Here is a 115343-nt window from a genome sequence, read left to right on the forward strand (position 1 = left end):
CAGTGCCGTCTCTCTCTCCTGATGGTAAATATCTCTTTTTTAGCCGGTATAATGAGAAAAACGGCCTTTCAAACCTCTACTGGGTCAATGCCAGTGTTATTGAAGACCTGCGACCTCGTCAGTAAAGTCGAGATTTACAGTTTAGAAGGTGTTAAAACTGTGGGGCGAAGAATATAATACGGTGACGATTGTAATGCTTAGCCATTTCATGCGGTTTTCATCTTCAGTTCCACTTTGAGCGGAATGCTTAAAGCCAGGCCGAGTGTTTTTTGGGTTGTGAAGTGTTAATCACTTATTGTCAGCACGGTCTCCCTATGATTATATCGCCAGAACTGAATTGATCCGCTCATAAGGGAGCGATATGAGGAAGAGGGGAGACTGCCACCATGACTGATATCTATGCAGAGCGCCGGCGTCGTCTATTTGACACTTTAGATAGCGATAGTGTTGTCATCTTGGCGGGCCATCAAGAGCAAGTCCGAAGTAAAAATATCCTCTATCCTTTTCGTCAAAATAGCGATTTTTACTATTTAACAGGCTGTTCAGAGCCGGATGCCGCTGCACTCCTTCGCCCAGGGCACGCGGACAATTATACGCTTTTTGTGCGGCCTCGTGATAAAGCCCAGGAAATCAGTTTTGGAGATCGGTTGGGTATAGAGGGGGCAAGAGAACAACTGGCTGCGACAAGTGCTTATTCGATTGGGGATCTCTCAGAGAAAATACCTGAAATGTTAGAGGAGAGATGTCAGATATTTTTATCTGATGAGTTGGGTCGGTTCGATACTCAGGTGCGCCAGTGGCTGGATGCACAGCGCCGGTCTGCTAAATTTGATGACCAGCGGATCTATCGGTCTTTGCATTCTATTTTGCCCTTGGTTCATCAAATGCGCTGCGTCAAAGACGAGCATGAAATCGCCTTACTCCGCCAAGCTGTGAAAGCCACTGAAGCCGGTCATAAGGCGTTGATGGAGAAGGCAAGACCCGGTGCGATGGAAGTGACACTTAGCGGGGCCTTTATGGGTGAAATTGGCCATCACGGATGCGCTGAGGTCGGATATCCAAACATTGTGGCGAGCGGTAATAATGCATGTTGTTTACATTATACCGATTATGGTTCTGCCTTAAAGTCAGGGGATATGATCCTTGTGGATGCAGGTGCTGAGTATAAAAATTACACTGCAGATGTAACACGGAGTTATCCTGTGACAGGTCAATTCTCTGCTTTGCAAAAAGACGTTTATACTATTGTGCTCGCCGGGCTGGACGCCTCCATTGCTCTCGTGAAGCCAGGCCTTCTATGGTCAGAGATTTATGAAACGAATATGAAAGTTCTGTCCCAAGGATTGATAGATCTGGGTCTTTTAAAAGGCAGCCTTGATGAGGTTTTGGAAAAAGATTTACACAAACCCTATACCATTCATAAAACAGGTCACTGGTTGGGACTAGATGTGCATGATGTGGGCCGATATAGAGAAGCGGATGGACGCTGGGTTACCCTGCAAGAAGGGATGGTTTTTACCATTGAGCCCGGTCTATATTTCCCTCAGTCTTGTGAGACTGTTCCAGAAGAATTTCGCGGCATGGGTATCCGGATAGAAGATGATATTTTAGTGACTAAAAACGGGCATGAAAACTTGACCGCCTCTATCCCGCGCACTGTCACTGATATTGAAGATTATATGAAAAGATAAACATCATCTGCCGGCTGTCTCTATCATTGGTATAGAGTGCGGGTTTGCGTTTAGATGAGTTGTCTGGCACGGGCAGTCTATCTAATAAAAAATCCCTGCTTAAAAGGGTCCTCTTCATCAATAAGAAACGTATGAATTCCTGTTATGAAAGCTCTGCCTGTTACACGGGGTATGACAGCGTGTTTACCATAATACTCTATTGATTTTATCGCTTCTACCGTCATGTGACTGCTGATGATGCTTTCGATCCTAACGGCTTGGTTAAGCGGCAGGCCCTGTTTGACGACCAACTGCGCGGCGCGGCCGCTCACACCTGTCCCTGTTGGCGATCGGTCCACTTCCCCATCAGCAAAGACACAGACATGACGCGAGTGGCTCTCTGAATAAGTGGTCTTTGAGGAAGTGAAAATCACCCCGTATAAAAAACCGAGATCTTCTTGCTCAGGATGCTTAATTGAGTAATTCTCAGCGATTGCCTTTTTAATTGCCTTGCCTGCTAATATTAAAGTCTGGCTGTTTTCAGAATTGCAGTCAATGTTAAGAGCATCAGCATCTACATAGGCATAATAGGCCCCTCCAAATAGAATATCATAGGTCACAGTACCTAGATCAGGGACTTCTATCTGTTGATCTACGCAGTCGACAAAAGAAGGGACGCAGTCAAAACTCACATGAGGTTTGTTGTTAATCCACTCTCCGTAAGCTGTAATTAAGCCGGCGGGAGAATCAATTTTTATAGAACGTTTTTCTTGTGTGCCCACTTTGATATCTCCGCATTCCATCAGAACCGTGACAGTCGCTAAGATTCCGTGGCCGCACATGCTGCTATACCCTTCGTTATGCATAAATAGGATACCAAAGTCGCTGTCGTGATTTTCTGGCTCTGTTATGATGGCGCCGTACATATCAGCGTGACCGCGGGGCTCAAACATCAAAATCTGGCGATACTCATCAAGATGAGACAAGAGATATCGGCGCTTTTCAAGGATAGTTTTTCCAAGAATAGGGGGGTATCCACTTTTAATAATGCGAAGAGGTTCCCCCTCAGTATGGGCATCGATTGTCATAATCGACCGATAGGATTGCTGGTTATTTAGCTCAAGTTTCATAAAGCATTCTCTTTCCCTCAGTGATGGAATAGCGCGTGATCTATTTATTCGTCTCACACCTATAAATTCACACAAACTATTTTCGCCTGTCCCTGAAAAATTCATAGAGTGTTTTTCAAAGCTCTTCAATAGGCACATTGTGTTTTTAGAAGGCTCTGATTGAGCGTGATTGCAATTCACCTCTTGTAAGACTCTGCTCGTCTCAATTCCTTTGCTATGAAAGTCAATGTTAACATTGTGCTTTGCATGAACAGGTCAGAGAATTTGGTTAAAATTTAACAATATAAATCCATAGAGTTACACCGAATATTCATTGGGTTAGACAGAGAGAATTATAATGAAAAATTTTCCCTATCTATTGCCCTGCAATCTGCGACCGCAACCATACCGTTAAGCGCTTCGACTGACGAAGATAAAGCCCCCGTGCTTACTGGAAAATATATGGGACAAGTCGTGCCAGGAACGACGCCAACAAAGTTTGCTCCGGGTGTTATATCTACAGATGATCGAGACTTTAGTGGCTTTTTCTCCCCTGACATGGCCGAATTTTATTTTACAAGACGGTATAATGAAACCCCAAAATGGTTTCTGATTGGATATACTCAGGAAAATGGTCAATGGAGAAAGACATCGGAGACGCCAAGAATTGGCCGTCCTGTGTTTTCTCCGGATGGAAAGACCATGCATTTAGGTCGACGCTATAAGACGCGGACTGATCAAGGCTGGTCTGACTTAAAAGACTTAGGCGCCCCCTATGATAAAATTCTGATCATGCGCCTCATGTCATCTTCAAAAGGAACATTTGTTTTAGATGAGGCTACCCGAGAAGGCGATGGCAAACTCCGTTACTCGCGTATGGTGAATGGTAAACGTCAGGATCCAGTACCCTTTGGGCCTGATATTAACGCTGGAAAATGGAATGCTCACCCTTTTATTGCTCCTGACGAATCTTATATGATTTGGGACGGTGAAAGAGAGAAGGGGCTTGGGGATAATGACCTTTTAATTAGTTTTCGTCTCAAGAATGGTGGCTGGGGTGAAGCCATTAACAAGGGGAAAGAAGTGAATACAGAGGCAGCAGATATGGGTGCGATCGTGACCCCAGATGGGAAATATCTATTCTTTAATCGTTATAGAAAGGATGGAAAAGGCGATATCTATTGGGTGGATTCGCAAGTGATAGAAGATCTAAGGCCCGAATAAATTACTCTCGGGCAAAAGGACTACTAGATAACCAGGAATTAATATTCCTGGTTAGGGCCTTGGGACCAACAACAACAAGGTCTTGAGCGTTAATGACACGACGATAAGTATCATGGCCAATCCAAACGTCTGTTAGGGTTTTTACCGAAGACGTAAAAAAGACATCAACATCATGCCCTGGATCTTTTACACAGATATCAACATCCTCAGGGGAAACGATCAACCACCAATTTGGATGGTCTATAATATCAAGAAATTTAAACTGAATAATCGTATGATCTCCGGGTAGTTTTTCTTTGATGATACTGCGTTGAAGGCAGGTCATCAGAAATTCCACATCATAATCTTCGTCAGTCAGATTATCTTTTGCCCATTTCATTCCCCAGTCTCCAAGAGATAGAATAACAGGCAAGAGGTCTTTCATCGGTTCGGTGGGAAGGTATTCGTAGCCTCGACGTCCCGAGACCATACGCTTATATAAAAGACCATTCTCTTCGAAAGCTTTCAATCGCGTAGTCAATAAGGTCGGAGAGATTGATGATAAACCATTTTTTATCTGCGAAAATCGATTAGCACCCATCAACAATTCCCTGATGATGAGCAAAGACCAACGATCACCCAGAAGCTCAGTCGCTTTTGCGATGGGACAAAATTGACCATATTTAATTGTTTTTACCATAGATAGGACGATAGCTTAGAACCTCACGCAATACTAGGTACAAATTTTGTAGTTAATTAATACATTTTCTGCTCTGTCTTATACTCATGCACCCCGTTACATCTTTTTCAATCACGTTTGGAGAAGAAAAATGTTTGATCTAGAAATATTGACTCCCCTGTCTTTGCCAGTAGCAGAAGCATGCGTCTTATTGAAAAAAAAGCAAGAATTAGGTTTTGTTCCCAACATCTACGGGGTTATTGCCGCGTCCTCCCCTGCATTGAAAGCGTTCGATGAGTTGAACCTACATTTTGCTCAGGCCTCATTTTCAGACACAGAAAAGCAAGTTATTGAGCTTGTTGTGAGTATTGAAAATACATGTGGTTACTGTGTAGCAGGGCACAGTTTGTTCGCGAAAATGTTGGCCGTTCCTGATGATATTATTCAGGATCTTAGAAACCACAGGCCCCTGACAGATCGTCGATTGGGTGTGCTGGCTGAGGCGACCAAGGAAATCGTGAGGCGAAAGGGGGAGATCTCAGATTCAACCCTGAAGGGATTCTATGAAGTTGGCTATAGCGGCGTTCACTTGCTTGAGTTGATTCTTGGTATTGCACTCAAAATGTTCAGTAATTTTGTTGCGAAATCAACTCAGTTGGATCTTGACGATGCCTTCAAAGACCATGCTTGGCCCCCCTCTTAGTAGTTTGCGTGTAGCTAAACATAAAGTTCATATTCACAGAAATTAAGGAGAATAACTATGACAAATCAACAAAAATCTGAAGAATTTGCCGGCCAAGTGGTCGCTGATGTAGCAGCAGCTATTTCTGGTGTCATGACCAGTATTGGACATAAGCTCAAGCTTTACAAAAATATGGCTTCCAAAGGTTGGATGTCCAGCGAGCAACTCGCATCTAACTCTGGCCTTCACGAGCGTTACGTTCGTGAATGGCTTAACAATCAAGTCGCCGGGGGGTATGTTGAGTATGACAAAAGCATGCATCTTTACTGTCTTCCTGACGCTCATCTTCCAATTTTGGTTGACGAAGACAGTCCCTTTTTTTTAGTGCCAGCTCTAGAAGTGGTTGCCTCACTTTGGCATGATGAAGGCAAAATTCAGCAACTTTTCACAACAGGAGAGGGAATGGCATGGGGGGATCATCATCATCGGCTCTTCTGCGGGAGTGAATCGTTATTCAGGCCTGGCTATGAGACTTTTTTGATAGATGACTGGATCGCTTCTGTGCCTTCTTTGCAGGAAAAGTTATCTATGGGTATTAAAGTCGCTGATGTGGGTTGCGGTCACGGGGTATCTAGTATTTTACTTGCGAAGGCCTTTAAAAAATCGCAGATCATCGGATATGATAACCATGCAAAATCAATTTCAACAGCCAATGAAAGAAGTCAGGCTGCAGGAAGTCCCAAAAATTTGAGTTTTGTTTGCCAGGATGCCAAAAGTTATACTGAGAAAAACTTCGATCTCTTATGTTTTATGGATTGTTTACATGATATGGGCGATCCAGTGGGAGCAGCGCGCCATGCTTATAATTCACTTAAGGAAGGCGGCCAGATTTTTCTAGTAGAGCCTGCAGCAAATGATTGTGTTAGTGATAATATCAATCCTGTCAGTCGTCTATACTATGCAGCATCAACAAGTGTCTGTGTTCCCTGTTCGCGGTCTCAGGACGTTCAAGCAGGTCTGGGGGCACAAGCGGGTCAAAAACGATTAAGCGATATTTTAAAAGAGGCTGGCTTTAGAAATGTGAAGCGCGTTGCCGAGACGGCTTTTAATATTATTTTAGTGGCATCAAAATAAACTAGACTTGTCACTCAGCACTAGGCTTAAACATGACTGCCGCATACTGTGGGGCAGTTTTTAAGTTGATCTTTCTGAGGTGTTAGAGGTTTCAAAGGTGCAGGCCTTTCAGTTTATTCTTAGTTACTCATATAATGCTTTAGAAGTCGTCATCTTGAAAAGATACAATGATCCATTCTTTTTCACAATTTAGGTAATTAGGCACGCCGAATTTAAATAGAATTTAGGATGAGCTATTCTATTTTTTTGGTAAACTGACACTAAAAGTAGAACCAATATCCACTTGGCTTTCTATTGATAATTTACCATTGTGAAGAGCGATAAGGCCTTCAACAATAGCGAGGCCAAGTCCTGACCCTTCAATGGCAGTATTCCATGGGTCGAAGATGCCTCTATCAAACCGTTTAGTAATATTCTTAAGTATTTCTGGAGGCATACCAAAGCCTTGGTCTGAGACGCTTATTTCTACATGAGAGGGGCTATTTTTAATGGTCATGCTAATTTTAGTTTTAGGGTCACTAAATTTAATGGCATTGCTGATCAGATTGAGAAGAATCTGTTTTAGCGCGCGTTCATCAGCCAGTATACTTTCTGGGGCTTCCTCAATGTTACATGTGAGTTCCATCTCTTTTTGCAGTAAGAGAGACCCAACATAAGACGTAATGTCTTCTGTTAGAGCCCGTATCAAAATGGTTGATTTACGAATTTCTAATTCATTGGCATCAATAGAAGATAATTCGAGTAAATTATTGATGAGGTCCAAGAGGAAAAGTCCTGAATTATGGATATCCTGTACATATGATTTATAAATGTTTGGTGTTACTGCTCCATGAATTTCATGAGAAATAGCATCAGAAAACCCTATGATAGCATTCAACGGTGTTCTCAGTTCGTGGCTCATGTTTGCGAGAAAGCGCGCTTTGGATATGTTCGCTTTTTCTGCAATTGATAAGGCGTCTAACATCGCTTGTTCGGTATTTTTTGTGTCTGTGATATCTCTGACAATAGCAAAGATGCCAGGCTCATCATCATAAAGTATTCTTGTTAACGTCACTTCAGCATAGAAGTTTTGGCCTGACTTTCTACTGTGGATCCATTCAAAACGATTGTAGCCCTCAGTAAGGGCAGTCTGCATCATTTCCTCTGCCTTATCAAAGGAGGTTTTGCCGCAGAATTGATACTCGGGAGATACCGCAGAAGGGTGTATAGTTTCCATTTCTGCTGCCGTCGCATATTCAAACATTCGAGCAGAAGATTCATTGCAAAGAACAAAAGTGTTCTCACTCATGAGCATCATTGCGTCATCAGATTTTTCAAAAAGGGATCTATATTTTGCTTCGCTCTCAGAGAGGGCAATTTGATGCCGTTTTAACTCATTCACAAGATGACATTCTGACAGTCTCGCCCCAAGCATAGAGGCGATAATCTTCATGAAATCTAGATGGTCTTGATTGAAGAAATTAACTTGTGTGCTCTCACAATCGATCACACCATATAATTTCCCCTCATGGACAATTGGAATTGCGATCTCAGAACGCATATTATTAAGATCAGATATATAGCGCTCATCAAGGAGGATATCGCCTATGATTTCACTCTTTTTACTGAGAGCGACAGAGCCGGTAATACCCTTGCCGAGAGGAATGTTAATAGCCTCATGAATTGTTCTCGATTCATTCTGTTTCTCACCGAAGGCAGCGATTTGAACGAGTATGTCTTTACTTTCATCAAAACAATAAATAACACAGTCTTCTAACTCAAGCTTGCCAACAATTTCTTCAACAACATACCAAGACAAATCATGTTGAGTGTTTAGTCTTATCAAGTCTTGTGCAAATTGGCTGATTAATTGTAGATGGGTGTTCATTTTTTCTCCCCAATATGGATATGATCAAAAATCAAGATGGAAAGCAATATTATTTTTCAGAAGGAGTATTTTTTTTACTATGGATTGTGGGGTCGTCTTGTTACGGTGTGGTGTGAATTAAATCTGGGGATGTCATGCAGTTAGTCGAGCGCAATATACTTCTTTTTTTAGGTGTGTTTTCTATATTTATGGGTGTGCTTATTTATTGGCGTGAAGTCTATGATGGATATTCTCTAAGTTTAGGGGGGGTGTTGTTATGGCAAGGGGCCATTTGGATGGTTTGGTATCCGATGTTCAAGGGGATGGCCTATGTTTCCCTGAAGCTTGATCGAAATGAGACCCATAAAAATAAATATATCATTGCTGTGTTATCTGTAACATTTCTCAGTGCGCATTATGGGTATTATTTTCTATTAAGTGATGCTCTCAGTCCGCTTAACCCCTTTCCAAAGACAGTTTACGGCGTTTATCCATATTTCTTTATTTTCTATGTGATGATCGACATAATTCTAATTTGGAGTTTGTGGGCTCGGCTAGGGACATTCAAAATACTAGAAGATAAACCATCAACAGAATTGGAAGATATTATTACTGTTAAAAAGGGCAGTAATAATATTTTGGTCCGACCGGAAGAAATTCTATGGGTGGCAGCGGAAGACTATTATGCTCGTATTCATATAAAGGCAGATAGTTTTTTAATCCGCGAACCTCTAAAAGTGCTAATCGATCGTTTACCTCAGGATGATTTTGTTCAAATCCATCGCTCAACTCTTGTTCATAAAGGGTTTGTTGAGAGCTATTCCCCTCAGGCAGTCACCCTTAAAAATGGTGAGAGCAGACGCGCATCTAAAGCTGGATTAAAGCGCCTGCAAGAAAAGTTTGAGGCCAGACCTTCCTCTGGGGTGTGAGATCGTCGCCATCATTCGCTGCAAATACCTGTACATTCCCTGCAATGACCTTGTAATTCAGGACATTCATGCAACCTTTCCTTATCAAAAAAATGAGGAGATTTAAATGAAACAGATAACGACAGTCGCTGCAATGGCCTTGATCATGGCAGGCTCTGCCCCAGCTAGTGAACAAGTGAATCAACAAGAAGATCCTAAGCGAGATGGCAAGTTAATCATCCAGATTACATTGGATCAATTTCGATCAGACTATTTGGTACGCTATAAACAAGCCCTTACAAAAGGCTTTCGAACCATTACCGAGAAGGGTGTCGGAAAAGTTCAGGGATATGTCGATCACGCGATTACCAATAGCCATCCAGGGCATGCCTCTCTAGCGACAGGCGCCTATCCTAGAACTCATGGATATTCTGCCAACGAATGGTGGGACTATGTTGACGGAAAGTGGCGTTGGGTTGATGGAGCCATTGATCACAAGACAACGATCATCGGGAACGACAAGCGCCCGGGGTATTCTCCATTTTCTATGCGAGTGCGGTCTCTATCGGATTGGGTTTTAAAAGCTGATAAAAAAGCAAAGTCTATTGCGCTGAGTTCTAATGAGACTGTTGTAAGCTATGCAGGGAAAACCGGGCGAGATGCATTTTGGTATGATCGAGAAGAAGGAAGGTTTATCACCAGCAGTTATTTTAGGCAGGATTACCCTAAGTGGGTCGAGAAGTTTAACGCCGAGAGTTTAGAAGACTATAAAGCTGAAGAATGGGCTTTGTCTTTGCCTGATAATTTGCAAGGCTTAGCAGATAAAGACGATCAATCTTATGAAGATTTTGGCAACCATTATGTCTTTCCGCATCGCTTTGCCGACGAGTATAATCCAGAGCATGAAACCCGCAGTCGTCAAACTCAGTTAGATTATTGGTTCTATGAGATCCCGATGGTAGATTTAGCGGTGTTGGATTTGGCCAAAAAGGCCATCAAGGCAGAAAAGCTTGGTCAGCGAAATTCAGTTGATTATCTAGCACTTTCTTTAGGGTCTCTGGATAATATAGGTCACATTTATGGAGGCTATAGTCTGGAAACCTTGGAGGCACTTTATCTCTTTGATCATGCCCTTGCAGGCTTCATACAGTTTTTAGATGCTTCTATCGGTCGTGATCATTATATCCTCTCATTATCAGGGGATCACGGGGCCCCAGACCCTATTGAGCGTACCATAGCTAAAGGTGGTGAAGCTTATCGGATTCCACAGGAGGAAATTGAAAATCTTCTGGATCATATTGATGAAATAGGGGCGGCCCATGAAGGCAGTCAGTCTGCCTTGGTTTCTAAGATTGAATCCGCCTTAGAGAAAGAGCCTTATATCGCAGATGCAGTCACTGAGGCTGAGGTTTATGGTCTTAAACCAAGTTCAAACCCCTATATGGATCTCTATAGAAAGTCATGGGTGAGAGGGCGTGTGGCTGATTTTCCGTTATGGACGACCAAGCCTCATAGGGACCACCATCCTGCTCGGTATGGAATTTACGTTCAATATAAACCGAATACGCATTTTGGCTATGGCATGGTTGTGCACGGATCTCCCTATGACTATGACCGCTTAGTGCCAATTTTCTTTTTTGGGGGTGGGGTTGTTGACCAAAAGCTGAGAGAGGCCCGGACAATTGATGTGGCGCCTACCTTAGCAAAGTGGATGGCTCTTCCTTACCCTGAGACTGTTGATGGGAAACCCTTGTTTAAAAAAGAAAGTAACTAATCGTAAGGTCAATAGTCCGAGACAAGAAAACCAGACTCAAACATGGCTGTGAAGCTGCTGTTTGAGTCTAGCCAAGGTGTCCTTTAGGGCCTTAAAAATATAATGACGTTGCCTTTTCCTGTGCTAAGCTAAGTTCATATCTTGCAGGGAGGGATAGAAATGGCTGAGTTAAATGGCTTTGAATATGATGTGGTTGTTGTGGGATCTGGTGCTGGCGGCGGCATGGCGGCTTACACGCTTACCAAGGAAGGCTTGCGTGTCTTAATGCTTGAAGCGGGTCGTGATTATGATCCAATTGAAGAGACGCCCATGTTTCAGACAAATGCCGAAGCGCCCCTCAGAGGCACAAGTAATAAAGATAAAAATTTTGGTTATTATGATGCAACTGTAGACGGCGGCTGGCAAGTGCCAGGCGAGCCATATACCATGGCTGAAGGTACAAAATTTATGTTATGGCGGGCTCGAATGCTTGGCGGGCGAACAAATCATTGGGGGCGTCTTGTCCCGCGGTTTGGGCCCTACGACTTTAAACCGAAAACCCGAGATGGCTATGGTGAGGATTGGCCGATTGATTATGATGAGATTGAACCATGGTATGATAAAACGGATCACCTCATCGGGGTTTGCGGAGATAATCCTGGCGTTGATAATATTCCTGACGTGACCGAAGGCGTTATGCAGCCGGCCCCGGAACCAAGGGTTATGGAAATCTTGTTAAAGAAGGCTTGCGAGAGTTTAGATATTCCTGTTGTGAAAATGAGAAGAGCGGTCATGACAGAAGACAAAGGTGATGGCCGATCTCCTTGTTTCTGGGCTACAAACTGTGGTCGGGGCTGTTCGATTGGTGCGGCTTTTCAAACCACGACAAGTCTTATTCCTTTTGCCAAGGCAACAGGTCGCTTGAAAGTGGTGACGGATGCTATGGTGAAATGGGTTCATACAGGAGAAGCCGGTCAGGCAAATGCTGTAACCTATGTGGATCGTCAGACAGGTAAAGATGTAAAACTTAAAGCCCCCCGTGTAGTTTTAGCACCCAGTGCAACTGAAACAGCTCGTATTCTTTTGAATTCAAAAAGCAAAAAATATCCAAACGGGCTCGCCAACTCTTCGGGGCAGGTTGGTCGCAATTTGATGGATAGTACTGGTGCAGGGGTTAGCGGTCATGTTCCGGCGATGCAAGGTCGACCGCGCTATAATGAAGACGGCCATACAGGTAATCATTATTATGTACCGTGGTGGGGCTATCAGGATCAAGCAAAAGGGAAATTGAATTTTCCACGCGGGTATCATTTTGAATTCGGAGGCCGTTTCTCAGAACCGAATATATGGACAGGCGGTGGCGTTGACGGTTATGGCAAAAAGGCGAAGCAAGCCGTGAGGGATAAATACGGAAGTTCTATTGGGTTTTCTTTACGCGGTGAGATGGTGCCCAATGAGAATTGCTACTGCGAGATTGATTCTGAAGTCAAAGACAAGTGGGGCATCCCTGTCTTGAAATTCCACTGGAAGTGGGCAGAAAGTGAAATCAAACAGGTTGAGCATGGCTTAAAATGGGGGGAAAAGATTATTAAAGCCATGGGCGGTGTCGTAACCTCACCAAAGCGAACAGGAGAAGAAGCGATCTTAGCGGGGGGGCAAATCATCCATGAAGTTGGGACCACCCGTATGGGAGATGATCCTAAAACTTCTGTCACCAATAAGCATGGCCAAACTTGGGATGTTGACAATCTTTTTGTAATGGACGGGGGAGTTTTTGTTTCAAGCCCTCATCAAAATTGCACTATTACCATCATGGCACTGGCGATGAAGAATGCGACTTGGATGTCGAAACAGATCAAAAGAGGGGTTTTATAATGACTGCTTTTAGAAAAGATATTGATCGGCGCACCTCTATGAAGTGGATGGCCAGTATGGCAGCAACCGTACTTTCCGCGAGTGCAGGGACCTATGAAACACTGGCCGCTGACGCTTACGGGGAAGAAAGTTCAACCTGGCCGGCCTTGACATTAAAGAGGATCACAGGTCCTGGGTATGGAACAGATCCTGATCTTGTGTCTCCTAAAACGCCGTGGCCTTTGACATTGAGCACAGAGGAGAAGCTCCTGTTAACACGTCTATCGGATTTAATTTGTCCAGAGGATTCAGGGGGGCCGTCTGCCAGTCACGTCGGAGTTGTTTCAGTCATAGACGAATGGGTCAGTGCACCCTATAGAAGCCAGCAAAATGATCGCATGCTGGTTATTCCAGGCCTTCAATGGGTAAACGAAGAAGCCCAGCGTCGCAGCGGAAGATCTTTCTTGGATAGTTCGAACAAACAGCAAGAAGCGATTCTTGATGCTATTGCTTATGCCGATAAAGGTTTTGGGGAAGAGCTTAAAATGCCGAAAAGATTTTTCTCCAAACTAAGGCAGTTGGTTTTTGGTGCTTATTTTTCAAGCCCTGAAGGGATGAAAGATATTGGTTATATGGGGAATGTTCCGATAGAAGGACCATGGCCAGGGCCTACACGGGAAGCGTTAGAGCACCTAAACACTGTTTTAGAGAATCTCGGTTATAAACCGGAACCTATCCCGTTAGTTCAAGAGTAAAAGGAAGAAGGTCATGATTAAACGTTTGAAAAAAGTTGGGTGTATTATGGGATTCTGTCTTGCTGTAGCCTGTGCAGAAGTCTCACTTTCAGAAAAAGAAAAGGGCTCTGAAGATAAGGCCTCAAAAGACAAGGGCTGGATAATCTTATTTGATGGCTCTTCCACAGAGCAGTGGCGCACATACCTAAGCGATGATTTGAATAAAGAATGGCAGATTATCGATGGGGCACTGACTTTGACGAAGAAAGGGGGCGGAGACATCATTTCGAAAGGCACTTATGGTGATTTTATACTTGAATTGGAGTGGAAAATTTCGGCAGGCGGAAACAGTGGTATCTTTTACCATGTGATTGAAGATGCCAAATACAGTAAAGTCTATCTCACAGGGCCAGAATATCAACTGCTCGATAATAAAGGTAGAAGTGAGCCACCTCTTGAGCAAGCAGGATCTCTGTTTGCCCTTTATGCTCCGACTACTGATGTCACAAAACCGGTTGGAAACTATAATAAATCCCGGCTCGTGGTGAGAGGTGCAAAAGTTGAGCACTATCTTAATGGAAGCCTTGTGACGGCTTATGACAGAGAAAGCTCTGACTATCAACAACGAGTGGCAGCGAGTAAATTTGGGAAATGGCCAGGCTTTGATAGTACCAAAACGGGACACATAGCCCTGCAGGATCACGGTGATGTGGTGGCTTTTAAGAATATTAGAATTAAGGACCTTTCAAACTAGAAGTTAGGCTTCTTTTCGATTTGAAGGAGGCTCAGCCAAGCTTTTCCGGTAAGCGCTAGGTGTGAGGCCAGTTTGGGCTTTAAATGCTCGTGTGAAGGGGCCGATTGATGCGAATCCACTCTCTAAGCTTATGGATAGGATTGACATTTTTCTCTTTTCTGGATCTGAAAGCAGACGGCAGGAGTGGTCAATTCTTAGCTGGTTGACATATTGATTGAAATTCCGTGCCGCTAAGTCGTCTCTTATGGTTTGACTGATAAGATATTCAGAAATGTTTAATTCACGTGCGATATCAGCCACTTTAAGATTTTCATGCAAAAAGAGGGATTGCTCAATAAGCAGGCTTTTGATTTGATGGGCCAGAGAACCTGGGTTTTCTGTAGCTGACTCTATGTTGGATGCTGTTTTTGCGGCACTATCATTTGCAGCCTGTTTCATCAGTAATGGATGGGCTGTAATAAAATCAAAGCGGTTGGTATATTTCCAAATCATTAAGATAAAGGTATTTGTCATGACAAAGAGCAGGATTATAGCCAATATTATATCAATATCCTGAGCGCCTTCAGGCAGAAGACCTCTTGCTATTTTATTACCGACTAAAGCCACACCAAAGGTCAGGATAAAAAAGATCCTTTGGGCTTTTCCTTCGTTGGTGTCTTGCGCGAAACCTCTGCAGCCTTCCCAAACGGTAAGAACCAAAATACAAGAGGAGAGTAAGATTGTTAATTCAACTACAATATAGATCAGAAAGCCATCATAGTCTGGGTCAATATATCCGAGGCCTTTCATAAGGTGGAATCCCTGATTCATCACCACAAGCAGTGCAATGGCAACAGCAACAATTATATGTTGTTTTTCTATTGGGTTTCGTCGACGAAAGAAGACTCGAGAGAGTAACCAGTAACCATTGCATATAGCACTAGCCCCCATGCCAATAATATAGTGATAGGGGGCGATATAGTCAGCAGATAAATATTTGAGGGTCATTATGGCGGACGATAAGCAGAAAATAGCAAAGTATAAGTGCGCTTTTTGACCTTTGAAGGTCAGTAAGTGAAAGCCTACAAAAAGTAAACTCATAAAAAGGATGAAACTATTTAAGATCGTTAACGTCATGATGACTTCATACTCTAAAGTGGGTTTTTATGCCAGTTGTTCTGTTTTCTCTCGTGAAGTTTTTCAATTATTGCCATAAATGGGTACATTTTTTATGCCGAATTCCAAATTCGGTGCGCTTTATTTGTGCCTTGCGCATAAGTAGGATCTAAGTGAGCGATCCTTAGATGCCTGAGTCACAATAATGCGTATGACCGTGATTAAGGCAGGCCTAAATTCCCTCACCCATAAAAAAAAGAAAAACAGTGAGGAGAAATCCAATGACGAAAGAACGAGAGAAGTTAAAGTCACTAGTAACCCCCGCAGTCGCCAAAAATGCGATCGATATGTCAGCCAAATTTTGGTTTTTAACGGTGGTGATCGGGCAAGCAATTTTTTCATATTATATTCTGGCAGTCTATTATACAGCGATTGCAGCACAGAATACCCAAGATTTTAATATTGTTATGCCAGGAGGGTATGTTGAAGGGGATGTTTGGGGGAATATCGCCGTCGTGGCTCATGTACTTTTTGCGGCGATCATCACAGTAGGGGGGCTGGTCCAGCTGATTCCAGCTATTCGGAGTAAAGTGCCAGCCCTTCACCGGTGGAACGGACGGCTTTACATCTTAGCTGCAATGACGATGAGTTTAAGCGGGGCATTTATGATCCTCACAAGAAGTGATGTCATTGTTGGCAATATATTCGGTCATACCACGCTTATGATTAATGGCGTGATCATTATTGCCTGCGCAATTATGGCCGTTAAGAGAGCCAGGCAAAAACAATTTGTAAAACACCGAGTTTGGGCTCTGCGCTTGTTTATTGCAGTGAGTGGGGTCTGGATGTTTCGAATTGGCATGATGGCATGGATTACATGGCACGGTAGACCTGTCGGTATAGACACGGCTACATTTACAGGGCCATTTCTAACGGTCTTATACACATTGGTATACGTCTTTCCGCTTCTGTTTCTTGAAGTTTATTTAAGGGTACAGGCTCGTGGTTCGGCCAACCAGAGGCTCTTCACAGCTGTCGGGGTCGTGTTGGTAAGTCTGATTTTTGCAGGGGGCATTTTCGGCGCAACAATGGGGATGTGGCTGCCACGAATATCTTAGAACTGAAGGGCGGAGAATAGCTCAAAAGAAAATACTGGAAGGCATAGGCAAAAAGCCTGTGCCTTTTCCATGAAGGAGAGAAGAGTTCCTAAGCTTTTGTTAACCTCTTTAACTCTTGAGTTGAGGTTATGCGTAGGGTACAAACTACAAGAACTTGATAAGAGGGGGAATTCTTATGACATCTTTTCGTACTATCTTAAAAGCAGGCCTATCAGCATCAGTTGCTCTGATTTTATTTGCCGGCCCATCTGCAGGCGTTTCTGCAAAAGATAAATCTGTTCCTAAAGCGAACCCATTTTCTAATTTGAAGCCACGTATGATTGGTCCAGCTCATACTTCAGGGCGTATTTCTGATTTTGCAGTGCACCCACAGAAGAGTAATATATTTTATGTGGCGACCTCATCAGGTGGCATTTGGAAAACAGTCAATAACGGTATCACTTGGACCCCGATTTTTGATCGATATGGCTCGTATGCTATCGGTAATATTGAAATGGATCCCTCTAACTCAGATGTTCTCTGGGCTGGAACCGGCGAGAATAACAGTCAACGCTCTGTTGCCAATGGTGACGGTATTTATAAGTCTACAGATGGAGGCAAAAGTTGGTCTCACGTTGGCCTGAAGAACAGCGGTCATATTTCTACCATCTGGATCAATCCCGAAAATGGGAATCATGTTCGTGTCGCGTCCCAGGGACCCTTATGGAGTAGCGGTGGAGATAGAGGTCTTTTTGAGACCCATGACGGTGGAAAGACTTGGAAAAATCTTCTGGAAATTGATGAACATACAGGGGTAAATGAATTTGTTGTTGATCTCGCTAACCCTGATCATATGGTTGTCAGCAGTTATCAAAGGCGCCGCCATGTTTGGACCTTGATAAACGGGGGGCCTGGCAGTGGCATTCACCGTACGACAGACGGTGGTAAAACATGGACAAAAGTCCGGTCAGGGCTGCCTGGTGGGGATCTTGGTCGTATTGGCTTAGCAGCGGCGCCTAGTCAACCAGGCTTAGTATATGCCATTATTGAAGCCAATAAAGGCAAAGGAATATATGTCTCTGAAAACTTTGGGGTGAGTTGGACAAAGCGGTCCTCCCATATGACAACCAGTCCGCAATATTATAATGAGCTATTTGTCGATCCAAAAGATCCTAACAAAATATATTCAACAGATACGTTCACTCAGGTTTCCAAAGATGGAGGACGGACATGGAAATGGCTGTCTGTGAGATCCCGTCATGTGGATGATCATGCTTTATGGATTAACCCGAAGAATACTGACCATCTCATCATTGGGGGAGACGGCGGTGTTTACGAATCTTATGATGCAGGGGATCAGTGGCGTCATATGGGGAATTTGCCCATAGCGCAATTTTATCGCATTACGCCTGATAATTCTGCGCCCTTCTATAATGTTTGTGGCGGGACACAGGATAATAACAGCCTATGTGCTCCGAGCCGAACGACAAGTGTTCACGGCATTCTCAATCATGATTGGCAGATCATTTTAGGCGGCGATGGCTATAAAGCTGTCTTTGATCCTGAAGACCCTAATATTATCTATACACAGTATCAATATGGTGGATTGGCGCGTTTTGATAAGCGCACATCTCAGAAGGCTTATATTACACCGCAGCCAGCGAGCGGAGAAAATAAATATAAGTGGAATTGGAATACACCGATTATTGTTAGCCCACATAAATCAACACGAATTTACTATGCGGCTGAAAAGCTTTTCAAATCTGATGACCGAGGGGATAACTGGACGGTTGTAAGTCCTGATCTAACACGGCAGTTGGATCGCAATAAACTGAAGGTTATGGATCGTGTTTGGAGCGTGGATGCTATTGCTAAGAATGATAGTACATCCATCTATGGGAGTATCATTGGATTAAGTGAGAGTTCTTTGAAGGAAGGTCTTCTTTATATCGGTACTGATGATGGTCTTATACAAATTACAGAAGACGGTGGGAAGACGTGGCGCAAAGTAAGTCAGTTTAAGGGTGTCCCTGATATGTCTCTTATCGAGGATGTCGTGGCTTCTGTACATGATGAGAACGTTGCATATGCTGCTATAGATAACCATAAACGCGGTGACTATAAGCCTTATCTTCTTAAAACAACAGATAAGGGTAAGAAATGGAAGCTGATTAGCAAGGGTTTGCCAGCAAGGGGGTCTGTTCATACCATTGCTGAAGACCATAGAGATCCAAATCTTTTATTTGCCGGGACTGAGTATGGGTTGTTTTTCACTCAAGATGGCGGCGATAATTGGACGCAAATAAAAAATGGTTTCCCAACCATAGCAGTGCGTGATCTTGAAATTCAACGTCGAGAGAATGATTTAGTCATTGGTACGTTTGGGCGCGGGATTTATATTCTTGATGATTATTCACCACTTCGCCTCAAAGCCGCAGACGTTGCTGAAGCGAAAGCGACACTCTTTAGCGTGAAAGATGCTTGGCAATATATACCGTCCACACGTTTTGGAAATAATAGAAGAGGATCAAGAGGTGATCAGTTGTTTAGCGCCGATAACCCCGATTATGGTGCAATCTTTACCTATCACTTAGGGCATAGTCTTATGACAGAGAAGGCGAGGCGTATGAAATCGGAAGGAGAAAAAGCTAAAAAGGGCGAAGATACTCCTTATCCGACTTTTGACGTTTTGCGCCGTGAATCTGTGGAGGAAGCGCCTGCTGTGGAATTTATTATTCGTGATGAAAAAGGGGCCATCGTAAGAAAACTCAATGGGCGAACAGCAAAAGGTATGCACCGCGTTGCTTGGGACTTACGACATGAAGCGCCTGACTCTGTTTCATTTGCCAAAAGACGTGAGTTGTTGCCTTGGGAATCGCCGCCACGCGGCGCACTTGTTGTTCCAGGCCGGTATACTGTTGAACTGGGCCTTCGCGAAAAAGGCAAGCTGGTGATGGTCGAAGATCAAAAGCAGAGCTTTACGGTTAAGGCGCTTGTAAAAAGCCCTGAAGAAACTGAAGATAGAGCAGCGTTAACAGACTTTATGCAAAAAACGGTGGATCTAGAAAAGGCCTTACTTTCTGCTACCAGCAGCAGTCGGGCATTTTCAAATCGTCTCCGGTATTTGAAAGCAGCAATTCTTAGAACGCCGGCCTTGGATGAAGAGTATGGTGTCCGTTTAAGGGCTGTAGAAGCACGATTGAAGTCTGTGAACGTCGCATTGTTTGGGGATAGTGCCATTGCCTCTATCAATGAGCCTACTCCTATGTCGATCCGTCAACGTGTAGGTACGATTACGGGGCATTGGGGGGCTGTATGGAAAGTGCCTGGGGTGCATAAGCGGGCATATAAAATTGCTGCGAGTGAATTTGCTGGGGCGCAGGCTGAATTGAAAGCTATTTCTGAAGCTCTTTTGACCCTTGAAGCAGAGGCGACAAAAGCAGGCGCACCGCATACGCCAGGTAGGCTCTCAGACTGGTCTGAGAAATAATTCAAAGAGGAATTGATTTTCATTCTATAAACTTGAAAGTGCCTGAAGTGAAAGCTTTAGGCACTTTTATTATAGCATGTGATCTAATAAGGATTATTTTAATGAGGAAACAGGTCTGACATCAGAATAGCGCGACAGGGCAAACCACCGCGCTGCAGTTTTCATCAGGTAATGATCTCCGGTCAGGGTCATTGCTTGTGAAGCGAGCTCTTCTTTCAATGTGCTATCTCCCATCCATACGGAAACCATAGAGATTAGTGAGGATACTATATAAATATCAATATCAAATCCAGGATCCTCTGTGCATAAATCAACAGTGCCATTTTCAATGATGAGCCACCATTTTTTATAAGTCTCTTGCTCAGGGAATTGTACAGATAATACTGTTTTACCGTCCGGCAATTCATCAAGATTGAGGGAGCGGTGGAAGTCCCACATGAAGCCTGCTACATCAATATCTTCATCTTTAAGGCTTCTGCGGGTCCATCTCAGGCCCCACCTTGAAAGGTGGTCAATGATAGGACCCAATTCTCTACCACTTTTTGTCAGCCTATATTCGCCACCCTTTTTACCAGAAACTGTTCTTTTTATAAGCAATCCAGCCGTTTCCATGTCTTTTAGACGGCCACTCAGAACCGTTGGAGAGATGCGTGCAATTGCTTTTTGAAAGTCATTATATCGATGGGCCCCTAGAAATAGTTCTCTCAAAATTAAAAGAACCCATTTATCCCCGATAATGGCAGAGGCCTTTACCGCAGGACAAAGACTGCCAGACTTATTTTCTGATTTGTTCATACTCAGGATACTACACATTCCGTAGTGAATTACTACTACTTTCATGGCCCGGTTACTACGACTGGCGTAGTATCATTTTCTTCAGAGTCTGCCTAGTATTTTTCTAGTTTCATTAGATAGAAAGGTCGATAAAATGAAGACACTCGATAGATTTAAAGATGCAATAACACGCAAATACCGTCAAAGTTTTACCAAACAAATTACGCAGTTGGGGCAGTCCTATCTGGAAGAAAAGGAGAGGGCTATAGTTCGCGATTATGCCGCGACAAGTTCCAACTTTGTACCAGCTGATCAAACTCTTTATTCTGCGGTAAAGCCAGGTCAGTATGATCAAGCATATATTCCCATCGGTGTGCATGAAAAGATCGGAGGGAAGGGTGACTTTCCAAACCCAGGCGAATTATTCTGTGCATCCCTCGCAGCTTGCTTAGACAGTTGCATACGATTAATTTCTACCCGCATGGGGGTTGAATTAACTGAATTGAGTGTTGCTGTTGAAGGTGTCGTCGATATCCGTGCAACACTAAGGTTAACTCAAGACGTTCCTGTTGGATTTAAGTCCTTAAAGATAAACGTTCTTTTAGAGGCTCATCATGACATCTCTCAGGACATATTAGATGCCATTGTTAAAGCAGCTGAGCATAGCTGTGTTATTCTCCAAACACTTAAATCTCAACCCTCTATTGATCTGGAGGTCAGACCAACTTCCAGCAATGCTGAAGCAGCCTAAAGAAAGGACAGGAGGTAGAAAATGTCTATTTTTCATTTAACATTTGGCACGATCACCTATGCGATATTTTGGGGCGTGTTCAGTTACCTTATAATTTTTATGGGGGGCGACTTCATTGGGGTTTATGTTCCTTCCCTAGAGGCCCTTGAGCTGAAAACAATTAATTCAGGGACAAGTATTGGGGCTATACCAGGTGTCCCCCCCCTCATGCACAATATAATTTTGCTTATAGTGTTTGGATTTCAACATAGTCTAATGGCAAGGTTAGGGTTTAAAAATATTGTCACAAAATATATCCCAAAAGAAAGTGAGCGCAGCTTTTATGTTTTGACCACCTGTGGCTATTTGATCTGGCTTTATCTTTCTTGGTACCCCTTATCAGACGACATTTGGCATCTTGATGGCCTGTTTCACGGGCTGATAACCGCCCTGTTTTTGGGAGGAGCTCTTGTCGCTCTATGGTCTACTTTTCTAATCAATCACTTTCAGCTGTTTGGTATCTCTCAGGCCTGGCATGCTTTTAAAGGCACACAGCCACTTGCAGATTGTTTTCAAGAGAAGGCTCTCTATAAATATTCACGCCATCCTCTCTATTTAGGCATGCTGACAACGTTTTGGTTCGTCCCTACGATGACAACAGGACATCTGCTCTTTTCAGCCATCTGGACAGCTTATATCTTTATAGGGATTGGCTATGAGGAAAGAGATTTAATGCACTCTTTAGGAGATAAATATCGGGAGTATATGATGAGGGTCCCACAGCTAATCCCGCTGGGACGTCGAAAATAGCTTTATGGAGGGAGAGGATAACTCTCCCTTTTTCTAAAAAAGTGAATCTCTTCTCTTGTGTTATGAGAATTATGTTACTATATAACATAAAAATGGAGGTGAGAGATGATTACAATATCCAAGAATAAAGGCCCATTTTTTGATAAAGTAGGTATTCTAGTTTCTACGGTTTGTCTTCTTCATTGCATGATTGTACCTCTTCTTTATCTTATCTTTCCTTTCGCACTTTTTCCTTTTCTTAGCAGTGAATGGGTTCATCTTACGCTTGCATCCCTAGCGGTTCCCATAGCAATAGCCGCGATGAAAATGGGATATTCTAAGCATGGATCTAAACGCCCTCTGTACATTGTTCTTTTGGGTATGCTAATGCTGTGGGGGGCACTGTTAGCTCATGATTCACCCTGGCTGGAAACGATAGTTGCTGTGATTGGAGCAGCAAGCATAGCAATGGCTCATCACCTCAATCACACTTTGATGGGAAAACCGAGATGACTTCAACTGAAATCAAGAGATCTGTTGAAACTGCTGCGCCACTCATAGAGGTGAGTAATTTAAAGCATGCCTTTCAGGAACAGGTTGTCTTAGATATTCCCCGTTGGCAGATAGAAGATGGTCAGCATAGTTTAATCCTTGGCCCTTCGGGCAGTGGTAAAACAACCTTACTTTCCATCCTAACGGGTTTATTAAAACAATCTGAAGGGATCGTGACTGTTTTAGGGGAAACTCTAGCGCATATCCCCTCTCGTCAAAAAGATCGTTTTAGAGCTCAGCATTTCGGGGTCGTGTTTCAAGATAATCATCTTATATCCAGCTTAACAGTTCGTGAGAATATAGAAATCACTCAGCAAATTACAGGCGGAAAAGCTGATTGGGAGTGGGCTAAGCATTTACTAAATGAGTTGGGTATTTTCAGCAAAGTGTCTAAGAAACCAAATGCACTTAGTCGCGGTGAAGCTCAACGTGTTGCTCTTGTTTGTGCTGCTATGTCACGTCCTCAGATATTGATAGCAGATGAACCAACGTCAGCTTTGGATGATCATAATACCGAGAAAGTTATTGGCTTATTCAACAAATTAGCCCGAGAAGTGAATTCAACGTTATTGATTGCCACTCACGATCAAAGATTAAAAAGATTATACGATCATCAATTGTCTCTGAACCTTCTTCACACTGAAAAGGGAGAAGTATCGTGAACATAATGGTCTTTAAATTAGCTTGGGCAACCATAAAACATAAGCCGCTTTCTAATTTGTTAACAGTGTTCACTCTTGCGATTGCTGTGGCCCTCATTTCTATATTATTACAATTTAGTGGACATATGGATCAACGCTTGCAAAAGGACTTTGCTCGAATTGATATGGTTGTAGGGGCGAAGGGCAGTCCAATGCAGATCGTCCTATCCAGTGTTATGCATGTGGATATACCGACGGGCAATATTCCTCTATCTGAAGTGAAGATGATCCGTTCACATCGGTTTGTAGAATCCGCAGTGCCGATTGCTTTGGGGGATAGTTATGCAGGCTATCGACTTGTGGGCTCTAGTCTCGACTTTTTCAAACTTTATGATGTAGACTATGCGGCAGGATCCCATTGGAATAAGTCTCATCAGGTTGTCATCGGCGCGGAAACTGCCCGCGTACTTGACCTTCAACTAGGAAGCAAATTTGAAAGCGCGCACGGTGTTACAGACGGCGGGGCGTCCCATGACCATGTTGACTATGAGGTCGTCGGAATTCTAAAACCAACAGGCAGCATTGTTGACCGATTACTTCTGACTTCAATTGAAAGTATCTGGCTTGCTCATGGTCAAAACACTCATGCTTCTAGCGACCATGAAGAAAGCCAAACTCAAGGGCATAATGACGACAGGGACCAGCATCATCATGATGAAAACCATTCTGCTGAATTTGATATTTGGTCTGTAGAGGCTAAAGACAAAGAAGTTACAGCGCTACTCCTTCAATATCGCTCGCCTGTTGCGGCGATTACCTTACCACAAGTTATTAATAAGCGGCCTGGACTGCAGGCAGCGATACCATCTTTTGAAATTGCCCGTCTTTACAATTTATTATCTGGATTTTTCCAAGTTGCAGAATTAATAGGCCTCATCTTGATCCTTATTGGAGGTCTCAGTATTTTTACAACACTCAGTCAAACATCGTCACAGAAAATGTATGATATAGCTTTGCTCCGCGCTCGTGGAATGAAAGCATCCTGGGTCTTTATACAGCTTCTCCTTGAAGGAATAATCCTTGCTTTCTTTAGTGTTTTTATAGGCATTGGGTTGGGTCATCTAGCTACCTTTGCTGCTTTCTATTCTTTTGAAGCCTTTCAAAATGTTAATATGGATGGCACCACTTTTTATCTTTCAGAAGTGCAGCTCATCGTGGTAACCTTTGCAATTGCTATCGTTGCGGTTCTATGGCCTGCAGTCAAAGGGTTTAGAGTTGATCCGCAAATTCTTCTTAAGAACGGGAAATAACATGTTTCAGACTGGCCGAAATATAAAACTTTTGGGGCTCATTGCCATTCTAATTATGACGTATCCAGTATTTACGGTGGCTAACGCTCAAGACTTCCTTTCTACAGATGAAGAGGGGATTGAAACAGTCTGGAAGCCAGCGGAAGCCATTGAAGGGTCTATTCCGTGGCATGTCTTTTTAGGTGTGCCATATGAAGAGCAATTGATGAATGACATCCCGATAGCTGTTCCCAAATTCACTCCATCTATCATGGCCCTAGTAGGGCAAAGGATTAAGGTGAATGGTTATATGGTTCCATTGGAGCCTAGTGACAAGCAAGGACATTTTCTCTTGATGGCTTATACACATTCATGCCCATTCCATATGACGGGAGGACCAAATGGTTATATTGAAGTCTATGCTGATTTTCCTGTAACTGTTACTTTTGCCCCTATTTTGATTGAAGGAGTTCTTACGCTTGAGAAAGACTTTACAAGAGGGGTTTTCTTTAAATTAACGGCATCGCAGCAGGTTGCTAAAAAGAAGAAATAGCCAGGCGTAAAAATAACCACCTCTACTGTGAGTCAGTGGCAAAAGCTGAATACTCTCGTTTATTTAGGGCAAAGTAGATAGATTGTCCTTCTTGAAAGCTGTCTTTGCTCGTTGGGACATAAGTGAATAGGCGAAGATCATTGTAAAGTATTTCTAATTTGTAGCGGTCTCCCTGGAAGTGTGCAGAGAGTATCTGTGCCTCACATTCCTTCACACCTAAAATGATATCTTCAGGCCTGATATGGACGGCAATAGATTCATCCTTTTTAAATCTTGATGAAATTTTTATCACGCCCAGACTGGTCTGTGCTGTATTTTCAGTCAGGACCTTGCCCGCAATCCAGTGCCCTTCTCCAATAAAAGAGGCCACTTCTTGAGACATTGGCTGATGATATAACGCTGTCGCTGTATCCCATTGACATAACCTTCCTTGATCAAAGACACCAATTTTATCTGCCATGGCAAATGCTTCTTGTTGATCATGGGTAACAAGAATTGCGGACATCTTATTCTTTTTTAGAACAGACCTGATATTCTGAGCCAGATCACTCCTAAGAGTACTATCAAGACTAGAAAAAGGTTCATCGAGGAGCAGAAGGGTTGGATTTGGTGCCATCGCTCTTGCTAGGGCCACACGCTGTTGTTGCCCGCCAGATATTTGATGTGGGTATCTATTTTTTTCCGCAACGAGGTCGACAAGGTCCAAAAGGGCTTGAACTTTCTCCTCAACGACTTTTCGTTTAACGCCTGCAAGGCCAAATGCGATGTTTTCTGAAACTGTCATATGGGGAAAGAGAGCGAAATCTTGAAAGACCATCCCAATTTTTCGGTCTTCGGCTTTGACAAAGGTCTGCTCATTAGCAAGCGGTAGGCCTTTGAGGAGAATTTCTCCTGCAGAGGGTTTTTCAAAGCCTGAGATTAGGCGTAAGAGGCTGGTCTTACCGCAGCCGCTGGGGCCAAGAAAACAGCCTATCTCACCTGGCATGAGAGAAAAGGAAACATCCTTCACAGCTTTGAGATCACCGTAATTTAAAGAAAGTGTCTCAAGAGAGAGGAGGGTGTTAGTCATTATCTTTGACCTTTCTGGTCTTGGAAATTGCACGGCTGAGAAGGATTACTGGAATAATACCAGTTGCCACAATCATTAAAGCAGCAGGGGCTGCTTGTGCTAATTTTTCATCACTAGCGAGCTCATAGGCTCGAACAGCTAGAGTGTTGAAATTGAAGGGCCTTAAAATTAGTGTGGCTGGCAGTTCTTTCATCACATCGACAAAAACAATAAGGCCCGCGGTCAAGATGCTGCCTTTCATCATTGGTAAGTGAACCTTAGTAAGGATGGCCGGAGATCTGTGGCCAAGGGAGGTTGCAGCTTCATCTAATGATGTTTTGATCCGGATTAATCCAGACTCTATAGACCCAAATCCAGCGGCCATGAAACGAACTGTATAAGCAAAGACCAAAGCAAAAATGGTACCGCTGAAAATTAAGCCTGTTGATATATCAAAGGTGTCCCGCATAAAGCGATCAAAAGAATTCTCGACTGTGGTGAAGGTAACCATGACGCCAACAGCAATCACAGTCCCGGGAACGGCATAGCCCATTGTCGAAAGTTTGACGATAAGCTTTGAAAGGCGGTTCTTATTGTGACGATTGATATAGCCAAAATACAAAGACAGCAGGATACAGGCTAATGCGGCGAGCATACCAAGTTGTAAGCTGTTCCAAGCTAAGCGCCAAAAAGCAGCATCATAAGAAACATCGGCCTGAAAAATCGCCCAATACAGCAATTGGCAGGCAGGAATTATAAAGCCAAAAACTAGAGGGCAGCTACAAATGAGCAAAGCAAGAGAGGCTTTAACCCCCCTGAGCTTGATGGGGCCTAGATCTTGGTGCCTCTGGCTTGTGGCATGATACTGTGCGCCTTTGCGGGATTTGGTTTCCACCCAAAAAAGTATGAGAATGAAGAGCAGCAGAAGTGTGGCCAGTTGCGCTGCTGCTGATAGGCTGTCTAATCCGTACCAAGTCCTGAAAATACCTGTGGTGAATGTATCAACCCCGAAATATTGTACGGTACCGTAATCAGCAAGAGTTTCCATAAGAACAAGAGCAAGTCCAACGAAAATTGCTGGCCGGGCAAGTGGCAGTGCAATTCGCCAGAAACTGCTATACATAGTGTGCCCCAGTGACCGTGAAACGTCTAAGACGCAGATCGATTGGCTTAGGAATGATGCCCGTGCAGTCATATAAATATAGGGGTATAGAACCAGAGATAACATGATGATTGCCCCCCCGAGGGATCTAATCTCCGGAAAATAATAGGCCCCATAGCCGAGGCCTGTCATCTCTCTAATGGCTGTTTGTACGGGACCCGCAAAATCTAACAATCCAGTATAGGTATAGGCAATAATATAGGCTGGCATGGCAATTGGTAATAAGAGGGCCCATTCAAAAAGACGTTTGAGAGGGAAGTCGCACATGGAGACAAACCAAGCAGCAGAGACACCAAGAAGAAGCGAGCCAAACCCTACGCCGATCATCAGCAGTAAAGAATTTGAAACATAGGTCCATAAGACGGTTTCTACCAAATGTGAAAAGACGGTATCACTCGGTGAAAAAATATAACTGGTGATTACAAGCGTAGGGCTAATAAGGATCAAAGCAATAAAGCACCCTAAAAGCAGTGTTTTATTCTCTGTTAGCATTCTTACGAGTGCACTATCTTGTTTCTTTTGAAGGTCAGCCATGCTGCTTCTTACCATAAATAAAAAGGCTCAAAAACTAATTTGAGCCTTTTTTCAATTTCTAGGTTTTTATGCTATTTCCAGCCTGCTTTGTCCAGAGCGATCACAGCGTTCCGGTTACCTTCACCCAGCTTTGAAAGGTTGATGGAATCGGCCTTGAAGGACCCCCATGATTTAAGAAGATCGCTTGGTTCAACGTCCTTACGTACTGAAAATTCGCCATTCACATCACCGTAAAAGATTTGTGCTTCTTTGCTAGAGAGAAATTCGATCAATTTTACGGCATTATCTTTATTCTTCGATGCCTTTGTTACAGCAATTCCTGAAACGTTCACGTGGGTGCCGCGGTTCATCTGGTTAGGCCAAAAGACGGCCACTTTTTGTGCGGCTGCCACTTGTGTTGCATCTGAAGACCTAAGCATACCAGCAAGATAGTAGGTATTGGCAACAGCAATGTCACATTGGCCAGCGGCAGCTGCTTTTATTTGGTCTCGGTCTCCGCCTCGTGGAGGTTTTGCAAAATTTGAAACCATGCCTTCAGCCCATTCTACTGTTTTATCCATGCCATTAGTTGCCAGAATGCTGGCCACAAGAGATTGATTATAAATATTACTGCTTGAGCGGATACAAATTTTGCCTTTCCATTTCGGATTAGCAAGGTCTTCATAGGTACTAAGCTCAGACGGATTAACTTTGCCTTTTACATACATGATTGGACGTGCACGTAAACTAAGACCAACCCATTGCATGTCTATATCACGGTATTGTGCAGGGATCGCCATTTCAACCTTCTTGGAGACGAGTGTTTGGGTTACGCCGGCTTCCTTAGCACGGTGTAGGCGACCAGCGTCAGTGGTGATCAAAATATCTGCTGGTGAATTACGGCCTTCTTGTTGCAATCTTTTTAGAAGAGCATCCGCAGACCCAGAAACAAGATTAACTTTAATTCCCGTCTTTTTCTGAAAAGTTTCAAGAAGAGGCTTAATCAATTGTTCTTTACGTGCTGAATAGATGTTGACTTCTTCGTCAGCGACAGCTGTATAGCCAAAGCCTGAAAGTGCAAGTGAAGAGGCCAAAATACCTTTGATCATGGTTTTCATTATGAATCCTTAACGCGTTCGTCATGTGATTGAAGTTAGTGTGATCGTTTAAGGATCACTTCAATCATTATTAATAATAATTCTTAACTGAAGTCTTTGTACTTCTAGTATTCGGTTAAATCAATAGAATAATGTGGGAATAGGCGAAAGTTTAGTGGTAAAAAAATAAGCGGGGAAACCCGCTTATTCACTCTTTATGGTATGGCTCTTATTGAGCTGCAGGGATCTTAGCCCCAGGTGTCCACGGCGCACCAGCTTCGATCATTGCTTGTTGCAAGGCTGGCAGTTTAACCTCCTTAAGGCTATTAATCCGCTCAATCGCTGAGTTCAAACCTTCAAGACCATAAGCAAATTGCTCACGATTTTGTTTTGAAGGACCATAGTTACTGATCCAATTTGCGCGTTGGATACGTGTTGCAGTGGTTGTCGGCGCCGCGCCTTTGCGGAAACGACTGTCCAACCCATTGATGTCATTATCAATAGCCTGAAGTTCACTGCGGATCATGGCATAGGATTTTTCAAGAGAGGAAATGTCGCCTGGTGTTCTGTCCAGAGCTGTTCTGATCAGTTTAAGGTTACTTTCCATACTTCTTAAAATAGCTGCTGCGGCAGTTGAGCGACGTTTTGCTGCATTTACATCTTTATGATATTGCAAAGTTTCTTCATAGCTAGAACCCTTGATAGAGGCTTCATAAATTGGTTTAAGTTCAAACGAAACAGCGTCTGTAAGGCGAGAAATGTCGCTGCCTTCACGCTTGAAGAGTGTTGCAGAATACATGCCTGGTTTTGCTGGAACGCCAGAAGGACCAAAATTCCATCCGCCGCCACTACTGCGTGTAACAGCATTAGATGAGGCATAGGTCATATTCCATGTCATTCTGTGGAGACCTTTTTTTGCTTTTGCAGCCACTCGATTAACAAAGTTTCCGTCGGCATCAGTTATTTCCAAATACACTGAAGGTTTTGCTTCTTCAATTTCTTTTTCTACAGCTTCCCAGCTAGGGTATTTTGGGAATTTGCCGTCTTTAATCATTGCCTTTTCAGCCATCTTGCGTTTTGCCTTAAGCGTTTTCAAGCTGTCTTTAAGGTAATAGGTAAAGGTGGCACCATGGGCAGGATTTTTCGCAGTATAAGCATCATCCCCGTCTGTATCTGTATGTTGGCCGTCTTGGCGATACCATTTGACGGGACGTCCTGGCGCAAATAATAGGGCGTCTTGCTTAAGCGCATCATTAGACATAGATCGTAGCGGTGTATAATCATCTAGAATATAAATGCCGCGGCCAAATGTTCCGGCCACCAAATCATTTTCACCGCGATGAATTTTTACGTCACGAGTAGAAATGGTTGGGATGCCTCCATTGAGTTCTACCCATTTCTTACCGCCATCAACTGTAAAGAAGACACCGAACTCAGTTCCTAGGAAGAGAAGATCTTTATTCACATGGTCTTGAACAATACGCCAGACCAGATGTTTCTCTGGTAAAGATCCCGCAAGAGATGTCCATGATTTACCAAGGTTCGTAGATTTAATCAGGTATGGCTTGAAATCACCTTCTTTGTGATTGTCAAGGGCAACATACACAGTGTCACGGTCAAAAAGGTCAGCACGAATGTCGTTCACATAGGCGTTTTCTGGAATACCTTTGATCGTTTTAATATCAATTTTTTTCCAGTTTTTACCGCCATCTGTTGTGACGTGAATAAGACCGTCATCTGACCCTGTCCATAGAACTTTGTCATCGACGGGGCTCTCAGAAAAGTTCGCGATTGTATGGAAATTTGACATGGCATAAATATCCCAGCCAGCCTCTACAGACCAAGTGCGGCCCATCATCGGCATGTGCATGCGATTACCATTTTTTGTTAAGTCTCCTGAAATTGCTGTCCAGCTATCGCCGCGGTCGTCAGAACGCCATACTCTCTGAGAAGCATGGTAAATTCTCTTCGGATCGTGGGTAGAGACATTAATCGGGGCATCCCAATTGAAACGCTCCGCCGGTTCGCCTGGTTTTGGCTGAGGCTGAATAAATTGAATTTCTTTCGTGCGTGTATCGCGGCGCGTTAAAAACCCTTGTTGAGACTGAGAGTACATGATGTTCGGATTACCATGCTCGGTCGCGGGTTGGTGTCCGTCACCCCCTTGGGTAAGGAACCAATCTTTATTTTTAATTCCTTCTGAACGGCCAGTTCTGCTCGGTCCCCCCTGTGTGGAGTTATCCTGAGTGCCGCCGTAAACATTATAGAAAGGCTCTGTCGCATCTACATCAATTTTATAGAATTGAGTCAGTGGCAAATTTCTAATGTAGCGCCAATTGCTCATGCGGTCATGAGACATATATATACCACCATCAGAACCGATGAGAACAAAATCCGGATCGGTTGGATGAAAAGCCATGGCATGATCATCTACGTGTTTCTTCCGTGTATTGATGGGTGTCCATGTTTTACCACCGTCATCGGAAACTTTACTATAGTTACTGGCGATGTAGACACGGTCCATTTGATGCTGATCTGCAAAAATTTCTTGGTAATAGTGAGGACCTGTGCCGCCGCCAACTTCATTTGACATTTTCTTCCAGCTTGCACCGAGATCAGAAGAACGCCAAAAACCACCTTTACGGTTGTCAGTTTCTATGGTTGCATAGACTACATCTGGATTTACAGGCGAGATGGCTAGGCCAATCTTACCCATATTTCCCTTAGGAAGGCCTGTGGAGAGTTTCGTCCAAGTTTCACCGCCATCATCTGATGTATGAATGCCAGAACCTTTGTTGGTACCGACATAATTTGCAATAGTTCTTTGGCGAGACCATGTTGCAGCATAAAGTTTGTCTGGATTACGGGGATCAGCTATGAGAGATCCAATGCCTGTCCATTCATCTCCCTTTAAAACATTTTTCCAGGTTTTGCCGCCGTCGGTTGTTTTATAAAGGCCGCGTTCTCCGCCGCTGGTCCAAAGTGGACCTTGAGCTGAAACCCAAACAATGTTCGAATCTTCCGGATGAATAACAATGTCGCCAATACGTTCCGACTTTGCTAAGCCCATGTTTTTCCAGGTTTTCCCGCCGTCCATAGATTTATAGACGCCGTCACCATAGCTGATGTGACGTCCCCCATTGTTCTCTCCAGAACCAACCCAAATAATATTGGAGTTGCTTGGGTCAATGGTTACATCGCCTGTTGAGTAGACTTTCTGTTTGTCAAAAATAGGAGTCCATGTCGTACCAGCATTGACGGTTTTCCAGATTCCACCAGATCCCACAGCGACATACCAAATATTTGGATTATTTTGATCGACTTCAATGTCAGCAATACGTCCTGACATATAGGCAGGTCCAATATTGCGCAACTTCATTTCGTTAAAGGTCGCGCTCGTCATGGGTCCTTTATCTTTAGAAGATTTTTTTTGAGCTAAAGCTTCGCCGCTAGCAAGCATCATCGATGCAGCAAGAGCAGCCGTCAGTACTGACTTCATAATTCCCCCCTTAGGATTGAGTATATGTTGAAAGAATAAGGTAGCATTATTTCTTCAAAGTTCAATCGAATAGGTGTTTAATGCCTGTTAACAATTAGTTTATCTAAGGCGAATATTTTACGGTGAGAATGGCCAGAACTGTCCGTCAGGATGAGAGTGAATGTCTTTGAGGACGATTTCGCTTTTAAACTTAAGCCTTTACTGCCCAATTTGAATTTTTTCTTTTCTTCCTGACTAAATCTTCCACGAGGCCAGGAAAGTGATTTTGCACAGAGAGGGTCTATTTTTAGGGTGGCTTTATTCGAAGTTAATCCCAAAGTCATCTTGCACTTGGCAAGAGAAAATTCTGTAAGTGTGCCGCTGAGTTGGCGCCCGTTGCCTATGGAATCTACGAAATTAGGAATTTGAAGGAGCCAATAGACAAGAATGATCAAAGCCCCGTATTTATAGAAACCCATTGCCTTACTCAGGGTTGGATTTTTTCCCGGTGATTGAGCGTTAATCCGCTTTGCATAAATATAAAGGCCAGAGAGTGCCAGTCCTGACAAGATACAGCCAAATAGAAAATATAGGATTTTCCCACATAATCCGCCCCAAGTGCCGAAGTGAAGGAAGTCAGCCATTTCCACAATGCGCTGCAAAGGAGATAGATTTTCACCTTTAATCTCATGTAGAATTTCTCTTGTGCTGCCGGAATAAGCGTATAGGTTTGCGCGCGGTCTCGTCAGCCAACTCTGTCCTGCTCCCTGAATTTCCAAAGTGTCATCATCTGCGATGGGAAGTTTGATTAGCCGAATTGAAAAGGCTGGATTTGAAAGAGAAATGCTCTTCTTCAATGCCAGCAATGTTTGGCCGTGGTTTTCAAAAGCCACAGACGGTGCACCTTTTTCATAAACTGAAGGGTCATCGGCCCATTTTTCTAAGGCTGCCTCTGTTAAATACCAGAGGGAAGTGACACCGATCATGCTGATAAACCACAAGGACCATATCGCAGTTAACCGATGCATATCTCCCCAAAAGAGACGGTGAGTTGTGCGGCGGGGTCGCTTAAAAAATCCACGCCAAAACTTCTTATAAACCAGAATGCCTGATATGAGAGAGGTCATCAGTAAGAGAGAAAGGGAAGAGACAAGCAAGATACCCCAATCATTCATGATGAAGAGACGTCTATGCGTGTCTCTTAAGAAGCGTTGTACATTGATCCACGAAGCTTCTCCCTGGATTTGATATGTCTTTGGATGAATGAAAAGCCGTCTTCTTTCGCCGTTAGCAGTAAGACCAATAGCTTCTATAATGCTGTATTCATTCAAAGGGGCATGCATTTCTTCGATCATCCAAGCAGGTCTAGCCATCTGTGCAACTTGGATCGCTTTGTCCCACTCTATGTCCTCAAGATTGGATGGTTTTTCTATTCGGCGTTCATTATCTAGCAGCCAATCAATCTCATGACTGACCGTCGCAAGGGTGCCTGTTATCAAGATGAATGATAACAAGAAAGACAGTTTTAAACCGGCCCAGTTATGGATAGTATGCCATTTGATTTTTGACATGAAACCTTATGAACTTCCTCGACATGATACTGATGGATTTTAGATAAGTTGTTATCACCCTCATGGCAATAGCCAATTGTACCCTAAAGAAAAGAAGGACTTCAAGTAGCTCTAAAAAGGCTTCAACAGGTTCTCTTACTCTTTTTGACGTGTTGCAATAAGATCTTCAACAATAGAAGGGTCTGCTAGGGTTGAAGTGTCCCCTAGATTGGAGAAGTCTTTTTCGGCAATTTTTCTTAAGATGCGCCGCATAATTTTACCAGAGCGTGTCTTTGGCAATCCTGGCGCAAACTGGATGGCATCTGGTGAAGCAATGGGTCCTATTTCTGTGCGGACCCACTTTGTTAACTCACTCTTAAGCGTTTCATCCGGTTCAATGTCAGCATTACAGGTGACATACGCATAAATGCCTTGGCCTTTAATATCATGGGGAAAACCGACAACCGCAGCTTCTGCTATATGGTGATGGGCAACGAGTGCGCTCTCAACTTCGGCTGTGCCCATTCGATGACCAGAGACATTGATCACATCATCCACACGCCCCGTAATCCAATAATAGCCGTCTTCATCGCGGCGACAGCCGTCCCCTGTAAAATACATGCCATCATATGTACTAAAATAAGTCTGCACAAAACGCTCGTGATCGCCGTAAACGGTTCGCATCTGTCCTGGCCAACTGTCTAATATCACCAGATTACCTGAGGCCGCCCCCTCAAGAATAGTCCCTTCAGCATCCAAGAGTGCCGGTTTGATGCCAAATATGGGGCGGGTCGCAGATCCGGGCTTTAAGGCTGTCGCTCCGGGCAGGGGGGTGATCATGGCGCCGCCAGTTTCAGTTTGCCACCATGTATCGACGATTTGGCACCGCTTATCACCAACAACACTATAGTACCAATTCCAAGCCTCAGGATTAATGGGTTCCCCCACGGTTCCAAGAAGCCTGAGAGAGGCGCGGCTATGCTGAGTAACTAAGTGATCACCTTCTTTCATGACAGCACGAATTGCAGTTGGCGCTGTATAGAAAATATTGACTTGATGCTTGTCAACAACTTCCCAGAAACGGCCAGAATCGGGATAATTTGGTACCCCTTCAAAAATCACTGAGGTGGCGCAATTGCTAAGAGGACCATAGACGATATAACTGTGACCTGTGATCCAACCCACATCAGCTGTACACCAGTAAATCTCCCCTTTTTTATAGTCGAAGACATATTCATGGGTCAGAGAAGCCCATAGCAGATACCCCCCTGTTGTATGGAGTACACCTTTTGGTTTTCCTGTGGAGCCACTTGTATAGAGGATAAAAAGAGGGTCTTCAGCATTCATAGGTGTACAGGGGCAGTCTGCATCTACGGTTTCCAGTTCTTCATGATAGAGAATATCCCTGCCTGAAGTTAGAGGGACAGAGGCATTGGTGTGCGCAATCATCAATACCTTCTTGACCTCTTGCTTGTATGACTCTTTTAATATCTGAATAGCTTTATCAACATTGGCTTTTAGAGGGATTGTCTTAGCCCCTCGAATGCCCTCATCAGCTGTTATAATGAAGTCAGATTGGCAGTCATCTAGTCTTCCTGCGATCGCCTCACTTGAAAAGCCACCAAAGATAACGGAGTGCACAGCACCGATCCGCGCGCAAGCGAGCATCGCATAGCTTGCTTCTGGGATCATTGGCATATAGAGCGTGACCCGATCCCCTTTTTTTACACCGTTTTTAAGAAGTATATTCGCAAAGCGACAGACATGAGAGTGCAGGTCTCCGTAAGTGATGGTTGAGGTTACAGAAGGATCGTCACCTTCAAAAATAAAGGCAACTGTGTCGCGATCTGTTTCAAGGTGACGGTCCACACAATTATAGCAGGCATTTAACTGGCCGTCATCGAACCAGCGAATTGATACCGGGCCTGAAAAGTTGGTATCTTTAATTTTTGTTGGCACTTTAAACCAGTCAAGACGATCCTTATGGTCGCGCCAAAATCCTTCTGGATCCTCTACAGATTGCGCATACATTTTCATGTAGCGATCATGATCACACAGAGTATGATCTAAGGCCGATTGAGGGACGGGGTATAGGGTCGTATCTGTCATGGTCAAACCTCTTCTTTCGCGGAGAATTTTAACCACAAGGAAAAGGGGAATGCTAGCAAAAATCGCTCACCTTTTAGTGATCGGCTCTTAGCGAGTTTTTCGACAAGCAAAAAAAAGCACGATGACAGGGCCAGCGTGCTTTTAGTTTCAGCCTTGTTTCAATCAGAGCGTTGTGACTATTATGGCATTGCGCTTATGCCGCCATCAATTGGGATAATTGCCCCTGTGATATAGCCGCCGCCTTTTGAACATAAATACCGGATGACGCACGTCATATCATCTGGAGACCCTATACGACCGAGCGGAACAGTTTTCCCCATCATATCGCGTTTTTCTTCAGTGTCTGTTGCAAAAGCCATCATTCTCGATTGAAAAGGGCCGGGGGCTATAGCGTTTACGGTTATATTTTTCTGTGTGAATTCATTGGCAAAAACTTTCGTCAAGTGATGTACCGCAGCCTTTGACGCATTATAGCTAAAGACTTTGTTCGCCCCACCAGAAGAGGCCATGGCCCGTGTGCCCATTACAGATCCTGTATTAATGATACGGGACGGATCATCTTTTGATCCTGATTTTTCCAAGAGGGGCGCAAGTTTGAGCGTTAAATCTCCGACAGCTGTGAGATTAATATTAATAATTTTATCCCAAGCTTCGCGAGGGTAATCTTCAGTTGCTGCCCCCCAAGTTGCGCCGCTATTATTGCATAGAATGTCGAGCTTGCTGGTTGCCTCCTTAAGCTGGCTAACCAATCCATTTAAGCCTTCTTCTGTACTTAGGTCTGCAGTCAATACGTCTACTGTACCAGGCCCGATTGCATTCAGTCGATCTGCGACTTCTTTTAGGGGCCCATATTTTCGAGACGCAATGAAGACTTTGCATCCCGCTTCCACAAGAGCTTCGGTCATCATTTCGCCAATTCCGGAACCACCCCCCGTTACTAAAGCTACTTTTCCACTGATATCAAAGAGTTGTTCAAAATTCGCCATACTATATCCCTCCTATAAACTTTGAACGACTATAGATTTTTTTAGACTTGATTCAAGAAAACTCTTTATCACTTCCAAAAGAGCACTATAACCAATTAAGGGGAAGTTTTTTGAGGGAGAAGGATATGACACATCCATATGAATTGGAAATTCCATGCGTGAAAGACCAGGTCAGCGCGGAAGAATGGAAAATCCGCTGTGATCTTGCTGCGGCGTATAGATTGGTAGCTGATTTTGGTTGGGACGACTTGATTTATACGCATTTATCTGCGCGAGTTCCAGGGTCAGATCATCATTTTTTAATGAATCCTCTTGGTTTGATGTTTGATGAAATCACGGCCTCTAGTCTCGTTAAAATTGATCTGTCTGGTGAAAAAGTTATGGATAGTCCTTTTGAAGTGAATAGAGCAGGGTTTGTCATCCATAGCGCCATCCACGAAGCGCGAGAAGATGCTCATTGTATTGTTCATTTGCATACAGATTACGGGATTGCCGTCTCTAATTTAAAAGAAGGGCTCCTGCCGCTCGCACAGTCTTCCCTCGTACCCTATGCATTCATGTCCTATCACGACTATCATGGCTTTGCAGTCAATGACGAAGAAAGAGAAAGTCTTGTTAAAGATTTAGGCGAGGCCAAAGCAATGATTCTTAGAAATCATGGGACTTTGACAGCAGCGCCAACAGTTGCTGCGGCTTTTGAATTAATGTTTTTCTTGGAAAAAGCTTGCCGTATTCAGATTTTAACTCAAAGCGCAGGCGCGGAAATTCAGGGGATGTCTCAGGAAGCTTTGCAGCAAGCTTTGAAGGATATGTATGTGGTTCTTAAAGGGGATACAACAGGCAGTATGGTCTGGCCGGCGCTTTATCGTCGCGCTCATCGCCTTGATCCTGATTTTGCGACATAGGAGGGATGAATGGATATTTTAAATAAATGTATCGTCATCACAGGCGGTGCCAGTGGTATCGGTATCGGACTAGCGAAACAAGCAATGGAAGAAGGTGCATCTAAGGTTGTCCTTCTGGATATTGACGAGGCTCAGGCGAGTAAAGTAGCTCAAGAGATTGGCGCTGTAGCCTATGCTCTTGATGTGACAGATGAAGATGCCATTAAAGAGGTCATTGAGGACATTGAAAAAAGTCATGGGCCTATAGATCTATTTTTCTCAAATGCTGGCGTGATGTTCCCAGATTATCCGGATTTTAACGCTTATGATTTATCCAATGAAAAGTGGGAGCTTTCATGGCAAGTGAACGTCATGGCTCATGTTTATATTTCTCGAATTCTTTTCCCCTTGTACAAAAAACGCGGAGCAGGCGGGTTTGTCATCACCGCTTCTGCAGCTGGCTTGTTAAACCAAATTGGGACAGCCAGTTATGGGGTGACCAAACATGCTGCCGTTGGAATGGCAGAAAATATGGCCTTCACGCATAACGATGAAGGCATTTATGTGGGGTGTATCTGTCCACAAGCCGTAGAAAGTAACATGCTTGGAGATCACACAGAGTCTGTTGCAGCGATGGACGGTATTTTATCGGCCGAAGAAATGGCAAAGAGAGCCTTTAAGGGCATAAAAGAAGACCATTTCATGATTAGACCTCACGGTGTTGTCGTGCAATATTTTCAACAGAAGGCTGCAAATTATGATCGCTGGGTTGGCGGGATGCGGAAACTTCGCCGCATGCAAATCGCAAAAACAGGGACACCTGTGTAAGGACACCTGTGTAATAGTCAGTTTATTGGGTCAATGAGAATAGGAATTTATTGTGGTAAATATGAATAAAACTATAGATGTTCGTACCGGCGAGGATCTTGATGTTTCCGTCGTTAATAAGGTCATGAAAGAAAATATTGAGGGATTAGTGGGCAGTCCTCAAATCCGTCAATTTGCAAGTGGTCATTCGAATCTCACCTATAGCCTTGACTATGGGACAAGAAAATTTGTTTTGCGGCGTCCCCCATTTGGCACAAAGCCAAAATCTGGTCATTCTATGATCCGTGAATATAGTGTTATGAAAGCTTTGAAACCAGCTTTTGGTGCAGTGCCGGAATGTTTTTTCCATATGGATGATGATACAAGTCCCTTTGGCGCAGAATTTTATGTGATGGAGCAAGTAGAAGGCCGTAAGCTTGAAAAAGAAATTCCTAAAGATTGGGGGTTTGGTCATCAGGAAGGGCGGAAGCTCTGCCTTTCATTTTTTGAAAAATTAATCGACCTCCATAAAGTTGATTACAAAGCCATAGGTTTAGGTGATTTTGGTAAGCCAGAGGGCTATGTTGAACGTCAAATTAAAGGTTGGAATGGGCGCTATGAACGTGCATTGACGGATGATGTTGATGCTTTTGAAGATGTTAGAGATTGGCTTGAAAATGTTATGCCTGAAACTGAGGTAGGACACTCAATTTGTCACGGTGATTTTCGGTTAGATAATGTCATTTTAAACGGCGAAGACCCATATAAAATTGACGCTGTCCTTGATTGGGAAATTAGTGCCCTAGGGGATCCTATGATGGATCTTGGTAATACACTTGCTTATTGGGTTCAGGCGGATGATCCAGACACTCTCAAAGTTGCTGCCATGCAGCCTTCTCAAGCTGAAGGTATGATGACAAGGGAAGAGATCGTTGAACTCTATGGAGAAGCAACAGGATTTGATATGTCAAAATTTACTTTTTACCATGTTTACGGGGTTTTCCGTCTTGTGGTTATTTTACAACAAATCTACTATCGATACTATCACGGACAAACTAAGAATAAGGCTTTCGCCTCCTTCGGGATGCAGGTGAACGGCTTTGGCAATTATGCTCGGTATCTCATACAGAAATCTAAATTATAGGGGTTTATACAATGGTTGATTTTACACGAAGTGCTCGTATTGAAGAGCTGATCGAAAAGGTAACAACCTTCATTGAAGATGAAATTTTACCGCTTGAAGAAGAATATTGGTCTCTTGTTGGTGCTGAAGGCGATCGTTGGTCTTTAACGTCACGTCAGACTGAAATTTTAGAAAGTTTAAAGGCCAAGGCTAAAGCCAAAAATTTATGGAATTTCTTCTTGCCCGATAGTCAAGGGGGCTATGGACTGTCAAATGTTGAATATGCCTACCTAGCCGAAGAAATGGGCCGTTCTCACATTGCGTCTGAAGTGTTTAACTGTGCAGCGCCTGACACAGGCAACATGGAAGTTTTTGAGCGCTATGGTACACAGGCTCATAAGGATAAATGGCTGAAGCCATTATTGGCCGGAGAAATTCGTTCTGCTTATGTAATGACAGAACCAGATGTGGCATCCAGTGATGCGACAAATATTGCACTAGAAGCAAAATTAGACGGTGATGAATGGGTTTTGAACGGAGAGAAATATTGGGCTTCGGGTGCTGGGGATAAACGCTGTAAAATCTGGATTGTCATGTGCCGAACAGCCGATGAAGACACACCGCGCCACAATAGACATACGATGATTCTTGTTGAACCTTCCACAGAGGGGGTGGAAGTGTTGCGTCCAATGACGGTGTTTGGGTCAGATGATGCGCCGCACGGTCACATGCATATAAGATTTACAAATGTACGTGTACCTAAGGAAAATGTTATTCACGGCGAAGGGACAGGCTTTGAAGTAGCCCAAGGCCGCCTTGGGCCGGGTCGTATTCATCACTGTATGCGCTCTATCGGGGCCGCTGAAAAGGCGTTGGATTTGATGATTAAACGAGCCTTATCCCGAGAAGCCTTTGGTAAGCCGATGGTTAAACTTGGAGCGAATTATGACATCATCGCTGAATGCCGAATAGAAATTGAAATGGCTCGTCTCTTGTGCCTCAAAGCAGCTTATATGATGGATACAATTGGTGTGAAAGCAGCGTCACCTTGGATCAGTAAGATTAAAGTGGTTGCCCCGCGTATGTCACTGAAAGTCATTGACGAGAGCATGCAAATGTTTGGAGGTACAGGTGTGTCACAGGATACACCTCTTGCCAGTATGTATGCTGCACAGCGAACGCTGCGATTCGCAGACGGACCGGATGCGGTGCACCGAATGGTCATTGCTCGGACAGAGCTGAAAAAATACCGCGATAACAAAGTATAGGATGATTGTATGAAGGCTATAATTTGCTCAACCTTAGACGGGCCTAATGCCTTGACTTATGGTGATTTTGACGATCCTGAGATTTCTGCAGGCATGGTCAAGGTGGAGATGAAAGCGGCCTCTTTAAATTTCCCCGATGTGTTGATAACATACGGTAAATACCAGATGAAGCCTGAACTTCCTTTTATTCCTGGCGGTGAAGGCGCTGGGGTTATCACCGAAGTCGGTGAAGGTGTGACCCACTTAGCTGTGGGCGATCGGGTGATGGTTACTACCATGGCAGGGGCTTTTGCGGACTATGCTGTTGTCCCCGCTATGATGGCAATGAAAATCCCTGAAACTATGAGTTTTAGCGAAGCTGCAGCCTTTATGATCATTTACGGCACAAGTTATCATGCCTTGAAACAGCGGGCTAACATTCAATCTGGGGAAAAATTATTAGTCATGGGTGCTGCTGGCGGCGTTGGTCTTGCAACTATTCAAATCGCTAAGGCCATGGGGGCAGAGGTTATAGCGGCGGCATCCAATTCAGAAAAGTTAGCAGTATGTGAACAGAACGGGGCAGATCACTGTATAAATTACTCTGAGGGGGATGTTAAGGCCCTGTTCAAACAGGCGGCTCCGAAAGGCTTTGATGTTGTTTATGACCCTGTTGGTGGCGACATGAGTGAAATTGCCTTCCGCAATATGGCTTATAACGGACGCCACTTAGTGATTGGCTTTGCTGCCGGAGATATTCCCGCGATCCCCGCCAATTTGGCCCTTCTTAAAATGTGTCAACTTGTGGGGGTTTTTTGGGGAAGTTGGGCTATGAAATTCCCACAAGATCAGATGCGAAATATGAAAGAGCTCTTTGAACTTTATGAAGCAAAAAAAGTGAAACCCCTTGTTGAAAGCAGCTATAAAATGGCTGACTTTAAAGAAGCGTACGCTTGCTTAACTGAGAGACGTGTTAAAGGAAAAGTTGTCCTTGAGATTGGCTCGTAACAGAAGGCTTAAGAGCCCAGTTCACGGGCTCTTTGCCGTTCTCGATTAAATAGTCGTTCGCAAGACCAAAATGGCCGCAGCCTATAAAGCCTTTATGTGCGGATAGAGGGCTTGGGTGCACAGCTTCCAAGACAAGATGCTTCTTTTTATCAACAAAAGACGCCTTTCTTTGCGCATAGGCACCCCACAACATAAAAACGATAGAGTTGCCTTGCTCGTTGAGGATCTCAATAACAGCATCTGTGAATCCTTCCCATCCTTTTTTTTGATGGCTGGCGGCTTTTGAATGTTCAACGGTAAGGACGCTATTAAGTAAGAGAACCCCTTGATTTGTCCAGTCAGTTAAATTCCCATGATCTGGGGCTTTAATCCCAATATCACGTTCAATTTCTTTATAAATATTTCGTAGTGACGGAGGGATTTTTACAGCCTCAGGTACTGAAAAGCATAAACCATGTGCTTGTCCTGACCCATGGTAGGGGTCCTGTCCGAGGATGACAATTTTCACTTCATCGAAAGGAGTGTGATTGAAAGCAGAAAAGATATCCTTTTCACTTGGGTAAATAATTTTCCCTGCTGCTTTTTCTTGGCCAAGAAATTTTTCAAGTTCAGACAAAGGTGCGGACTTTAAGGTCTCTTCCAGTTGAGTTCGCCAAACAGGCGAGAGTTGTGATGCTATTTGCATAAAAATATTTCCTCTCGTGCTCTTGCGTACCTAACAAGACTTTTCTTTTATGATCAATATGTTTATGCTCTAATAATTCGAGGAATAGGAAAACTCATATGCCACATGACCCTTCTCATGATCACGATCATTGTATCGAAGCTGCCCTTAAAGAAGCCGAGCGACTTTGTGCCGAAAAAGGGTTGCGATTCACCCCTATTCGACGTGAGATACTCAAAATGATCTGGTCCAATCATAAAGCAGTTAAAGCCTATGATCTTTTGGATCGAATTGCGACTGAATCTCCAGTAGGATCTGCTAAGCCTCCTACAGTCTACAGAGCCCTAGATTTCCTTATGAACGAAGGCTTTGTCCATAAAATTGAAAGCTTGAATGCTTATATAGGATGTCCCCATCCAGGGACTAATCACCTCAGTCAATTTTTGATATGTGATGCTTGCAGCGACGTTGTTGAAGTTAATATTTCGGCCATTGAGGAAAATATTAAGATTGTATCAAATGACAACGGCTTTCAAGTGCGAGGTCAAACCATTGAAGTGCATGGACTATGTCGTGATTGCTCTGGCTAAGAGTGAAGTGAAGAAATTTGAAGACGCAAGAGAAATTTGATTACCATTTTAGCAAAGCTATAGAGAATAAAGTAGCGACTTTATCGTCTCGTGAGAAAAGTTATCTGTTTAAGGTCATCTCTGAAAGCGTGACCAGATATACCAGAACCCTAGCTCTGATCGCAGTCTTCTATTATAGTCTAATTAGCCTGATGCATCCTGTCTTTTTATCTGGTTGGCCAATGAAGATACTGATGACGTTAGGCGTGAGTACGCTATGCTTTTGCCTCTATGTCTATCTTGGGATCCGAAGCAAGAGAATATCAATATATTTATCCCGGTGGTATTTATGGTTGATCATTGCTGCAGGAATTACGAATACCTTCACTCATGTTTTTGTAACTCAAGATCATATTCAATTGTCATTGGCTGCAATCATTCCCATTGTCGTAGGCCTTCTAAGCTTTGACCGCCGTGGTTTTTTTAGTTTAAATTTCATTAGTTTAGGATTATTTGCCTATGCGATTACTACAGTTGAGGGGGCGTATGGAGCTCATTTCAGCTTTATGTATATTTTGTCGTTATTCATGTCCTATATAGCCTATGCTCCGCGAATAGATAATCATGTGGGTCAACTTATATTAGGGATTAAAGATAGATCACGATCCATCTTATTGAAGCTAAGGTCACAAGAGGCAGAAAAGTCAGCAGCGGATGCCAAAAAGTCATCTGAAGTAAAAAGTAAATTCTTAGCGAATGTTTCGCATGAATTACGCACACCTCTTACAGGGGTTTCTGGTATGATTGATCTAATAGAGAAGGGGAATAAAGATGCCAGTTTATCCGCTCTTATCTCTCATGCTCACGAAAGTTCCAGACTGTTGATGACACTCATCAATGATATTCTCGATTTTTCAAAAATGGAAGCTGGAACCTTATCTCTTAATCCTAAGCCTGCATCTTTAAATCAAGTCTCTATGGCTGTGATTAATATGATGAGTCCAACGGCAAAATCTAAAGCGATCAGCCTGATTTTTGAACAAACTGGCTCTCAGCCAGAGACAGACAGTGTGATGGTCGACAGCGTAAGGCTGTCTCAAATTCTATTTAATTACGTGGGGAATGCCCTCAAATTCACAGATCAGGGATCAGTTAAAATGATTATGGACATAAAGGATCAGAAAGACTCTTTACTTGTGACATGGTCTGTAATTGATAGTGGTGCAGGTATTCATCCTGACGCACAAGCGCTGCTTTTTAAACGGTTTCAGCAATCCGTCCATGAAAATGAAAGTCAGACGGTCGTTGAAGGTGCTGGGCTAGGGCTTGCGATTTCAAAGGAGATAGCAGAACTGATGGGCGGTGAAGTTGGTGTGGAAAGTGCACCAGGACTAGGGTCCACATTTAAGTTGCAGGCAACTTTCCAAAAGGCAAAATTAGAGCGACAGAAAGAGATAGATTATCTTGAAAAGCTTCAAGGGCAGAAGAAACTCAAAATTCTCTTAGCCGAGGATAATCGCATTAATCGGTTGTTGATAGGAAAACTGCTGGCCAATATTAATGTTGATCTGGATGAGGCTGAGGACGGATCTCAAGCCTTGCAAAAAGTGACAGAGAACACATCCCCTTATGATCTTATTATGACAGATGTTAGAATGCCAGTCATGGGGGGTGTTGATTTAGCTGTGCAACTTCGAGATAAGGGCATCTCGACGCCGATCATCTTCATCACAGCCAACAGTCAAGAAGATGAAATCAACAGTTACTGGCAGGTGGGGATGAATGGGTTCATCGGTAAACCAATTGATCCGCATGAGTTTTATAAAGTCATTTATGATAGTATTAAGGAATGAAGACCTTAGGAAATGTCTTATTTTTCTTGACATTCCTAGTGTCCACACCTAAGAAGCCCTTGCTTTTCATTAAAGCGGAAAAAATATGTGTCCCACTGAGAGACAAGGGTTCTCCCGTACTGTTACTCAAGGATATCCACCAGTCAGCGAGTTTCGCCCACTGGTGCGTTTCTGCTTTGTGTTTTGAAAAGTTCATAATTAACAGATGGTTACATCTAACTTTGGATGGTCATATAAAGGATTAACACAGGCATGTTTGATAACTTGTCAGATAAATTAGGCGGTATTTTCGACGGTTTGAAACGTCGCGGCGCCCTTAAAGAATCAGATGTTCAGGCAGCGATGCGCGAAGTGCGTATGGCTTTGCTCGAAGCTGATGTTGCCTTGCCCGTTGCCAAAAAATTTATTGCAGATGTTACCAAAGAAGCTGTTGGTCAAAAAGTTCTGAAATCGGTTTCTCCTGGTCAGCAGGTGGTTAAGATCGTTAATGACGCCATGGTTGAGATGTTGGGGTCTGAAAGCCAGTCTATTTCAACTGCCTCAGTGCCGCCAGTGCCAATTTTAATGGTAGGCCTACAAGGGTCGGGTAAAACCACATCCACAGGTAAAATCGCCAAGCGTCTCACAGAAAAAGAGAATAAAAAGGTCTTGATGGCCTCTTTAGATACGCGTCGTCCTGCTGCACAAGAACAACTGAAAATTCTTGGTGAGCAAATTGGGGTTAAAACGCTTCCAATCATTACGGGTCAACAACCTGTTGAAATTGCACGCCGCGCCATGGATGCAGCGAAACTTCAGGGATTTGATGTCGTCATGCTGGATACGGCAGGTCGCCTGCATGTGGACGCAGATCTGATGACTGAAGTGCGCATGGTTCGTGATCTTGTGAATCCTCATGAAACTCTTCTTGTTGCCGATAGTTTGACAGGTCAAGATGCTGTAAATGTTGCCTCAGAATTTGATAAACAAGTGAATATTACTGGTGTTGTTCTTACGAGAATGGACGGTGATGGTCGTGGGGGTGCAGCTCTTTCGATGCGCGCAGTGACAGGCAAGCCGATTAAACTTGTTGGGACTGGCGAGAAGATGGAAGCTCTTGAAGAGTTCCATCCAGAGCGTGTTGCCTCTAGAATTCTTGGGATGGGCGATGTCGTCTCTCTTGTTGAGAAAGCACAAGAAACAATTGACGAAGCAGAAGCTGAGAAAATGGCCAAAAAAATGGCCAAAGGTACCTTCGATTTAGAGGACATGCGCTCTCAGATCCGTCAAATGGCAAAAATGGGCGGTATGAAGGGTGTTCTAAATCTCCTTCCTGGCGTCGGTAAAATTAAGCAAGCGATGAATCAATCGAGTGTCGATGACAAAGTTTTTAAGCGTCAGGAAGCGATTATCAATTCAATGACGCCACAGGAACGTGCGAAACCGCAGGTTCTTAATGCCAGTCGCAAAAAGCGTATTGCAGCTGGTTCTGGAGTAACAGTAGCTGATGTAAATAAGCTTCTGAAAATGCATAAGCAAATGGCGAAGACAATGAAGCAAATGACTAAGCTTCAGAAATCTGGCCGGATGCCGAACATGGGGGGCATGCCTCCTGGGTTCGATAAACTATTTTAATGAAATTCGGTCTGTTGAATAAGCTGACCAAGCTATAAAGAAAAGGAAAATATTATGGCAACTTCAATTCGTTTGGCCCGTGGTGGTTCTAAAAAACGTCCTTACTACCGTATCGTTGTAGCTGATTCACGTTCCCCTCGTGATGGTCGTTACATTGAGCGTGTTGGATCTTATAACCCAATGCTTCCTAAAGACAGCGAAGAGCGCATTCAATTCGATGCTGATGCTGTAAAAGCATGGCTTGCTAAAGGTGCGAAACCATCTGATCGTGTTTCACGTTTTCTAGAAAACGCTGGCATCCTAGAAGCAAAATCACGGAATAATCCTTCAAAAGCGAAGCCTGGCCAAAAAGCTTTGGATCGCGAAGAAGAGCGTAAAGAAAAAGCTGAAGCTGCTGCCGCGGCTGCCGCTGAAGCGGCTGCAGCACCTGCAGAAGAAGCTGCTGAAGAGTAAGCTTTACTCTATTGCGTTATCTCTTTCTGTTTTAGGGGGCTTGCATGCAGGTCCCCTTTGACGCTTTTATAAGGCTAATGTCATGAAAAAGAAGGCAAGTCATACCCCAGAAGCCAGTCGTGAGCAGTTTGGACTTGCGACCGTGGATGAAAATGAGTGGATCTGTGTTGGTGCTTTTACAGGGGCTCACGGTGTCCGCGGAGATGTGCGCTTGAAATCTTTCACTGAGGACCCTGAAGAATTATTGACTTTCAATAGTATACATCGTGGTCCAGGGGGCCCGATCGTAGAATTTAAAGCAAAAAAACACATCAAGGGGGGCTATGCTGTGGCCGTTGAGGGGGTTGCTGATTGCAATGCCGCCGAGGCTCAGCAGGGTGTACAGCTTTATGTTTCTCGCGAAGAGTTCAGTGATCTGGATGATGACGAATTTTATCTGGCAGATCTTATTGGAATCGAGGCGGTTGATATTGATGCTGAACCAGTTGGATTAATTCGCGCTGTAGAGAATTTTGGTGCTGACGATCTTCTGGAAATCGCTTTATACACTCCTGTTAAGGGAATCGGAAAGCTTGCGATGATTCCATTTCGAAAGGAATGGGTGCCTCAGTTGGATTTACAAGCAGGGCGTGCTGTTGTTGCTTTCCAAGAGTGGGTTGATACTCAAGTCGAAGTGCCAACAGATTCGAGTAAGGCGGAAGCTGAAGAAAAGCGTAATACTTCAAAGGGTTAAGAATAGATGGTGTTTCAAGCGAACATATTGACAATTTTTCCGGATATGTTTCCGGGATATTTGGGCATGTCGCTGGCAGGAAAAGGTCTAAAAAATGGCCTTTGGAGGCTAAAAACACTGGACATTCGTGACTTTTCTGATAATAAGCACCGCAATGTAGACGATACTCCAGCAGGCGGTGGCCCTGGAATGGTGATGCGGGCCGATATTCTGGCACAGGCAATAGATGCAAGTGTTAAGGATTTGGGATCAGAGAAACCAATTGTTTACATGAGCCCCCGCGGTAAGCATTTCAACCAGAAAATGGCTGAAGAATGGTTACATGCAGGGGGGGTGTCAGTCTTGTGTGGACGTTTCGAAGGCGTTGATGAACGCGTTCTTGAAGCAAGGAACATACAAGAGGTCAGTTTGGGTGATTTTATCCTCTCTGGCGGTGAGCCAGCCGCGATGGCAATGCTGGACAGTGTGATCCGAATGATTCCTGGGGTAATGGGAAAACAGGAAACACTTGATGAAGAAAGTTTCGCTGCAGGGCTCTTAGAGTATCCACAGTATACCAGGCCTAGTGTTTGGGAAGGTCGGGAAATCCCGGAGGTTCTCACGAGTGGGAACCACAAGAAAGTTGCTGAATGGCGGCTTGAACAAAGTGAAAAAATAACTCGCTTACGCCGGCCGGATCTCTGGTCGACCTATGAGCGGGACAAGAAATAAAAAAGGAAAAGACAATGGATATTATCCAGAAGCTTGAGCAAGAAAATATTGCTAAACTGACCGAAGGTAAAGAAATCCCTGATTTTCAGGCTGGCGACACACTAAAAGTCGGCGTGAAAATTAAAGAGGGCAGCCGTGAGCGTGTACAGAACTATGAAGGTCTCTGCATTGCTCGCTCTAACAAAGGCATCTCATCAAACTTCACAGTCCGTAAGATTTCATACGGTGAAGGTGTTGAGCGTGTATTTCCACTTTATGGCCCAGCTGTAGATAGCATCGAAGTTATTCGTCGTGGTAAAGTACGTCGTGCGAAACTTTACTATCTCCGTAGCCGTCGTGGTAAAGCTGCACGTATTAAAGAGCGTCGTCGCTAATCAAATTATCCTATATGGATATGAAAAAGCTCAGTCAGCAATGACTGGGCTTTTTTTTATATAAAAAAAGCAGGACCGAAGTCCTGCTGTTAGAGTGAGGGAGCTGTCGTTTATTTGGCAGCGAATGATTTCATTTCAATTGCAGTGGAGGCTTTGGCAATGAGACGATTAATCGTAGCGACATTCGCTTGTTGCTTTTTCGCTTTTGAGAGATAAGTCATAGCTTTCTCTGGTTGCTCTAGGATAATGTATATTACTCCTAGATTTAGGTTTGCTCGCCAATTTTGTCTATCGTGTTTAAGGGCTGCCTTGCAGCTGCTAATGGCGTCTTCGAATTTGCCCAAATTTTGTTCTGCTACACAGAGGTTATTATAAGCGTTCGCTTTATGTGCAGGCGCTAAATTTATACGGCTTGCTCTTTTTAGCTTTGAATAGGCCTTTTTATAGTCGCCTTTTTGTAAGGCAATAGTGCCGCTTTTAAGATCTGCATTGGGCTGGACTGTTACATGGAGTGAGTTGTCATGAGCAAGAGCTGCATTTGTCAAAAAAAGTGAGCCTGAAAGGGCTAGCGTCGTGATGGTGGTTTTTACTGCTGTCAGGGTAAACATTTTAGATCCTCTTTCATCTTTGTTGTTGTCTTCGATATGTCTAACGTATATATTCAGATATGAATAATAAATAGAATATATTGCATAATAATTATTCAAATATGAATAGGATGGAAGATGGAATGGAACCACATTAAATATTTCTTGAAGATGGCCGAAACAGGCTCTCTTCTTTCCGCAGCGAAGGAATTGCAAGTGTCACAGCCTACGCTAAGTCGTCATTTGACTGCTTTGGAAGATGACTTAGGGACAGCAGTCTTTACCCGAAAAACCAAAGGGCTGGAATTAACAGCAGCGGGTGAGCAATTGCGTGAATATGCAGAACAAATGAGTGAAAGCGCTATGGCCATAGAGCGGATTGCCATGGGAGCGGATCTCACTCTCGCGGGTCCCGTTACCATTACAGTTGTGGATAGTATCGGGACTGAATGGCTGACGGAAAATCTTTTTGCTTTTCATGAAAAATTCCCAGACATAGAGCTTACATTGAGGATCGAGGACAGCAGCGCTGACCTCATGAGGAAGGAAGCAGATATCGCTATTCGTATGTATCGGCCTGAACAGCCAGATTTAATCGGGAAGAAAGTCGGCGTGATGACCTACGGTCTTTATAGTTCAGAAAAATATCTTTCCACTGCAGGAGAGCCAAAAAAACTGCGAGATATTCAAGATCATCGCATGGTTCTGGCTACGGGAACAATTCTCAAATTCGTAAAACCGCTCTTAAAGGAAATGAATATAAAGCTTGGAAAAGTGGCTTTCTCTGCAAATAGTGCGATTGCATTGGCAAAGGCCACAAGAATGGGGTACGGCATTGGTATTCATAGCAGTTTTTCAGCGCTTAGATACCCAGAGCTAAAGCCTGTTCTTAATGGGCATCAGAAATATTCAGAAATCTGGTTGGTCACACATGAAGATATCCATAGAAGTGCAAGAATACGGGCGGTGTTTGATTATTTGAGTGAGTTATTTGCAGGCTATATGAAGCAACTGCGAGCAAAAGAGGATTTGTCAGCATTGTAATTTTATTGCTTTTTGATGCAAGTCAGTGATCTTTTGTTGCGCTGCATATAAAAGCGGTCTATGTAGCCTAAAACCGCCTGATGTACAGGCGTTTTTACCTTACTTATTGGTCCTGAAGCTCTCTACACTTGATCAGATGAGAAAGAGAACTATTGAATTGAAATGGAGTCTATGATGACACAGACGATGTATGATAAAATTTGGCACCATCATGTTGTAGAAGAACGCGGTGACGGTGTCGCTCTCTTGTACATTGATCGTCAAATTATTCATGAGGTAACTTCCCCACAAGCTTTTGAAGGGTTGAGACTCGCGAATAGGAAGCTACGTCGTCGAGATGCGAATATAGCTGTGCCAGATCATAATGTACCGACAAAAAATCGCCATCTGCCAAACCCAGATCCAAGCAGCAAAGAGCAGCTTGAAACGCTTGAGCAAAATGTGGACGCTTTCGATGTGAACTATATTCCTATGGATGATATTCGCCAAGGGATCGTTCATGTGGTTGGCCCAGAACAGGGCATCACACAGCCAGGAATTACAATGGTCTGTGGAGACAGTCATACGTCAACAAATGGGGCTTTTGGTGCTCTAGCTTTCGGCATAGGCACCTCTGAAATCGAACATGCTTTTGCCACACAAACTCTGGTGCTTAAAAAGTCTAAAAGTATGCGTGTAAAGATTGAAGGCACACTGCCTTTCGGTTGCTCTGCTAAAGATATGGCGCTTGCAGTGATTGGAAAACTTGGAACTGCAGGTGGGACGGGATATGTGATTGAGTATGCTGGATCAATGGTTGAAGGCCTGTCAATGGAAGGACGTATGACATTATGCAACATGTCTATTGAGGCTGGTGCTCGTGCAGGTATGGTTGCACCAGATGAAACAACTTTCAATTACATCAAGGGGCGCCCTTTTGCCCCCAAAGGCGGACAGTGGAATGCAGCGGTCGCTTATTGGAAATCTCTGGTAAGTGATGAGGGAGCAAATTTTGACAAGGAAGTGACATTAACTCAGGATGATATTGTGCCGCTTGTGACTTGGGGAACCAGTCCGGAAGATGTGATTCCGGTGACAGCAGAAATTCCAGCCCCATCAAGTTTTGCTGACCCGAATAAGCAAGTCGCAGCAGAAGCCTCTCTTGATTATATGGGATTAGCGGCGGGGACACCGATGCAAGAAGTCTCTGTTGATCGTGTCTTTGTCGGGTCTTGTACGAATAGTCGTATTGAAGACCTACGGCAAGCTGCGGCTATGATTAAAGGCCGTAAAATCTCGGAAAGTGTGAAAGAGGCGATCATTGTTCCTGGCTCTGGTCTCGTTAAACATATGGCAGAGGAAGAGGGGCTGGATAAGCTCTTCATAGAGGCTGGTTTTGAGTGGCGTGAACCAGGTTGTTCAATGTGCTTGGCAATGAACCCTGATAAAGCAGGGCCTGGTGAGCATGTAGCCAGCACGAGCAATAGAAATTTTGTCTCAAGGCAAGGGCCAGGAGCAAGGACACATCTTGTTTCACCGGCTATGGCTGTGGGGGCTGCAATAGCCGGCCATTTTGTTGATGTCAGAAATTATTAAAAGAGGAGTAAGACGATGAAAGCATTTAAAACAGTAACCTCTATTCCTACTCCTTTCCCGCGTGTGAATGTGGACACAGATGTTATTATTCAAGGGCAATTCCTGAAAACCATCAAACGAACCGGATTAGGCGTGCATGCCTTTAACAGTATTCGATATGATAGGGAGGGTAATCATATTCCTGATAATATCTTCGACAGAGTGCCGTATAATAGCGCTTCAATTCTGGTTGCGGGGGATAATTTTGGCTGCGGATCTAGTCGTGAGCATGCTCCTTGGGCTATAGGAGATATGGGATATCGCTGCGTAATAGCACCCAGCTTTGCAGACATCTTTGCAGGGAATTGCGCAAAGAACGGGATTGTCACTGTTTGTTTGCCACAAGAGCAGATTGACATTTTGGTGGCTGAAGGCCAAGCAGAGCGAGAAATTACAGTAGATTTAGAAGAGAAAACTGTAACTATTGAAGGGGATAAGCAATTCTCGTTTGACTATAATGCTGTTCACCGCCATATGCTGTTGAATGGACTGGATGAAATTGGTCAAACTCTACAATCCGATGCAGCCATTACGGCCTATGAAAATGAAAGACGCCTTGTAACACCTTGGCTGTTTAGCGAGTAAGATAATGACAACATATAACTTAACGGTATTCCCTGGCGATGGTATTGGTCCTGAGATTGTGGACCAAGGCTTGCGTGTTTTAGAGTGGGTTGAAGAGGCTTACGGTGTAAAATTTGATATACACACGGATCTGCTTGGGGGTATTTCTTATGATACTCACGGCCTGCCTTTGACAGAAGCCGCTCTTGCTAAGGCGCAAGCATCAGATGCAGTTCTAATGGGATCAGTCGGCGGGCCTAAGTGGGACGGTAAGACAGATTATGACAAACGACCTGAACAAGGATTGCTAAATCTTCGTAAAGGGTTGAATGTTTTTGCAAATCTTCGCCCAGCTTATTGTTTTGATGCTCTTGCTGATGCCAGCAGTCTAAAAAAAGAGTTGGTTGCAGGGCTTGATATGCTCATTGTCCGCGAGCTTGCAGGCGGCGTCTATTTTGGCGAGCCTCGCGGAATCAATACATTGGAAGATGGAACACGTGAAGGGATAAACACACAGCGGTATCATGAGAGTGAAATATCTCGCATTGCCCGAGTTGGTTTTGAAATGGCTCAAAAAAGAGGTGGTCGCCTTGTGAGTGCTGAGAAATCAAATGTGATGGAGAGCGGATTGCTTTGGCGTGAGGTGGTAACAGCAGTGGCCACAGACTATCCGGATGTTGAGTTGTCTCATATGTTGGCCGATAATTGTGCCATGCAGATTGTTAGAGCGCCGAAACAGTTTGATGTGATCGTAACAGATAACCTCTTTGGTGATTTATTATCTGATGAAGCTGCTATGCTGACAGGGTCTTTAGGCATGCTGCCATCGGCTTCTCTCTCTGATGAGGGGCCTGGACTGTATGAGCCTATTCATGGCAGTGCCCCTGATATTGCGGGGCAGGATTTAGCGAACCCAATCGCAACAATATTATCTTTTGCCATGGCTTTGCGATATTCGCTTAATCTTGGCGATGCTGCAACGGCAATTGAACATGCCGTTTCAGTAACACTTGATCAGGGATATCGGACAGCAGATATTATGTCGGAAGGCATGAAATCTGTCGGAACAAAGGCTATGGGGGATGCTCTTTTGGCAGCCCTTCGCTCATAAAAAAACTAATAATATCGCATAATTTGGAGTAATGAAAATGGCATTAGTAGTCGCAGTCGTAGGCGCAACCGGCAATGTAGGTCGGGAAATGCTCAATATTTTGGAAGAGAGAAAATTCCCCGCCTCTGAGGTTATCGCTGTTGCCTCAAGAAGGTCGCAGGGCTCGAAGGTAGGTTATGGTGAAAAAGAGCTCACTGTAAAAGCGTTGGATAGATTTGATTTTAGTACTGTCGACATTGCTCTCTTTGCTTGCGGTGGAAAAGTCACTGCAGAATTCGCACCACTTGCAGCAGAAGCAGGGGCTATTGTAATTGATAATTCATCACATTTCCGGATGCATCCTGACGTGCCACTTGTGGTGCCAGAAGTAAATGCTGAAGCTGTGGATGGCTACAAAAAAAAGAATATCATTGCTAATCCCAATTGTTCTACGGCTCAGATGCTCGTGGCTTTGAAGCCCTTGCATGATGCTGCAGTGATTAAACGTGCCGTGGTTTCTACATATCAGTCTGTTTCTGGCTCAGGTTCTGCAGCCATGGATGAGCTTTTCACTCAGACGCGGGCTATTCTTGTGAATGACCCTGTAGAGGCGAATGTGTATCCAAAACAAATTGCTTTCAATTGTATTCCTCATATCGATGTCTTTATGGAAGACGGGTCAACTAAAGAAGAATGGAAAATGGTTGCAGAAACGCACAAAATGCTGGATTCTGCCATTGAATTGACGGCAACATGCGTTCGAGTTCCTGTCTTTGTCGGTCATAGTGAAAGCATCAATTTAGAGTTTGAAAAACCACTTTCTCATAATGAAGCCCGAGAAATACTCTCTAAGGCTCCAGGGTGTTTGGTGATCGACCGCCGCGACGATGGAGGCTATATCACCCCTCTAGAATGTGTTGGTGATTTTAATACTTATATCAGCCGTATAAGGGACGATAAGACAGTTAAACACGGATTGAATATCTGGGTTGTGTCAGATAATTTGCGCAAAGGCGCTGCCCTTAATGCTGTACAAATTGCAGAAACATTGATTGAGCGCGGACATATTACAGCATAAATATAGGTTGAAAGGTAAGGTAAGTCACTGATTTACCTTTCTTTTTATATTTATAGTTGACTTAGTCAATTAAATGTATGTATATGGCAAATAAAAAGGATGCGCGATGATCTCTAACTCACAAATATTTTCCATTCGTCGATTCAATAGGTTTTACACTTATTTTATGGGGTTGCTGAACAGCTCTATGTACGGAAGTGACTTTTCTTTAACGGAGGGGCGTCTAATTTATGAGCTGGCGAATTCAGGGACAGTATCGGCAAAGGCGCTCTGCCAAAGGTTAGACTTAGACCCTGGTTATGTAAGTCGTAAACTTAAGGTATTTGAAAAGATAGGCCTGGTCCGTAGGGAGAAAAGCAAAGGAGATGGGCGCGTTGTTCTTCTGTTTTTGACACCGAAAGGCGAAGAGGTAGCTGCAGAGCTGGCCGTTAAGTCTGCGGAGGATATCCACTCTAAGCTTGGTCATTTGAATTCTAAAGACTTAGGTGCAGTTGTGGATATGATGGCCTCAATTGAACAAGTGACATCAGGTCAAAAAGCCGCTTCAAAAATACTGATACGACCGTATAGAGTAGGAGATATGGGTTGGGTTCTAGAACAACACGGGGTGCTCTATTCTAACGGCTACGGATGGACGAAAGGGTTTGAGGCTTTAACGGCAAAGATTATTGCAGATTTTATGGAGAATTTTGATCCCGTATGTGAACAGGCCTTTATCGCTGAATTAAATGGGGAGCGTGTTGGAAGTATTTTTCTTGTGAAAGATCAAGAAGCAGCGACTGCGCGCATTAGATTGTTTTTAATGGATCCAAAGGCCCGAGGGCTAGGTTTAGGACAGGAACTTGTTAAGCAAGCTATTGATTTTGCTAGGGATTGTGAATATGAAGAGATTGTACTCTGGACAAATGCTGTGCTTAAAGCAGCCCGTCATATTTATGAAAAAGCAGGATTTACGCTTGTTCATGAAGAAATGCATACCCAATTTGGCCTTCCAATGCTTGGCCATACATTCCGACTAAAAATATAAAAGGGTGCTTTGATCACTACTAAATATTGTTTATAAGATGGGACGCATTGCCATTATAGGGAAGGGGCATATCCATGAAGTTACGACGGTCAGTTTTATTTATGCCTGCGAGCAATGAACGAGCTCTTGAAAAAGCTAAAACTATTCCTGCAGATGTCCTTGTTTTTGACCTTGAAGATGCTGTTGCTCCTGGTGCTAAAGAAGCTGCCCGTGTTCTTGCCGTTAAGGCTGCAAATAGTCGGGAGTATGGTGAGAAAGAAATTTTAATTCGATCAAATGCGCCAGGCACACCTTGGTGGAAAGAAGATTTAAAAGCCATATGTCAGTCTAAGGCTGATGGTCTTGTTGTGCCAAAAGTTTCTGATGTGGGGGATATCATGGGAATCCAGAACAGTATGTATAATGCTGGCGCACCCTGTGATATGAAGTTTTGGGCTATGATTGAGACAGCGAGTGCATGCTTAAATATTCGCCAAATCGCAGAATCTGGCCGGCGTCTCGCCGGTTTTATGATGGGGGCGAATGATTTAACTTTAGAACTACATGCAAAGCGTACCCATAATCGATTACCGATTATGACAGGTATGGGTATGACTATTCTAGCAGCAAGAGCAAATGATCTGTGTGTGCTTGATTCCGTTTATAACGACTTTAAAGATATCACTGGGTTTGAGGCGGAATGCCAACAAGCCGAAGAGCTGGGTTTTGACGGCAAAACGTTAATTCATCCTAATCAAGTTGCGAGTGCCAATTCAATTTTCAGTCCCACACAGGAAGAAATATTAGAGGCGAAAGCTCTTATAAATACTTTTGCTGAAGCTCAAGACAAAGGGCAGGGGGTTGCCACATTTAAAGGAAAAATGATCGAAGAACTTCATGTGCGCGAAGCAGAGCGCCTTCTTGCCTTTGACATTTAATTTTCTGGAATAATCCTCATGATCATACCTGTATCATTGGCAATATAGAGGAAACCATCTGGGCTCTCTTCCACAAATCGAATGCGCCAGCCCGCTTCCTCAAATAGCCTGTTTTCCTTTGCCATAGTTCTCCCTTTTAGAGTGATGTGATTCAGATGTTGTTTTGCTAAGGCGCCAATGAAAAGATGATTTTTCCACTTTTTCATACGGCTACCAGAGTAAAAAGTCATTCCGCTAGGGGCGATTGAAGGGGTCCAGAAGTGAAGCGGTTGAGCCATGCCCTCTTTATGTGTTCCTTCTCCTATCTTTCCACCGCCGTATTCTTCGCCGAAGGTTATGACCGGCCATCCATAATTTGTTCCCGGCCTAAGAATGTTGATTTCATCCCCGCCCTGCGGGCCATGTTCATTGAACCAGATTTCCCCGGTATCTGGATGAAGAGCCATACCTTGGGCGTTGCGACTGCCATAAGCATAGATTTCAGGTAAAGCGGTTCCATTCCCTAAAAATGGATTATCTTTAGGGATAGTGCCATCTAAATTGAGGCGAAGGATTTTCCCCATGGTATTATCTAATGATTGCGCTAAATCTCTAAAGTCGTAGCCGTCGCCCACAGAGAGGTAGATGTGGTGATCTGTCAGAACAAGGCGGCCACCAAAGTGCCATTTCCCGGAGCGCTTCGTAGGTGTTTCATAGAGGACTTTTATATCTTTGAGGTTAGGTCCCTCAAGGCGGGCTTTTGCAACAGCAAGACCACTGGCAGAGTCTGTTCCCACTGCATAAGCAAAATATACCCAATTCCCTTTGATTTTAAGATCAAATAATCCTGCACTCAAGCTGGCGCTTCTGACCATTGGCGGGAGGTTTTTGAGTTTCATTTTGTCACCGGTGTTAAGATCAAGAAGTGTTAATGCCCCTTTAGATCGTTCACCGATTAATGCTTTATCATTTGAGAGAAAGGTCATGCTCCACGGCGTAGAAAATCCGCTGCTCACAAGTTCTAAACGAAATCTTTCACCGTGGCTTTCATAGAGTTTAGATATATCCAAACTCTCGTCAGAAGCATATGTCTTATGATAAGATCCTATGTGCAATAGAAGGGCAACGGCAATAAATTTAAGCATGATTGATCTCCTCAAGAGTAGCCTACCCCATGTTCCTTTAGATGAGGAGAAGAGATCTCTTTTCTAAACCAATTAAATAGGCAGCGGTAAATTTTTTTGATCAAGAAATGCTTTAAATATGACAGCTCGTCATGCCTCGCTTCGCAAGATATTGCTGATGATATTCCTCAGCTTCCCACATCGTTTGTGCTTTTTCTATAACCGTCACAATCGGCCGTGCAAAGCGCCCACTCTCTTTTAGCTTTGAAAGTTTTTCTTCTGCCACAGCTTTTTGATCTTCCCCGTCAAAGAAGATAACAGAGCGATACTGGCTGCCTACATCTGGTCCTTGCATATTTAGCTGTGTAGGATTGTGGTTATCAAAGAAAATATCAACCAAATCGCCATACTCGACCTTATGGGGGTTATAGGCAATTTGAACAACTTCAGCATGACCGGTGGTGTCGGTACAAACTGCCTGATACGTAGGATTATCTATATGGCCGCCCATATAGCCCACACACGTTGCTTCAACTCCGTCTAGGGTGCGGTATAGTTCTTCTACACCCCAGAAACACCCTGCACCAAATGTAGCAGTTCTTGTCGTCATGATTTCACCTTTATGTCGTCCTATTGGTACCTGAAAGATAATATGGTGCTGACAGGGGTAAATGTCTATGCCATAAAGAGTAATATTTTCTAATGCACAGGTAACAAAATGTTGAAGACAGCGTTGATTTTTTCCAGTTTTCTTTTCTCTAGTGGCATCGCTACGCAGGAAATCCCTCAGGAGCTTTATGACTTAGGGATGAAAGAGTGTACAACCAGTTGTACACCAGCCTTTGGAAAGGCTGTTTGTTTTCAGTTGTGTCAATGTTCCATGAATGAATTTAAAAAAAGATTGCAGTTAAAAGAATATCTTTCTTTGAAAGCAGCAACCCTTCAAGGAAACATTAGTGTTGATCAGCGCAAAGTTATGGATTCAATAGCAAAGACATGTGATGCAAAGTTGACCCTTAAGGTGCCAAAGCCTAAGATCAAAAAGCCAGTTCCCAAGCCTGGCGAATTAAAGAAGCAAGAAAAGAAATAAGCACTCTTAAATTCTACATTTTTTGGCTCATCTATAATTCTTTATAAAGTTACGCACAGAATTGACTTTATTCTCGTCTGATCTATATATCTGTTTGTTCTATTATTGGAATTAGATTAAATTGGATTCATCGATGAATTATCCTCCGACATTAAAGCAGCTGAAATATTTAGTGAGTTTGAATAGACACATGCACTTTGGCAAAGCAGCTGAAGAAGCTGGTGTTTCTCAATCAACTTTGTCATCTGGTATCCAGGAGCTTGAAGCACTCCTTGGCCTTAAGCTCGTGGAGCGAACAAAGCGAACTGTCATGTTTACGCCTTTGGGGTTGGAGATCGTGGCGCGGTCATCAGATATTTTGAACAAAGTAACAGACCTCACACAGCTTGCTGCACGAGCAAGGGCGCCCCTTTCAGGTCCGATGGTTATGGGGATTATCCCTACCATAGCTCCTTTTTTGTTGCCTGATATTATGCCTGCCTTGCGGGACTCGTTTCCCGAACTAGAATTGGCTTTGGTGGAAGGGAAATCTTCAGATCTCTGTAGCAAGCTAAAGTCTGGTGATCTAGATCTGGTCTTATATGCGCTTCCATTCGCGTGCGGCCAATTAGAGGAAATGCCCCTTTTCGATGATCCTTTTGTGAGTGTTTTTCCAGAAAACAGCTCTATGCCCGCTGAAATAACTTTAGATGATTTGAGTGGGCAATCTGTCTTGCTGTTAGAAGAAGGACACTGTTTGAGAGACCATGCACTCTCGGCATGTCAACTGACTGGCCGTGACCGAACAGAGCGGGCTTTAGCAGGAACAAGCCTTTATACAATCGTTCAAATGGTTGCGTCAGGCTTTGGTATGTCTTTACTTCCCGCTATGGCTGTGGATAATGGAATTTTGAATGGAACGAATTTAAAACCAGTCTCATTTAAAGCACCAGTTCCTAGTCGCAAAATTGGGCTTGTCTGGAGAGAAAGTGATCCAAGGTCAAAAGATTTTGCGAAAATTGGTCATGTGATTAGGGACACTGTTACCTAGGAGATAAGAGATGAAAGACCGATTGACTCAAGCTTTAATTTTACTTGTCGGTCTTATCAATGTTATTCCTGTAATAGGAGCACTGTCAGCAAGTATGATACAATCTCTCTATCATATCGATATCTCTGATCCTAATCTTGTTATACTCATGCGTCACAGAGCCATTCTTTTTGGCATCCTTGGGGGGTATATTCTTTTCTCTTTGATCAGGCGAGACGAACAAAAGCGTGCGCTATTTGTGGGGCTGATCTCAATGGTAAGCTTTGCGGGCATTGCGCTTATGGAAGCGTCGCTGAATGCTAAACTTTCAATGGTTTTAACAATTGATTATGTGGGAATAGGGGCGGCAGCTGTTGCGTTACTTCTCTTGAGAAGCAAGCCCCAAACTGCGCCATCTTGAAAAGTTTTCTAAAGTTCATCGACTATTTGATAGAGCGCGTCCAAACATTGTCGTCCTAGGTGAACACATCTGTCCGGAGACCAGCCATGATCTACATCCGGAAGATCATCATTGTCTTTAAACGGCATTTCTAATGTCATCGCAACACAGTTGAAAGCATGTGCATGATAATTTGTGCCCACGGTTAGGTTTGCTGTTCCTGGGGCGCTTATTGGATAGCCGTGTTTTTCTTGGAAGTCAGGGCTGATGGTAGCCAGAAGACCTCTGTATTTCCTAAAGAGGGCAATTTTTTCTTCTTGAATGTCTGGAATGCCTTCAAAACCAGCCAGGAAATTATAGGGCAGAGCCTCATCTCCGTGAACATCCATACAAAAATCCACACCCGTTTCTGCCATTTTTTCACGAACGAGATAGACTTCAGGGCTACGTTCTAATGAAGGCTCGAGCCATTCTCTATTTAGATTTGCTCCCGCAGCGTTTGTTCTAAGGTGCCCGCGTTTGCTGCCATCTGGATTCATATTGGGGACAATATAGAAGTGGACTTTTTCTAACAATCGTCTCGAAACAGGGTCAGATTCGTCTAAGAGGCGTTCTAGCATGCCTTCCATCCACCATTCTGCCATTGTTTCGCCCGGATGTTGACGTGCCATCAGCCACACGATTTTTCTGTCTTCTGGCCCGTATCCAATTTCAAGCATATCAAGTGCTTGTTCATCAAGGGTCTGACCAAGAACATGCGTTGTCACCAACGGGTGTTGGGCACTGTCAGCAATCAAATCAGCGTGCTGTTCCATAGTGTAGGGTGCAAAATAAGCAAAATAAATATGATCTTCATCTACATCACAGTGCCACTTCAGTGTTTGCCCATCATATTGAGTTGGGATACGAAACCATTCCGTGCGATCATACGAGGCGCAGACACTATAATTTTCCCAGCCTTCAGGATAGGCAGCACCCCCAGCATTTTCTATGGAGAAGCCGACATCTTCGTTTCGGGCACCACTAAGGCGAAAATAAAACCACTGGTAAAAATCTGAGTCGGTATCTTTTCTAATATTTAAACGAATATCGCTTGAATTTGATATATCGAGAACCTGAATATTGCCGCTATCAAAAGCACTTGTGATGAGCATGGGGTATAATCCTTGTTGGATGTGACATTATGTTGGAAATGGTGTACACTATATCTACTTACGTTTTCAAGAGCGTGAGAAAATACCACCCATAACTATGGGCGTGAACAAGGCGACCTGACCCAGCCAAGTGCGATCAGGCCGCCTTTTGTTATGACTTCATTCCTGATCTTTGAAGGGGTTATGGCTCAGATTGAATGGATGAAAAAAATAACAGAAAAAGCGCGCGTTTTAGCTGTTGACAGATCGAAGGTCCCTCTATATGTTCCGCGTCAAGGATTCGGGTGAAAAGTGATTTTCCACCCTGTTTGGTTATTTAGCCAGACATAAATATAACAGAATTATTGTAAGAGAGACGACCTATGAAAGTCCGTAACAGCCTTAAATCGCTGAAAAATCGCCACCGCGATTGTCGCGTGATCCGCCGTAAAGGCCGTACATATGTAATCAACAAAACTCAGCGCCGCTTTAAAGCTCGCCAGGGTTAATCCTACATACTGTCCAAGTTTAAGAGGCCGCCTGACATTATGTCTGGCGGCCTTTTTATTTAGGAAGAGAAAAATAATGAAAAAAATTTCGGCCGTGATATTCGATGTGGGCAATGTTCTTGTGAAATGGGATCCACGTGTAATTTACGAAAAACACTTTGAAGACAAAACTGAGCTTGATTGGTTCATGGACACAGTGGTGAACATGGATTGGCATAAACACCATGATGCGGGACGTACTTTTGAAGAGGGTGTGCGAATCAGGTCTGAAAAATTCCCTGATTATGCAGATCTTATTAAGCTCTATCATACCCAGTGGGATGATACGATCACGGGGGTTATTCAGCAATCTGTGGACTGCTTAAGAGCTTTGAAAGCAAAAGGTATCCCTGTCTATGGGCTAACAAATTTTAACGGCCCTCAATTTGATCGGTTTCGACAGCAATTTGATTTCATCGGTCTGATGGACGGTGTTGTTGTGTCAGGAGACGAAGGGATCATAAAGCCTGATCCTGCAATTTATCACTTGATTCTGGAGCGTTATGGCCTGAAAGCTGAAGAGACATATTTTATTGACGACGGCTTGCCCAATATCGTGGCGGCCAGAGCTGAGGGCATCGTAGGTCATCATTTTACCAGCCCCGAAGGGCTGGTAAAAGAGTTGAAAGACTTTGGCTTAATTTAACTCGTTGCCGTTAATCCATGCAATATGAAGGACATTTGTGGCCCCGGGTGTTCCAAAAGGAACGCCTGCGGTTACGACGATGCGGTCTCCCGGAGTTACGAGGCCTGTTCGAAAGGCCATACGCTTTGCTTTTCCGATCATATGTTCAAAGTCGTTAATGTCTTTAGTTTTGACAGTATGTAAACCCCAAACAAGTGCTAAGCGTCGAGCAATTTCAATACGCGGTGTCAAAACCAGAATAGGGGCTTCAGGCCGTTCTCTGGCAGCTCTTAGTGCTGTTGTTCCTGAAGACGTGAAAGTGACAATAGCAGAGGCGTGCACAGTGGTCGCTACAGTTCTTGCCGCAGCTGTTATTGCATCACCCGGTGTGCTGTTTGCCATCATCTGGGAGATGCCAAATTCAGCAATGCTGTTTGTGGGGTCATTCTCGACACGTTCTGTAACACGATTCATCACGCTAACAGCTTCAATGGGGTACTCTCCCACAGCTGACTCAGCAGAAAGCATGACAGCGTCTGCGCCTTCTAAAACGGCATTGGCTACGTCCGTGACTTCCGCACGTGTCGGTACAGGAGAAGAAATCATGCTCTCAAGCATTTGTGTCGCAACAATAACAGGTTTTCCTTCAAGCCGTGCGCAACGAACAATTTGCTTTTGAAGGCCTGGAACATTTTCCATAGGCTCTTCTACGCCTAAATCACCGCGAGCAACCATAACGCCATCAGCATATTCGACAATTTCACTGAGGCAATCAATCGCGGCAGGTTTTTCAATTTTTGCCATGATGGCGACACCAGGTCCAGCCAATTTCTTAGCTTCAGCGACATCTGCAGGGCGCTGGACGAAAGACAAGGCAATCCAATCACAGCCAGCTTTTACAGCATAAGATAAGTCGGCGCGATCTTTTTCAGTCAATGCAGCAATAGGAAGGACTGTATTAGGGACGTTAACGCCTTTTCTATCAGAAAGTTTACCGCCAACAAGGACTTTGCATGTGGCATCTTGACCGTCAATGTTCGTGACCTCTAGCTTCACTTTACCATCATCTAAAAGAAGGTGGGTGCCAACATTCATGGCTTCAAATATTTCTTTATGAGGCAGTGTGACGCGCGAGGAATTGCCGAGCTTGCTGTTCATGTCCAAGTGGAAAATATCCCCATTATTCAGCATGATAGACCCATTTTCAAATTGACCAATCCGTAATTTTGGTCCCTGAAGATCTGCAAGAATAGCAATCGGGCGGTGCATCCGTTTTTCGACAGCACGGATATTTGCAATGAGTTCATCTTTGCCATCACTGCCGCCGTGGCTCATGTTTAAACGAAAGACATCAACGCCAGCAATGAATAATTTTTCAATCATTTCATAACTACTGCTGGCAGGCCCCAAAGTTGCTACGATACGGGTTTTTCTGTCTCTGACGATTTTTGCCGTTTCACTTGGCATAAAAGTCTCCTATACCTCTAATAGAGAATAAAAATTATTTATTATAGTAACCTCGTGGGACCAAGTGAGGTTGCGCTTGATTAACAGGACTAATGGCACAGTTTTATGACGAATACAAATATTTTACCGCCTGAAGTGATAAATCCAGAGAGTGAGTGCGATGTTTTAATTCTCTGTGATCATGCCAGCAATCATGTCCCAAAAGAATTTGACTCTCTGGGGCTTGAGGAAATGTCTCTTGCAGAGCATATCGCTTGGGATATTGGCGCAGAACAAATTACTCGAAAAATGTGTGATATGATGGGTATGACGGCCGTTATCCAAAGGGTGTCTCGCCTTGTGATTGATGTGAATAGAGAGCCAGGTCGCGATAGTTTAATTCCTGTTGTGAGTGATGGAACAGCAATACCAGGAAACAGAAACCTCTCTTTTGAGCAAACACAAAACCGTGTTGAAGCTTATTACACACCTTTTCATCAAGTCATTGAAGAGTGTATTGCCCACCGATTAAAACGAGGCCGGACACCATTAATTATTGGAATGCATAGTTTTACAGATCGAATGGCTGGCTTTCAAAGGCCGTGGCAGATTGGATTTCTGTGGAATAAAGATCCACGTTTAGCGCAAGCGATGATTGGTATGCTTGAGCGAGAAACAACTCTAACAATTGGGGATAATGAGCCTTATAGCGGTAAAGATTTATACTATACAATGCAACGCCACGGTGCTGACAATGGATTGGCACAGACAACCATCGAAATCAGGCAGGACTTAGCAAAAAATGAAAAGCAGTGCACCGAATGGGCTGCACTGCTGTGTGATGTTTTGGAGGAATTATTGGAGCGCTCTGATTTGATGTCGCTGAAACATTATTGATTGTTAAGCGGCCAGAGCTTGACTGCTGCTGCTATAATCAGGAGAGAACTTGGTCTCTACCTGTGCCAGAGACACACAGACGAGGGCGTTTAATTTATTCACTAAACCATTTCTCTCAAGGCTGTTGAGATTTTCGAAAGTTAAAATGACCTTTTGAAAATTATCGACACTTTTCGTTGCTGCCATCTCAATAAAAGTGAGGCCGACAACGTTGAAGACGTCCAGAATGCGTGCCAGCGTATCTGAGTCGTGAAGGGCATGAACAGAAAATGTTGTACGAGTTTCGCTTTTATAGACCATTTTACTTTCCTTAAGTCGCTATGATTTGTAACTGTGTTCATCATAGTCTAAGGGCAGAGGAAAAGGGTTCCTAAAAGTATTTGAATATGATATTATATGGGAAATTATTTCGTTATTACTGAATTATGAAGGAAATTGTCCCGTATGATTGATCAATTGGATGTTAAAATTCTGAATATTCTTCAGGATAGGGCAGATTTGCCATTAAATGAGGTTGCGGACAAGGTTGGATCATCACGGTCGGTGGTGTGGCGCAGAATTCAGCGCATGCAAGACGAGGGGGTGATCACGAAGAATGTCTCATTGGTTTGTCCTGATAAGGTAGGGTTGGCAGTGATGGTGTTTGCGCATGTGAAGATGCAAGCCCATAGCCGAGAGAATTTACCTAACTTTATAGATATGGTGCAAACCTTTCCAGAGGTTGTGGAATGTCATACTCTTATGGGGGATATTGATTTTATTCTCAAAATACGTGTTCAAGATGTTCAAGCTTATGAGAAGTTTTTCTGGGATAAATTATCTCCTATTGAAGGTGTGCGCGAGATAAGTTCATCAATTGCCCTGACAGCTCATAAAGATACAACAAAATTATCGATTAATATTTGATGTCCATGAGTTCAGTCGTTAAAGTCTAGCAAAATTGATTCATCTATTAGTTCAGGAGTTCTGACATGGTAAATACAGGCGGTATCGCAGGAGAGCAATTACGGTCATTCATCGAGCGCATTGAGCGCTTGGAAGAAGAGAAAAAAGGTTTAGCCGAGGATGTTAAGGAAGTCTATGCGCAAGCGAAGGCTACAGGCTTTGATCCTAAGATCATGCGTAAGGTGATTAGCCTTCGTAAGATGGATCAGGCTGACCGTCAGGAGCAGGAAGCCTTGTTGGATGTCTATCTTCATGCGATTGAGGGCGGAGAGCAAGTTCGGCCGACAGCTGAAGTTGTGGCTATTAACGAATAAAGTACTTTCGAATTTTAAATTTGTAAAAAAGCGGCCATGGGCCGTTTTTTTGTTTGAGAAGAATAACTCTGAAAAAATTTACAAAATCACGCCATTTTTGCAAGGGAAGGCGTAGCCCCTTCCTTCTTCACATAGATTCCTAAGATTTGTGTTATTTGTTGTTGAGTTTCAGAAAAAGGAACAAGAGCAAAATTTCCACCCCAGAATGTGTGTTTTCTGTTTAAAATATCTACGGAATAGGTAATAGGCTTTCGCGCCATTACAGCACAATTAACCATAAATAGATGTCGTTCCATTACTTCTTTGTCAGGTATTTTAGAGATTAGTTTTTGACTATGGGGTGTATAAACCCAGTCGAGCTCAGATCCTTCATATTTTACGAGTGTATCAACAACTATATCTTTCTCAAAAATAAGGTCAATCAGCATAAGATTGGGTAAAATCTTTTTAAAATCTTTGGGATCAAAGTCTTTTCTTTGTGGTAATTTCCCTTCCTTGTAGAGAGGCGAAAATTTTTCAAGCAGGCATGTAATTTCTTTGGGGCACTCTTCAATGTCGATGAATTTAGGTGAGCCGTATAAGTTTTTGAATATTTGTTCATCTTTTTCTAGCATTTTAAAACCTCATGTTTCTTCAAGTTACCCCGTATTAGCGTTTATCAATTATACTATTACCTTGATTAGAGTATGAAAGTATACTAAAAAGTGAGTAAATAGTCACTAAATATAAATTTAAGATAAACTTTATTGCTATGTTGGATGTAAAAAAATACAATAAACAGTATCAAATGCTCGGCCTTTCCTTATTGGGTATTGTCCTTTGTTATGTAGATCGAATTCTCATTTCAATTGCTGCTATAAATATGAAAGCGGACTTTAATTGGACAGATACGGAGAAAGGCATTGTGCTTGCGTCCTTTTTTTGGGGGTATTTGATAACACAAGCATTTGGCGGGCTACTCGCAAGAAGGTTTTCGGGGCGCATGGTCTTTGCACTTGCTGTGCTTTCTTGGTCGTTTTTTACCATCCTAACTCCTACGGCAGCCTACACGAATTCCTTGTTTATACTCGTGATCTGCCGTTTCCTTGTGGGGGTTGGAGAAGGGGCAGCGTTTCCAGCCGTTTATACTATGATATACAGGCGCATGGAAGTTTCTAAGCAGTCCTTTGCAGTGGGATCTCTCATGTCTGGATCTGCGATCGGAACGATCATCGCTTTGTTGAGTGTTCCGACACTGATTATCTATTTTGGGTGGGCAAAAGTTTTCTATCTTTTCGGGAGCTTAGGGCTTGTTTGGGCAGTTTTTTGGTTTGCTTTGGTTCCGAAGACTATACCAGAAGACGACTCTCTTGATCCGCGAGAGCTATCCCCTACACCTTGGAAGTTGTTTCTTACGAATAAATCAGCATTAAGTGTATTCTTCATTACAACAACATGGTCTATTTGCTCCTTTACTACTGTGACATGGTTGCCAAGTTATTTTGTTGATACCTTCGATGTGTCAAGTCAAGAAGCAGGGCTCTATTCACTGGTTCCATTCCTGTCTCTTCTCATTAGTCCTTTATGGGCCGGGCGATATTCTGCTCAGCTTGAAGAAAGAGGTATGGACAAATTAGCCATTCGGAAACTGCTGGTTTACTGTGGGATTTTCAGTGGTTGTTTCTTCCTTTGTACGGTTGCTTTTGTACAGTCTGTCTTTTTGGCTGCTCTTCTCTTGTTCGCAGCTTTCTTAGGGTTTGGGGTGGCCCAACCAGGTTTTGCAGTCATGTCCAAGGATCTCTTTCCAAATAGCGGTGAGGTGATGTTTGGAATGACCATTGCATCGGGATCCATCTTTAGCAGTATCGCAATTGCCTTGGTCGGAAAAGCTTTGGACATGACTGGATCCTATACCGTCATGTTCCTCGGGATCGCCTTCCTCAACATTATTGCCGTTCTTTACTTTCACGTTTTTGCATCCGTTGATCCTTTGGAGAGTCGTTATGAGTCATAGGGTAAGACCTGTAAATTTACCGCGAAATTGCCAATTTTTATTTGAGGGATTCAGTGAAGAAATTATGACTGAAATCGAAGGTATTATGAGGTCAAAATCTGAATCAGGGGAGTGGAGCACTCCTCAAGACCTTTTGTTTGATCCTACAGATATGGAGTTTATGGCATATTGGCTATACAAATCATACTTTCCTTATACGACTGATCGCCCGGGCAGTAAGATGAAAAGATTGCTAGGCGACACGAAGGGTACAGAATTTACTTTGTTGCCCTCTAACATGCGGGTTGAAGACACTCTTTCCATGAGTGCCGTCGGTGATTTAATGTTTGCCGTGAACATTGAGCGGTCAAAGGATCGACTCTATCAAGCTGTCAATAAAGTTATTTTTGATCATGACATTCGGTTCGCGAATTTAGAGTCTACCCTAACGAGTGAAAGTATTAGTGATCGGTCAATGCAGCATGAGGGGGATACGCCGCATATTAATATCACCCAAGATGAATATAAGGCGTTGGTTCATCACAAAAAAAAGTCTTTTAATCTGCTTCAACTTGCCAATAACCATATCATGGATTGCGGGGAAGAAGGGGCTCGCCTTACACTTAGCCAATTAGACAAAGATAACATCCTCGGACTTGGAGTGTTTTTGGAAAAGTCAGAGGCAGATCGCCCACAAATCACTGAGCACAAAGGGGTCAAAATTGGATGGGTTTCGCATACATTCAGTTTAAATCAGCAGCCAACTCCAGAGGGAAAACCTTGGATGGTGAATGTGACAGATTTCCACTGTGTAGAAACGCCAAACCTTTCCCAGATAGACCAACAGATTAAAGCATGTAAAAAAGAGGGAGCGGATTTGGTGTTTCTTTCTCTTCATTGGGGGTTGGAGCATGAATTTTTTCCGCATCCAGATCAGCAGAAGTGGGCGCATCAATTCGCTGAGTGGGGGGCCGATTTAATCATTGGCCATCATCCCCATGTGATCCAGCCTATAGAGGTTTATCGACCGACTTCTAGTCCTGACAGGACTGTTCCAATTCTGTATAGTTTAGGCAATTTAACTCCGGGATACGGGGCGGCAGCCACAGTCTTGAGTTTGATTGCCGAAATTGAAATTGCAAGAGGGTCGCTTGAAGGGCAGCAAGTGACAAGATTGCAGTCCATCAGACTGACCCCTACGGCCTTTATGGCTGCAGAGGAGGGCGGTGAAGAGATCTCTGTTCTAGAAAAGCTGTCTAAGCTTGTTGAGGATAAGGAACTCTGTCCAGACTCAAAGAATTATGTAGAGCAGATGGCTGGCTATGCCGATTTAATCTTAGGGGCGTCTTGGCGCTAAAGAGGTGTGTTATGAGTAATTTGAATATTAATAGTTTATTCTCAGAGAGCTATCAGCAATCACGAGAACGATTTTTAACAACAATGAAGGATAAAGGAGCTGAGATTCTTTCCCTATTACATCCAGATGAAGGTCCTAACATGACACCGCTTTATATGGATGTTGCTTCTTTGAAAAGAGCGGGAAACAAGCAGGGAATTGTCCTCGTTTCAGGTACCCACGGACCCGAGGGATTTTGCGGTGCTGCATGTCAAAATTATATGGTGGAAAGAGGTGGTTTAGCTAAGCTTTTGGAAACAGTGAATGTCTTCTTCATTCATGGCCATAATCCTTTTGGTTTTGCTTGGAATAGACGTTTTACTGAGAATAACGTTGATTTGAATAGAAATTATGCAGATTTTGAAGAAAGTCAGTCCTTTCTTAACGTAGATTACTTAGAAATCAGTGATTTAATCCACCCTCATGACCTTACAGAAGAATGTTTCGACCAAATAAAATTATGGATCAGTGAGAGGGGGGCTTCGGCTTTTCATCAGGTGGCCTTGAGCGGTCAAAGGGTTGATCCAGACGGCATATTATATGGAGGTGTGCACGGGGAGTGGTCAAACACTATGATCAGGTCTGTCTTGCCAGGTCTACTTGGAAATCTTGATGATGTGGTCGTTATTGATATCCATTCTGGCCTAGGAGATTATGGGGTAGGGGAAATTTTCAGTGTCTACCAAAATCATGATCCGAGACAAGCTGTTCTTGCTCAGTGGTATGACGACTTAATAGCAAGAAATGATTCAAGCAATGACGCTAATGCAAGCGGGGCTTCGGAACAATATGTTACAGACGGGGATTTTTGCAGTGCCCTCACAGAAATTTTACCTCAAACCACAGTCTATGCTTTCGCTTTGGAGTATGGAACTGTTGAGTTTGATCGTGTTTTTCAAGCTTTGGTGCGAGAAAATTTCGCCTACCATAAATACGGCCTTGACGATGATCGGACTTTAAAGGCAGGGCAAAGGCTTCGTGATTGTTTTTATATCAATAGTCCAGAGTGGAAAGAATTAGTCATCACACGCTTTGAAGATATTCTCGTGAAAACACTCAGGGGATTACAGAAGCTTTCAGGGGATTAGAAAAACTTTAAGGGTGGTTTGGTATTTTTATCCAGACACGATCTCTTGGCAAATCAAGACAAAGGGTAGTTATGACATATTTTTCGAGGCAGAATCTGACACGCCGCACCTTTTTAAAGGTTGCTGCTGCAGGGCTGGTGACAAGGGCTGGAATAGCAGATAAGGCCGTCGCCTCAGAGGCGGAGAGCGCCGCAGAAACCTTTGAGGATGTCTCAAAAGCACGCGCCATTCTTGCCGCAAGCCCAGTTGTTGATTTCCATACGCATTTCGGACTATGGCAAACTATGGGGCTGCCAATTTCCTTTGTGGACCCAATGGTGAAACCCATGTCAACCCATCGCCTAGACCGAAATATATCTGAGCATCTTGCTGGCGGTGTGAACTGTGTCTATCTCGATATCGTGAGTGATGTTATGCTGACACGCCTTGGCAGGCCTGGGAATAAACTCCGCGATTTTAAGAAAGGTGAGGCATGGCGGGAATACCTCCGCCAATATGATATTCTTAAGTCAATTTTGAAGAAGGATAGGCTAGAATTTTTGCAAAGTCCTAAGGATATTCCTTCTGTTTCCAAGCAAGGGAATCTGGGCGTCTTTTTTTCTACTGAAGGCGGCCACATGATTGAAGATGATCCTGAAAAACTGGACGTTATGTTCGAACATGGTCTGCGGCGTATACAACCCATTCACTATGTCTCTACAACGATCGGAGATAATCAGACAGATGAGAAAAAATACGGAGGACTCTCAGCAACGGGTAAAGAGATTATTAAGAGAATTACTGAGAAAGGCATGATGCTCGACTGTGCCCATGCAAGCTTTGCTTGTGCAGCTCAGATGGCAGAGCTCTACGGGAAGCCTCTCGCACTCTCGCATACGATGATGCATTACATGAGCCCTCAGTATGGGGCTTTTGGCAAAGCGCAACGGAGCCGATGGATCAGCGAGGACCATGCACGAATGATTGCCTCTACAGGGGGGGTGATTGGCACTTTCCCTATTAAAGCCCCTTGGGGAGTAGACACTCTCGACCAATTTGTTGAACTTGTTAAAGTAATGATGGATACAGTCGGCGAAGACCATGTTTGTTGGTCAACGGATTTAATCGATAGTGCGCGCCCAAATTTTCTCCCTAGTTATAAAGACTTGCCTTTTATTGCACAGGCTATGCTCAAGTCTGGATTTGACAAACAATCCATACAAAAATTCTTTGGTTACAATGCCTTGCGTGTGCATGAGGCAACTGTTAGCGAACCTATTTTAGGTAATAGACGGTAACGACGATTTTAGGCCCTTTTTGTGCTGCTTTCTTAAAACTTGGTTGGTCGTAAGCATCTCTAGCCCCTGACGTGCCATAGCCTTCGAGTGGATAATCACCCCTCATGTCTAAGTCATAGTTCTCATTCTCATCATGAAAAAGAACGACAGCGTAAGGCCCTTGTTTAAGTTCAGGAAAAGCGAGCATTATTTTGCCTTTTTGGGGGGCAATTTCTCTATAGCCTACAGCCTTGTTAAAATCATAGGCCGCGTAAGAGTTTTTCTCGTTAAAAATCATAACAATTATTTTGCCCGTAGAATTTTCAATCCCTTTTATGGTGACAGTAACGCCTTCTGCGGGCAGCTCAGCATCGTCAACGGAGGGGGGCTTAATATGCGGACTGCTTTGGGGGCTGGATTTTTTGTCCTCTGTTGCTTCTGTATCTTGATGCGCAAGACTTGCAGACCAGGCTCCGAACAAAAGGAGGCCAGCTGTGATACTTAAACTAAGGAAAATATTCCCTGTCGCTTTCATTTGAATTCTCCTAATAAATTATTGTGATTGCTTGGATTGGTTATCTGCATTTTCTATTTTTTCTGCATCCCAGTCCGGTGGAGCAATGATATATTTTAGCTTGTTCATTCCTCCTCTGGCCTGAGCAATAGTTCGATAAAGACGTGTAAACCCATGAAAAAATACAGTCAGAGGGTTAATTGAATTAATGGGTGAAACCAGGCCGTAGATCACTTGAGTTTTTTCTTCTGCAAAAGTGCCAAACAGTCGATCCCATATAATGAAAATCCCTCCATAATTTGTATCAAGATACTCTTCATTGGAGGCATGATGAACTCTATGATGACTGGGCGTATTCATTATGGTTTCGATCGGTCTCGGAAATTTCCCAACAGCTTCTGTATGTAAAGCGGTTTGATAGAGTTGCACGATAATTTCTGAGAAAAGGACGAGGACTGGATTAAAGCCTATTAAAACTAATATTAACCCGCCGAAGAGGGGCCACACACCATCCATAGGGCCAAACCTGTAGGCAACCGATATGTTAAAATACGGCGAGCTATGATGGACAGAATGGGTGGCCCAAGCAATATTTACCCTGTGCATGAAGCGATGTTCCCAGTAATACATAAGATCAGCCAGAACAATACAAATGAGAGCAGTACCTATGGAGTTCTTTATGTCAAAGACAGCGAATTGATAACCGCCATAGATTAGGAAAACATAGAGGCTGCCAATGAGAAACGCATTAATTATTAAAAACCCATATAGGGTTAGATAATTAGTTATCGTATCACCTATAAGAGTGAGATTGAATTCCTTTTTGAGAATATATCGAAGAAATTCAAAGCCGAGAAAGATAAAAGAGAGGAAGAAAAACCAATCACTAAAAAACTGTGTCCAATAGTCAATTTCAGTTTCTGTCATCTTTCTTAGAAGAACGTCCATCAAATTACTCCTTCGGTCCCGATCTGCCCAAAAAAATATTCTATTGCTTAAAGATAGAACACAGGTTAATTATCATTATTGATAATCTATTTAGAGAAGAGTAAGTTTATTGTCAATAGTGATAATTAACTTATCTGGGAGACTAAGCGATGGCTAGGCCGAGTAGAAAGGCAGAACGAAGAATGCAAATCTTGGACGCTTATGGCCTCTGTCTTTCCGAATACGGCGTAAAAGGTGCGACTTTAGAAAAGGTATCTGAAAAAGCAGGGCTGGCTCGGGCCCTTATTCGTCATAACGTTGGCAATAGAGAGCAGCTTTTTGATGCCTATATTGAATATTTTATTGGGCAGTCAACTGATGCACTCGATCAGTTGTATAAAGCATTACCGGCAACAGAGCGGCTTAAGGCTCTGGTAGCTTACTTGTTTGACGTCTCTATTTCAGACCGTCAAATTACACAGATCTCATTCGCTTTACTCATACAAGCATCTCATGAGCCATATCTGGCGAGAATCATGAATGACTGGAGCGATAGCTTTCTAAATTTATTGAAGAAAGTTATCCAAGAAGATTATCCAAATGCGCAAAACTCCTTAATTGAAACAATTGCTTATGGTATAATGAGTTTGAGCTATAACGTGGACTCGACAGCCCTTACCGGTATCCAATCATCGGCAAGGATTGCAAGTCACGCAGCAGCAACACTCTTGATCGCTGAATTAGATAGGTCCAATCCTGACAGCTAAGCCGTCTTCAGAACGGAGAATCTATTGTCTCTGAGCAGGCTGTCTGCTACTGTTTGCAGATGAAACAGGCCGCTGAAATAATAAAGCTCCATCAATCATCCTCTAAGGCACAGGCACAGGAGGTAACAGATGCTATTGCAGCAGACGTGGCTAGAGCACTTGACAAACAACTTGAAGAAATGATTGAGCAGCTTGAGAAAGTATCTTCCTGCCAGCAATCGGGCCCCTCTAGTTTTCAAATGCAAGAAATTCATGCCTTTGCGGCTTTTTGTGCTGGCCTTGAGACAATTGCTCAAACGCTGATTCCTCATCTTCGGGCAGTTTATGAAGCTGAGATGGCGAGGCATGAAATTGCCGAGGATCGTTGTCAAAGTCTTTATGCTGCTCGTGCCCGTGAGTTTCACCGCTATTTGATACAATTGGCCAAAGTGCACGGTCTTGCCTTTGAAGGAGCCCCAGAGATGATTGGTGACTTTGAAGAAGGCGTTCTGGCCAATTTCGAAGCAAAGCTTAGAATCATGAGTAAAGTTTAATCTTTGTTCAGATTATATTCATCTGCCTGCGTATAAAGTTCAAGGCAAGATGAGTAATGAAACAAGCAAATTTATGGGACAGTTATGATGAAACAGATGACATTAAGTGGTTTTGCGCTGCTCGCTTTTTTTGCCTATGGGGATGTATTGGCTGACGATAAGAAAAAAGAAGATCCCGTTGCAAAATTGAAAGATAAATACACTTTCACCGACACTACAAAGAAATGCATTAATACGCGACTGATCTACAGCACAAGGGCTATAGATGATAAAACAATCCTTTTTCAAATGAGGGGTAAAAATAAATTTTACCTCAATGAAATGAAGTATAAATGTCCGCGGTTGAAATTTGAAGATCGCTTTAAATATACTCTTAGAGGGGGAACAAATCTCTGCAGTTACGATGTGATTACTGTTATTGATAGCTTTATGAATTCTTTTGGATCCTGTGGACTTGGTGAATTTCGTAAGCTAGAGAAGCGTCCAAAGGTAGCAAAAGCAGACTAAAGAGTGACGTTGATTTAACCATTGATCGCAAAGAAAAGTCTTTTGATCGTAATGTGATAGAAAATACGCTAAGGCACGATATTAAAAAAGTGTCTTGGCGTTTTTTATTGACCGCGTCATATTCTATGTCAGGATTAGGGTTGAATGGTAATCCATTGAGGGGCGTCTATGTCTAAAAAAGTTGTTGGCCTATTTAAAAATAAAGAAACGACCTTCTGGGTTTTCCAGTTGGTTGGCTGGGCAGGCTATTTTTTAGTGCGCCTATTTGGTGGTTTGACCAATGGATATACGCCAGATGAATATTGGCCGCTTGCATTAATCGCAACGGTTATTGGGTTTATTCTTTCTATCATCATTCGCTATATTTATCGTAGTTTCGTAGAGAAAAGTTTAGGGCTGATCTTAATCATAACACTGCTTGTTTCTGGAAGCGCTGGTCTCTTGTTTTCGTCTCTAGAACTTGCGGTGGCAACATGGGTGATTGAAGCTGATCCATGGTATGGGTGGGAACGCTTTGGAAATGCTATGTTTGAAGCGACAGTGATGCTTGCTTGGTCTGCTATTTACTTTGGTTATCATTTTTATGATGATTTTCAAGAGCAGCAAGAAAACGCTTTGAAAGCCAATGCGATGGCGCATCAAGCCCAATTGAAAATGTTACGCTATCAACTAAATCCGCACTTCCTCTTCAATACCCTTAATGCTATTTCCACATTAGTTTTGGAAAAGGCAACGGAAGAAGCCAATGAAATGCTTTCGAAGCTTTCCAGCTTTTTGCGCTACACCTTGGTCAATCAGCCGACTCAACGGGTCAATCTTGAACAGGAACTTTATGCCCTTGCTCTCTATTTAGATATTGAGAAAGTTAGATTTGCCGATCGTCTAAACATTGAATATTCAATTGATGAACGGACGAAGACTGCGCTTATTCCAAGCTTGATATTGCAGCCTCTGATAGAAAATTCTATTAAATATGCCATTGCCCCAAGTATTGATGGGGGACTTATTCACATTAAAGCGACCGTTCACCATCATAGACTGTATCTAGCCATTGAAGATGATGGCCCAGGAATTCAAGATGAAAATAACATCGTCAGTTCAAGTGGGTCTGGTGTTGGGTTGGCGAATACACGAGAGCGTCTCAATCAGATCTATCCCGGGACGCACAGCTTTAAAGTAAAGAATATGGAAGAGGGGGGTCTGTGTGTACAAATTAAAATCCCACTTGAAAGAGATAGACCTGTCCGTGAAAAATCGGCAGAATGATTTTTAACAAAGAAATGATAATAAAATACTAACGACTATATTGGGAAACAAAACATGAGCACGAACATAAGAACACTTCTCGTTGATGATGAACCACTTGCGATTCGAGGTTTGAAGATCAGGCTGGAACCTTTTGATAATATAGAAGTAATTGGGACGTGTTCAAACGGGCGAGAGGCCGTAAAGGCCATTAAAGAAGAAAAGCCTGACCTTGTTTTTCTTGATATTCAAATGCCGGGTTTTGATGGGTTTTCAGTCCTTAAGTCCTTAGTTGGTGAAGCAGAGTTGCCTTTAATTATCTTTGTTACAGCCTTTGATCAATATGCGCTGGATGCTTTTAAAGCTCATGCACTTGATTACCTGCTAAAGCCAGTTGAGGAACAGCGTTTGAAAGAAGCAATTGTGCGCGTCGAAGAAGCCATGCAACAACGTGTCGCTATAGAACAAAATGCCCGTTTAGTAGAATTAATTGAGAATATTGATAATGCACCAAAAGAAGCTCTGACAGCAATCCTAGAAGGGTCTGCCGATAGTTCCACAGAAGTCTTTGAGCCACAGCTTCGTATAAAAGATAGAGGACATATTACGATCGTTGATGTGAAGGATATCGACTTTATTGATGCTGCTGGTGACTATATGTGTATTCATGTCGGTGAGAAAACTCACATTCTTCGTGAGACTATGAAAAATATGATCGCACGACTCGATCCCAAAATTTTCCAACGTGTACACCGTTCTACAATTGTGAATCTTGATATGGTGCTTGAAGTAAGACCCCATTCAAACGGTGAATGTTTCTTGACTTTATCATGCGGTGAAGAATTAAAGGTTAGTCGCTCTTATAAAGACGTCGTCGGTCGATTCCTATAAGCTTGCTTATTTTTTGAGAATTGTAAATTCCCCTTGCTTGCCATAATTATGTCTATAATCTATGAGGTTATAGTATGATATTGTCTATAAGTCGGGGATTGGGCTGATGAAAAAACCACAAAAATATCTGACACGAATGGGATTATTCTGTATTGCAGTCTTGGCGATTGCGGCCTTAATTTTTCCGAGTTTGAAAGATGCCTTTATGGCCAACGCCATTTTAAATGGCGTAATCATTGGCGCGTTGCTTCTTGGTCTTTTCTATGCTTTTCGGCGTGTTTTTGACCTTTCTCCAGCCGTGGACTGGGTCAACGACTTTAAGAAACGGGGAGATGAGGCCTCCAGTGCAGCCCCCAATTTAATGGCGTCTGCCAGTGCCATGCTGAGATCTCAACATTCTGAGTCCATGCGCATGTCCACCATGTCAATGCGAACGGTTTTAGATGGTATAGTGAACCGATTGGAAGAAAGTCGCGAAATCTCGCGATATATGACAGGGTTATTGATTTTTCTCGGCCTTTTAGGCACTTTTTGGGGATTGCTTGGGACCATAGGGGCCATAGGTAAAACCATAAATAGCCTTTCAATTGACGGGACCAATATTGCCTTGATGTTTGATGAATTGAAAGATGGCCTTCAAACACCGCTTGCAGGTATGGGCGTCGCTTTTTCAAGTTCTTTGTTTGGATTGGCAGGTTCTCTAGTGCTTGGATTTTTAGACTTGCAAGCCTCTCAAGCGCAAACTAGGTTTTATAACGATGTTGAAGACTGGCTTTCTAGTGTTACTAAGCTTTCGCGAGGTGAAGAAGGAAGTTCAGGTCTCTCTGTTTCTGGATCACCATCCGCTTATGCCACGGCAGTTATGGAGCAAACGGCTGAAGGGATGGAACGTCTAGAGAAAACATTGAAACGCGGCGAAGAAGACCGGCATCATTTACAACAAACTATGTTAGAGATATCTAAGGCTCTGAATAAACTTGCAGACCAATCAGATCAACCACCCCAGCCACCTCAGCCAATGATGGATAGTGCCAGTCGCTCGCATCTGTCAAATATTGATGTGGGCATTAAGGCTTTGTTAGATTCCAGTACAAAGGCCAATGAGCAATTGAGTGAGGATCTTCGGAAAGAAATTCGCGTCTTGTCTAGAACCATAGCCGCTGGCCTTGAAGGCTCAACAACAGAAATGCACAATGAATCACAGCCTTTAACAGCAACGAAGGATGATCAATAATGATCGGATCACGTCGAAAAATAGGCGGGGGTTCTTCAGATAACAGTTGGCCGGGTTTCGTCGATGCTCTGTCCTCACTGTTGTTAGTGATTATCTTTTTATTATCAATGTTTGTCCTTGCGCAATTTTTTCTTGGGAAAACACTTTCAGGAAGAGAAGAGGCTCTTGCTGAACTGCGAGGAAAGGTGAAAGAGCTGGGAGATCTCTTACAAGTCGAACAGAAGGCTAATGTGGATCTAAGAGCATCCATTGGTAATTTATCCGCTTCACTCTCTCAGGTGAATGCGGAGCGAGATCAGCTAGACCAGGCCTTACAATCTGCACGGGAAAGCCTAAAGCTTTCTGACGGGCGTGTGCAAGAATTGACACAAATGCTATCAGCTACGGATAATCGTCTAAATGCACTACAAACGAAAGAAGGACAAACAAGCCAAGAACTTAAAGTGACGAAAGAGCTTTCAGCCCGTCAAAAACTACAACTTGCGGCCTTAGAACAAAATGTGACGGCGCTCAGAGATCAGTTAGCGCGTTTGGAGACTGCTCTTGAAGCCAGTGAAGAACGAGATAAGAAAAACCAAGCCGTCATCGTAGAACTTGGCAGTCGATTAAATAAAGCTTTGGCGAGTAAAGTTGAAGAGTTAGCGGGCTATCGCAGTGAATTTTTTGGTCGCCTTAAGCAAGTCCTTCAGGATCAGCCAGGCATTCGTATCGAGGGGGATCGTTTTGTTTTTGCCAGTGAACTTTTGTTTACAAGTGGTTCGGCAGAATTAGGTCAGCAGGGAAGGGGTGAACTGCGTAAGTTTGCTGAAACGCTTTTGATACTCTCAAGAGAGATTCCCGGTAATTTAAGCTGGGTCTTACGTGTGGACGGTCATACAGATCGTGTACCGATTTCCAGTGCACAATTTGCCAGTAACTGGGAACTGTCGGCTGCACGAGCTATTTCCGTAGTGAAATATCTCATCATTGCCGGGGTGCCAGCTGAACGATTAGCCGCGACAGGTTTTGGGCAGCATCAACCTTTGGATGATCGTGATACTCAGGAGGCTTATTCTAAAAATCGGCGCATTGAAATGCGTCTTGACCAAAGATAAGATGTGATATTTTTTTGAACAAAGAGTAGGCGGTTACACACCGACTCTTATTTTCTTATCTTATCCGGCTGGACCAAACTGTAGGTCTGCTAACCGTTTATAAAGACCGTCTTGTTGCATTAAATCTTCATGACTGCCTTCCGCAACGATACGGCCTTCATCCATCACAACAATTCTATCAGCTTTCTTGACGGTTGCCAGTCTATGAGCAATGACAATCGTTGTGCGACCTTTCATTAATTCATCTAACGCCAGTTGAACTTTACGTTCTGATTCTGCGTCAAGTGCACTTGTTGCTTCATCCAAGAGCAGTAAGGGAGCATCTCTGAGGATCGCACGTGCAATGGCAAGCCTTTGACGCTGGCCGCCAGAAAGGCGTGTGCCCCGCTCACCGAGATAGGTATCAAATCCTTCGGGTTGGCGTTCAATGAATTCCAGAGCAGATGCACTCTCCGCCGCAGCGACAATTTCGTCTTGCGTCGCTTCAAGGCGACCATAGCGTAAGTTTTCTGAGACTGTATCCGCAAAAATGATTGTTTCCTGAGGGACAAAGGCAAGGTGCTCTCGGAACTCAGAGGGATCACAGTCCTGGATATTGATGCCATCATAAGACACTTTGCCTTGCTGAGGATCGTAAAACCGAAGAAGAAGTTGAAGCACAGTTGACTTTCCTGCGCCGCTTGGCCCCACCAAGGCAACAGTTTCACCTTCCTTCACATTTAAGGTGAATTCATGCAACGCTGGATAGTCGAGCTTACTAGGATAGGCAAAAGTTACATCTTCAAAACTCACTTGGCCTGAGAGCTGCTCAGGAAGTGCGACAGGTGCCTCTGGCGCTTTTATGGTAGGAACTACAGCTAAAAGCTCTGCTAGGCGCCCAGCAGCACCTGCAGCGCGTTGCAGATCACTATAGACTTCCGACAGAGCACCGTATGCGCCAGCAACAAAAACAGATCGAATGATGAACTCCAAAAGTTCACCCCCAGTCATGGTTCCTTGCATCACGTCTTGAGCGCCGCTGTATAGAACTGCAGCGATAGAGGAAAAGATTATGAAAATTGCACCTGCTGTAAGAGCAGATCGTACAGTTATCCTACGCTGAGCCATGATGAAGGCTTCTTCAGTCGCCCCTGAGAAGCGACGGCTTTCCTCATTTTCACGTGTGAAGGCTTGAACAACATTTAGGGCAGCAAGGGATTCATTGGCTCTGGCCCCCACATCAGCAACGCGGTCTTGACTTTTACGAGAGAGATTGCGCACTCGGCGTCCGACTAATACGAGAATGAAAATAGTGACAGGTATACCTATCATCACATAGGTCATAAGGCCTGGGTTTTGAATGAATAGCCATATTGTACCCACCAGGGCGATCAGGACGTTTCTTAACCAAACAGAAAAACTACTGCCAACAATCGTTTGAACGACAGTGGTGTCCGCTGTTAGTCTTGAGACAATTTCCCCTGGGCGGTTGGTTTCAAAGAATTCAGGGCTCATGGTAATCAAACGTTCATAAACAGCTTTTCTGATATCGGCGACAACGCGCTCTCCAAGCCAGGAGACATAGTAAAAGCGCATCGCTGTAGAAAAGGCCATAACACCGACAATCGCAAGAAAGATGACGAAATAATCATTCACTTTCTGGGCATCGCTATTCGAAAACCCATTATCGACCATGCCTTGAAGGGCTGTAGGAATAACGAGAACAGTGGTCGCTGCAATGGTGAGAAAGAAGAGCGCAAGTGCCATGCGAATTTTATAGTTTCTAAGGAAGCTCCAAAGAATTTTCATCTTTGATAGTTTTTTATCTTTTGGGGCTTCATCGCTGGAACTATGTCCAGGTGTCGTGTGTGGATCGCTCATAAAACAGATTCTTTTTTGGATTCTTTATACGGAAATTTAGTCTCTTCATATAGGGGCACAAAGCGGGATTGCCAACCACCAACTTGAAGATTTTTACCTTATTTCATGAAAAAAGCTGAATATTTACACTTTTTTTTACAAAAGACAGATTCATGACTTGCAATCCCCCTCAGTATCGGTTAAATCCCCCTCAAATTTGGAGATATGAAATGAAAAACGATATTCATCCAGACTACCACACAATCAATGTTGTGATGTCAGACGGTTCTACATTCCAGACACGCTCTACTTGGGGCGCTGAAGGAGACACTATGACTCTTGAGATTGATCCAAAAGTACACCCAGCTTGGACTGGTGGTAACCGTATCGCTGTTGAAGGCGGTCAGGTTGCACGCTTTAAGAAGCGTTTTGGTTCTTTCTCACTTAAAAAGTAATCACGCTTTTGCATTGACTGTGTCATACAGTTTGACAAAACACTGAGCTCAAGAGCTCAGTGTTTTTTTTGTTTTGAGATCCTTGTGCGTTTTTTTCTATCTTTAGTATTTGTTAACCCATTCCCTATACAACTTTAAATGAAAAAATTTAGTTATGGGGATAATCTAAATGTTTAGAGTATATATGACGCTGGTTCTGTGCCTGGTGGGGTTCAGCTTTTCTAGCCAAGGACATTCTGCAGAGGGGCAGTCTTCTCAAAAGGGAAAGCTGTCTGAAAGTAAGCCACATATTAACTGGGTGGAATATGATTATCCTATTGCATACAGCTATCGAGGGCAGGATAAAGGGCATGGACTCGGGGATAAAATTAGCGCGCTCTTAAAGACTGAACTCTCAGGCTATACCCACTCAAAGGTTCAAGGGTCTATCCCTCGTCTTTTCAGGATTTTTAATGCAGAGACCTCCTGCAGTATTCTTTTAAAATCTGAAGAGCGCCTCTCTCATATTTATTTTACAAAGCCTGTACATATTTTCATGCCACGATATGTCTTTATGCATGCAGATACTTTTCAGAGATTAAATCTTGATACCAAACATGATAAAAAAGTCAGCCTTGCTAACCTACTCAAAGGAAATCCCTCTCTTTCTTTTGGCGTTGTAAAAGGGTTGGCCTACGCCCCGGCTGTGTCCAAAGTAATTGAAGACCATAGAGATCAGGCGCTAGAATTATCAACCATGAAGGTTACGGACACCCTCATTAACATGCTGAATAACAAGCGCGTGGATCTTGCAATTGATTATCCGGAAAATATCCAACATTATTTTAAAGTGCAAAAAAAGCCCTCAAACCTCATTGGTATACCTATTGACGAGACACCGTCTTATGTGGGAGTTCATATTGGCTGTTCAAAAACGTCTGACGGTAAAGTGATCATAGCGGCAGCGGAAAAAATTTTGACACACTATGTTACAACGGAAGACTATAAAGCCTATTCAAGATATTGGATTGCGAGTGGCTTTATCGACCATTTTAACGACTTATATGGACAATTCCTTGCTGTGAATTATCCTCAATTCTAATTTTTTTATCCCTCTCAGTGAAGCTGATCTAACGTCTCAGTAAATTTTTTTTGTTTTTGCTTTTCTGAAAAAACATTGTAAGAGAAGTTTAACTTTAATAAGGGATCGGGACAGGTTGCCTGGTTCTGTAAAGGCCTCTCGGGCATTGTGTTTATTCACATGACCCAAAAAGGTATGACAAGGAAAATACTATGACAACGGACGTCCAGATTTTAGAATCTGCGGTGGTTCGGTTTGCAGGTGATTCTGGTGACGGAATGCAGCTGACCGGCAGCCAATTTACGAACTCTACTGCGCTTTCGGGCTCAGACTTAGCGACATTTCCAGATTTCCCTGCGGAAATCCGCGCCCCTGTTGGGACGACGTTTGGGGTGTCTGCGTTTCAAATTAATTTTGGTGCTAAATCGATTAAGACGATAGGTGATGAGCCTGATGTTTTGGTTGCGATGAACCCTGCGGCGTTGAAGGTCTCTTTGGATAATCTTCGGCGGGGTGGTTTGTTGGTTGTTGATGCGGGCAGTTTCACCAAGAGGAATCTTCAAAAAGCGGGTTATGAGACGAATCCCCTTGAGGATGGTTGTCTTGAAGATTATCAGCTGATCACGTTGGATGCGTCTAAGCAGACGGTTGAATCAGTGAAAGAGTTTGGCCTTGGGAACAAGGATGCGCTGCGTTCAAAGAATATGTATATGCTGGGGTTGATGCTTTGGATGTTTGACCGCAGCAGAGCGCCGGTTACGGATTGGCTTGAGAAGAAGTTCGCTAAAAAGCCTGAGATTGCGGCAGCGAATATTGCGGCATTGAATGCGGGGCATGCTTATGGAGAAACGGCTGAGTTATCCACCAGTATAAAGCGGTATCACATTGGTGCAGTGAAGCAAGAGCCGGGTCTTTATAAGACGGTGACGGGTTCTGAGGCTTTGTCTTGGGGCTTGGCAGCGGGCGGAGAATTGTCTGGATTGGATATTGTTCTTGGGTCTTACCCGATTACGCCGGCCTCTCCCGTTTTACATACGCTTTCGTCGTTGAAAGACCTTGGCATTCTGACGTTCCAGGCGGAGGATGAGATTGCGGCAGTCTGTGCGGCCTTGGGGGCTGCTTTTGGCGGGGCTCTGGGGGTGACATCTTCGTCAGGCCCTGGGATTGCTCTTAAGGGGGAAGCGCTTGGGTTAGCGATTTCTACGGAATTGCCTTTGGTTGTTGTGAATGTCCAGCGCGGAGGTCCATCAACGGGGTTACCGACCAAGACGGAACAGTCTGACTTGTACCAAGCCATATACGGCCGGAACGGGGATGCGCCTTTGCCGGTGCTCGCGACCCGCTCTCCTGCGGATTGCTTTGAGACAGCCATTGAGGCATGTCGGATTGCGCTCAAATATATGACGCCGGTTATTTTACTGTCGGATGGCTTTATTGCGAATGCTGCGGAGCCTTGGAAGTTACCGGATATGGAAGCGCTTGAGCCATTTGAGGTGGCGTTTGCGTCGGCCCCAGAGGACGGGGAGTTTAACCCTTATCAGCGGGATGATCTTTCGCTAGCACGGAACTGGGCGAAGCCGGGGACGCCAGGATGTATGCACAGAATTGGCGGGATTGAGAAAAGCTATGATACGGGTCATATCTCTTACGACCCTGCGAACCACCAGAAGATGACGGATGTCAGAGCGGCGAAAGTTGCGGGTATTGCGCGGGAAATTCCGCCTTTAGAGCCTTCGACGGGCAGCGCGGGTGCTCGGATAGGTGTTGTGGGATGGGGATCGACCTTTGGTCCGATTGAGGAAGCGGTGAAGATTGCTCGGTCAGAAGGAGTGGATGTGAGCCATGTACACTTCCGTCATCTGAATCCGATGCCGTCGAATACGGATGCTTTATTGAAATCCTTTGATCATGTTCTGATCCCTGAAATGAATACGGGTCAACTGAAAACAGTGATCCGCGATCGTTTCTTTATTGATGCCCAGCCGTTGAATAAGGTATCGGGCCAACCATTTAAAATTACTGAAGTGCTGAACGCTATTCGCGATCTCGCCTCAGAGAAGGCATAGGGGAGGGGAGACGATGACAGATCAATCACCACTAACCATTAAAGATTTTACCAGTGATCAAGAAGTCAGATGGTGTCCGGGTTGCGGAGACTATGCGATTTTAAAATGTATGCAGAGAACCTTGCCTGAGATGGGCGCGACGCTCGAGAATACAGTCTTTGTCTCTGGCATTGGCTGTTCGAGCCGGTTCCCTTACTATATGAACACCTATGGGTTCCATACCATTCATGGTCGAGCCCCCGCGGTAGCGACCGGGCTTAAGTTGGCAAATCCAGATCTTGATGTTTGGTTGATCACAGGCGACGGGGATGGTCTTTCCATTGGGGGGAACCATACACTGCATGCGCTGCGGCGGAATGTGGACCTGAATATTCTGTTGTTTAACAACAAGATTTATGGCCTGACCAAAGGACAATATAGTCCCACCTCAGAAGTTGGGATTAAGACCCCGTCTACTCCTATGGGGTCTGTGGATCCCAGCCTTAATCCGATTAACTTTGCGCTTGGCTGCGGGGCTAAGTTTGTCGCACGGACAGTGGATACAGCCCAAAAACATATGCCTGGTGTCTTCAAAGCCGCACACCAATATAAAGGCGCTGCTTTTGTTGAGATCTTGCAAAATTGTATCGTCTATAATGATGATGCATGGTCCGATATTACGGATAAGAAAACCGCCCAAGACAAACAGTTGCTTCTGGAGCATGGGGAAAAGATGATCTTCGGGAAAGAAGGGAACAAAGGCATTGTCTTTGATATGGATAGCTTCAGCCTGAAAGTGGTCACCATCGGCGAAAATAATATCACACAAGAGGATGTTTTAACCCACGATGAAAGCCATATAGGGATCGCACGCTTGCTGGCAGAACTCGGAGCGGGAGACGGAGAGCCTGTGGCTATGGGCGTCTTGTATCAAGAAAGCGTCGACCTTTCTTATGAGCGTGCTGTCCACGCCCAAATCGACCACGCAAGGCAGAAAAAGAAAAGATCTATTAAAGACATCGTCCTCGGCGGACAAACCTGGCATGTCAAATAAACAAATAGATATATAGAAGAAAGTAAAGAGGCGATTTTCGCCTCTTTTTTTGTTATGTGTCGGATGAAACTATGAATAAGTGTTTGATATCAATTTATTTTATAGTTTTCTCTTATTTAAGCAGTATACCCGATCTCGGTAGAAAATTTTATAGGTTCGTTAAGTAATCCCCAGTATCACAAAGAAGGTAAGGTGATGTAGTAAATAGTATTGAGGGGCGTTATGAGTTTTAAAATATACAGACAGAGAATAAAATTTTCAAATTTAAGGCTGCGCGGCAAAATTCTGATCGCTGTTAACATACCTCTGAGTCTGTTCCTTGTACTCTGTATTGTCATAGTGACCAATGCAGAAGCGATGACTCATTGGATGAGAGATGTGGCGCTATTGATCGGAATGTTTATTTTCATCCTAGGCGGCTTAGGCGCCTATTTTGTAAGCAGGTCCATTGCCGTTCCTCTTCAGTATATTTGTGAAACCATTGATAGATTGGCACAAGGGAAAAAGCTTGTGGACTGCCTTGGTCAAAAACGGGGCGATGAAATAGGAGAGATCTGTCAAGCCTTGCAGGTCTTAAATGATGTGACTCTTAAAAAACAGGCGCTATATGATGAAGAGCTAGAGGAATTACAAGCTCTTCACCGTATTTGCCGTTAACGCATCAGCACAAATTCTTCGGCGCTTGATGGATGGATTGCAACGGTTGCATCAAACTGAGCCTTCGTTAGGCCTGCTTTTACAGCAATGCCGATGCCCTGCATAATCTCTGCAGCATCTAGTCCAATCATATGGGCACCGACAACAACATCTGTTTCCTCAGCGACGATGAGCTTGGTCAATGCTCGCTCTTCAGAGCCACCAAGAGTGTGTTTCATCGGTTTGAAACCGCTTTTGAAAACTTTAATTTTCCCATTATATTTTTCAAAGGCTTGTGCTTCAGTAAGACCGACAGTTCCGATAGGGGGTTGGCTGAAAATAGCGGACGGAATAGCATCATGCTCTGGGCTTGACGGCATATTGCCGAAGACTGTATTTGCAAAGGCATGGCCTTCTTTAATGGCTACAGGGGTGAGTTGAACCCTATTGGTCACATCCCCAACTGCATAGATGCTGTCCACAGAAGTTTTTCCGTATTCATCAACGATCACAGCTTGTGCTTTATCCAGCGCAACACCGGCATCCTGAAGACCAAGGCCATCGGTCTTAGGCGCTCGGCCTGTAGCATACATGACAGCGTCCGCTTCGAGGGTAGTGCCATCAGTCAGATGGAGAATTACTCCTTTTTCAGTTTTGTCTATCTTTGTCACATTCAGACTGGTTCTAAGGTCGATCCCTCGAGCCTTCATTTCTGTTGCAAGACTGTGTTGAAGATCAGTATCGAACCCTCTCAGTATTTGTTCGCCACGATATAACTGTGTGACTTGGCTACCCATACCATTGAAGATTCCAGCAAATTCCACAGCAATATAGCCCCCGCCAACAATAACGATATGGTCGGGTTGTTTCTCAAAATGCAAGGCTTCGTTACTGGATACAGCATGTTCAATGCCAGGAAGGTCAGGCATCATTGGCCAGCCACCAACGGCAATGAGAATATATTTTGCTGAATACTCTTGATCCCCTACACGCACAGAATTTGGCCCAGTAACAAGAGCTCTGCCTTCGATCATTTCTACGCCAGCATTGGATAGGGTATTGATATATAAACCATTTAAACGGTCGATTTCTGCATCTTTACGTTCAATTAGTGTTTCCCATGAAAAACTTGTCTCTCCTACAGTCCAACCATAGCCTTCAGCTAGTTTAAAGTCTTTCGAAAAACCACTGGCATAGACGAGCAATTTTTTAGGTACACAGCCGCGAATGACACAGGTGCCCCCAATGCGATATTCTTCAGCCACTGCGACTTTCGCTCCGTAGCTTGATGCGATACGGCTGGCCCGAACACCCCCTGAGCCTGCACCAATTACAAACAGATCATAATCATAAGACATATATATTCCTGACTCTCAGATAATTCTTGCTCGATGCAATCCTGAGATTATTAGAGAAAAGATTTCTTCTCTATTTAAAGTATTTCAGCTAGATTTGAAGAGGAAAGAGATCAATTTCTTGTGAAATAGGGTGGATGGAAAAAGTTCAGGCAGTTGTAATTGGGGCTGGGGTCGTTGGCATTGCTTGCGCTCGGGCTATGCAATTGGCCGGGATTGAAACCCTTCTTGTTGAAAAAGAGGCACAGTTTGGCAGCGGTGTGAGTAGCCGAAACAGTGGTGTGATTCACGGCGGTATTTATTATCCTTCCGGCAGTCGGAAGGCGGCACTCTGTGTGCAAGGCAAAGAATTGCTGTATAAATATGCTCAAGAAAGAGGAATTGATCATAAACAGTGTGGCAAGCTTGTCGTTGCAAATTCAGATTATGACCTTCAAAAATTGAGAGATATCAACAAGCAAGCGATCCGAAATGGCGTGAGAGATCTGAAATATTTAACCGAAGAAAAAGTGAATGAAATTGAACCGCTTGTTCAGTCGATTGCTGGTTTATGGTCCCCGTCGACAGGGATCATTGATGTCCATGATCTGATGGTGACGATGTTGGGAGACTTTGAAAATTCTGGTGGGACGTATGCTCCTAATACTGAGATTTTATCTGCTATGGCTATGGCCAAAGGGATCGCTGTCGAAACATCAGACTTTGTTGTGCTTGCAAAAACGGTTGTTAATGCTGCTGGCTTAAGCGCGCAAAAAGTGGCCAAAACCATCAGAGGCTTGGATCAAAAGTTTATCCCTAAACAATATTTAGCCAAAGGAAACTACTTTTGGTTAGAAGGGGAGGCGCCTTTCAAATGTTTGGTTTATCCCTTGCCAACTAAAGCTGGTCTGGGAGCACACTCTCTTATAGATTTTAATGGAAGAACTCGTTTTGGCCCTGATGTGGAGTGGATAGAAGAAGAAGACTATACAGTCACCTCCGAGAGAAAAGAACATTTTATTTCTTTAATTAAACAATATTATCCTTCTTTGGATGAAGAAAAGCTTCACCCCGATTTTGCTGGGATACGTCCCAAAATTGTAGGGCCTGATTTGGGCGGCGCAGATTTTTTGATTCAGAATTCTCAAGAGCACCAGGTGACAGGCTTGATTAATTTATTCGGGATTGAAAGCCCCGGCTTAACAGCGTCACAGGCGATTGGTGCCACTGTGACAGAGATGATAAAGGGTCTATCATGAAATTTATCACGGCTATACTTGTTGCCATCTGCTTAAGTTTAGGATCTTTTGCTTGCGACATTGTTCCTTTGCCAGAGGCTCGTAGTAATCATGCCGTCGCGTGGATTAATCCTATGAACTCAACTAAAGCGGATCAAACAATGATTCTTGTTGCGGGAGGATTGAAAAATGGTCGCACCTGGCAGCATGTGAGCAAGGATGTCTATCTTTTTAAAAAAGGCGCTAAACAGTGGGAGGAAATGCCACCGTTGCCGATTAAGGAACAAGGTGTTTTAGCCGCAACAGCAGTGGGTATTGGGGCACATTTTTATATTTTTGGAGGCTATACAGTAGCTGAAGACGGGAGCGAGAAGTCTACGTCTTATGGTGTGAAGTTTGACCCTGCTAAAAAGACCTATACCCGCTTACCGCCTATGCCAACACCTGTGGATGATACAGTGAGTTTTGTCTATAGAGAACGCTTTATTTACCTTGTTAGCGGATGGCATGATACGGGTAATGTATCTCTGGTCCAGGTTTATGATACGATTGAAAAAATATGGAGGAGGGCGACAGACTATCCAGGTTCCCCTGTTTTTGGTCATGCAGGAGGAATTATTGGCAATCAGTTTATCATTGCTGATGGCGTCGCAGTTGTTGGAAAAACCAAAGAAGGACGGCGAAAATTTGATACAGTGAACGAGCAATGGTTAGGGACCATAGATCCTGAAAATCCTTTGAATGTGACATGGAAAAGGTTGCCCCAATTGCCAGGGAAAGGCAATTATCGCATGGCTGCGGCAGGCATTTCAGATGCCAGTTTTATGCTTTTCACTGGGGGATCGTCAAACGCATATAATTATAGTGGGATTGGCTATAATGGTGAGCCCAGTCAACCATCGCCGCATACATGGGGGTGGGATTTCAAGGCAGGAAAATGGCGAGTACTCAAGAATTGGTCTAAAGCCACTATGGATCATCGCGGTCTGGTTAAAATTAATGAGACGTGGTTTACGGTTGGTGGCATGGGCAGGGATCAGAAACTTTTGAAAATGTCCTATCCCCATCAATGGTAATAGGCTTTGGAATGTTTTCTTTCCTAAAAAAGCCCAAAGATTTTTTGAGAATGCTATTTTTTCCTGTTCAAATCAGAGAAATTTGCTACATAAGAGGCAACCTCAAAAGTCGTTAGGCTTATGTATGATGTCAAAGCAATAAAAGTAGAAGGTAACCATGGCTGGCCATAGTAAATTTAAAAACATTATGCACCGTAAGGGCGCACAAGATAAGAAGCGCTCTAATCTATTTTCAAAACTCTCAAGAGAAATCACCATCGCCGCAAAGATGGGAGGGGCTGACATGGACTCAAACCCTCGGCTACGCCTTGCTGTCGCTACTGCGCGGGGGCAATCTATGCCTAAAGACAATATCACACGGGCCATTGCTAAGTCAGAAGCCGGTGATACAGAGTCTTATGAAGAAATGCGGTATGAAGGCTACGGCCCAAATGGAATCGGTGTGATCGTAGAAGCTCTGACCGATAATAGAAATCGTACAGCCTCTGATGTACGGTCAATTTTCACTAAATCTGGCGGCAATCTGGGAGAGACTGGCTCTGTTGGTTTCATGTTCGATCGTGTCGGTGAGATTGTCTATAAAGCTGAAGTTGCAGACGAGGATACCATGTTTGAAGCTATTCTCGAAGCGGGCGCAGATGAAGTCGAGAGTGATGATGAAAGTCACACGATTTACACAGATCCATCAGATTTACATGCAGTGATTTCTGCTTTAACAGCGCAGTTTCAAGATCCCGAAGCGGCCAAGTTAATTTTCAAGCCAAAAGAGCCAATGGATGTTGATAAAGAGGGTGCTGAAAAACTCATGAATTTGATTGATAAACTTGAAGAACATGATGATGTTCAAAATGTTTATGGAAACTTTAGTGTTTCAGAGGATGTCCTCGCGCAACTCGCATAATTATCCTTGGGAGGGAGCATGCGTCTACTTGGAATTGATCCAGGATTGCAGAAAACAGGATGGGGTGTCGTGGAGAGCCATGGCACCCGTCTGATTCACGTAGGCAATGGAATTGTAAAGTCAACGACTAAGCTCTCTCTTGCTGAAAGATTGGTGGAACTACGAGACGGTCTTGAAACTGTTTTGAAAGAGTATAATCCAGACAGTTGTGCCGTCGAAGAGACATTCGTCAATAAGAATCCCACTTCTACTCTAAAGTTAGGTCAAGCGAGAGGAATTGCCTTGCTTGTGCCAGCAAGTCATGGTCTGATGGTGTCAGAATATACACCAAACCATGTGAAAAAGTCTGTTGTTGGCGTTGGGCACGCTGCAAAAGACCAGGTAGATGCCATGGTTCAGGTTTTGTTGCCAGGGGTTAAAATAAATGGGTCAGATGCAGCTGATGCTCTTGCAGTCGCAATCTGTCACGCACATAATGTCCATGCAAATCGGGCATTGGGAATTAGGTAAAAATCTATGATCGCTAAACTTACAGGTATTCTTGACGAAATCGGCGATGGCTGGGCTGTTGTTGATGTCAACGGTGTAGGATATCTTGTGCATTCAAGCGCGCGAACCTTAGACAAGCTTCCTACCAAAGGAGAGGCTGTCCAGTTTTTTATAGAGACTGTGGTGCGGGAAGATGCTTTTTTGTTATATGGTTTTGGGGATAAGCAAGAAAAAGAATGTTTCACCCTTTTATGCAGCGTTCAAGGCGTTGGGGCAAAAGTTGGCCTTGCAATTCTATCAGTCGGTTCACCCAGTGAAATTCAGACGGCCATTGCAGCTCAGGACAAAGGTGTGATTAGCCGAGCAAGCGGTGTGGGGCCAAAACTTGCCGGCCGGATCATTAATGAATTAAAAGATAAAGTTGCTTCGCTCGCTGTTTCAACCGCTTCGCAAATGCCCTCCGATGGCAGCGTTTCGGCCTCTCCTGTTAATGATAAAGGAGATCAAGTGCTTGCGGATGCAGTGTCTGCGCTATCAAACCTTGGGTACCGCCCTGCAGAGGCTCACACAGCAGTTGCAATGGCACGGTCGAAGGTTGAAGGGAATATCTCTGTGAATGCTCTTATCCCTCTAGCTCTTAAGGAGCTTGCTTCTCTATGATTGAAGACGGTGAAGAAAGATTAATTGATACAAGTGAAGGCCATAGCGATTACGCTGAGAATGGGTTAAGGCCTCAGACGCTTAATGACTTTATCGGTCAAACGCAGGCGAGAGAGAATTTACAAATTTTTATCGAAGCGGCCCGCACCCGCGGGGAAGCCATGGATCATGTGCTCTTTTATGGACCTCCTGGCTTAGGTAAAACAACACTGTCGCAGATTGTTGCTCGAGAATTAGGTGTAAATTTTAAAGCAACATCAGGGCCTGTGATTACAAAAGCTGGGGATCTAGCAGCTTTGCTCACAAACTTACAAGAGCGGGATGTTCTCTTTATTGATGAAATTCATAGATTATCACCAGCAGTTGAAGAAATCCTCTATCCAGCCATGGAAGATTTTCAGTTGGATCTTATCATTGGAGATGGTCCAGCAGCGCGGTCTGTGCGCATCGATTTACCTCCCTTTACTCTTGTAGGCGCCACAACAAGAACTGGGCTGATAACAAAGCCTCTTAGAGATCGTTTTGGCATTCCTACTCGCTTGGAATTTTATTCCGCTGAAGAACTCTGTGAAGTGGTAGAAAGAGGGGCGAAATTGCTACACCTTTCGATGAGCCATGACGGCGCGATGGAAATTGCTGCCCGTTCACGGGGAACGCCCCGTGTTGCAGGTCGATTGCTTCGCCGAGTGCGAGATTTTGCTATGGTAGCGGGCAGTGAAATTGTTGACCAAAAGACTGCGGATCAGGCATTGAATCGTCTTGAAGTCGATGCATTAGGCCTGGATATGATGGATCGTCGGTATTTGTACTGTATAGGGGAAACATACGGCGGTGGACCTGTGGGGGTTGAAACCCTTGCTGCCGCTTTATCCGAAGCAAGAGATACGATCGAAGACATAATTGAGCCATACTTATTGCAGATAGGTTTAGTACAGCGAACACCGCGTGGGCGCCTCTTATCCGCAAGTGGATGGAAGCATCTTGGCCTGACCCCGCCTAAAGGGAGTGACGTTCAAGATCAATTCGATTTATTGAAGGAGTAGCAGATGAGTTTAAAACCGTCTGAGGGAGTATGGACTAACGGAGAATTTTCTTTTCCAATCCGGGTTTACTATGAAGATACAGATGTTGGCGGCATGACCTATCATGCCCGCTATGTCAGCTTTTTTGAACGCATCAGAAGCGAAAGCATTCGGGGATCAGCCGCAGATGTCTCTGTTCTTATGGATATGCCAGAGGAAGAGGGTGGTCCGGTAGTTTATGTGGTTAGAAATATCAATGTAACCTATCATAGACAAAGCACTGTCGGTGATATTCTGAATGGATTTTCTCGTGTGACCAAGGTTCGAGCCGCGGCGATCGAGATTGCTCAGCGCATTGAAAACGAGGCAGGGGAGCTGGTTGCCGAAGCAGAATTATTGGTCGCAATCGTTGACAATAAGGGCCGCCCTAAGCGCTGGCCACAAACTGTGAAAGCCGCATGGTCTCAGTGGATGAATGAATATCAAAGTAGCAATGATGAGGGTGCATCATGAATGGAATAATGGCACTAGCAATGCAGGCAACAAACCAGGCGTTAGAAGCCGAAACTCTTGCAGGGAGCAAAACGGATTTCACTTTTTGGTCGATGTTTGCTGAAGCAGATATTGTCGTGCAGTTGGTTATGATCATGTTGATCGCATCAAGCGTGTGGGGTTGGTCGATCATCTATAATACATGGCAGCGGGTAAAAGATGCGCGTCAAAAAAGCGATGACTTTGAAGATGATTTCTGGTCAGGCCAATCCTTAGATGCCTTGCATGAACGTCTGCGGACCAATCCTGATCATCCAATGGCAGCAGTCTTTGTCACAGCCATGAGAGAGTGGCAACGGTCCATGAGTGGTAATCGATCGAACGTTGATAAGTTAACCATACAGGACCGTATTAATAAGGTGATGCATGTGACAACTACCCGTGAAATGGAGCGACTTGAAGGGCAAGTTGGCTATCTTGCTACAATTGGCTCTGCTGCGCCTTTTGTTGGGCTGTTTGGGACAGTCTGGGGAATCATGAATGCTTTTACGGCGATTGCGCAGTCTTCAGATACATCGCTTGCATCAATCGGCGGACCAATTGCTGAGGCATTGCTTGCAACAGCTCTTGGCCTTGTCGCCGCGATCCCCGCCGTGATTGCATATAATAAACTCTCTACAGACCTTGGTCGTTATGCGGCCCGTGTTGAAGGCTTTTCTGATGAGTTTAGTGCGATCCTATCGCGTCAACTTGATGAGCGTGAGTAGGTGGTATTATGGGCATGCAATTAGGTGGAGGTAGTATTAAATCAAGAAGAGGGGCGGCTGGTCGCTATCGGCCTCTTGCTGAAATTAATGTGACGCCCTTTGTTGATGTTATGCTTGTGCTCTTGATTATTTTTATGGTTGCTGCACCTTTGCTTCAGCCGGGTGTGTTAGTGGACTTGCCAAAAGCTTCAGTAAAGACACTGCCTCAAGATAGTAAGCCATTGGAAATTACTATTGACCCTAAAGGGGACATATTTATAGCCGATAATGCGATCGCAGACGGAGAATTGAAAGAACGCCTTTATGCAATAGCAGGTAACAATCGGGATGTGAAAATTTATATTCGCGGTGATACGTCTTTAGAATATGGACGTATTATGCAAGTGATAGGCATGATTAATGCCGCTGGTTTTACCAAAGTTGCTCTAATGGCAGATAATCGATAACGGGTTCGATGACAAAAGAAACACTGAACATGCAGACGATATTAACCGCGATCAAAAATATGGATCGGGGTCTTGCCTTTTCTTTGGCACTGCATGGAGGCATCGTAACTGTTGCTTTAGTGGGCCTTCCTGAACTTACTTCTAAGCGACCTCCTGTTCCTGAGCCCATACAAATTGATTTTGTAAAGGTGGAAAAGGAGAGGAAGATTGTCAAAAAGGCTGAAGAAACTAGAGAAGAACCTCAAGAAGAAAAAAGAAAACCTTCCTATGCAAAGAATGAGGCAGTGGCTGCATTAACACCTGATGCCATGCCAACGTTAAAACCAGCAAAGCCGGCAAAAAAGCTTAAGCCTAAGCCAAAACCTAAGGTAACAAAGCAGATGCGGCTTAGAAATAGCATTCGGCCAAAAATGAAACCAAAGCCGCCCAAACGGTTTAAATCAAGTAAGATTGCTGAACTTATTGATCGATCTTTGAAAGAAGAGACCAAAGAGACGCCCAAACCTAAGAAGAAGGCTAAGAAGCCTAAAGCGAAAATAAAAGAGCCTAAGAAGAAGGCGCCGAGTTTCGAAGGCTTGGCGGGTCGGATTCGTGCAGCAGCAATAAGAGATGCGATTGCCTATAAATTAAATAACTGCTGGAATCGCCCAAAAGGGTTGAAAAACAGTGAAGATATGGCAGCTCCGATAAGATTGTACTTGAATTTACAGGGTGAATTAGCGCGGAAGCCAATCATGTTAGACGGCGATTATGATGATGCAGCTCAACCATTTAAAAGGGTATTTGGAGATAGTGTAATCCGCGCAGCTATGAGTTGCGGAAAATTTGAGGAAGCTATTCCAATCATAAAAGCCGGAAATAAATATTTTGATATTACCTTCCGTCCTCCAGATATTTATGAATAAAATCTTTTGGCATTCGTAAGATGAACTAACCAAATTTCGGCCTTATTCCTAAAATAAGTTAGATGCAGCTTGTTTGATGATCATGAATGCAGTAGATCAATAGACATCGCTATGTTTTTCAAGGCTATGACTTCAGTTGGGTAAAAGGGTTTCTCTTCGCTATGCTACGATTTTCTATCTTTATAAGTCTTTTTTTCTTAAGCGTTTTTTCTGTTCAAGCACAAATGAAAATTGATGTTGTTGGCGGGAAGGTCGAAGCTATCCCCGTTGCTATTCCTGATTTTCATCCTGATGTGGACATGGAAGTGGACGGGGTTATGTTAAGTGAGATTGGCGCGGGCATTGCTTCAGTCATTACCAATAACCTTCAATCTACTGGGCTTTTCAGAGCGCTTCCTCATAACAGTTTTATCAATAAAGACGTCAACAAGGATGCTTTGCCTCGATTTGCTCAATGGAAACCAATAGGCGCACAAGGACTTGTAACGGGACGCATGGTTCGCCTTGATAATGGAAGTTTACGTGTAGAATTTCGACTTTGGGACGTTCTCTCGGGCCGTCAACTTGAAGGCGTGGGCTATACAACACCTGTATCAAACTGGCGCAGAATTGCTCATGTTATTTCTGACAAAATTTATACACGAATGACAGGGGATGAAGGATATTTCGACACCCGGATCGTATATATTGCAGAAAGTGGCTCAGCCCTCAATCGTATAAAAAGGCTTGCGATAATGGACCAAGACGGGGTGAATCAGCAGTTTCTGACAGACGGGAGTTATCTTGTCTTAACACCGCGTTTCTCGCCAAATCGTCAAGAGATAACTTTCTTGAGTTATTATAACGATCGACCACGCGTTTATCTCTTGAACATTCTCAGTAATAAATTCGAAATACTGGGTGATTTCAAACAGAATATGACTTTTGCGCCTCGTTTTTCGCCAGACGGGAATAAAGTTATTATGTCCTTATCTGAAGATGGAAATTCTGATCTGTATGTCATGGACTTGAGAACTCGAAAGAGCAAGCGCCTTACTAATCATCCAGGTATTGATACTTCGCCGAGTTATTCTCCAGATGGATCCAAAATTGTTTTCAATTCAGATCGAGGCGGGTCTCAGCAACTCTATGTGATGAATGCGGATGGCTCTAATATTAAACGTATTTCATTTGGGCGTGGCCGCTACGCAACGCCTGTTTGGTCTCCACGCGGTGATCTTGTAGCTTTTACAAAAATAGGGGATCGCAAATTTAGAATTGGTGTGATGCGGCCTAATGGGAAAGGTGAACGTCTCTTAACGAATGCCTATCAAGATGAAGGCCCTACCTGGTCTCCAAATGGGCGCGTTTTGATGTTTTTTAGAACAGACCCTAATCAAATCAATGGCAAGGGGCGTAGTACACTTTGGTCTGTTGATTTGACTGGATATAATGAACGGAAAGTGAATACAATAGGCGATGCATCAGACCCGGCCTGGTCTCCGCCTCAACCGCTCACCAAGAAATAAAATAAAATGCCCGCTTCATTGGCGGGCATTTTACTTTTGGTAAATAGTTTTTGTTTTTCTACGCTTAAAGCGCTGCTTTACAGAGGTTTTGCGTCAAAACTCTGATCTGCAACGCACAAAAACCAAGGGTTTAGAAATGTCTTTAAATCTTTAGCGTAAGTTAGATCCTCTCCGCCAGGAACAGTTACACGACCACCGGCAGCGAGTAATACTGCGTGCGCAGCCGCTGTGTCCCACTCACATGTAGGGCCTAGGCGGGGGTAGAGGTCAGCTTTTCCTTCAGCCAAGAGTAATAGCTTTAAGGAAGATCCAATTGATACATTTTCAGCCCCTTGATAATCGGCAAGATAGTCTTCAAGTTCTGTTGAGCGATGCGATTTACTGGCGACGATCGTCATGGCGTCAGGATTTGTTTTGCGACATTTGATGGCGCGAGTATTGGTGACTTTTCCACCGACAATATCAGCCTTCCAAGCCCCCTCATTGACGATTCCCCAAAAAAGCTCATTACTTGCAGGGACTAAGACAAATCCCATGATAGGCGTGCCATCTTTAATTAGTCCAATGTTTACGGTGAAATCATTGCCTTTTTTGATAAATTCTTTGGTGCCGTCCAAAGGATCTACTAGCCAGAATGTTCCACCGCTAATATCCGGACATTTGCCTTCAGATTTTGCCTCTTCGCCAACCATGGGAATAGAGGGTGCTATTGCAGATAAGGCCTTTTCAATGATAATCTCACCTCTCCGGTCCGCTTCTGTTACAGGAGATTCGTCATTTTTATCATAAACACTAAAATCTGAATGAAAGACATCCATGACTGTTTCACCAGCTTCTAATATGGTTTCCGTGAGGGGAGAGACTAAGCTTTTAAGGTATTCTGGAGACATTTTTTGTCCTTATTACAAGAAAAATACATAAATTTGTGATTTGTTAATACTTTGTTTGCCAATTTAGGGCAATAGTTTATGCTCATGTTGAAGTGAGGAATTTATGAAAAACGCAGATTTTGCTGGATTGTTGTGTTCACGTTTATGCCACGACCTTGTTAGTCCTGTTGGGGCAATGAGTAATGGCGTTGAATTGTTGCACGATAAAGGCAATGCGGACATGCAAGAGCAGATCGTAGATCTTCTTGAAGATTCTGTTGTTCAGACAACAAATAAGCTGAAATTTTTTCGGCTTGCTTTTGGTCTTGGTGGTGGATTTGGAGCGGTGATTAATCTTGAAGAGGCGAAGCTGGCTCTTGCTTCTTTGTTCGATAAATCAAAAGTCACCATTGCTTGGTCTTCTGATGTGGCGGCTGCAGATAAAAACCTTATGAAAATCCTTTTGAATTTAGCACTGGTTGCCGGAGAATGTGTTATCGGTGAGGGGATTTTATCAATTTCACTTGAAGGATTAGAAAGTGACGCTGAGGAGTTAATCATTATTAAAGCCTCTGGCGCTCGTTTAATCATTCATGAAAGTGTCGCTTCAGCTGTAGAGAAATCACTAAGTGATGTGGATGCGGATCCAAAATCAATTCCTGTTTGCCTGGCAAAATCGTTAAGTCTTGAGAATGGTTTGGGAATTCGATTGGATCGTGGAAATGAGACGGAAATGACCTTTATAGTTTCAAAACAAGGATAATTTTGAGTGGAGACCACTTTAGGCTTTACAGTGGATTTTATTTGAACCTAAAGTGACACCAACTATTTGGTTTATGATGGCAATTATAGATGACAATGAGTAACGGGGAATAAATATGGATGACCTCTTAAATGAATTCTTAACGGAAACATCAGAAGCGATTGATGTTGTTGATGTTGAGCTTGTCAAATTAGAGCAAGACCCGAACAACAAAGAAGTTTTGGATAATATATTCAGACTAGTTCATACAATTAAGGGGACCTGTGGTTTCCTAGGTTTGCCAAGACTTGAATCTGTTGCGCATGCTTCAGAGAATGTTCTTGGAAAATTCCGCGATGGTGAGCTTGAGGTTACCGAGCATGCTGTGACTGTTATTCTAGAAAGCTTAGACAGAATTAAAGACATTCTTGCAGGCCTTGAAGAAACAGAAGAAGAGCCGCAAGGCGATGACAATGATCTCATTGATCGCTTAGATGCTATTGCTGAAGGCAGTTTAGCATCAGAACCAGAGGCTGATGTCATCGAGGCTGATATTGTCGACCAAGGGTTAGGTCGTCCTCTAAAAGCTGGCGAAGTTACTCTTGAAGAACTAGAGGCTGCTTTTGCTTCCGCTCCAGGCCCTGAAGCTGGTGGTGCTGATGATAGTGCTGGCGACGAAATGGATATGGAAGCTGAAATGGCAGCTGCTATGGAAGAAGAACAGGCTGCGGATATCGTAGAAGCAAATACGTCTGCGTCTGAACCTCTTTATGATCGGGTTGGCGGTGAAGATGCAATTGCAGTGATGGCACATTTAATGTCCTCGCGGTTGCCGAATGATCCTAAGCTTTCTAAATTCTTTAAAGATTCTACCGTCGATCAGCGAAAAGGTCGTCTGTCCGGTATCATGACAGCTCTCTTTAGGGACGATCTAGATTCTGCGGATAATGTTGCGCGTTTAATGATAACCATGCCTGGTTTCGATGATAAATGTTTTGATGCATTGCTCGTATTCATGAAATCAGTGATGACAGAGTGTCAGGTTGAGGCGGACACCCGCGATGAAGCGATCATGAGTTTTGAGCTTGTCAGAGAGGCTGTGGTCTCTTCTTCGAAAGCGAAAGCAGAGGCCGCGACAGCTAAAACCTCTGGAGATACAAAGCGGACCTCACAGTCTATTCGTGTCAGTGTCGATTTGCTTGAAGATTTGATGAATATGGTGTCCGAACTTGTACTGACGCGGAACCAATTGCTTCAAATCTCTAGAGATATGGATAATTCTGAGCTAGGGGTGCCGCTTCAGCGTCTGAGTCAGTGTACAACTGAACTTCAAGAAGGTGTGATGAAGACACGCATGCAGCCGATTGGTAATGCATGGGCGAAATTGCCTCGTATTGTTCGTGATTTGACCGTTGAACTTGATAAGAAAATTGAACTTGAGATGCGGGGTGCTGAAACCGAGCTGGATCGTCAAGTTCTTGAGCTTATTAAAGATCCTTTGACACATATGGTCAGAAATTCAGCAGACCACGGTGTGGAAATGCCAGCAGAGCGTCTTGCACTAGGCAAGCCTGAGACCGGCACGATTATTTTAGACGCCTACCATGAAGGCGGTCACATTATTGTGGAAATTAGAGATGATGGGCGCGGCATTCCAGTGGAGAAGCTGAAAGGCAAGATTCTTGAAAAAGAGTTGGCGACTGAAAGCGAACTCTCTGAGATGTCTGATAACCAAATTCAAAAGTTTATCTTCCATCCTGGTTTTTCTACAGCAGAGAAAGTCACATCAGTTTCAGGCCGAGGCGTTGGCATGGATGTTGTGCGCTCAAATATTGAAAAAATTGGTGGCACCATTGATATGGTTTCTATCGAAGGGAAAGGCTCTACATTTGAAATTAAGATTCCGCTGACACTTGCTATTGTTTCTGCCTTGATCGTCAAAGCAGATGGCGAGAGATTTGCTATTCCTCAGATTAGTGTCCTGGAACTTGTTAGAGCGTCATCTGATTCAGAATATCGTATTGAGAAGATTAAAGATGCCCCTGTCTTGAGGCTGCGCAATCGGTTGCTACCACTCGTTTATCTGAATGAGATTCTAGACTTCTCAACGCGCGAAGAACTGGAAGCCGATGAAGACAAGGATGATTTCATCATTGTGGCACAGGTTGGGGCCTATACCTTTGGTATTGTGGTTGATCAGGTCTTTGATACTGAAGAAATCGTCGTTAAACCTGTGGCGCCAATCTTGAAGGATATCCCTATCTATTCTGGAAATACAATCCTTGGTGACGGTAGCGTGATTATGATTTTGGATCCAAATGGTATTGCGGCCCGCTCGAATGCAGGTGCCTCTGATCAAGTTGAAGACAAAGTTGAGGAAGATGTGGTTCACAAAGCAAGTTCTGACGAAAATGAGAGTATGCTGGTGTTCAGGGCAGGTTCTGAGAATAATAAGGCTGTACAGCTCTCCTTGATTGCGCGACTTGAGGATATAGCAATTGATGAAATTGAAATGTCTAATGGCCGGCATGTGGTTCAGTACCGAGGAGCCTTGATGCCGATCATTAAAGCTGATCCGACGATGGAATTCGTCAGTGAAGGCCGACAGCCTGTTCTTGTGTTCACAGACAGAGAATATACGATGGGCCTCGCTGTAGATCAGATCATGGATATCGTCGATGACAAGCTTGATATTAAACTGGCGTCTGACAATGAAAGTGTTGTTGGTTCTGCTGTTGTAGATGGCAATACTACAGAAATTATCAATGTGGCATACTTCCTAGCCCAAGCCTTCTCTGATTGGCTTAAGAGTAGGGACACGGAAGAGGATGTTGCCCCAGCAAAAGATGCGCATGTTCTCTTAATTGATGACAGTGATTTCTTCCGGAGTATGGTGCGCCCCGTCTTGACAGTTGCTGGCTATAAAGTAACAGCTGTGAACGGAGCTCAAAAGGCTTTGGATCTTCGAGAAGATGGAATCATGTTCGATCTTATTGTTTCTGATATTGAAATGCCTGATATGACAGGCTTTGAATTTGCAGAAGCTATTAAATCTTCGGGAATTTGGCAGCATACACCTCTTATAGCGCTTTCGAGCTTGGCAAGTGATAAGGATATTAATCACGGAATTGAAGTCGGTTTTGATGATTATGTCGCTAAATTTGATCAAGAAACACTGCTGCGCAGCTTAGCTCAGCAGCTTAAACTTCAAGGAGATGCAGCATGAATGATCTCGTCGTAAGAAATGATCTCAGCGTTGTCGCCAGTGGATCAGGCAGTCAAGATTATGTAACTGTAAATCTTGCAGGGCAATTACTTGGCATTCCAGTATTGTCAGTGCATGATGTCCTTAATCAACAGCGGATTACAGCCATTCCTTTATCTCCAGAGTGGGTTGCAGGTGTTTTAAACCTTCGTGGGCGTATTGTGACTGCAATTGACCTGAGAGTGCGAATGGATTTGCCGCCAAGAGAAGAAGGTCAAAAATCTATGAGTGTTGTGGTCGAACATAATGATGAGCCTTATAGTTTACAAATTGATTCAGTAGGGGAAGTTTTGTCTCTTTCAGACGAGCTTTTTGAGAGGAACCCTATTACGCTGGATCCTAAGTGGCGCGATGTCAGTAAAGGCATCTACCGTCTGGAAAATGAGCTGATGGCGGTTTTGGATGTAGAAAAACTTCTAGATCTAGAGTCATCGTCAAAAGCAGCCTAAACGATCGGGGAGGAACTGATGAAAAGCTGTTTAGTAGTGGATGACTCTAAAGTTATTCGAAAAGTTGCAAGGCGAATTCTTGAAGAATTGAACTTTGCAGTAGAAGAGGCTGTTGATGGTAGAGATGCCCTAGATAAGTCTGTTGCCAATACACCAGATGCAGTTTTGCTTGACTGGAATATGCCTATTATGGATGGTCTTGAATATTTGACAGCTTTGAGAGCAAGTTCTGATATTCAAACTCAGCCGATTGTTGTATTTTGTACAACAGAAAATGATATGTCCCATATCCGTCGTGCCATCGAAGCTGGTGCTAATGAATATATAATGAAACCTTTTGACCGTGAGATTATTGAAGCGAAATTTTCTCAAGTTGGTCTACTGTAAGAGTATTAAAACGTGATTTCTCACCGATTATCATCGCAAACTACAGCACCCGCTGGCGACACCGTTAAAGTAATGGTCGTCGACGATAGTGCAATAATTCGTGGATTTATTTGTCGTTATTTATCAGAAGATTCTTCGATTGAAGTCGTCACAACAGCCAATAATGGTGAAGTGGCTGTGCGTATGTTGAAGGATAATCCTCAGATTGAGGTTGTTTTACTTGATATTGAAATGCCGGTAATGGATGGTCTAACTGCCTTACCTAAAATGATTGAACTGAGGCCTGATTTACAGGTTATTATGGCTTCTACCCTTACAAAACGGAATGCCGAAGTCAGTTTGAGAGCGATGCAGCACGGTGCTGTGGATTATGTGCCTAAACCTGAAACAGCGCGTTCCGTAAATGCTTCTATTGATTTCCGTAGGGAAATTGTTGAGAAGGTGAAAGCTTGGGCAAATCGCAGTCGAAAGAAAAAAGGTGTTCCTGAAGTTAAGGATAGCTCGACAAAACCTGCTGCGACTAATTTTGCTCGACCGACAGCTCGTCCTACTGGCTTTGCTGCGCCATCCCGTCCTGCAGTTAAGCCCGCAGTTGTCTCCTCACGTCAAACAACTGAGGTGAAATCGACCTCAAGCGCTTCTGCAATACAATTGCGTAAGGCGGCACGGACAAAACCTCAAATTTTGGCAATTGGGTCTTCCACTGGCGGCCCCCAAGCGTTGATGAAGTTTTTTAAAGGGTTCAAAAAGAAACCAAGTGTTCCCATTGTCATTACACAGCATATGCCGGCTACTTTTACTGCTATTTTGGCAACGCATATTGGAGAGGCTACAGGCTGGCCTTCTGCTGAAGCAAAAGAGGGTGACACTTTAATGCCGGGACATGTCTATGTGGCTCCTGGTGATTGGCACATGCAATTTGTTAGAGGTGATGGCAAAGTTAAAGTAACTCTTAATCAGGGACCGCAAGAAAATTTCTGCCGACCTGCTGTTGATCCTATGTATCGCAGTTTGATTGAGATTTATGGAGATCGTATCCTTGGCGTTATACTGACAGGTATGGGGCATGATGGTTTAAAAGGGTCTCGAGATATCGTTAAAAATGGGGGGACAGTATTTGCTCAAGATGAAGCATCTAGTGTCGTTTGGGGAATGCCTGGCGCTGTATCTACAGCAGGGTTATGCTCTAAAGTAACACCCATTGATGAGTTAGGTGAACAAGCTGAGAAACAGCTCGATGGAGGCTATTAATGCGCCCAAATGATTTTGAATTTTTAGCAAAATTTCTAAAAGAGCGTTCAGGGTTAATGCTTACACAGGATAAAGTGTATCTATTGGAAAGTCGGTTGACTCCAATTGCTAGAAAGTATGGTCATGATACTTTAGATGCCTTTATCGCAAGCTTTAAAATGTCTCGTGACGAAGCTCTGAACGTTGAAGTGACAGAGGCGATGACCACAAACGAGTCCTTCTTTTTCCGTGACAGTACACCATTTGATCTTTTTAAAAATCAGGTTTTGCCAGTCATCGAAAAAAACAGACCGACAAAGCGCTTGAGGATATGGTGTGCAGCAGCTTCAACAGGTCAGGAGCCTTATTCACTGGCAATGATCTTAAAAGAACAGTGGCATAAGTGGAAAGATTGGAAAATTGAAATTGTTGGTACTGACATTTGTACAAAAGTGCTCAGCAAAGCCAAGCAAGGACATTATAGTCAATTTGAAGTTCAGCGTGGTCTGCCAATCCAAATGCTCATTAAGTATTTTGAGCAAGACGGTGACGTGTGGAAACTAAACGATGAAATCCGTAATATGGTCTCTTATCGTCCCTTTAATCTGTTAAGTAGTTTCACGACTTTAGGTAACTTTGACGTAATCTACTGCCGGAATGTTTTGATTTATTTTGATCAAGAAACTAAGGGCGATGTTTTAGATCGAATGCGTCGACACGTAGCTGATGATGGAACATTATTTTTAGGTGCGGCAGAAACAGTGCTTGGAATTACTGATAAATTTCAACCTGTTAAGGGTCAACGGGGCATGTATACACCAAGCTAGCGCCTTTAGATTTAGTAGGATATTTCTGCAAAGTCTGGCAAAGATCAGAATAAAAAAGCCACGCAAGATAGCGTGGCTTTTCTTGTTTAGATATGGTCTAAAGCTTGTTCAATATCAGCAATCAGATCATCGACATTTTCAATGCCAACAGATAACCGAAGTGAGGCATTTCTAATACCAAGACGGCGTTTAACATCATCATCGACATCAGAATGTGTCATGCTGAAGGGATGTTCCATCAAACTTTCTGTGCCTCCCAGAGAAACGGCCAGTTTAATAATCTGTAAGTTATCGAGAACTTTGAAAGATTCTGCTTCACCGCCTTTGATATCAAAACTAAAGGTTGACCCAGCGCTTTCACTCTGACGCTCGAAGATCTCTCTAGCAAGACTTTCTTCAGGTAGAAATTCCAAGTAATTGATGCTTTCTACTTTTGGGTGATTTCTGAGGTAGTTGGCAATGATGCGAGCATTGTCGGCGCTGCGCTCCATGCGAATTTTTAAAGTTTCAAGACTGCGCATGATGAGCCATCCTGTATGAGGATCGCACATGGTCCCTAGAATTGTTCTAAAGCCTGCTACAGGCCCCATAAGCTCTGCAGAGCCTACAACAGCACCAGCTACAACATCACTGTGGCCTGCCACATATTTCGTGAGGCTATAGACTGATATGTCAGCGCCGCATTCTAAAGCTTTTTGCCATACGGGCCCTAGAAATGTATTATCTGCAATTACAAGAGGGCGGTGCCCTTCTTGCTGCAAAGCAATTTCGTCGGCTAAACGCTGGCATTCTTTTAGGTCAACAAGGCCATTGGTTGGATTTGCAGGCGTTTCAACATAAATGACGGAAATACGTCCTTTGGATTTTGCTTGCTCTAAAGCTGGGGCCAAGGTCATCTCTTCAAAGCCACTTTCAAATTCGACACTTTGAACACCGTATTCAGGTAAAATATTTCTTATAAGATATTCACTGCCGCCATAGATGGGAGCAGAATAAACAATCACATCACCAGGTCTTAAATAAGCCATCAGAGTCGTCGAAATTGCTGACATGCCACTGGAAAAGGTTAGTGCTTTATCGGCATTTTCCCATAAAGCGAGGCGATCTTCTAAAACTTCTAAATCAGGATTGTTAATCCGGCTATAGATTAAGCCGCTCTCCTCGTTAGGTTTGGCTTCTCTCTTTCCGTAGGCAAGCTCGAAAAATTCTTTCCCATCTTGGGCGCTATCAAACACAAAGGTTGAAGTCATGAAAATTGGTGGCTTTAAAGAGCCTTCAGAAAGCTTTGGATCATAGCCATAACCCATCATTTGGGTCTCTGGTTTCAATACTCGATCACCGAGCGTTTTTTTACGGTATGCTTTTTTCATTCTATTGTCCTCGTCTCACCCTTAAGATCTCACCCTTTGGGTCTATATCACGAATAATTGTTTCTGGTGCAAGGAATAATTTAATGTATGGTGATGAAAATTTAGGGATTCTTGTATGGGCGACGTATTGAACAAAAATGTTGGCTTGCTAATTTTATCGCAAGCCATAGCAATTTCTTCTGTAATAGGCATGTTAACTTTCGGTCCTGTGGTTGGCGCAAAACTAGCTCCTGCTGCATGGATGGCGACCTTTCCTGTGACATCCGCGATTATAGGGTCTGCTACGTCTACAGGGATGATGTCGTTGTTTATGGATAAATTTGGGCGCCGTATGGGCTTCCGACTAGGTAGCCTTTTTGGTTTTATTGGGTCATTCATTGCAGTTCAAGCCATATTCGATCAGAGTTTTTATCTTTTCTGTTTTGGTATGTTCCTCTTTGGAGTTTTTCAAGCCAGTGGTTCTTATTTTCGATTTGCAGCAGCAGAGAGCGTTAAGCCTGACCTAGCTCCCAAAGCGATCTCTTACGTTCTAGTCGGGTCGGTCTTTGCAGGTGTCATTGCACCCATCGTGTCACGATATTCGCTTGAGCTTTTTCCAGAGGAACCTGTTGTTGGGGCTTTTGCCTATGCAGCGATCGTTATGCTCGCCTTACAAATACCTTATGCTTTAATGGGATCGACCCATAAGTATAGTGCTATAGAAACAGAGGATATGGCTGAAAAGCCTGCACGATCTCTTTCAATTATTATGAAGCAAAAGGCTTTTTGGGTTGCATTGGTTAACTGTTCCTTTGGTTATGCTATGATGGGGTTTGTTATGACAGCAACACCGCTGGCAATGACGCAGTGTGGGTTTACAGACCAGACAAATTTAGATGTGATTAGTATGCATTCCATGAGTATGTTTTTACCTGGCTTAATTACAGGGACATTGATTATCCGATTTGGTGTCATTAATGTCCTAACGATGGGGCATATCTTTTTTGCTCTTGCTTTTCTTGTGGCCCTTATGGGTATCGAGTATTGGCACTTCACTCTTTCAATGATCTTACTGGGAATTGCTTGGAATTTTTGTTTCGTAGCGGGTAGTTCTTTGCTAACAAAAACATATCGAAATAGTGAACGTGGTAAAGTGCAAGGACTGAATGAGACGGCTGTTGTTGTCAGTATGGCTCTTGCCTCTTTAGGGGTTGGGTATATATTAATGGAGCTTGGATGGCAGGCAGTTAATCAGATTGCTTTTAGCCTCCTAATTGTAGCTATTGTTATAACAGTTTTGTTTAGAAAATCAGCCCATGATCTTGAAAATTAAAGGATTTATCGATGCTTGTAGTATTGTCCCCTGCTAAAAAATTGGATTTCGAAAGTGAAAATTTTCAATCAGGAGGAGAGAGTCCAGCACTCTTAGGTGAAAGTGAAACGTTAATAAAAGTCGCACGCAAATTACGCACTGAAGATTTGAAGTCGATGATGGGAATTTCAGATGCTCTTGCAGAGCTGAATGTTGCACGCTTCAAAGCTTTTGAGACGCCTTTTAACACGACCAATGCACGCCCCGCCCTTGATGCCTTTAAGGGGGACGTTTATGTGGGCTTAGATGCGCCGTCAATGACAGAACAGAATCGTGCTTTTGCTAACGAGCATGTTCGCATTTTATCTGGTTTGTATGGGCTGTTGAAGCCCCTGGATTTAATGCAGGCTTATCGGCTTGAAATGGGGATCAAATTCCCGACGTCTAGAGGCAAAAATCTTTATCAGTTTTGGGGAGATGCGATTACAAATGAAGTCAACAAAAGCCTGAAAGAGGGGGATGCTGTTATTAATTTAGCCTCAAATGAATATTTCAAGTCTATCAAACCTAAGCTTTTAAATGGACCTGTAATCACACCAACTTTCAAAGAAATTAAAGAGGGTAAATCTCGTGTGATTTCATTTCTGGCTAAAAAGGCTAGGGGCCTAATGACACGGTGGATCATTGATAATCAAATAACCAATCCTGAGACTTTAAAAGGCTTTGCACTAGAAGGATATGCCTATGACCCTGAATCGTCTTCAGAGACACAATGGATATTCTCTCGCCAACAACCTTAAATTATTTAAAGACTAAACAAATGTTTTATTTGGGGATGGCATATTTCATGATACCATCCCTTTTTTATTGCTTACTTGGGAGGGGCAAATGCCATCATTTTTATTAAATGGTCAGCACATATCACATGAAGAAGATTCCGATATGCCACTCATGTGGTATCTTAGGGATATCGCAGGACTTACGGGAACAAAATACGGCTGTGGTGTGGGCCAGTGCAGTGCCTGTACGGTGCATGTGAACGATATGAATATGCAATCTTGTCAGGTCCGTCTGGGTGATATTGAAGACGGCGCCAAAGTAACGACCATTGAAGGCCTTGCTCGCGGGGATATGGAGCACAAGCTTCAAAAGGCGTGGGGAGACTATAATGTACCGCAATGCGGCTATTGCCAAGCAGGCCAAATCATGACAGCGGCTGCTTTGCTTGAGCAAAATGCTAATCCTAGTGAACAAGAAATTGACGAAGCTATGTGGGGCAATATCTGTCGCTGTGGTACATATCAACGGATCAAGCAAGCTATCAAGGCAGTTGTTGATGGAGAAGTATCATGACACTTTTCTTAAAGAATATTTCATCCGATGTTTCTCGGCGTAAGGTATTGAAAGGACTAGGAGGATTGGTTCTCTCTGTTCCGCTGGCATCCACGTCAGTTTATGCAGATCTCTTGATTGATGAGGGAAATAATGGCGACGCCTTTAAGCCATCAGCTTATTTTTCTATTCATCCAGATGGACAAATTAAGATTATGATCCACCGGGTCGAGATGGGGCAGGGCACGCGCACAGGCCTGGCTCAGGTGATAGCCGATGAACTTGAGGTCAATTGGGATGACGTTGATTTCCTACAGGCTGAAGGCCATGAAAAATATGGCGTTCAAAATACGGACGGATCCCGGTCAATTAGAAATTACTATTATCCTTTAAGAAAAGCCGCTGCCGCAGCAAGGATGATGCTAGAAAGTGCGGGGGCAAAACATTTCGGCGTCCCATTCAAGGGCGTAAAAGCAGACAATGGCTTTATCGTTGCAGGTTCAAAAAAGGTTGCTTACAAAGATCTTGTTACAAAAGCTAAAGCTGAAAAACCTCCAGTTGATGATGCTGTTAAGCTAAAAGATCGAAGTGAATTCAAGCATATTCGTAAACCACGACAAATTCTTGATATGCATGATATTACTCACGGTAAGGCGCTCTATGCCCAGGATATTCGCTTAGAAGGTATGTTATATTCTGTGATTGCACGTCCTCCTGTCCCAGGTGGGGTTGTCAAAAGCTATGATGATTCAGCAGCAAAAGCAGTTAAAGGTGTTGTTAAAATCATTAAAATGCGCGACCAAGCATTTCCATCAGGCTTTATGCCTCTCGGTGGGATCGCAGTGATTGCCACCAATACTTATGCGGCAATGAAGGCGAGAGACGCTCTTGAGATCGACTGGAATGATGGGGCTAACGCCTCCTATTCTTCTGATACTTATGAAAAAGCTTTGTGGGAGAGTATAGAAAAGGGTGGCAACCCACTTCGTAAAGTTGGTAACGGCGCAGAAGGATTGAAAGAGGCTTCTAAAGTCCTCTCAAGCCAATATTATATTCCTCACCAAAGTCATCAGCATCTTGAGCCACCAGCAGCTGTCGCTGAATGGAAAAACGGTGAATGCGTGATATTTGCCTCTACGCAAACACCGCAAAGGTCAAGGCAGATGGCTGCAGCTTACTGCGGCGTACCAAAAGAGAAAGTGACATCTCATTCTCCTCTCTTAGGCGCTGGCTTTGGACGTAAGTCGAAACCAGACTTTTCTGCAGAAGCTGCTTTCCTGGCAAAAGAAATGGGCAAGCCGGTTAAGGTGATCTGGACTCGCGAAGATGACATGAAGCACGGCTACTACCATACTGTTTCAGCACAGCAGATTGATGTGGGACTTAATGAAAATGGGAAAGTTACTACATGGCGTCACCGTGCAGCCTATCCCGCGATTGGGGGAACATTTGACCCGCGTGCAAATGGGCCAAGCGCTTTCGAGTTGAGCCAATGTGCAGGGGATTTACCCTTTGATTTAGACCATATGTCTGTGGAATCTTGTGAGGCGAAGACAATGACCCGCGTGGGGTGGATGCGATCAGTAAATTGTATTCATCAAGGGTTCGCTGCGGGCTCTATGGTCGGTGAAATTGCTGCTGAGACAGGGAAAAACCAGCTTGAGACATGGCTTGAATTGATTGGGCCTGATCGAATTGTTGATATTAAGTCTGAAGGCATGCCAACCTATGACAATTACGGAAATAGCACTGAAGATCATCCTTTTGATACAGCCAGACTTAAGCATGTGCTCCGCAAAGCTGCAGAAATGGCAGGCTATGAAAATGATCAAAGTAAAGATGGAAAAGGGATAGGCCTCGCTGTGTTTCGCTCGTTCAATAGTTTTGTTGCGTGTGCCATTGAGGCTGATGCATCTCAGGACGGCATAAAAATCCCGCGCGCTTGGATTGCCGTTGATTGCGGTGTTGCAGTTAACCCTGATCGCATCAAATCTCAAATGGAAGGGGCCGTTGTTTTTGGCATGGCCTATTTCTTCCATAGTGCCATCACCATGGAAAATGGCCGCACTGTTGAAGGCAATTTCGACACGAACCCTCTACCAAGGATTGATGAAGCCCCTCATGTTGAGGTTCATATTGTTGATAGTGAAGCCTCTCCAGGTGGTGTCGGTGAGCCCGGAGTGAGCCCTGTTGCAGGAGCCATAACAAATGCTATCTTTGCGGCGAATGGTCAGCGGATCAAACGCTTACCCTTTAAGGGGTAAACTAAGCCGAGAAAAGAAAAGATGTCACCCTAAGCTTGTTTTGGGGTGACTTTTTATTTATGAACAGCCATAACCCTATGAAGCTTATCAGGTGATAGGCCTTAGAAAGAGTATCTCCAAATGGCGCCTCCACTTCTCAGTATAAATACGATTTCCTTATCTCACGGTGTTGATCCTATATTTGATCATCTCGACATGCATATTCGCGGGCAAGATCGTCTTTGCTTATTGGGGCGAAATGGTACGGGGAAATCAACTCTGATGAAAATCATCGCTGGGCAAGTTGAGCCTGATAGTGGTGATATTTGGTGGCAACCAGGCGCGTCAGTGGCTTTTCTACCTCAAGAGCCGGACGCAAAAGGGTTTGAAACACTGTATGATTATATTGCAGATGGACTGCCCACTGATGAAGCAGATCAAACCTACCGTGTGGATGTGCTTGTTGAAGACCTATCTGTCAATGCGACCGCTACACCTGATAGCGCTTCGGGTGGAGAACTTCGAAGAGCGGCATTAGCAAAAACGCTTATTCAAGAACCTGATTTGCTGCTTCTTGACGAGCCAACAAACCATTTGGATATTCATACCATTTTATGGTTAGAGGGCTTTCTTCAAAAATGGCGTGGGGCTTTTATATTGATTTCTCACGATCGTCGATTTTTAGAAAAAGTAACCTCCGCTTGCTTGTGGTTGGATAGAGGGGTGGTGAAACGTCTTGATGCTGGATTTGATAAATTTGACGCATGGATGGACGAAGAATTAGCCAATGAAGAAATGCGGCGCAGTAAGTTAGATAAAAAGATTGCAGAAGAAAGTCGATGGGCGGTAGAAGGCATAAGTGCACGCCGGAAAAGAAATCAAGGCAGATTACGCCGCCTCTATGATATGCGTGCTGACCGCGCTGCTCAGCGTAAGCAAACAGGCAGTATCAATCTTCAAACTGTTGAAGGTGGTAAAAGTGGCAGTATGGTGATCGAGGCGAAGAGCATAGAGAAGTCCTATGAAGGCCGCACATTATTCTCTGATTTTTCTATTCGAATTAAACGCGGGGATCGTATTGGTATTATTGGCCCAAACGGCGCTGGGAAGTCAACTCTTATCAAATGTCTCACTGGGGAAATAGAGAGTGACGGCGGGTCTGTGCGTATTGGCACCAATTTGGATACTCTATACTTGGATCAACGCCGTGATAACTTAGATGACACTATGTCTGTTCGTGATACGGTGACAGGTGGCGGCGGAAACTGGGTCACCATTGGGGACGATAAAAAACATGTAATGGGGTACTTAAAAGATTTTCTCTTTCGAGCAGATCAAGCTGATACACCTGTCGGAGCACTTTCGGGTGGTGAGCGCAATCGGTTACTTTTAGCGACTTATTTGATAAAGCCTTCAAACTTTCTTGTACTTGACGAGCCGACCAACGACCTTGATATGGATACACTGGACCTCCTTCAAGAAGTTCTTATGGAGTATAAAGGGACGATATTGTTGGTTTCTCATGATCGAGATTTTATTGACAGAATTGTAACATCCACCATTGTGTTTGATGGCGAGGGCGGTGTTCAAGAATATGCTGGCGGGTATGCTGATTATGAAGAAACTGAACTTACTAGGTATGATCAAGAGGCTGTGGCTATTCATAAGCCATCGACTAAAGCCACTTCGCAAAAAGTTATCTCCATAGAGACTGCTCAATCAAAGAAAAGTAAAAAGCTTTCCTATAAGGATCAGCGTGAATTAGATATGCTTCCGGCAGGAATTGAAACGCTCTCTATGCAAATTAGTGATCTTGAAGCACAGCTTTCAGATCCTGAGCTTTATTCAAAGAGCCCTGAAAAATTTCAAAAGGTCAATGCAGACCTCAACCGAAAACAAGAAGAACTTGAGACGAAGGAAATGCGTTGGCTTGAACTAGAGGAATTAAAGGATAGCTTGTCATAATTTATCAAGATCTCTGGATCAGATTAGTAAGAGTGACATAGATATTCTTTGCTTGTGTCTCATGCCCTTTTGAACTAAAAACACACCAAATAAAAGACACAAAGGGCCTATGGCCCCATTACTCAAGGATATATAATGGCTTCTTTTGAATTTGTTTATCAGATGCAAAATCTGACGAAAACTTACCCTGGTGGTAAGACAGTTCTTGATAATATCACATTGAACTTTCTCCCAGACGCAAAAATTGCTGTCATTGGTCACAACGGCGCCGGTAAATCGACGCTCATGAAAATCATGGCTGGTATTGAGACAGAACACGGGGGTGACTGCTGGGCTGGTAAAGGCGCTAAAGTTGGCTACCTGCCTCAGGAACCACAATTAGATGGATCTTTGGATGTCATGGGCAATGTTATGCTAGGTTTGGCTGAGACGAAAGCATTAGTTGATGAATTTAATCAAGTAGCTGGCGATTATGGCATGGATCCAGAAAACATGGATTTGCTCACGAAAATGGGCGAATTGCAGGAAGAGATCGATGCCAAAGATGCTTGGGACTTAGAAAGTCAGGCAGAAGTGGCTATGGATGCGCTTAGATGTCCTCCTGGTGAGTGGGATGTGGATAAGTTGTCCGGTGGTGAGAAGCGCCGTGTTGCCCTGTGTAAGCTTCTCCTCGAAAAGCCAGATATGCTATTGCTTGATGAGCCGACTAACCACCTTGATGCAGAGACCGTCGCCTGGTTAGAGCAATATCTACAAAATTACAACGGCTGTGTGATTCTCGTGACGCACGATAGATATTTCCTTGATAATGTTGTGAGCTGGGTTCTTGAACTGGATCGCGGTAAAGGGATTCCATTTGAGGGCAATTATTCAGCTTGGCTTGAAATGAAAGCGAAGCGGATGGCACAGGAAGAGCGTTCAGAAAAGTCACGCCAAAGTGCCATTACCCGTGAACTTGAATGGATTAAGCAATCTCCAAAAGCCCGTCAGGCAAAATCTAAAGCGCGTATTAAAGCTTATGATGAATTAGTGAATGCCAATAAAGAGGCTGTTGCTGGGACAGCTCAAATTAAAATCCAACCCCCTGAGCGTTTAGGCGCAAAAGTGATTGAGCTTGAGGGCGTGACAAAAGGGTTTGGTGATAAGCTGTTATTTGATGATTTAACATTCAGTCTCCCACCTGGGGGCATTGTCGGCGTGATTGGGGCCAACGGGGCAGGTAAAACAACGCTCTTTAAGTTGATCACGGGCGAAGAAACACCGGACGCTGGT

The 115343-nt window shown here is 43.8% G+C and carries 110 protein-coding genes (2 of these 110 only partly in view); 84 read left to right on the forward strand and 26 right to left on the reverse strand.

Going from position 1 to position 115343, the window contains the following annotated elements; genetic code table 11:
- Together QGN29_RS09530 and QGN29_RS09535 are read left to right on the forward strand one after the other, a co-directional pair.
- Window positions 1-125, forward strand: the 3' portion of a protein-coding gene (locus QGN29_RS09530) for a TolB family protein (protein ID WP_310797622.1). 775 nt of this gene lie to the left of the window's left edge; 125 of the gene's 900 nt are visible here — the last part of the coding sequence; its start codon lies beyond the left edge, outside the window; it ends in the stop codon at window positions 123-125.
- Window positions 126-386: 261 nt separating this feature from the next.
- Window positions 387-1691: an aminopeptidase P N-terminal domain-containing protein gene (locus QGN29_RS09535; RefSeq protein WP_310797623.1), complete on the forward strand. Its 1305-nt coding sequence runs from the start codon at window positions 387-389 to the stop codon at window positions 1689-1691.
- Window positions 1692-1768: 77 nt separating this feature from the next.
- Here QGN29_RS09535 and QGN29_RS09540 read toward each other — a convergent pair whose 3' ends face one another.
- Window positions 1769-2800, reverse strand: a complete 1032-nt coding sequence (locus QGN29_RS09540) for a proline racemase family protein (protein ID WP_310797624.1) — start codon at window positions 2798-2800, stop codon at window positions 1769-1771.
- Between the two features lie 441 nt (window positions 2801-3241).
- Between QGN29_RS09540 and QGN29_RS09545 the strand changes: the two genes are divergently transcribed.
- The gene (locus QGN29_RS09545) at window positions 3242-4003 is read left to right on the forward strand and encodes a hypothetical protein (protein ID WP_310797625.1); all 762 of its coding nucleotides are present in this window, start codon (window positions 3242-3244) and stop codon (window positions 4001-4003) included.
- A gap of 1 nt (window position 4004) precedes the next feature.
- Here the strand turns inward: QGN29_RS09545 and QGN29_RS09550 are convergent, their stop codons facing one another.
- Complete coding sequence (locus QGN29_RS09550; RefSeq protein ID WP_310797626.1) at window positions 4005-4682, reverse strand: winged helix-turn-helix transcriptional regulator; 678 nt, start codon at window positions 4680-4682, stop codon at window positions 4005-4007.
- Window positions 4683-4812: 130 nt separating this feature from the next.
- On the opposite strand from QGN29_RS09550, the gene QGN29_RS09555 reads away from it, so the two are divergent.
- Together QGN29_RS09555 and QGN29_RS09560 are read left to right on the forward strand one after the other, a co-directional pair.
- Window positions 4813-5364, forward strand: coding sequence for a carboxymuconolactone decarboxylase family protein (locus QGN29_RS09555; RefSeq protein WP_310797627.1), 552 nt, complete (start codon window positions 4813-4815; stop codon window positions 5362-5364).
- Between the two features lie 57 nt (window positions 5365-5421).
- Complete coding sequence (locus tag QGN29_RS09560; RefSeq protein WP_310797628.1) at window positions 5422-6477, forward strand: class I SAM-dependent methyltransferase; 1056 nt, start codon at window positions 5422-5424, stop codon at window positions 6475-6477.
- Between the two features lie 238 nt (window positions 6478-6715).
- Here the strand turns inward: QGN29_RS09560 and QGN29_RS09565 are convergent, their stop codons facing one another.
- Window positions 6716-8344 carry an ATP-binding protein gene (locus QGN29_RS09565; protein WP_310797629.1) on the reverse strand — a complete coding sequence of 543 codons (1629 nt, stop codon included), beginning with the start codon at window positions 8342-8344 and terminating at the stop codon, window positions 6716-6718.
- Window positions 8345-8478: 134 nt separating this feature from the next.
- Between QGN29_RS09565 and QGN29_RS09570 the strand changes: the two genes are divergently transcribed.
- From QGN29_RS09570 to QGN29_RS09590, 5 genes are all read left to right on the forward strand, one after another.
- Window positions 8479-9252 (forward strand): LytR/AlgR family response regulator transcription factor, encoded by a 774-nt coding sequence (locus QGN29_RS09570; RefSeq protein ID WP_310797630.1) that lies wholly within the window; start codon window positions 8479-8481, stop codon window positions 9250-9252.
- 106 nt (window positions 9253-9358) lie between these two features.
- On the forward strand, window positions 9359-11005 hold the full coding sequence (locus QGN29_RS09575) for an alkaline phosphatase family protein (protein WP_310797631.1): 1647 nt from the start codon (window positions 9359-9361) through the stop codon (window positions 11003-11005).
- Between the two features lie 159 nt (window positions 11006-11164).
- Complete coding sequence (locus tag QGN29_RS09580) at window positions 11165-12859, forward strand: GMC family oxidoreductase (RefSeq protein WP_310797632.1); 1695 nt, start codon at window positions 11165-11167, stop codon at window positions 12857-12859.
- Complete coding sequence (locus QGN29_RS09585) at window positions 12859-13593, forward strand: gluconate 2-dehydrogenase subunit 3 family protein (RefSeq protein WP_310797633.1); 735 nt, start codon at window positions 12859-12861, stop codon at window positions 13591-13593. The genes QGN29_RS09580 and QGN29_RS09585 overlap by 1 nt, the downstream gene beginning before the upstream one ends.
- Before the next feature lie 13 nt (window positions 13594-13606).
- Window positions 13607-14326 carry a 3-keto-disaccharide hydrolase gene (locus QGN29_RS09590; protein ID WP_310797634.1) on the forward strand — a complete coding sequence of 240 codons (720 nt, stop codon included), beginning with the start codon at window positions 13607-13609 and terminating at the stop codon, window positions 14324-14326.
- A 3-nt stretch (window positions 14327-14329) separates the two neighbouring features.
- Here the strand turns inward: QGN29_RS09590 and QGN29_RS09595 are convergent, their stop codons facing one another.
- The gene (locus QGN29_RS09595; RefSeq protein WP_310797635.1) at window positions 14330-15442 is read right to left on the reverse strand and encodes a helix-turn-helix domain-containing protein; all 1113 of its coding nucleotides are present in this window, start codon (window positions 15440-15442) and stop codon (window positions 14330-14332) included.
- A 260-nt stretch (window positions 15443-15702) separates the two neighbouring features.
- Between QGN29_RS09595 and QGN29_RS09600 the strand changes: the two genes are divergently transcribed.
- The gene (locus QGN29_RS09600) at window positions 15703-16539 is read left to right on the forward strand and encodes a DUF2306 domain-containing protein (protein WP_310797636.1); all 837 of its coding nucleotides are present in this window, start codon (window positions 15703-15705) and stop codon (window positions 16537-16539) included.
- 175 nt (window positions 16540-16714) lie between these two features.
- Window positions 16715-20008, forward strand: coding sequence for a WD40/YVTN/BNR-like repeat-containing protein (locus tag QGN29_RS09605; RefSeq protein WP_310797637.1), 3294 nt, complete (start codon window positions 16715-16717; stop codon window positions 20006-20008).
- A 93-nt stretch (window positions 20009-20101) separates the two neighbouring features.
- Here QGN29_RS09605 and QGN29_RS09610 read toward each other — a convergent pair whose 3' ends face one another.
- Window positions 20102-20803, reverse strand: a complete 702-nt coding sequence (locus tag QGN29_RS09610) for a winged helix-turn-helix transcriptional regulator (protein ID WP_310797638.1) — start codon at window positions 20801-20803, stop codon at window positions 20102-20104.
- Between the two features lie 133 nt (window positions 20804-20936).
- Here QGN29_RS09610 and QGN29_RS09615 point away from each other — a divergent pair, with 133 nt between their 5' ends.
- The 6 genes from QGN29_RS09615 to QGN29_RS09640 all read left to right on the forward strand — a co-directional run bounded on the left by QGN29_RS09615 (window position 20937) and on the right by QGN29_RS09640 (window position 25336).
- Window positions 20937-21533 (forward strand): OsmC family protein, encoded by a 597-nt coding sequence (locus QGN29_RS09615; protein ID WP_310797639.1) that lies wholly within the window; start codon window positions 20937-20939, stop codon window positions 21531-21533.
- A 21-nt stretch (window positions 21534-21554) separates the two neighbouring features.
- A complete protein-coding gene (locus tag QGN29_RS09620) occupies window positions 21555-22322 on the forward strand; it encodes a methyltransferase family protein (RefSeq protein WP_310797640.1) in 768 nt (255 codons plus the stop codon).
- Between the two features lie 105 nt (window positions 22323-22427).
- Window positions 22428-22814 (forward strand): MerC domain-containing protein, encoded by a 387-nt coding sequence (locus QGN29_RS09625; RefSeq protein WP_310797641.1) that lies wholly within the window; start codon window positions 22428-22430, stop codon window positions 22812-22814.
- Window positions 22811-23515, forward strand: a complete 705-nt coding sequence (locus QGN29_RS09630; protein WP_310797642.1) for an ABC transporter ATP-binding protein — start codon at window positions 22811-22813, stop codon at window positions 23513-23515. The genes QGN29_RS09625 and QGN29_RS09630 overlap by 4 nt, the downstream gene beginning before the upstream one ends.
- A 5-nt stretch (window positions 23516-23520) precedes the next feature.
- Window positions 23521-24804, forward strand: a complete 1284-nt coding sequence (locus QGN29_RS09635) for an ABC transporter permease (RefSeq protein WP_310800030.1) — start codon at window positions 23521-23523, stop codon at window positions 24802-24804.
- 1 nt (window position 24805) lies between these two features.
- Complete coding sequence (locus tag QGN29_RS09640; RefSeq protein WP_310797643.1) at window positions 24806-25336, forward strand: DUF3299 domain-containing protein; 531 nt, start codon at window positions 24806-24808, stop codon at window positions 25334-25336.
- 22 nt (window positions 25337-25358) lie between these two features.
- Here the strand turns inward: QGN29_RS09640 and QGN29_RS09645 are convergent, their stop codons facing one another.
- The 7 genes from QGN29_RS09645 to QGN29_RS09675 form a co-directional block, all read right to left on the reverse strand.
- Window positions 25359-26405 (reverse strand): ABC transporter ATP-binding protein, encoded by a 1047-nt coding sequence (locus QGN29_RS09645; RefSeq protein ID WP_310797644.1) that lies wholly within the window; start codon window positions 26403-26405, stop codon window positions 25359-25361.
- A complete protein-coding gene (locus QGN29_RS09650) occupies window positions 26398-28080 on the reverse strand; it encodes an ABC transporter permease (RefSeq protein ID WP_310797645.1) in 1683 nt (560 codons plus the stop codon). Before QGN29_RS09650 ends, QGN29_RS09645 begins: the two co-directional genes overlap by 8 nt.
- 71 nt (window positions 28081-28151) lie before the next feature.
- Complete coding sequence (locus tag QGN29_RS09655; RefSeq protein WP_310797646.1) at window positions 28152-29177, reverse strand: Fe(3+) ABC transporter substrate-binding protein; 1026 nt, start codon at window positions 29175-29177, stop codon at window positions 28152-28154.
- A 208-nt stretch (window positions 29178-29385) separates the two neighbouring features.
- Window positions 29386-32655, reverse strand: coding sequence for a WD40/YVTN/BNR-like repeat-containing protein (locus QGN29_RS09660; RefSeq protein ID WP_310797647.1), 3270 nt, complete (start codon window positions 32653-32655; stop codon window positions 29386-29388).
- A gap of 77 nt (window positions 32656-32732) precedes the next feature.
- Window positions 32733-34205 carry a PepSY-associated TM helix domain-containing protein gene (locus QGN29_RS09665; protein WP_310797648.1) on the reverse strand — a complete coding sequence of 491 codons (1473 nt, stop codon included), beginning with the start codon at window positions 34203-34205 and terminating at the stop codon, window positions 32733-32735.
- A 135-nt stretch (window positions 34206-34340) separates the two neighbouring features.
- Window positions 34341-36293 carry an acetate--CoA ligase gene (acs, locus tag QGN29_RS09670; RefSeq protein WP_310797649.1) on the reverse strand — a complete coding sequence of 651 codons (1953 nt, stop codon included), beginning with the start codon at window positions 36291-36293 and terminating at the stop codon, window positions 34341-34343.
- Between the two features lie 179 nt (window positions 36294-36472).
- Complete coding sequence (locus tag QGN29_RS09675; RefSeq protein ID WP_310797650.1) at window positions 36473-37279, reverse strand: SDR family oxidoreductase; 807 nt, start codon at window positions 37277-37279, stop codon at window positions 36473-36475.
- 125 nt (window positions 37280-37404) lie between these two features.
- Here QGN29_RS09675 and QGN29_RS09680 point away from each other — a divergent pair, with 125 nt between their 5' ends.
- The 5 genes from QGN29_RS09680 (at window position 37405) to QGN29_RS09700 (ending at window position 42348) form a co-directional block, all read left to right on the forward strand.
- Entirely contained in the window at window positions 37405-38184 is a 780-nt protein-coding gene (locus tag QGN29_RS09680; protein WP_310797651.1) for a class II aldolase/adducin family protein, read from the forward strand.
- 9 nt (window positions 38185-38193) lie between these two features.
- Window positions 38194-38991, forward strand: coding sequence for an SDR family oxidoreductase (locus tag QGN29_RS09685; protein WP_310797652.1), 798 nt, complete (start codon window positions 38194-38196; stop codon window positions 38989-38991).
- Window positions 38992-39052: 61 nt separating this feature from the next.
- Window positions 39053-40114, forward strand: a complete 1062-nt coding sequence (locus QGN29_RS09690; protein ID WP_310800031.1) for a phosphotransferase family protein — start codon at window positions 39053-39055, stop codon at window positions 40112-40114.
- 11 nt (window positions 40115-40125) lie between these two features.
- Complete coding sequence (locus QGN29_RS09695) at window positions 40126-41361, forward strand: acyl-CoA dehydrogenase family protein (RefSeq protein ID WP_310797653.1); 1236 nt, start codon at window positions 40126-40128, stop codon at window positions 41359-41361.
- A gap of 9 nt (window positions 41362-41370) precedes the next feature.
- Window positions 41371-42348, forward strand: coding sequence for an NADPH:quinone oxidoreductase family protein (locus QGN29_RS09700; RefSeq protein WP_310797654.1), 978 nt, complete (start codon window positions 41371-41373; stop codon window positions 42346-42348).
- On the opposite strand, the gene ung is transcribed toward QGN29_RS09700, so the two are convergent.
- The gene (ung, locus tag QGN29_RS09705; protein WP_310797655.1) at window positions 42314-43033 is read right to left on the reverse strand and encodes a uracil-DNA glycosylase; all 720 of its coding nucleotides are present in this window, start codon (window positions 43031-43033) and stop codon (window positions 42314-42316) included. The two genes, QGN29_RS09700 and ung, sit on opposite strands and share 35 nt — an antisense overlap.
- A gap of 98 nt (window positions 43034-43131) precedes the next feature.
- Between ung and QGN29_RS09710 the strand changes: the two genes are divergently transcribed.
- The 7 genes from QGN29_RS09710 to rplS all read left to right on the forward strand — a co-directional run bounded on the left by QGN29_RS09710 (window position 43132) and on the right by rplS (window position 49319).
- Complete coding sequence (locus QGN29_RS09710; RefSeq protein ID WP_310797656.1) at window positions 43132-43602, forward strand: transcriptional repressor; 471 nt, start codon at window positions 43132-43134, stop codon at window positions 43600-43602.
- A 17-nt stretch (window positions 43603-43619) separates the two neighbouring features.
- Window positions 43620-45434, forward strand: coding sequence for a response regulator (locus tag QGN29_RS09715; RefSeq protein WP_310797657.1), 1815 nt, complete (start codon window positions 43620-43622; stop codon window positions 45432-45434).
- A gap of 252 nt (window positions 45435-45686) precedes the next feature.
- Window positions 45687-47048, forward strand: coding sequence for a signal recognition particle protein (gene ffh / locus QGN29_RS09720; RefSeq protein ID WP_310797658.1), 1362 nt, complete (start codon window positions 45687-45689; stop codon window positions 47046-47048).
- A 54-nt stretch (window positions 47049-47102) separates the two neighbouring features.
- On the forward strand, window positions 47103-47501 hold the full coding sequence (rpsP, locus tag QGN29_RS14490) for a 30S ribosomal protein S16 (RefSeq protein ID WP_375164598.1): 399 nt from the start codon (window positions 47103-47105) through the stop codon (window positions 47499-47501).
- A gap of 82 nt (window positions 47502-47583) precedes the next feature.
- On the forward strand, window positions 47584-48234 hold the full coding sequence (gene rimM, locus QGN29_RS09730; RefSeq protein ID WP_310797659.1) for a ribosome maturation factor RimM: 651 nt from the start codon (window positions 47584-47586) through the stop codon (window positions 48232-48234).
- 6 nt (window positions 48235-48240) lie between these two features.
- Complete coding sequence (gene trmD / locus QGN29_RS09735) at window positions 48241-48945, forward strand: tRNA (guanosine(37)-N1)-methyltransferase TrmD (RefSeq protein WP_310797660.1); 705 nt, start codon at window positions 48241-48243, stop codon at window positions 48943-48945.
- Between the two features lie 14 nt (window positions 48946-48959).
- Entirely contained in the window at window positions 48960-49319 is a 360-nt protein-coding gene (gene rplS / locus QGN29_RS09740; protein WP_310797661.1) for a 50S ribosomal protein L19, read from the forward strand.
- 110 nt (window positions 49320-49429) lie between these two features.
- Here rplS and QGN29_RS09745 read toward each other — a convergent pair whose 3' ends face one another.
- Window positions 49430-49927 carry a tetratricopeptide repeat protein gene (locus tag QGN29_RS09745; RefSeq protein ID WP_310797662.1) on the reverse strand — a complete coding sequence of 166 codons (498 nt, stop codon included), beginning with the start codon at window positions 49925-49927 and terminating at the stop codon, window positions 49430-49432.
- A 117-nt stretch (window positions 49928-50044) separates the two neighbouring features.
- Here QGN29_RS09745 and QGN29_RS09750 point away from each other — a divergent pair, with 117 nt between their 5' ends.
- The 7 genes from QGN29_RS09750 (at window position 50045) to QGN29_RS09780 (ending at window position 57240) form a co-directional block, all read left to right on the forward strand.
- Window positions 50045-50950: a LysR family transcriptional regulator gene (locus tag QGN29_RS09750; protein ID WP_310797663.1), complete on the forward strand. Its 906-nt coding sequence runs from the start codon at window positions 50045-50047 to the stop codon at window positions 50948-50950.
- A gap of 174 nt (window positions 50951-51124) precedes the next feature.
- On the forward strand, window positions 51125-52525 hold the full coding sequence (gene leuC / locus QGN29_RS09755) for a 3-isopropylmalate dehydratase large subunit (protein ID WP_310797664.1): 1401 nt from the start codon (window positions 51125-51127) through the stop codon (window positions 52523-52525).
- A gap of 15 nt (window positions 52526-52540) precedes the next feature.
- A complete protein-coding gene (gene leuD / locus QGN29_RS09760) occupies window positions 52541-53149 on the forward strand; it encodes a 3-isopropylmalate dehydratase small subunit (RefSeq protein WP_310797665.1) in 609 nt (202 codons plus the stop codon).
- 4 nt (window positions 53150-53153) lie between these two features.
- On the forward strand, window positions 53154-54239 hold the full coding sequence (gene leuB, locus QGN29_RS09765) for a 3-isopropylmalate dehydrogenase (protein WP_310797666.1): 1086 nt from the start codon (window positions 53154-53156) through the stop codon (window positions 54237-54239).
- 37 nt (window positions 54240-54276) lie between these two features.
- Window positions 54277-55296 (forward strand): aspartate-semialdehyde dehydrogenase, encoded by a 1020-nt coding sequence (locus QGN29_RS09770; RefSeq protein ID WP_310797667.1) that lies wholly within the window; start codon window positions 54277-54279, stop codon window positions 55294-55296.
- A 106-nt stretch (window positions 55297-55402) separates the two neighbouring features.
- Window positions 55403-56323 carry a bifunctional helix-turn-helix transcriptional regulator/GNAT family N-acetyltransferase gene (locus tag QGN29_RS09775; protein ID WP_310797668.1) on the forward strand — a complete coding sequence of 307 codons (921 nt, stop codon included), beginning with the start codon at window positions 55403-55405 and terminating at the stop codon, window positions 56321-56323.
- Window positions 56324-56397: 74 nt separating this feature from the next.
- Complete coding sequence (locus QGN29_RS09780) at window positions 56398-57240, forward strand: HpcH/HpaI aldolase/citrate lyase family protein (protein ID WP_310797669.1); 843 nt, start codon at window positions 56398-56400, stop codon at window positions 57238-57240.
- On the opposite strand, the gene QGN29_RS09785 is transcribed toward QGN29_RS09780, so the two are convergent.
- Complete coding sequence (locus QGN29_RS09785) at window positions 57237-58364, reverse strand: PQQ-dependent sugar dehydrogenase (RefSeq protein WP_310797670.1); 1128 nt, start codon at window positions 58362-58364, stop codon at window positions 57237-57239. The two genes, QGN29_RS09780 and QGN29_RS09785, sit on opposite strands and share 4 nt — an antisense overlap.
- A gap of 112 nt (window positions 58365-58476) precedes the next feature.
- Window positions 58477-58953, reverse strand: a complete 477-nt coding sequence (gene msrA, locus QGN29_RS09790; RefSeq protein ID WP_310797671.1) for a peptide-methionine (S)-S-oxide reductase MsrA — start codon at window positions 58951-58953, stop codon at window positions 58477-58479.
- A 108-nt stretch (window positions 58954-59061) separates the two neighbouring features.
- On the opposite strand from msrA, the gene QGN29_RS09795 reads away from it, so the two are divergent.
- The 3 genes from QGN29_RS09795 (at window position 59062) to QGN29_RS09805 (ending at window position 60863) form a co-directional block, all read left to right on the forward strand.
- Window positions 59062-59433, forward strand: a complete 372-nt coding sequence (locus QGN29_RS09795) for a hypothetical protein (RefSeq protein ID WP_310797672.1) — start codon at window positions 59062-59064, stop codon at window positions 59431-59433.
- A gap of 133 nt (window positions 59434-59566) precedes the next feature.
- A complete protein-coding gene (locus QGN29_RS09800; RefSeq protein WP_310797673.1) occupies window positions 59567-60463 on the forward strand; it encodes a hydrogen peroxide-inducible genes activator in 897 nt (298 codons plus the stop codon).
- Window positions 60464-60473: 10 nt separating this feature from the next.
- Window positions 60474-60863 carry a hypothetical protein gene (locus tag QGN29_RS09805; RefSeq protein WP_310797674.1) on the forward strand — a complete coding sequence of 130 codons (390 nt, stop codon included), beginning with the start codon at window positions 60474-60476 and terminating at the stop codon, window positions 60861-60863.
- Between the two features lie 8 nt (window positions 60864-60871).
- Here QGN29_RS09805 and QGN29_RS09810 read toward each other — a convergent pair whose 3' ends face one another.
- Window positions 60872-61996: a M14 family metallopeptidase gene (locus QGN29_RS09810; protein WP_310797675.1), complete on the reverse strand. Its 1125-nt coding sequence runs from the start codon at window positions 61994-61996 to the stop codon at window positions 60872-60874.
- A gap of 362 nt (window positions 61997-62358) precedes the next feature.
- Here QGN29_RS09810 and ykgO point away from each other — a divergent pair, with 362 nt between their 5' ends.
- Together ykgO and QGN29_RS09820 are read left to right on the forward strand one after the other, a co-directional pair.
- A complete protein-coding gene (gene ykgO / locus QGN29_RS09815; protein ID WP_310797676.1) occupies window positions 62359-62484 on the forward strand; it encodes a type B 50S ribosomal protein L36 in 126 nt (41 codons plus the stop codon).
- A 76-nt stretch (window positions 62485-62560) separates the two neighbouring features.
- On the forward strand, window positions 62561-63169 hold the full coding sequence (locus QGN29_RS09820) for an HAD family hydrolase (RefSeq protein WP_310797677.1): 609 nt from the start codon (window positions 62561-62563) through the stop codon (window positions 63167-63169).
- Here QGN29_RS09820 and pyk read toward each other — a convergent pair.
- Entirely contained in the window at window positions 63161-64615 is a 1455-nt protein-coding gene (gene pyk / locus QGN29_RS09825) for a pyruvate kinase (protein WP_310797678.1), read from the reverse strand. The two genes, QGN29_RS09820 and pyk, sit on opposite strands and share 9 nt — an antisense overlap.
- Before the next feature lie 105 nt (window positions 64616-64720).
- Here pyk and QGN29_RS09830 point away from each other — a divergent pair, with 105 nt between their 5' ends.
- Window positions 64721-65491 carry an N-formylglutamate amidohydrolase gene (locus tag QGN29_RS09830; protein ID WP_310797679.1) on the forward strand — a complete coding sequence of 257 codons (771 nt, stop codon included), beginning with the start codon at window positions 64721-64723 and terminating at the stop codon, window positions 65489-65491.
- A gap of 3 nt (window positions 65492-65494) precedes the next feature.
- Here QGN29_RS09830 and QGN29_RS09835 read toward each other — a convergent pair whose 3' ends face one another.
- Window positions 65495-65791 carry a hypothetical protein gene (locus tag QGN29_RS09835; RefSeq protein WP_310797680.1) on the reverse strand — a complete coding sequence of 99 codons (297 nt, stop codon included), beginning with the start codon at window positions 65789-65791 and terminating at the stop codon, window positions 65495-65497.
- A gap of 144 nt (window positions 65792-65935) precedes the next feature.
- Here QGN29_RS09835 and QGN29_RS09840 point away from each other — a divergent pair, with 144 nt between their 5' ends.
- Both QGN29_RS09840 and QGN29_RS09845 read left to right on the forward strand, forming a co-directional pair.
- Window positions 65936-66397 (forward strand): Lrp/AsnC family transcriptional regulator, encoded by a 462-nt coding sequence (locus QGN29_RS09840; RefSeq protein WP_310797681.1) that lies wholly within the window; start codon window positions 65936-65938, stop codon window positions 66395-66397.
- 65 nt (window positions 66398-66462) lie between these two features.
- A complete protein-coding gene (locus QGN29_RS09845; RefSeq protein WP_310797682.1) occupies window positions 66463-66750 on the forward strand; it encodes a DUF2312 domain-containing protein in 288 nt (95 codons plus the stop codon).
- Between the two features lie 86 nt (window positions 66751-66836).
- Here QGN29_RS09845 and QGN29_RS09850 read toward each other — a convergent pair whose 3' ends face one another.
- Complete coding sequence (locus QGN29_RS09850) at window positions 66837-67364, reverse strand: hypothetical protein (protein WP_310797683.1); 528 nt, start codon at window positions 67362-67364, stop codon at window positions 66837-66839.
- A gap of 173 nt (window positions 67365-67537) precedes the next feature.
- Here QGN29_RS09850 and QGN29_RS09855 point away from each other — a divergent pair, with 173 nt between their 5' ends.
- From QGN29_RS09855 to QGN29_RS09870, 4 genes are all read left to right on the forward strand, one after another.
- Window positions 67538-68743 (forward strand): MFS transporter, encoded by a 1206-nt coding sequence (locus QGN29_RS09855; protein WP_375164599.1) that lies wholly within the window; start codon window positions 67538-67540, stop codon window positions 68741-68743.
- A 64-nt stretch (window positions 68744-68807) separates the two neighbouring features.
- Complete coding sequence (locus QGN29_RS09860) at window positions 68808-70079, forward strand: CapA family protein (protein ID WP_310797685.1); 1272 nt, start codon at window positions 68808-68810, stop codon at window positions 70077-70079.
- Between the two features lie 11 nt (window positions 70080-70090).
- Window positions 70091-71206 carry a DUF2817 domain-containing protein gene (locus QGN29_RS09865; RefSeq protein ID WP_310797686.1) on the forward strand — a complete coding sequence of 372 codons (1116 nt, stop codon included), beginning with the start codon at window positions 70091-70093 and terminating at the stop codon, window positions 71204-71206.
- A 71-nt stretch (window positions 71207-71277) separates the two neighbouring features.
- On the forward strand, window positions 71278-72483 hold the full coding sequence (locus QGN29_RS09870) for a dipeptidase (RefSeq protein WP_310797687.1): 1206 nt from the start codon (window positions 71278-71280) through the stop codon (window positions 72481-72483).
- On the opposite strand, the gene QGN29_RS09875 is transcribed toward QGN29_RS09870, so the two are convergent.
- On the reverse strand, window positions 72461-72997 hold the full coding sequence (locus QGN29_RS09875; protein ID WP_310797688.1) for a DUF2141 domain-containing protein: 537 nt from the start codon (window positions 72995-72997) through the stop codon (window positions 72461-72463). The genes QGN29_RS09870 and QGN29_RS09875 overlap by 23 nt on opposite strands.
- Before the next feature lie 18 nt (window positions 72998-73015).
- Window positions 73016-73924, reverse strand: coding sequence for a sterol desaturase family protein (locus tag QGN29_RS09880; protein ID WP_310797689.1), 909 nt, complete (start codon window positions 73922-73924; stop codon window positions 73016-73018).
- Window positions 73925-74073: 149 nt separating this feature from the next.
- Here QGN29_RS09880 and QGN29_RS09885 point away from each other — a divergent pair, with 149 nt between their 5' ends.
- The 7 genes from QGN29_RS09885 (at window position 74074) to QGN29_RS09915 (ending at window position 80174) form a co-directional block, all read left to right on the forward strand.
- Entirely contained in the window at window positions 74074-74670 is a 597-nt protein-coding gene (locus QGN29_RS09885) for a TetR/AcrR family transcriptional regulator (RefSeq protein WP_310797690.1), read from the forward strand.
- Between the two features lie 59 nt (window positions 74671-74729).
- Window positions 74730-75203, forward strand: coding sequence for a hypothetical protein (locus tag QGN29_RS09890; protein ID WP_310797691.1), 474 nt, complete (start codon window positions 74730-74732; stop codon window positions 75201-75203).
- A gap of 87 nt (window positions 75204-75290) precedes the next feature.
- Window positions 75291-75710, forward strand: coding sequence for a hypothetical protein (locus QGN29_RS09895; RefSeq protein ID WP_310797692.1), 420 nt, complete (start codon window positions 75291-75293; stop codon window positions 75708-75710).
- Window positions 75711-75878: 168 nt separating this feature from the next.
- Window positions 75879-76976 (forward strand): sensor histidine kinase, encoded by a 1098-nt coding sequence (locus tag QGN29_RS09900; protein ID WP_310797693.1) that lies wholly within the window; start codon window positions 75879-75881, stop codon window positions 76974-76976.
- A gap of 54 nt (window positions 76977-77030) precedes the next feature.
- Complete coding sequence (locus QGN29_RS09905; protein WP_310797694.1) at window positions 77031-77846, forward strand: LytR/AlgR family response regulator transcription factor; 816 nt, start codon at window positions 77031-77033, stop codon at window positions 77844-77846.
- Window positions 77847-77952: 106 nt separating this feature from the next.
- Complete coding sequence (locus tag QGN29_RS09910) at window positions 77953-79080, forward strand: MotA/TolQ/ExbB proton channel family protein (RefSeq protein ID WP_310797695.1); 1128 nt, start codon at window positions 77953-77955, stop codon at window positions 79078-79080.
- On the forward strand, window positions 79080-80174 hold the full coding sequence (locus QGN29_RS09915) for a peptidoglycan -binding protein (protein ID WP_310797696.1): 1095 nt from the start codon (window positions 79080-79082) through the stop codon (window positions 80172-80174). The genes QGN29_RS09910 and QGN29_RS09915 overlap by 1 nt, the downstream gene beginning before the upstream one ends.
- Before the next feature lie 60 nt (window positions 80175-80234).
- On the opposite strand, the gene QGN29_RS09920 is transcribed toward QGN29_RS09915, so the two are convergent.
- Window positions 80235-82034 (reverse strand): ABC transporter transmembrane domain-containing protein, encoded by a 1800-nt coding sequence (locus QGN29_RS09920; protein ID WP_310797697.1) that lies wholly within the window; start codon window positions 82032-82034, stop codon window positions 80235-80237.
- A 209-nt stretch (window positions 82035-82243) separates the two neighbouring features.
- Between QGN29_RS09920 and rpmE the strand changes: the two genes are divergently transcribed.
- From rpmE to QGN29_RS09945, 5 genes are all read left to right on the forward strand, one after another.
- Window positions 82244-82468, forward strand: coding sequence for a 50S ribosomal protein L31 (rpmE, locus tag QGN29_RS09925; RefSeq protein WP_310797698.1), 225 nt, complete (start codon window positions 82244-82246; stop codon window positions 82466-82468).
- Between the two features lie 169 nt (window positions 82469-82637).
- Complete coding sequence (locus QGN29_RS09930) at window positions 82638-83549, forward strand: hypothetical protein (RefSeq protein ID WP_310797699.1); 912 nt, start codon at window positions 82638-82640, stop codon at window positions 83547-83549.
- A 191-nt stretch (window positions 83550-83740) separates the two neighbouring features.
- On the forward strand, window positions 83741-85594 hold the full coding sequence (locus QGN29_RS09935) for a 2-oxoacid:acceptor oxidoreductase subunit alpha (protein WP_310797700.1): 1854 nt from the start codon (window positions 83741-83743) through the stop codon (window positions 85592-85594).
- 13 nt (window positions 85595-85607) lie between these two features.
- Window positions 85608-86627: a 2-oxoacid:ferredoxin oxidoreductase subunit beta gene (locus QGN29_RS09940; RefSeq protein WP_310797701.1), complete on the forward strand. Its 1020-nt coding sequence runs from the start codon at window positions 85608-85610 to the stop codon at window positions 86625-86627.
- Window positions 86628-86849: 222 nt separating this feature from the next.
- Window positions 86850-87284, forward strand: coding sequence for a hypothetical protein (locus tag QGN29_RS09945; protein ID WP_310797702.1), 435 nt, complete (start codon window positions 86850-86852; stop codon window positions 87282-87284).
- On the opposite strand, the gene gor is transcribed toward QGN29_RS09945, so the two are convergent.
- A complete protein-coding gene (gor, locus tag QGN29_RS09950; protein WP_310797703.1) occupies window positions 87281-88621 on the reverse strand; it encodes a glutathione-disulfide reductase in 1341 nt (446 codons plus the stop codon). The two genes, QGN29_RS09945 and gor, sit on opposite strands and share 4 nt — an antisense overlap.
- Window positions 88622-88755: 134 nt before the next feature.
- On the opposite strand from gor, the gene QGN29_RS09955 reads away from it, so the two are divergent.
- The 11 genes from QGN29_RS09955 to tolB all read left to right on the forward strand — a co-directional run bounded on the left by QGN29_RS09955 (window position 88756) and on the right by tolB (window position 98101).
- Window positions 88756-89856 (forward strand): NAD(P)/FAD-dependent oxidoreductase, encoded by a 1101-nt coding sequence (locus QGN29_RS09955; protein WP_310797704.1) that lies wholly within the window; start codon window positions 88756-88758, stop codon window positions 89854-89856.
- Entirely contained in the window at window positions 89853-90911 is a 1059-nt protein-coding gene (locus QGN29_RS09960; RefSeq protein WP_310797705.1) for a Kelch repeat-containing protein, read from the forward strand. The genes QGN29_RS09955 and QGN29_RS09960 overlap by 4 nt, the downstream gene beginning before the upstream one ends.
- A 157-nt stretch (window positions 90912-91068) precedes the next feature.
- Entirely contained in the window at window positions 91069-91812 is a 744-nt protein-coding gene (locus QGN29_RS09965) for a YebC/PmpR family DNA-binding transcriptional regulator (protein ID WP_310797706.1), read from the forward strand.
- Window positions 91813-91830: 18 nt separating this feature from the next.
- A complete protein-coding gene (ruvC, locus tag QGN29_RS09970) occupies window positions 91831-92322 on the forward strand; it encodes a crossover junction endodeoxyribonuclease RuvC (protein ID WP_310797707.1) in 492 nt (163 codons plus the stop codon).
- 6 nt (window positions 92323-92328) lie between these two features.
- A complete protein-coding gene (gene ruvA, locus QGN29_RS09975; protein WP_310797708.1) occupies window positions 92329-92961 on the forward strand; it encodes a Holliday junction branch migration protein RuvA in 633 nt (210 codons plus the stop codon).
- Window positions 92958-94004, forward strand: coding sequence for a Holliday junction branch migration DNA helicase RuvB (gene ruvB, locus QGN29_RS09980; protein ID WP_310797709.1), 1047 nt, complete (start codon window positions 92958-92960; stop codon window positions 94002-94004). The genes ruvA and ruvB overlap by 4 nt, the downstream gene beginning before the upstream one ends.
- A 3-nt stretch (window positions 94005-94007) precedes the next feature.
- Window positions 94008-94496: a thioesterase family protein gene (locus QGN29_RS09985; protein WP_310797710.1), complete on the forward strand. Its 489-nt coding sequence runs from the start codon at window positions 94008-94010 to the stop codon at window positions 94494-94496.
- Window positions 94493-95242 carry a protein TolQ gene (gene tolQ / locus QGN29_RS09990; protein WP_310797711.1) on the forward strand — a complete coding sequence of 250 codons (750 nt, stop codon included), beginning with the start codon at window positions 94493-94495 and terminating at the stop codon, window positions 95240-95242. Before QGN29_RS09985 ends, tolQ begins: the two co-directional genes overlap by 4 nt.
- An 8-nt stretch (window positions 95243-95250) precedes the next feature.
- Window positions 95251-95688, forward strand: a complete 438-nt coding sequence (locus QGN29_RS09995) for an ExbD/TolR family protein (RefSeq protein WP_310797712.1) — start codon at window positions 95251-95253, stop codon at window positions 95686-95688.
- A gap of 8 nt (window positions 95689-95696) precedes the next feature.
- Window positions 95697-96593, forward strand: a complete 897-nt coding sequence (tolA, locus tag QGN29_RS10000) for a cell envelope integrity protein TolA (RefSeq protein WP_310797713.1) — start codon at window positions 95697-95699, stop codon at window positions 96591-96593.
- Window positions 96594-96754: 161 nt separating this feature from the next.
- Window positions 96755-98101, forward strand: a complete 1347-nt coding sequence (tolB, locus tag QGN29_RS10005) for a Tol-Pal system beta propeller repeat protein TolB (RefSeq protein ID WP_310797714.1) — start codon at window positions 96755-96757, stop codon at window positions 98099-98101.
- A 77-nt stretch (window positions 98102-98178) separates the two neighbouring features.
- On the opposite strand, the gene cysQ is transcribed toward tolB, so the two are convergent.
- Window positions 98179-98991, reverse strand: coding sequence for a 3'(2'),5'-bisphosphate nucleotidase CysQ (gene cysQ / locus QGN29_RS10010; protein ID WP_310797715.1), 813 nt, complete (start codon window positions 98989-98991; stop codon window positions 98179-98181).
- 103 nt (window positions 98992-99094) lie between these two features.
- Between cysQ and QGN29_RS10015 the strand changes: the two genes are divergently transcribed.
- The 6 genes from QGN29_RS10015 to QGN29_RS10040 all read left to right on the forward strand — a co-directional run bounded on the left by QGN29_RS10015 (window position 99095) and on the right by QGN29_RS10040 (window position 105870).
- Window positions 99095-99733, forward strand: coding sequence for a histidine phosphotransferase family protein (locus QGN29_RS10015; protein ID WP_310797716.1), 639 nt, complete (start codon window positions 99095-99097; stop codon window positions 99731-99733).
- Window positions 99734-99848: 115 nt separating this feature from the next.
- On the forward strand, window positions 99849-102938 hold the full coding sequence (locus QGN29_RS10020; protein ID WP_310797717.1) for a chemotaxis protein CheW: 3090 nt from the start codon (window positions 99849-99851) through the stop codon (window positions 102936-102938).
- On the forward strand, window positions 102935-103426 hold the full coding sequence (locus QGN29_RS10025) for a chemotaxis protein CheW (protein WP_310797718.1): 492 nt from the start codon (window positions 102935-102937) through the stop codon (window positions 103424-103426). The genes QGN29_RS10020 and QGN29_RS10025 overlap by 4 nt, the downstream gene beginning before the upstream one ends.
- 18 nt (window positions 103427-103444) lie before the next feature.
- The gene (locus QGN29_RS10030) at window positions 103445-103813 is read left to right on the forward strand and encodes a response regulator (RefSeq protein ID WP_310797719.1); all 369 of its coding nucleotides are present in this window, start codon (window positions 103445-103447) and stop codon (window positions 103811-103813) included.
- Window positions 103814-103828: 15 nt separating this feature from the next.
- Complete coding sequence (locus QGN29_RS10035; protein ID WP_375164703.1) at window positions 103829-105064, forward strand: protein-glutamate methylesterase/protein-glutamine glutaminase; 1236 nt, start codon at window positions 103829-103831, stop codon at window positions 105062-105064.
- A complete protein-coding gene (locus QGN29_RS10040; RefSeq protein WP_310797721.1) occupies window positions 105064-105870 on the forward strand; it encodes a CheR family methyltransferase in 807 nt (268 codons plus the stop codon). Before QGN29_RS10035 ends, QGN29_RS10040 begins: the two co-directional genes overlap by 1 nt.
- An 86-nt stretch (window positions 105871-105956) precedes the next feature.
- On the opposite strand, the gene QGN29_RS10045 is transcribed toward QGN29_RS10040, so the two are convergent.
- Entirely contained in the window at window positions 105957-107240 is a 1284-nt protein-coding gene (locus QGN29_RS10045; RefSeq protein ID WP_310797722.1) for a cystathionine gamma-synthase family protein, read from the reverse strand.
- A gap of 115 nt (window positions 107241-107355) precedes the next feature.
- On the opposite strand from QGN29_RS10045, the gene QGN29_RS10050 reads away from it, so the two are divergent.
- The 6 genes from QGN29_RS10050 to ettA form a co-directional block, all read left to right on the forward strand.
- Window positions 107356-108552 carry an MFS transporter gene (locus QGN29_RS10050; RefSeq protein ID WP_310797723.1) on the forward strand — a complete coding sequence of 399 codons (1197 nt, stop codon included), beginning with the start codon at window positions 107356-107358 and terminating at the stop codon, window positions 108550-108552.
- Window positions 108553-108563: 11 nt separating this feature from the next.
- On the forward strand, window positions 108564-109331 hold the full coding sequence (yaaA, locus tag QGN29_RS10055; RefSeq protein WP_310797724.1) for a peroxide stress protein YaaA: 768 nt from the start codon (window positions 108564-108566) through the stop codon (window positions 109329-109331).
- An 88-nt stretch (window positions 109332-109419) separates the two neighbouring features.
- On the forward strand, window positions 109420-109884 hold the full coding sequence (locus QGN29_RS10060; protein WP_310797725.1) for a (2Fe-2S)-binding protein: 465 nt from the start codon (window positions 109420-109422) through the stop codon (window positions 109882-109884).
- Window positions 109881-112127 carry a xanthine dehydrogenase family protein molybdopterin-binding subunit gene (locus tag QGN29_RS10065; RefSeq protein WP_310797726.1) on the forward strand — a complete coding sequence of 749 codons (2247 nt, stop codon included), beginning with the start codon at window positions 109881-109883 and terminating at the stop codon, window positions 112125-112127. The genes QGN29_RS10060 and QGN29_RS10065 overlap by 4 nt, the downstream gene beginning before the upstream one ends.
- 120 nt (window positions 112128-112247) lie before the next feature.
- Window positions 112248-114071 carry an ATP-binding cassette domain-containing protein gene (locus QGN29_RS10070; protein WP_310797727.1) on the forward strand — a complete coding sequence of 608 codons (1824 nt, stop codon included), beginning with the start codon at window positions 112248-112250 and terminating at the stop codon, window positions 114069-114071.
- 135 nt (window positions 114072-114206) lie between these two features.
- On the forward strand, window positions 114207-115343 hold the 5' portion of the coding sequence (gene ettA / locus QGN29_RS10075; protein WP_310797728.1) for an energy-dependent translational throttle protein EttA. 534 nt of this gene lie beyond the right edge of the window; the window shows 1137 of its 1671 coding nt (coding positions 1-1137); the start codon lies at window positions 114207-114209; its stop codon lies beyond the right edge, outside the window.

Origin of the sequence: Temperatibacter marinus, assembly GCF_031598375.1 — a bacterium.
Classification (GTDB): domain Bacteria; phylum Pseudomonadota; class Alphaproteobacteria; order Sphingomonadales; family Kordiimonadaceae; genus Temperatibacter; species Temperatibacter marinus.

Coding starts and splice junctions, on each gene's coding strand:
- QGN29_RS09910 (WP_310797695.1), top strand. CDS start 77,953: ATGAAAAAACCACAAAAATATCTGACACGAATGGGATTATTCTGTATT.
- ffh (WP_310797658.1), top strand. CDS start 45,687: ATGTTTGATAACTTGTCAGATAAATTAGGCGGTATTTTCGACGGTTTG.
- QGN29_RS10015 (WP_310797716.1), top strand. CDS start 99,095: ATGAAAAACGCAGATTTTGCTGGATTGTTGTGTTCACGTTTATGCCAC.
- cysQ (WP_310797715.1), bottom strand. CDS start 98,991: ATGTCTCCAGAATACCTTAAAAGCTTAGTCTCTCCCCTCACGGAAACC.
- QGN29_RS09625 (WP_310797641.1), top strand. CDS start 22,428: ATGATTACAATATCCAAGAATAAAGGCCCATTTTTTGATAAAGTAGGT.
- QGN29_RS09605 (WP_310797637.1), top strand. CDS start 16,715: ATGACATCTTTTCGTACTATCTTAAAAGCAGGCCTATCAGCATCAGTT.
- ung (WP_310797655.1), bottom strand. CDS start 43,033: ATGCAAATAGCATCACAACTCTCGCCTGTTTGGCGAACTCAACTGGAA.
- QGN29_RS09795 (WP_310797672.1), top strand. CDS start 59,062: ATGTTGAAGACAGCGTTGATTTTTTCCAGTTTTCTTTTCTCTAGTGGC.
- QGN29_RS09780 (WP_310797669.1), top strand. CDS start 56,398: ATGAAGTTACGACGGTCAGTTTTATTTATGCCTGCGAGCAATGAACGA.
- QGN29_RS09675 (WP_310797650.1), bottom strand. CDS start 37,279: ATGGCGAATTTTGAACAACTCTTTGATATCAGTGGAAAAGTAGCTTTA.
- QGN29_RS09770 (WP_310797667.1), top strand. CDS start 54,277: ATGGCATTAGTAGTCGCAGTCGTAGGCGCAACCGGCAATGTAGGTCGG.
- QGN29_RS09535 (WP_310797623.1), top strand. CDS start 387: ATGACTGATATCTATGCAGAGCGCCGGCGTCGTCTATTTGACACTTTA.
- QGN29_RS09905 (WP_310797694.1), top strand. CDS start 77,031: ATGAGCACGAACATAAGAACACTTCTCGTTGATGATGAACCACTTGCG.
- QGN29_RS09810 (WP_310797675.1), bottom strand. CDS start 61,996: ATGCTCATCACAAGTGCTTTTGATAGCGGCAATATTCAGGTTCTCGAT.
- QGN29_RS10020 (WP_310797717.1), top strand. CDS start 99,849: ATGGATGACCTCTTAAATGAATTCTTAACGGAAACATCAGAAGCGATT.
- acs (WP_310797649.1), bottom strand. CDS start 36,293: ATGACAGATACGACCCTATACCCCGTCCCTCAATCGGCCTTAGATCAT.
- QGN29_RS10070 (WP_310797727.1), top strand. CDS start 112,248: ATGGCGCCTCCACTTCTCAGTATAAATACGATTTCCTTATCTCACGGT.
- QGN29_RS10065 (WP_310797726.1), top strand. CDS start 109,881: ATGACACTTTTCTTAAAGAATATTTCATCCGATGTTTCTCGGCGTAAG.
- ruvC (WP_310797707.1), top strand. CDS start 91,831: ATGCGTCTACTTGGAATTGATCCAGGATTGCAGAAAACAGGATGGGGT.
- QGN29_RS09610 (WP_310797638.1), bottom strand. CDS start 20,803: ATGAACAAATCAGAAAATAAGTCTGGCAGTCTTTGTCCTGCGGTAAAG.
- gor (WP_310797703.1), bottom strand. CDS start 88,621: ATGTCTTATGATTATGATCTGTTTGTAATTGGTGCAGGCTCAGGGGGT.
- QGN29_RS09835 (WP_310797680.1), bottom strand. CDS start 65,791: ATGGTCTATAAAAGCGAAACTCGTACAACATTTTCTGTTCATGCCCTT.
- QGN29_RS09680 (WP_310797651.1), top strand. CDS start 37,405: ATGACACATCCATATGAATTGGAAATTCCATGCGTGAAAGACCAGGTC.
- QGN29_RS09660 (WP_310797647.1), bottom strand. CDS start 32,655: ATGAAGTCAGTACTGACGGCTGCTCTTGCTGCATCGATGATGCTTGCT.
- QGN29_RS09890 (WP_310797691.1), top strand. CDS start 74,730: ATGAAACAGGCCGCTGAAATAATAAAGCTCCATCAATCATCCTCTAAG.
- QGN29_RS09635 (WP_310800030.1), top strand. CDS start 23,521: ATGGTCTTTAAATTAGCTTGGGCAACCATAAAACATAAGCCGCTTTCT.
- pyk (WP_310797678.1), bottom strand. CDS start 64,615: ATGCCAAGTGAAACGGCAAAAATCGTCAGAGACAGAAAAACCCGTATC.
- QGN29_RS09880 (WP_310797689.1), bottom strand. CDS start 73,924: ATGGACGTTCTTCTAAGAAAGATGACAGAAACTGAAATTGACTATTGG.
- QGN29_RS09985 (WP_310797710.1), top strand. CDS start 94,008: ATGAGTTTAAAACCGTCTGAGGGAGTATGGACTAACGGAGAATTTTCT.
- rimM (WP_310797659.1), top strand. CDS start 47,584: ATGAAAAAGAAGGCAAGTCATACCCCAGAAGCCAGTCGTGAGCAGTTT.
- QGN29_RS09945 (WP_310797702.1), top strand. CDS start 86,850: ATGAGTTTTAAAATATACAGACAGAGAATAAAATTTTCAAATTTAAGG.
- QGN29_RS09870 (WP_310797687.1), top strand. CDS start 71,278: ATGACATATTTTTCGAGGCAGAATCTGACACGCCGCACCTTTTTAAAG.
- tolB (WP_310797714.1), top strand. CDS start 96,755: ATGCTACGATTTTCTATCTTTATAAGTCTTTTTTTCTTAAGCGTTTTT.
- QGN29_RS09545 (WP_310797625.1), top strand. CDS start 3,242: ATGGGACAAGTCGTGCCAGGAACGACGCCAACAAAGTTTGCTCCGGGT.
- QGN29_RS09915 (WP_310797696.1), top strand. CDS start 79,080: ATGATCGGATCACGTCGAAAAATAGGCGGGGGTTCTTCAGATAACAGT.
- QGN29_RS09550 (WP_310797626.1), bottom strand. CDS start 4,682: ATGGTAAAAACAATTAAATATGGTCAATTTTGTCCCATCGCAAAAGCG.
- QGN29_RS09645 (WP_310797644.1), bottom strand. CDS start 26,405: ATGACTAACACCCTCCTCTCTCTTGAGACACTTTCTTTAAATTACGGT.
- QGN29_RS09865 (WP_310797686.1), top strand. CDS start 70,091: ATGAGTAATTTGAATATTAATAGTTTATTCTCAGAGAGCTATCAGCAA.
- QGN29_RS09960 (WP_310797705.1), top strand. CDS start 89,853: ATGAAATTTATCACGGCTATACTTGTTGCCATCTGCTTAAGTTTAGGA.
- QGN29_RS09940 (WP_310797701.1), top strand. CDS start 85,608: ATGACAGATCAATCACCACTAACCATTAAAGATTTTACCAGTGATCAA.
- QGN29_RS09630 (WP_310797642.1), top strand. CDS start 22,811: ATGACTTCAACTGAAATCAAGAGATCTGTTGAAACTGCTGCGCCACTC.
- QGN29_RS09775 (WP_310797668.1), top strand. CDS start 55,403: ATGATCTCTAACTCACAAATATTTTCCATTCGTCGATTCAATAGGTTT.
- QGN29_RS09955 (WP_310797704.1), top strand. CDS start 88,756: ATGGAAAAAGTTCAGGCAGTTGTAATTGGGGCTGGGGTCGTTGGCATT.
- QGN29_RS09930 (WP_310797699.1), top strand. CDS start 82,638: ATGTTTAGAGTATATATGACGCTGGTTCTGTGCCTGGTGGGGTTCAGC.
- QGN29_RS09650 (WP_310797645.1), bottom strand. CDS start 28,080: ATGGCTGACCTTCAAAAGAAACAAGATAGTGCACTCGTAAGAATGCTA.
- QGN29_RS09750 (WP_310797663.1), top strand. CDS start 50,045: ATGGAATGGAACCACATTAAATATTTCTTGAAGATGGCCGAAACAGGC.
- QGN29_RS09595 (WP_310797635.1), bottom strand. CDS start 15,442: ATGACGTTAACGATCTTAAATAGTTTCATCCTTTTTATGAGTTTACTT.
- leuB (WP_310797666.1), top strand. CDS start 53,154: ATGACAACATATAACTTAACGGTATTCCCTGGCGATGGTATTGGTCCT.
- QGN29_RS09700 (WP_310797654.1), top strand. CDS start 41,371: ATGAAGGCTATAATTTGCTCAACCTTAGACGGGCCTAATGCCTTGACT.
- QGN29_RS09860 (WP_310797685.1), top strand. CDS start 68,808: ATGACTGAAATCGAAGGTATTATGAGGTCAAAATCTGAATCAGGGGAG.
- QGN29_RS09785 (WP_310797670.1), bottom strand. CDS start 58,364: ATGCTTAAATTTATTGCCGTTGCCCTTCTATTGCACATAGGATCTTAT.
- leuD (WP_310797665.1), top strand. CDS start 52,541: ATGAAAGCATTTAAAACAGTAACCTCTATTCCTACTCCTTTCCCGCGT.
- trmD (WP_310797660.1), top strand. CDS start 48,241: ATGGTGTTTCAAGCGAACATATTGACAATTTTTCCGGATATGTTTCCG.
- QGN29_RS09885 (WP_310797690.1), top strand. CDS start 74,074: ATGGCTAGGCCGAGTAGAAAGGCAGAACGAAGAATGCAAATCTTGGAC.
- rpsP (WP_375164598.1), top strand. CDS start 47,103: ATGGCAACTTCAATTCGTTTGGCCCGTGGTGGTTCTAAAAAACGTCCT.
- QGN29_RS09840 (WP_310797681.1), top strand. CDS start 65,936: ATGATTGATCAATTGGATGTTAAAATTCTGAATATTCTTCAGGATAGG.
- QGN29_RS09845 (WP_310797682.1), top strand. CDS start 66,463: ATGGTAAATACAGGCGGTATCGCAGGAGAGCAATTACGGTCATTCATC.
- QGN29_RS09695 (WP_310797653.1), top strand. CDS start 40,126: ATGGTTGATTTTACACGAAGTGCTCGTATTGAAGAGCTGATCGAAAAG.
- QGN29_RS10045 (WP_310797722.1), bottom strand. CDS start 107,240: ATGAAAAAAGCATACCGTAAAAAAACGCTCGGTGATCGAGTATTGAAA.
- QGN29_RS09800 (WP_310797673.1), top strand. CDS start 59,567: ATGAATTATCCTCCGACATTAAAGCAGCTGAAATATTTAGTGAGTTTG.
- rpmE (WP_310797698.1), top strand. CDS start 82,244: ATGAAAAACGATATTCATCCAGACTACCACACAATCAATGTTGTGATG.
- QGN29_RS09620 (WP_310797640.1), top strand. CDS start 21,555: ATGTCTATTTTTCATTTAACATTTGGCACGATCACCTATGCGATATTT.
- QGN29_RS09580 (WP_310797632.1), top strand. CDS start 11,165: ATGGCTGAGTTAAATGGCTTTGAATATGATGTGGTTGTTGTGGGATCT.
- QGN29_RS09600 (WP_310797636.1), top strand. CDS start 15,703: ATGACGAAAGAACGAGAGAAGTTAAAGTCACTAGTAACCCCCGCAGTC.
- QGN29_RS09995 (WP_310797712.1), top strand. CDS start 95,251: ATGGGCATGCAATTAGGTGGAGGTAGTATTAAATCAAGAAGAGGGGCG.
- QGN29_RS09685 (WP_310797652.1), top strand. CDS start 38,194: ATGGATATTTTAAATAAATGTATCGTCATCACAGGCGGTGCCAGTGGT.
- QGN29_RS09935 (WP_310797700.1), top strand. CDS start 83,741: ATGACAACGGACGTCCAGATTTTAGAATCTGCGGTGGTTCGGTTTGCA.
- QGN29_RS09570 (WP_310797630.1), top strand. CDS start 8,479: ATGCAGTTAGTCGAGCGCAATATACTTCTTTTTTTAGGTGTGTTTTCT.
- QGN29_RS09920 (WP_310797697.1), bottom strand. CDS start 82,034: ATGAGCGATCCACACACGACACCTGGACATAGTTCCAGCGATGAAGCC.
- QGN29_RS10025 (WP_310797718.1), top strand. CDS start 102,935: ATGAATGATCTCGTCGTAAGAAATGATCTCAGCGTTGTCGCCAGTGGA.
- QGN29_RS09640 (WP_310797643.1), top strand. CDS start 24,806: ATGTTTCAGACTGGCCGAAATATAAAACTTTTGGGGCTCATTGCCATT.
- QGN29_RS09565 (WP_310797629.1), bottom strand. CDS start 8,344: ATGAACACCCATCTACAATTAATCAGCCAATTTGCACAAGACTTGATA.
- yaaA (WP_310797724.1), top strand. CDS start 108,564: ATGCTTGTAGTATTGTCCCCTGCTAAAAAATTGGATTTCGAAAGTGAA.
- QGN29_RS09585 (WP_310797633.1), top strand. CDS start 12,859: ATGACTGCTTTTAGAAAAGATATTGATCGGCGCACCTCTATGAAGTGG.
- tolA (WP_310797713.1), top strand. CDS start 95,697: ATGACAAAAGAAACACTGAACATGCAGACGATATTAACCGCGATCAAA.
- QGN29_RS09900 (WP_310797693.1), top strand. CDS start 75,879: ATGTCTAAAAAAGTTGTTGGCCTATTTAAAAATAAAGAAACGACCTTC.
- QGN29_RS09875 (WP_310797688.1), bottom strand. CDS start 72,997: ATGAAAGCGACAGGGAATATTTTCCTTAGTTTAAGTATCACAGCTGGC.
- QGN29_RS09965 (WP_310797706.1), top strand. CDS start 91,069: ATGGCTGGCCATAGTAAATTTAAAAACATTATGCACCGTAAGGGCGCA.
- QGN29_RS09745 (WP_310797662.1), bottom strand. CDS start 49,927: ATGTTTACCCTGACAGCAGTAAAAACCACCATCACGACGCTAGCCCTT.
- QGN29_RS09710 (WP_310797656.1), top strand. CDS start 43,132: ATGCCACATGACCCTTCTCATGATCACGATCATTGTATCGAAGCTGCC.
- tolQ (WP_310797711.1), top strand. CDS start 94,493: ATGAATGGAATAATGGCACTAGCAATGCAGGCAACAAACCAGGCGTTA.
- QGN29_RS10040 (WP_310797721.1), top strand. CDS start 105,064: ATGCGCCCAAATGATTTTGAATTTTTAGCAAAATTTCTAAAAGAGCGT.
- QGN29_RS09850 (WP_310797683.1), bottom strand. CDS start 67,364: ATGCTAGAAAAAGATGAACAAATATTCAAAAACTTATACGGCTCACCT.
- QGN29_RS09895 (WP_310797692.1), top strand. CDS start 75,291: ATGAAACAGATGACATTAAGTGGTTTTGCGCTGCTCGCTTTTTTTGCC.
- ruvA (WP_310797708.1), top strand. CDS start 92,329: ATGATCGCTAAACTTACAGGTATTCTTGACGAAATCGGCGATGGCTGG.
- QGN29_RS09555 (WP_310797627.1), top strand. CDS start 4,813: ATGTTTGATCTAGAAATATTGACTCCCCTGTCTTTGCCAGTAGCAGAA.
- ruvB (WP_310797709.1), top strand. CDS start 92,958: ATGATTGAAGACGGTGAAGAAAGATTAATTGATACAAGTGAAGGCCAT.
- QGN29_RS09575 (WP_310797631.1), top strand. CDS start 9,359: ATGAAACAGATAACGACAGTCGCTGCAATGGCCTTGATCATGGCAGGC.
- msrA (WP_310797671.1), bottom strand. CDS start 58,953: ATGACGACAAGAACTGCTACATTTGGTGCAGGGTGTTTCTGGGGTGTA.
- QGN29_RS10050 (WP_310797723.1), top strand. CDS start 107,356: ATGGGCGACGTATTGAACAAAAATGTTGGCTTGCTAATTTTATCGCAA.
- QGN29_RS09540 (WP_310797624.1), bottom strand. CDS start 2,800: ATGAAACTTGAGCTAAATAACCAGCAATCCTATCGGTCGATTATGACA.
- leuC (WP_310797664.1), top strand. CDS start 51,125: ATGACACAGACGATGTATGATAAAATTTGGCACCATCATGTTGTAGAA.
- ykgO (WP_310797676.1), top strand. CDS start 62,359: ATGAAAGTCCGTAACAGCCTTAAATCGCTGAAAAATCGCCACCGCGAT.
- QGN29_RS09665 (WP_310797648.1), bottom strand. CDS start 34,205: ATGTCAAAAATCAAATGGCATACTATCCATAACTGGGCCGGTTTAAAA.
- QGN29_RS10060 (WP_310797725.1), top strand. CDS start 109,420: ATGCCATCATTTTTATTAAATGGTCAGCACATATCACATGAAGAAGAT.
- QGN29_RS09690 (WP_310800031.1), top strand. CDS start 39,053: ATGAATAAAACTATAGATGTTCGTACCGGCGAGGATCTTGATGTTTCC.
- QGN29_RS09590 (WP_310797634.1), top strand. CDS start 13,607: ATGATTAAACGTTTGAAAAAAGTTGGGTGTATTATGGGATTCTGTCTT.
- QGN29_RS10030 (WP_310797719.1), top strand. CDS start 103,445: ATGAAAAGCTGTTTAGTAGTGGATGACTCTAAAGTTATTCGAAAAGTT.
- QGN29_RS09830 (WP_310797679.1), top strand. CDS start 64,721: ATGACGAATACAAATATTTTACCGCCTGAAGTGATAAATCCAGAGAGT.
- QGN29_RS09615 (WP_310797639.1), top strand. CDS start 20,937: ATGAAGACACTCGATAGATTTAAAGATGCAATAACACGCAAATACCGT.
- rplS (WP_310797661.1), top strand. CDS start 48,960: ATGGATATTATCCAGAAGCTTGAGCAAGAAAATATTGCTAAACTGACC.
- QGN29_RS09655 (WP_310797646.1), bottom strand. CDS start 29,177: ATGAAAACCATGATCAAAGGTATTTTGGCCTCTTCACTTGCACTTTCA.
- QGN29_RS09820 (WP_310797677.1), top strand. CDS start 62,561: ATGAAAAAAATTTCGGCCGTGATATTCGATGTGGGCAATGTTCTTGTG.
- QGN29_RS09855 (WP_375164599.1), top strand. CDS start 67,538: ATGCTCGGCCTTTCCTTATTGGGTATTGTCCTTTGTTATGTAGATCGA.
- QGN29_RS09560 (WP_310797628.1), top strand. CDS start 5,422: ATGACAAATCAACAAAAATCTGAAGAATTTGCCGGCCAAGTGGTCGCT.
- QGN29_RS09805 (WP_310797674.1), top strand. CDS start 60,474: ATGAAAGACCGATTGACTCAAGCTTTAATTTTACTTGTCGGTCTTATC.